General features: G+C 63.3%; 70 protein-coding genes. 28 read left to right on the forward strand and 42 right to left on the reverse strand.

The annotated features are described in order from the left end of the window. Positions 1-122 precede the first annotated feature (122 nt). From BZF57_RS16275 to BZF57_RS16290, 4 genes are all read left to right on the forward strand, one after another. Entirely contained in the window at positions 123-1,031 is a 909-nt protein-coding gene (locus BZF57_RS16275) for a tyrosine-type recombinase/integrase (protein WP_067402726.1), read from the forward strand. Between the two features lie 6 nt (positions 1,032-1,037). Next, the gene (locus BZF57_RS16280; RefSeq protein ID WP_067489996.1) at positions 1,038-2,231 is read left to right on the forward strand and encodes an IS91 family transposase; all 1,194 of its coding nucleotides are present in this window, start codon (positions 1,038-1,040) and stop codon (positions 2,229-2,231) included. A 466-nt stretch (positions 2,232-2,697) separates the two neighbouring features. Next, positions 2,698-3,252 carry a dCTP deaminase gene (gene dcd / locus BZF57_RS16285; RefSeq protein WP_086739989.1) on the forward strand — a complete coding sequence of 185 codons (555 nt, stop codon included), beginning with the start codon at positions 2,698-2,700 and terminating at the stop codon, positions 3,250-3,252. Positions 3,253-3,544: 292 nt separating this feature from the next. Beyond that, the gene (locus BZF57_RS16290) at positions 3,545-4,720 is read left to right on the forward strand and encodes a saccharopine dehydrogenase family protein (protein ID WP_086739991.1); all 1,176 of its coding nucleotides are present in this window, start codon (positions 3,545-3,547) and stop codon (positions 4,718-4,720) included. A 73-nt stretch (positions 4,721-4,793) separates the two neighbouring features. On the opposite strand, the gene BZF57_RS16295 is transcribed toward BZF57_RS16290, so the two are convergent. The 4 genes from BZF57_RS16295 to BZF57_RS16310 all read right to left on the reverse strand — a co-directional run bounded on the left by BZF57_RS16295 (position 4,794) and on the right by BZF57_RS16310 (position 12,707). Then, complete coding sequence (locus BZF57_RS16295) at positions 4,794-7,010, reverse strand: TonB-dependent receptor (protein ID WP_086739993.1); 2,217 nt, start codon at positions 7,008-7,010, stop codon at positions 4,794-4,796. Positions 7,011-7,195: 185 nt separating this feature from the next. Continuing rightward, positions 7,196-10,003, reverse strand: a complete 2,808-nt coding sequence (locus tag BZF57_RS16300) for a TonB-dependent receptor (protein ID WP_086739995.1) — start codon at positions 10,001-10,003, stop codon at positions 7,196-7,198. Between the two features lie 248 nt (positions 10,004-10,251). Continuing rightward, positions 10,252-11,475, reverse strand: coding sequence for a threonine synthase (locus BZF57_RS16305; RefSeq protein ID WP_206073287.1), 1,224 nt, complete (start codon positions 11,473-11,475; stop codon positions 10,252-10,254). A gap of 65 nt (positions 11,476-11,540) precedes the next feature. Continuing rightward, complete coding sequence (locus BZF57_RS16310) at positions 11,541-12,707, reverse strand: aminotransferase (RefSeq protein WP_086739999.1); 1,167 nt, start codon at positions 12,705-12,707, stop codon at positions 11,541-11,543. A gap of 193 nt (positions 12,708-12,900) precedes the next feature. On the opposite strand from BZF57_RS16310, the gene BZF57_RS16315 reads away from it, so the two are divergent. The 4 genes from BZF57_RS16315 to BZF57_RS16330 all read left to right on the forward strand — a co-directional run bounded on the left by BZF57_RS16315 (position 12,901) and on the right by BZF57_RS16330 (position 19,139). Further along, the gene (locus tag BZF57_RS16315; RefSeq protein ID WP_086740079.1) at positions 12,901-14,061 is read left to right on the forward strand and encodes an efflux RND transporter periplasmic adaptor subunit; all 1,161 of its coding nucleotides are present in this window, start codon (positions 12,901-12,903) and stop codon (positions 14,059-14,061) included. Between the two features lie 10 nt (positions 14,062-14,071). Next, entirely contained in the window at positions 14,072-17,257 is a 3,186-nt protein-coding gene (locus tag BZF57_RS16320; protein WP_086740001.1) for an efflux RND transporter permease subunit, read from the forward strand. Next, positions 17,254-18,699, forward strand: coding sequence for an efflux transporter outer membrane subunit (locus tag BZF57_RS16325; protein WP_086740004.1), 1,446 nt, complete (start codon positions 17,254-17,256; stop codon positions 18,697-18,699). Before BZF57_RS16320 ends, BZF57_RS16325 begins: the two co-directional genes overlap by 4 nt. Before the next feature lie 95 nt (positions 18,700-18,794). After that, on the forward strand, positions 18,795-19,139 hold the full coding sequence (locus BZF57_RS16330) for a hypothetical protein (protein ID WP_086740005.1): 345 nt from the start codon (positions 18,795-18,797) through the stop codon (positions 19,137-19,139). Positions 19,140-19,210: 71 nt separating this feature from the next. Here the strand turns inward: BZF57_RS16330 and BZF57_RS16335 are convergent, their stop codons facing one another. Both BZF57_RS16335 and BZF57_RS16340 read right to left on the reverse strand, forming a co-directional pair. Then, positions 19,211-19,924, reverse strand: coding sequence for an anti-sigma factor (locus BZF57_RS16335; RefSeq protein ID WP_086740007.1), 714 nt, complete (start codon positions 19,922-19,924; stop codon positions 19,211-19,213). After that, the gene (locus BZF57_RS16340; RefSeq protein WP_086740009.1) at positions 19,921-20,457 is read right to left on the reverse strand and encodes an RNA polymerase sigma factor; all 537 of its coding nucleotides are present in this window, start codon (positions 20,455-20,457) and stop codon (positions 19,921-19,923) included. The genes BZF57_RS16335 and BZF57_RS16340 overlap by 4 nt, the downstream gene beginning before the upstream one ends. Before the next feature lie 32 nt (positions 20,458-20,489). Here BZF57_RS16340 and BZF57_RS16345 point away from each other — a divergent pair, with 32 nt between their 5' ends. From BZF57_RS16345 to BZF57_RS16360, 4 genes are all read left to right on the forward strand, one after another. After that, the gene (locus BZF57_RS16345) at positions 20,490-21,755 is read left to right on the forward strand and encodes a S8 family serine peptidase (RefSeq protein WP_240506020.1); all 1,266 of its coding nucleotides are present in this window, start codon (positions 20,490-20,492) and stop codon (positions 21,753-21,755) included. A gap of 99 nt (positions 21,756-21,854) precedes the next feature. After that, positions 21,855-22,766, forward strand: a complete 912-nt coding sequence (locus BZF57_RS16350; protein WP_086740011.1) for a hypothetical protein — start codon at positions 21,855-21,857, stop codon at positions 22,764-22,766. A 402-nt stretch (positions 22,767-23,168) separates the two neighbouring features. After that, complete coding sequence (locus BZF57_RS16355; protein ID WP_060978119.1) at positions 23,169-24,434, forward strand: tyrosine-type recombinase/integrase; 1,266 nt, start codon at positions 23,169-23,171, stop codon at positions 24,432-24,434. A 168-nt stretch (positions 24,435-24,602) separates the two neighbouring features. Continuing rightward, entirely contained in the window at positions 24,603-25,550 is a 948-nt protein-coding gene (locus BZF57_RS16360; RefSeq protein ID WP_066114215.1) for an Abi family protein, read from the forward strand. Positions 25,551-25,792: 242 nt separating this feature from the next. Here the strand turns inward: BZF57_RS16360 and BZF57_RS16365 are convergent, their stop codons facing one another. Both BZF57_RS16365 and BZF57_RS16370 read right to left on the reverse strand, forming a co-directional pair. Next, entirely contained in the window at positions 25,793-26,200 is a 408-nt protein-coding gene (locus BZF57_RS16365; protein ID WP_066114239.1) for a DUF2513 domain-containing protein, read from the reverse strand. A 90-nt stretch (positions 26,201-26,290) separates the two neighbouring features. After that, entirely contained in the window at positions 26,291-26,911 is a 621-nt protein-coding gene (locus BZF57_RS16370; RefSeq protein ID WP_086740013.1) for a hypothetical protein, read from the reverse strand. A gap of 198 nt (positions 26,912-27,109) precedes the next feature. On the opposite strand from BZF57_RS16370, the gene BZF57_RS16375 reads away from it, so the two are divergent. From BZF57_RS16375 to BZF57_RS16385, 3 genes are read left to right on the forward strand one after another with little or no spacing between them, the layout of a single operon-like run. Beyond that, positions 27,110-28,603 carry a recombinase family protein gene (locus BZF57_RS16375; RefSeq protein WP_066114232.1) on the forward strand — a complete coding sequence of 498 codons (1,494 nt, stop codon included), beginning with the start codon at positions 27,110-27,112 and terminating at the stop codon, positions 28,601-28,603. Beyond that, entirely contained in the window at positions 28,603-29,502 is a 900-nt protein-coding gene (locus BZF57_RS16380; RefSeq protein WP_017183374.1) for a plasmid partitioning protein RepB C-terminal domain-containing protein, read from the forward strand. The genes BZF57_RS16375 and BZF57_RS16380 overlap by 1 nt, the downstream gene beginning before the upstream one ends. After that, on the forward strand, positions 29,495-30,454 hold the full coding sequence (locus BZF57_RS16385; protein ID WP_060976982.1) for a plasmid partitioning protein RepB C-terminal domain-containing protein: 960 nt from the start codon (positions 29,495-29,497) through the stop codon (positions 30,452-30,454). Before BZF57_RS16380 ends, BZF57_RS16385 begins: the two co-directional genes overlap by 8 nt. A gap of 227 nt (positions 30,455-30,681) precedes the next feature. Here the strand turns inward: BZF57_RS16385 and BZF57_RS16390 are convergent, their stop codons facing one another. Then, positions 30,682-31,002 (reverse strand): DUF736 domain-containing protein, encoded by a 321-nt coding sequence (locus tag BZF57_RS16390; protein WP_017183376.1) that lies wholly within the window; start codon positions 31,000-31,002, stop codon positions 30,682-30,684. Between the two features lie 416 nt (positions 31,003-31,418). On the opposite strand from BZF57_RS16390, the gene BZF57_RS16395 reads away from it, so the two are divergent. From BZF57_RS16395 to BZF57_RS16420, 6 genes are all read left to right on the forward strand, one after another. Next, positions 31,419-31,802: an antitoxin Xre-like helix-turn-helix domain-containing protein gene (locus tag BZF57_RS16395; RefSeq protein WP_060976983.1), complete on the forward strand. Its 384-nt coding sequence runs from the start codon at positions 31,419-31,421 to the stop codon at positions 31,800-31,802. 3 nt (positions 31,803-31,805) lie between these two features. After that, complete coding sequence (locus tag BZF57_RS16400) at positions 31,806-32,489, forward strand: RES family NAD+ phosphorylase (RefSeq protein ID WP_086740015.1); 684 nt, start codon at positions 31,806-31,808, stop codon at positions 32,487-32,489. 409 nt (positions 32,490-32,898) lie between these two features. Further along, positions 32,899-34,743 carry an ATP-dependent nuclease gene (locus BZF57_RS16405; protein ID WP_197417994.1) on the forward strand — a complete coding sequence of 615 codons (1,845 nt, stop codon included), beginning with the start codon at positions 32,899-32,901 and terminating at the stop codon, positions 34,741-34,743. Between the two features lie 23 nt (positions 34,744-34,766). Then, a complete protein-coding gene (locus tag BZF57_RS16410; protein WP_197417993.1) occupies positions 34,767-36,449 on the forward strand; it encodes a UvrD-helicase domain-containing protein in 1,683 nt (560 codons plus the stop codon). 89 nt (positions 36,450-36,538) lie between these two features. Then, positions 36,539-37,267, forward strand: a complete 729-nt coding sequence (locus BZF57_RS16415; protein ID WP_143738534.1) for a peptide arginase family protein — start codon at positions 36,539-36,541, stop codon at positions 37,265-37,267. A gap of 22 nt (positions 37,268-37,289) precedes the next feature. After that, the gene (locus BZF57_RS16420) at positions 37,290-38,075 is read left to right on the forward strand and encodes a DUF2971 domain-containing protein (protein WP_086740017.1); all 786 of its coding nucleotides are present in this window, start codon (positions 37,290-37,292) and stop codon (positions 38,073-38,075) included. 257 nt (positions 38,076-38,332) lie between these two features. On the opposite strand, the gene BZF57_RS16425 is transcribed toward BZF57_RS16420, so the two are convergent. The 11 genes from BZF57_RS16425 to BZF57_RS16475 all read right to left on the reverse strand — a co-directional run bounded on the left by BZF57_RS16425 (position 38,333) and on the right by BZF57_RS16475 (position 52,987). Next, positions 38,333-39,274: a DUF2493 domain-containing protein gene (locus BZF57_RS16425; RefSeq protein ID WP_086740019.1), complete on the reverse strand. Its 942-nt coding sequence runs from the start codon at positions 39,272-39,274 to the stop codon at positions 38,333-38,335. Between the two features lie 315 nt (positions 39,275-39,589). Beyond that, positions 39,590-40,630, reverse strand: coding sequence for a DUF7146 domain-containing protein (locus tag BZF57_RS16430; RefSeq protein WP_086740021.1), 1,041 nt, complete (start codon positions 40,628-40,630; stop codon positions 39,590-39,592). Between the two features lie 13 nt (positions 40,631-40,643). Continuing rightward, positions 40,644-44,981, reverse strand: coding sequence for a strawberry notch-like NTP hydrolase domain-containing protein (locus tag BZF57_RS16435; RefSeq protein ID WP_086740023.1), 4,338 nt, complete (start codon positions 44,979-44,981; stop codon positions 40,644-40,646). An 86-nt stretch (positions 44,982-45,067) separates the two neighbouring features. Continuing rightward, positions 45,068-45,883 carry a DUF7007 domain-containing protein gene (locus tag BZF57_RS16440; protein WP_086740025.1) on the reverse strand — a complete coding sequence of 272 codons (816 nt, stop codon included), beginning with the start codon at positions 45,881-45,883 and terminating at the stop codon, positions 45,068-45,070. Beyond that, positions 45,880-46,356, reverse strand: a complete 477-nt coding sequence (locus tag BZF57_RS16445) for a hypothetical protein (RefSeq protein WP_066690851.1) — start codon at positions 46,354-46,356, stop codon at positions 45,880-45,882. The genes BZF57_RS16440 and BZF57_RS16445 overlap by 4 nt, the downstream gene beginning before the upstream one ends. 94 nt (positions 46,357-46,450) lie before the next feature. Then, positions 46,451-48,541 carry a ParB/RepB/Spo0J family partition protein gene (locus BZF57_RS16450; RefSeq protein WP_086740027.1) on the reverse strand — a complete coding sequence of 697 codons (2,091 nt, stop codon included), beginning with the start codon at positions 48,539-48,541 and terminating at the stop codon, positions 46,451-46,453. 119 nt (positions 48,542-48,660) lie between these two features. Beyond that, positions 48,661-49,650, reverse strand: a complete 990-nt coding sequence (locus BZF57_RS16455) for an ArdC family protein (protein WP_240506021.1) — start codon at positions 49,648-49,650, stop codon at positions 48,661-48,663. Between the two features lie 175 nt (positions 49,651-49,825). Further along, the gene (locus tag BZF57_RS16460) at positions 49,826-50,500 is read right to left on the reverse strand and encodes a hypothetical protein (protein ID WP_066690833.1); all 675 of its coding nucleotides are present in this window, start codon (positions 50,498-50,500) and stop codon (positions 49,826-49,828) included. A 10-nt stretch (positions 50,501-50,510) separates the two neighbouring features. Further along, complete coding sequence (locus BZF57_RS16465; protein ID WP_086740032.1) at positions 50,511-51,761, reverse strand: nucleotidyltransferase domain-containing protein; 1,251 nt, start codon at positions 51,759-51,761, stop codon at positions 50,511-50,513. Then, positions 51,761-52,732: a CBASS cGAMP-activated phospholipase gene (locus BZF57_RS16470; protein ID WP_086740034.1), complete on the reverse strand. Its 972-nt coding sequence runs from the start codon at positions 52,730-52,732 to the stop codon at positions 51,761-51,763. Before BZF57_RS16470 ends, BZF57_RS16465 begins: the two co-directional genes overlap by 1 nt. A gap of 18 nt (positions 52,733-52,750) precedes the next feature. Next, complete coding sequence (locus BZF57_RS16475; RefSeq protein ID WP_066690824.1) at positions 52,751-52,987, reverse strand: DUF2188 domain-containing protein; 237 nt, start codon at positions 52,985-52,987, stop codon at positions 52,751-52,753. Between the two features lie 99 nt (positions 52,988-53,086). Here BZF57_RS16475 and BZF57_RS16480 point away from each other — a divergent pair, with 99 nt between their 5' ends. The 6 genes from BZF57_RS16480 to BZF57_RS16500 all read left to right on the forward strand — a co-directional run bounded on the left by BZF57_RS16480 (position 53,087) and on the right by BZF57_RS16500 (position 65,156). After that, the gene (locus BZF57_RS16480) at positions 53,087-53,950 is read left to right on the forward strand and encodes a BrxR family helix-turn-helix transcriptional regulator (protein ID WP_066690818.1); all 864 of its coding nucleotides are present in this window, start codon (positions 53,087-53,089) and stop codon (positions 53,948-53,950) included. A gap of 26 nt (positions 53,951-53,976) precedes the next feature. Next, the gene (locus BZF57_RS16485; RefSeq protein ID WP_086740036.1) at positions 53,977-57,480 is read left to right on the forward strand and encodes a helicase-related protein; all 3,504 of its coding nucleotides are present in this window, start codon (positions 53,977-53,979) and stop codon (positions 57,478-57,480) included. Next, positions 57,477-57,950, forward strand: coding sequence for a hypothetical protein (locus BZF57_RS20885; protein WP_143738536.1), 474 nt, complete (start codon positions 57,477-57,479; stop codon positions 57,948-57,950). The genes BZF57_RS16485 and BZF57_RS20885 overlap by 4 nt, the downstream gene beginning before the upstream one ends. Further along, complete coding sequence (locus BZF57_RS16490; RefSeq protein ID WP_086740038.1) at positions 57,940-60,756, forward strand: DUF1156 domain-containing protein; 2,817 nt, start codon at positions 57,940-57,942, stop codon at positions 60,754-60,756. The genes BZF57_RS20885 and BZF57_RS16490 overlap by 11 nt, the downstream gene beginning before the upstream one ends. Positions 60,757-60,767: 11 nt before the next feature. Continuing rightward, positions 60,768-64,061 (forward strand): DUF499 domain-containing protein, encoded by a 3,294-nt coding sequence (locus BZF57_RS16495; protein WP_066690799.1) that lies wholly within the window; start codon positions 60,768-60,770, stop codon positions 64,059-64,061. Between the two features lie 198 nt (positions 64,062-64,259). After that, on the forward strand, positions 64,260-65,156 hold the full coding sequence (locus BZF57_RS16500; protein ID WP_086740040.1) for a LysR family transcriptional regulator: 897 nt from the start codon (positions 64,260-64,262) through the stop codon (positions 65,154-65,156). Here the strand turns inward: BZF57_RS16500 and BZF57_RS16505 are convergent. The 22 genes from BZF57_RS16505 to BZF57_RS16610 all read right to left on the reverse strand — a co-directional run bounded on the left by BZF57_RS16505 (position 65,144) and on the right by BZF57_RS16610 (position 84,447). Continuing rightward, a complete protein-coding gene (locus tag BZF57_RS16505; protein ID WP_086740042.1) occupies positions 65,144-65,371 on the reverse strand; it encodes a DUF2274 domain-containing protein in 228 nt (75 codons plus the stop codon). The genes BZF57_RS16500 and BZF57_RS16505 overlap by 13 nt on opposite strands. After that, entirely contained in the window at positions 65,368-66,564 is a 1,197-nt protein-coding gene (locus BZF57_RS16510) for a TraB/TrbI/VirB10 family type IV secretion system protein (protein ID WP_240506022.1), read from the reverse strand. Before BZF57_RS16510 ends, BZF57_RS16505 begins: the two co-directional genes overlap by 4 nt. A gap of 83 nt (positions 66,565-66,647) precedes the next feature. After that, a complete protein-coding gene (gene trbG / locus BZF57_RS16515) occupies positions 66,648-67,559 on the reverse strand; it encodes a P-type conjugative transfer protein TrbG (RefSeq protein ID WP_086740046.1) in 912 nt (303 codons plus the stop codon). After that, a complete protein-coding gene (trbF, locus tag BZF57_RS16520; protein ID WP_086740084.1) occupies positions 67,556-68,239 on the reverse strand; it encodes a conjugal transfer protein TrbF in 684 nt (227 codons plus the stop codon). Before trbF ends, trbG begins: the two co-directional genes overlap by 4 nt. 22 nt (positions 68,240-68,261) lie before the next feature. Then, positions 68,262-69,536 (reverse strand): P-type conjugative transfer protein TrbL, encoded by a 1,275-nt coding sequence (gene trbL, locus BZF57_RS16525; protein WP_066690787.1) that lies wholly within the window; start codon positions 69,534-69,536, stop codon positions 68,262-68,264. Then, positions 69,533-69,787 (reverse strand): putative entry exclusion protein TrbK-alt, encoded by a 255-nt coding sequence (gene trbK-alt / locus BZF57_RS16530; protein WP_086740048.1) that lies wholly within the window; start codon positions 69,785-69,787, stop codon positions 69,533-69,535. Before trbK-alt ends, trbL begins: the two co-directional genes overlap by 4 nt. Position 69,788: 1 nt before the next feature. Beyond that, complete coding sequence (trbJ, locus tag BZF57_RS16535; protein ID WP_420810220.1) at positions 69,789-70,478, reverse strand: P-type conjugative transfer protein TrbJ; 690 nt, start codon at positions 70,476-70,478, stop codon at positions 69,789-69,791. 26 nt (positions 70,479-70,504) lie between these two features. Next, a complete protein-coding gene (trbE, locus tag BZF57_RS16540; RefSeq protein ID WP_086740052.1) occupies positions 70,505-72,961 on the reverse strand; it encodes a conjugal transfer protein TrbE in 2,457 nt (818 codons plus the stop codon). Continuing rightward, complete coding sequence (locus tag BZF57_RS16545) at positions 72,958-73,227, reverse strand: VirB3 family type IV secretion system protein (protein WP_086740054.1); 270 nt, start codon at positions 73,225-73,227, stop codon at positions 72,958-72,960. The genes trbE and BZF57_RS16545 overlap by 4 nt, the downstream gene beginning before the upstream one ends. Continuing rightward, positions 73,227-73,559, reverse strand: a complete 333-nt coding sequence (locus BZF57_RS16550; RefSeq protein ID WP_066690780.1) for a TrbC/VirB2 family type IV secretion system protein — start codon at positions 73,557-73,559, stop codon at positions 73,227-73,229. The genes BZF57_RS16545 and BZF57_RS16550 overlap by 1 nt, the downstream gene beginning before the upstream one ends. After that, a complete protein-coding gene (gene trbB, locus BZF57_RS16555) occupies positions 73,556-74,491 on the reverse strand; it encodes a P-type conjugative transfer ATPase TrbB (RefSeq protein WP_420810221.1) in 936 nt (311 codons plus the stop codon). The genes BZF57_RS16550 and trbB overlap by 4 nt, the downstream gene beginning before the upstream one ends. A 237-nt stretch (positions 74,492-74,728) precedes the next feature. Beyond that, the gene (locus tag BZF57_RS16560; RefSeq protein ID WP_086740059.1) at positions 74,729-75,739 is read right to left on the reverse strand and encodes a hypothetical protein; all 1,011 of its coding nucleotides are present in this window, start codon (positions 75,737-75,739) and stop codon (positions 74,729-74,731) included. Positions 75,740-75,937: 198 nt separating this feature from the next. Then, positions 75,938-76,342 (reverse strand): CopG family transcriptional regulator, encoded by a 405-nt coding sequence (locus BZF57_RS16565; RefSeq protein WP_086740061.1) that lies wholly within the window; start codon positions 76,340-76,342, stop codon positions 75,938-75,940. Beyond that, the gene (locus tag BZF57_RS16570) at positions 76,339-78,402 is read right to left on the reverse strand and encodes a conjugal transfer protein TraG (protein WP_086740064.1); all 2,064 of its coding nucleotides are present in this window, start codon (positions 78,400-78,402) and stop codon (positions 76,339-76,341) included. The genes BZF57_RS16565 and BZF57_RS16570 overlap by 4 nt, the downstream gene beginning before the upstream one ends. Positions 78,403-78,430: 28 nt before the next feature. Beyond that, a complete protein-coding gene (locus tag BZF57_RS16575; protein WP_086740086.1) occupies positions 78,431-80,188 on the reverse strand; it encodes a relaxase/mobilization nuclease domain-containing protein in 1,758 nt (585 codons plus the stop codon). Positions 80,189-80,423: 235 nt separating this feature from the next. Continuing rightward, positions 80,424-81,197: a lytic transglycosylase domain-containing protein gene (locus BZF57_RS16580; protein ID WP_086740066.1), complete on the reverse strand. Its 774-nt coding sequence runs from the start codon at positions 81,195-81,197 to the stop codon at positions 80,424-80,426. 2 nt (positions 81,198-81,199) lie between these two features. Further along, positions 81,200-81,532 (reverse strand): DUF736 domain-containing protein, encoded by a 333-nt coding sequence (locus BZF57_RS16585; protein WP_086740068.1) that lies wholly within the window; start codon positions 81,530-81,532, stop codon positions 81,200-81,202. Next, the gene (locus BZF57_RS16590) at positions 81,529-82,122 is read right to left on the reverse strand and encodes a S26 family signal peptidase (protein ID WP_086740071.1); all 594 of its coding nucleotides are present in this window, start codon (positions 82,120-82,122) and stop codon (positions 81,529-81,531) included. Before BZF57_RS16590 ends, BZF57_RS16585 begins: the two co-directional genes overlap by 4 nt. Continuing rightward, positions 82,119-82,628 carry a DUF2840 domain-containing protein gene (locus tag BZF57_RS16595; protein ID WP_086740073.1) on the reverse strand — a complete coding sequence of 170 codons (510 nt, stop codon included), beginning with the start codon at positions 82,626-82,628 and terminating at the stop codon, positions 82,119-82,121. Before BZF57_RS16595 ends, BZF57_RS16590 begins: the two co-directional genes overlap by 4 nt. A gap of 247 nt (positions 82,629-82,875) precedes the next feature. Further along, positions 82,876-83,742, reverse strand: coding sequence for a replication initiator protein A (locus tag BZF57_RS16600; protein WP_086740075.1), 867 nt, complete (start codon positions 83,740-83,742; stop codon positions 82,876-82,878). Continuing rightward, positions 83,742-83,993: a helix-turn-helix transcriptional regulator gene (locus BZF57_RS16605; RefSeq protein ID WP_081097054.1), complete on the reverse strand. Its 252-nt coding sequence runs from the start codon at positions 83,991-83,993 to the stop codon at positions 83,742-83,744. The genes BZF57_RS16600 and BZF57_RS16605 overlap by 1 nt, the downstream gene beginning before the upstream one ends. Positions 83,994-84,111: 118 nt before the next feature. Next, positions 84,112-84,447, reverse strand: coding sequence for a DUF2285 domain-containing protein (locus tag BZF57_RS16610; RefSeq protein WP_196490541.1), 336 nt, complete (start codon positions 84,445-84,447; stop codon positions 84,112-84,114). A gap of 173 nt (positions 84,448-84,620) precedes the next feature. Between BZF57_RS16610 and BZF57_RS16615 the strand changes: the two genes are divergently transcribed. Next, positions 84,621-85,991, forward strand: a complete 1,371-nt coding sequence (locus BZF57_RS16615) for an IS1380 family transposase (protein WP_066117545.1) — start codon at positions 84,621-84,623, stop codon at positions 85,989-85,991. The last annotated feature ends 167 nt before the right edge of the window (positions 85,992-86,158 follow it).

Consider the following 86,158-nt stretch of genomic DNA (forward strand, 5'->3'; position numbering starts at 1 on the left):
TCGATGCACGAACCCGCTTCGCGGGAGTGTCGCTGGCGGCGAGGGTGATGTAGAACGACAGGCGTAGCGCCTGATCCGAGAGAGGCAGACGATTGTGGCTCCTTCAACCAAGGAGTCGAACGATGAACGAGATTATTCCGATTGGGCCGGTCAGCCCGCTTCGCCAGCGGCTGATCGAGGATATGTCACTGCGCCGGTTCGGGCCGGAGACGCAACGCAACTACCAGCGCGATGTGGGACGGTTCGCGACCTGGCTGGGGCGCTCGCCGCATACCGCGACCGCCGAGGATGTCCGCCGGTTCCAGATTGAGCAACGGGAAGCCGGGGTGCCGGCGCCGACCATGAACAGCATCGTGGCGGCGCTGCGGTTCCTCTTCACCCACACCCTCGACCGGCCCGATCTTGCACGCAAGCTGGTCCGCACCGCGCACGCTCGCAAGATCCCGGTGGTGCTGACCCAGAGCGAGGTGAAGCGCCTGCTCGATGCGACCACCAGCCTCAAGCATCAGGCCGCATTGTCGGTCGCCTATGGTGCGGGTCTGCGCGTCGGCGAGGTCGCGGCGCTCAAGGTGCGCGATATCGACAGCAAGCGCATGCTGCTCAGGATCGAGCGTGGCAAAGGCGGGCGATACCGCAATGCCATGCTGCCAGAGGGCTTGCTCGTGCTGCTGCGTGACTGGTGGCGCGCGGGGCGTCAGCAGGGTGTGCTCCACGCTGATGGCTGGCTCTTCCCGGGACGAGGCGCCATGCTGCCGATCAGCACACGCCAGCTCCACCGTGTCGTCGTCGAAGCTGCCGAGGCAGCCGACATCGCCAAGCGGGTAGGACCGCACACGCTGCGTCACAGTTTTGCTACGCACCTCCTCGAGGACGGGGTCGATATCCGCGTCATTCAGGCGCTGCTCGGTCATGCCAAGCTGAACACCACCGCCTTTTACACGCAAGTGGCAACCAAGACGGTGCGCGCCGTGGTCAGCCCGCTTGACCGGCTCGCACTGGCGGCACCGGACAAGGAGGCGCCGAGCGGCTGAGGACCGGTGCGCGCCGCACTCGAGGTCGCCGACGTTTTCTGCGCTGCCGGGCCAGCCTATCGGCTCGCCCATGCCGGGCACCTGAGCCTGCATCAGCTCAAGGTCATGTCGGCGATCGAGCACTGCCGCACCGCCGCGCTGGGCGGGCATGTCGAGGCCTGCACCGACTGCGGACATTGGCGGATCGCCTACAACTCCTGCCGCAACCGCCATTGCCCCAAGTGCCAGGGCACCGCCGCGCGCACCTGGCTCGCCTCGCGCGAGGCCGACCTGCTGCCGGTGGGATACTTCCATGTCGTCTTCACGCTGCCTGCCGAGATCGCGGATATCGCGTTCCACAACAAGGCGCTGCTCTACGACCTGCTGTTCAAGACTGCGTCCGAGACCACGCTCACCATCGCCGCCGACCCGAAGCATCTCGGTGCCCGCATCGGCATCACCGCCGTGCTCCACACCTGGGGCTCGGCCATGACCCACCACCCGCATATCCACATGATCGTGCCGGGCGGCGGTATCGCGCCGGATGGGGAGCGATGGATATCATCCCGCCCGGCCTTCCTCCTGCCGGTGCGCGTGCTGGGCGCCTTGTTCCGCCGCCTGTTCCTCACTCGGCTGCTGGCGCTTTACGATGCCGGCAAGCTCGCCTTCTTCGGTCGGCTCGCTCATCTCGCCGATCGTCGCGCATTCCTGCGCCACCTCGCGCCGGTGCGCAAAAAGCGCTGGGTGGTCTACGCCAAGCCGCCCTTCGCCGGTCCCGAGGCCGTGCTCGCCTATCTCTCGCGCTACACCCACCGGGTCGCCATCTCGAACAGTCGCCTCCTGCGGCTCGACGAGCATGGGGTCACGTTCCGCTACAAGGACTATCGCCGTTCTACGCCAGACCGGCAGCAGGTCATGACGCTCAGCGCCGACGAGTTCATCCGCCGCTTCCTGCTGCACTGCCTGCCACGCGGGTTCCACCGCATCCGCCACTATGGCCTGCTCGCCAGCGGCACCCGCAAGGCCCACCTCGAGCGCGCCCGCCGCCTGCTCGCCCTCGCGCCGCCCACCGCGGTCGAGCCACCCACCGAGCCCCCCGATCCGCGCCCGCCATGCCCTTGCTGCGGCGGGACCATGATCATCATCGAGACCATCGAACGCCGCTATCTGCCGCGCGGCCCGCCATGTCCGATCGCACCATCCGGGAACCTTGCGTCGTGACCCGGCACGGCCCCACACCGCCAGACCTCACCGCAACCGCGCTCCCGGGGATGAGGATGTCTGCATATCATCCGCCCAGGAGCAGTCGTCCCATCGCCAAAATCGGACGGACGAGCTCCCCACAGCCGCCCTGTCACTCCAAAATCGGACGGGCTGCTCTCAAACCCGTCCGCTTATCGACACCGTCTGCAGACGCCCAGATCGGCCGTAAATCGAAATCCCCATAGCTCACCGCATGCGGCCCGCGGGTTCGGGCACCGTCGACTTTCCGACGCCTATCGGCGTCCGAAACTCTAAACGATTTGCGAATTTCCGCTTTCGGCCCAAATCGCTGCAAAGCGGACGGGCTCCTTCCATCAATTGTCATCCCGGCGGAAGCTGGGCCCCGGCCTGCGCCGGGGTGACGACAGGGGATAGGTCTCGCATCACCCTTGCCCCCGCGCCCGCCATCGGGAATCCCTCTCGCATGGCGATTCTCTCCGACAAATGGATCCGCACCCAGGCGCTCGAGCATGGCATGATCGAGCCCTTCGTCGAGGCGCAGCGGCGGGACGGGGTGATCTCCTATGGGCTTTCGTCCTACGGCTATGACGCCCGCGTCGCGCCGGAGTTCAAGATCTTCACCAATGTCGATTCCTCGGTGGTCGATCCCAAGCAGTTCGATCCGAACAGCTTCGTCGACCGCGAGACCGATGTCTGCGTGATCCCGCCCAACTCCTTCGCGCTCGCCCGTACGGTCGAGTATTTCCGCGTGCCGGAAGACGTGCTGGTGATCTGCCTCGGCAAATCGACCTATGCGCGCTGCGGGATCATCGTGAACGTCACCCCGCTCGAGCCGGGCTGGGAGGGGCACGTCACGCTCGAATTCAGCAACACCACCCCGCTCCCCGCCAAGATCTACGCCAACGAGGGCGCGTGCCAGTTCCTTTTCCTCAAGGGCAACGAGCGCTGCGAGGTCAGCTACAAGGACCGCGCGGGCAAATACATGGGCCAGCGCGGGGTGACGCTTCCGCGGCTTTAGCGGCCGCGGCTATAGTGCCCCGGCGTCAGGCGCGCTTTCCTACTTCGGGTGGACGGGCGTAGGCTCGCCGGGTTGACCATCCGAAAGGCGCTTGTCCGGTGTTTTCGCCCGAGATTCCTTGTCCGTCCGCCTTGTCGAAAGTGACGCAAGTCTCTGAAATTGCGCCCACCTTTGGCTCGTCGCCAAGCGGACACGGTGTCCGCTTTGTCCGCTTGTCGGCAGGACGCCGCACGGATTCGGTCTGGCGGAGCGCTGCTGTGCGTGGCAACACGCCAGCCAAAGGAGAGCATGCATGAGCACCCGCGAATTCGACATCATCGTCTATGGCGCCACGGGCTATACCGGGCGGCTGGTGGCGGAGTATCTCGCCAGCCATTACGGCAGCCGCGATGACGGCCCGAAGTGGGCGATGGCAGGCCGCAGCCTCGCCAAGCTCGAGGAGGTGCGCGACCTGATCGGCGCGCCGGCATCGACCCCGCTGGTGGTCGCCAATGCCGGTGACGATGCCGACCTCGAAGCCATGTGCGCGCGGACGAAAGTCGTCCTCACCACCGTCGGCCCCTACCAGCTCTATGGCGACAAGCTCGTCGCCGCCTGCGTCAAGACCGGCACCGACTATGCCGACCTTTGCGGCGAACCTGCGTGGATGGCGGCCAAGATCGCCGAGCATCAGGCAGCTGCCGAAGCCAGCGGCGCGCGCATCTGCTTCTCGAGCGGGTTCGACTCCATTCCCTTCGATCTCGGCGTGATGATGACGCAGAAGGCCTGCGTCGCAAAATTCGGCAAGCCCGCGCCGCGCATCCGCGGGCGCGTGCGGGCGATGCAGGGCACCTTCTCGGGCGGCACTGCGGCGAGCCTCGGGGCGACGATGAAGGCGGCAGCCAAGGACGTCTCGGTGATCGGCGTGCTGCGCAATCCCTTCGCGCTGTGCCCCGGTTTCGAGGGGCCGGACCAGCCCTCGGGCATGATCCCGTCCTATGAGGACGACCTCGGCAAGTGGTCCGCGCCTTTCGTCATGGCACCGATCAACACCAAGAACGTGCATCGCACCAACTTCCTGCTCGGTCACCCCTATGGCGCGGACTTCAAGTATGACGAGATGATGCTGACCAGCCCCGGCGAGGCGGGGAAGGCCGCGGCCAATGCGGCGCTCGAATTCATGAAGAACCCCTTCGGCGCCAAGCCGCCCAAGCCGGGCGAGGGGCCGACCAAGGAAGAGCGCGAGAACGGCTTCTACGATGTGGTCTTCGTCGCCGATATGGCCGACGGGCAGCGCCTGCAATACGGGGTCAAGGGCCGCTACGATCCGGGTTACGGCTCGACCAGCCGGATGCTGAGCGAGACGGGGATCGCGCTGCTTTCCTGCGACCGTCCGGGCGGGATCGGCACGCCGGGGGCCTTCCTCGGCGAGGATCTGGTCAAGCGGCTCGAGGAGCACGCCGAACTGACCTTCGCGGTGGAAGAGTAACGAAAAAGGGGCAGCCGGCGGATGACCGGCTGCCCCTCTTGCGACCCTTGCGCGGGGCCTCGCCTCGGGAGCGTCAGAAGCTCAGGCGGATGCTCGCGCGGATGTTGCGGCCCAGCACGGGGACATAGTCCTTGGTGAAGCTGGCATGGCGGCGGCCCACGACGTCGAAGATGTTGTCGGCGGCGACCTGGAGCGTGACGTTCTGGTTGTCCTTGAGCGGACGCCAGGCGACCAGCGCGTTGACCAGAGTGAAGCTGTCGGTGGGGGTCTCGACCCCGACGACGCGGTCCTGCTTGTCGAACCACTGGACCTCGCCGCGCAGGTCGAACGGACCGGTCTGGGCTTCAAGCGCGCCGAGCAGGCTCAGCGGCGGAATGCGCGGGACGGCGGTGCCATCGGCGAGCTCGGCCTCGACATAGGAGGCGCTGAGGTCGGTGAGCAGGCGGAAGCCGTCGGTGTCGATCACGGGGTAGCTGAAGTCGGCTTCGACACCCCAGAAGTCGGCATCCTGCTGGAGGTATTCGAAGACGGGGAGCTTGTCCTCTTCCTCGCCGGTTTCCTCGAGGAAGATGTAATTGTCGAACCACTGGCGGTAGGCGGTAAGGCTGAAGGTGCCCTTGCCGATGCTGCCGCGGGCATAGGCCTCGAGGCCCCAGGCGCGTTCGGTGGTGAGATCGGGATTGCCGATCTCGAACGCCTGCGTGGCGATGTGCGGGCCGTTGGCGAAGAGCTCTTCGGCGCTCGGCGCACGTTCGGCGCGCGAACCGTTGATGCCGAGGCGGATGCCTTCGATGCCTTCGTAGACCACGCCGAGCGCGCCGGAGAGGGTGTCGAAGTCGTTCTCGATCCCGAGCGTCTGGGCCTTGACCTTGGTGAACTCGGCGCGGGCGGCGGCTTCGATCTGGAACGGACCGGTGCCGTATTCCTGGAGCGTGAAGATGGCGAACTGGTCGGTCAGGTTGGGCGGAATATAGGCCTCGGCCCCGACGGCGAAGAAATCGCGGTGCTGGTACTGGATGCCGCTCGATCCGCGCAGCGCCCCGCCGGTGTTCTGCACCAGCTCGGCGCGGGCTTCGAGGCTGGTGGAGTCGAACACGGTGCCGACTTCATCGCCTTCGAATTCGGTGTGGGTGTAGTCCGAATAGCCGACGCGGAACTTGAGCCGCTCGAACGCGCCTTCGCCGAGGAAGACATCGCCCTTGAGGTCGGCGCGGAACTGCTTGAGGCCGATGGTGACCGGGCCTTCCTCCTCGCCCGCAGCGGCGGCGGCGAAGAGGGCGGCTTCCTCTTCCTCGCCGTGCGCGTGTTCGGTGCCGGGACGTGTCGGGACGCCGTAATTGGTGTCGTACCAGCCCAGCGATGCGCCCAGCGTGCTCTCGCCGAGGATCAGGCCGAAGCCGGCGTTGATCGTCCAGCTTTCCATCGAGGTATTGGGCACGGTGCCGCGCTGGTTGGCCGCTTCGCGAAGCTCGGCGGCTTCCTCGAGTTCGCCTTCGGCCTGTTCCTCGGCGGCATCGGCGAGGAGATCGGCGCGCAGGTCGGGCGCGAGCTGGAACCCGCCGATGTCGATGTCGTCCGACTTGCGCCACGAACCGTCGACATGGAACACGAGGTTCGAGCCGACGCCGACATCGAGCGAGCTCGCTGCGGTGCGCAGGTTGGTCGCGCTGTCGATCGCGCCGAAGGCGTCGAGGTGCAGGTCATGGTCGGGCATGCGCGTCGGGATGCGCTTGTCGATCACGTTGACCGCGCCGCCGATCGCCTGGCTGCCGTAGAGCAGCACGGCCGGGCCGCGCAGCACTTCGATCCGCTCGACCGTGATCGGCTCGATCGTGGTGGCGTGGTCGACCGAGGTGTTCGAGACGTCCGAGGTGCCGATCCCGTCGACCAGCACGCGCACGCGCTCGCCCTGCTGGCCGCGCAGCACCGGGCGCGAGGCGCCGGGGGCGAAGCTGGAGGCTGAGACGCCCGGGATCTTGGTCAGCAGGTCGCCGATCTGGCCGGTGGCGGCGTTGCGCTGGATGTCCTTGATCTCGACCACGCTGGTGCCGGCGAGGAGGTCGAGCTCCTTGAGGCCCGCGGCGCTGACGATGATGTTGCCTTCATAATCGGTCTGGCGGTTGTGGACATCATCCTCCGGCCCCGCGCCGCCTGCGGGCTGTTCGGCCGCGGCAGCATTGGCACCCGGCGCGGCGTCGTCCGCCAGTGCGGGGGCGGCAGAGAAGGCGAGGCCCAGACCTGCGGCCAGCGCAAGGCGGGAGGGGGCAAGGGAGAGCTTGCTGGTGTTCATCGGACGTCCCGTTTTATGGATGTGATAACGTATCACGCGCCTAGCGCCGCGCGTTGCGATTGCAAGCGCAAAGTTGAACCCCGGCTGACGGGAATCGACGAACGGCAGGCGAAAGCGGCAAGCCGCAACGCAAATGGCCCGGCCGCACAGGCGACCGGGCCATCCGAGTGTCTCTGCCCGGGGGATCAGAAGGTGATGCGCACCCCGCCCGAATAGCGGCGGCCGAAGCGTTCGTATTCGATCGTCAGGTTGTCGGTGAACGGGGTCGGCGTGCCGGTCGCGGTCAGCAGGTTGCCCGGCTCCGAGAAGCGGCGGCCCGGCTTGTTGAGCAGGTTCGAGGCATCAAAATAAACCTCGAAATTGCGATTGATTGCATAGCGTGCCGAGAAGTCCATCTCGTCGTCCGCCGCCCAGTAGGTGTCGCCCGCGTCGGTCAGATCATTGGCGATGCCGTCCAGCCAGGCGCTGCGCTTCTGGTACTGGAGACGGGCGGAGAAGCCGTACTTCTCGTAATAGGCGCCGATATTGTAGACGTAGTCCGAGGTGCCCGGCAGGCGCACCTTGCGTGCCGGGATGTTGGAGGCGGCGAAGGCGGGCTTGGTCGCCTCGCTGTCGTTGAGGGTGAGGTTGGCGGTGATCCCGAAGCCGCCGAGCCAGCCGGGCAGGCCGAGATCGTCGGTCCAGGGTTCAAGCTGGAGCTGGGCCGCCATTTCGAGCCCGATGATCCGGCCCTCGCCCGCGTTGTTGATGCCGGAGAAGATGTAGTCCGACCGGTCGATCCCGCCGAAGTTCAGCGCGTTCGAACCGAAGGTGCGGCGGTCGGTGTAGAGCACGTCGCGCACGTCGCGGTAGAAGGCGCCGATCGAGAGGAAGCCCTGCGGCACGATGTACCATTCAAGGTAGCTGTCGAGGCCCCACGAGCGTTCCGGCTTCACCGCCGGGTTGCCGCCTGAGATCGTCTCGTTGGCATCGTTGATCTGCACGTTGGGACGCAGCTGGTCGTAATCGGCCCGCGCCGCGCCGGTGGTGTAGCCGATGCGGAATTTGCCGTTGGGCGAGACGTTGTAGTTCACGTGGAGGCTCGGGAAGAGCAGCGTGCTGGCGGCCTCGGCGTTGATCACCGTGGTGGTGCCGGGAACCGTGGCGACGCCGGTGTTCTCGACCCGCTCGATGCGCACGCCGCCGAGGATGCTGCCCCAGTCGTACTTGAGCGTGCCCATGATGAAGCCCGCGTAGATCGTCTCGCGTACCTTGTAGTCCTCGTCGGTGAGGCGGGTGCGGGCAAAGTTGGCGCGCGCCGCGTTCGAGGCTGCGGTCATCGCCGCGGTGTCGAAGTAGCGGAAGGTGTAGCCGAGCGGGATCTTGCCCTGGAACGGGGTGTCCAGCGAGAAGGCGTTGTAATCGGTCGGGATGCCGATGGTGGCGAAGTCCGCGCTCGAGGTGCGCAGGATCTCGAAGTTGACCGATTCCTTGGTGCGCCGGTCGTACTGGAAGCCCGCCTTGAAGGTCGCCTCGGCCCCGAGGAAGCCGGTCTCGTAAGCGAGCACGGCGCGTCCGGTGTAGGCATCGGTATCGTCGACCAGATCGGCGACGCGCAGCTGGGCGAGCGGCTTGGTGAAGGTGTCGATCGCGGTCACCGCGGTGCCGGCCTGATAGCGGGTCGGGCCCGACAGCTGCACCGTGTTGAACAGCTGCACGCGCGCACGGAGCGGATCGGTGAAGTCATAGCTCACGGTCGGGCGCAGAGTGCGGGTCGAGGGGCTGTTCCAGCGCGCCTCGCCCGTCACCGAGCGGTCATCGCGCGAACGGGTGTAGTTGCCGGTCCATTCGAGCCGCAGACCGCTGTCGCCGAAGGTGTGCTTGCCTTCGATGGTGTTGGTGAAGATCGACTGGCGGAAGGCGCGCAGGGTCGAACGCTGGTTGATGTCGATGCCGTAGACCGTGCCGGCGAGCGGCGTGTTGCCGATGCAGATGTCGGCATAGCCGGTGGTGGTCGGCGAGGTGTTGACCGTCGTCGGGCAATCGGCGGTGTTCGCGACCAGATCGCCCTGCCGGTCGTCGAGATCGAAGATGTAGTTGTCGCGCGCCTCGTCGTCGGTGAAGATGGTGTAGACCGAACGCAGCGAGATCTGGTTGTCGTCGTTCGGGCGCCAGTCGAGCCGACCCGAGACCGACCAGTTCTTGCGGGTCAGGCGGTAGAGCTTGTTCTCGGTCTCGCGCGCCCAGAAGCGGGTGGCACTGCCGGGGCGGGTATCCTGCGAGACGCGCTCCCAGTCGGTCTCGAAGTTGTCGGTGATCATGTTGCGTTCGTAATAGGTGCCCGAGACGAGCACCCCGATCTCGCCCAGCCCGCCGACATCGAAGCGGTCGGACAGCACGAGGTTGGCTTCATATTCCTTGCGGTCGCCCAGCTCGGCGATCCCCGCCCCCGCCTTGCCGAAGGCGCGCAGGCCCGGATAGTCGAAGGCCGAACGGGTGATGATGTTGACGTTGCCCGCCACGGTCTCGCCCGGCATTTCCGGGGTCACGGCCTTGGAGACGATGATCTGCGAGGCGATGGCCGAGGGGATCGAATCGAAGCGCGCGTCGCGGCCTTCGGGGCTGACGATGTTGATCCCGTCGAAGCTCAGTGTGGTCCAGTAGTTGGGCGCGCCGCGGATCGAGATGTAGCGCGCCTGGCCCTGGTCGCGCTCGACCGCGAGGCCGGGCAGGCGGCCGGTGGCCTGGGCGACGTTCTGGTCGGGCAGGCGGCCGACCGAGTCCGCCGAGAGGACCGAGACGAGGTTGTCCGACTGGCGCTGGGTGCGCAGCGCGGCGGCTTCGGATTCGGCGATCGGGCGGGTGCCGTCGACCACGATTTCCTCGCCCTCGGCCGGGGCGGCTTCCTCGGCGGTCAGATCTTCGGCCAGCACCGCCTGCGGAATGGCGGCAACAGCGGCGAGCATGAGAGCCTTGCGCGACAGGCGCAGGCCGGGATTTGCGGACTTGAACATCGATGTTCCCCAATTGGCGTGACGAATTGGGGCGCGGCTATGGACAGCGCGTGACACTTTGCAGACCGTCACATGACGGCGGTCACATGGTTGAAATACTGCGGTTTTTCGCAGGTTTGGCGCGGATCACTGCAACCGCATGCAATCCCACGGCTTTTCATCCCGTCAGGCGGCTTGCCGCCTCGCGACGCGCGCGCGGTTCTGCGAATTGTCGCGCACCTGTGGCGCAAGTGCCGCAGGATGTGCGGCTAGATCGTCGCCCAGTCGATCGGCTGGTGCCGGTCGAGCACGCGGGAATGATCGGTGAGCGGGTATTTGAGGCCCGTGGCGCAGTTGAACAGCAGCGCTTCCTCGTCCGGCCGCACAAGGCCCGTCGCAAGCGCCTTTTCGTAGGCCGCCAGCGTCGCCCCGCCCTCGGGGCAGAGCAGGGTGCCGTCCTCGCGCGCGACTGCGTCCACCGCCGCCTCGATCGCGGCATCGATTACCGAGATGGCAAAGCCGCCGCTTTCGCGCACCGCGTCGAGGATCAGGAAATCGCCCACGGCTTGCGGCACGCGGATGCCGCAGGCGACGGTTGCCGGGTCTTCCCAGCGCACCGCGTGGCGCTCGCCCGCGTCGAAGGCGCGCACGATCGGTGCGCAGCCCTCGGCCTGCACCGCGACCATGCGCGGGCGTTCGGGGCCGATGAGGCCGATCGCCTCGAGTTCGGCAAAGGCCTTCCACATGCCGATCAGGCCCGTGCCCCCGCCGGTGGGGTAGAAGATCACGTCGGGCACCCGCCAGCCCATCTGTTCGACCAGTTCGAGGCCCATCGTCTTCTTGCCCTCGATCCGGTAGGGCTCCTTGAGGGTCGAGAGGTCGAACCACCCCTGCGTCTCGCGCCCGGTGGCGACGAGCTTGCCGCAATCGTCGATCTGGCCGTTCACGCGGTAGACCCGCGCGCCGTAAGCGGCGATCTCGCGGATGTTGATCTCGGGCGTTTCCTCGGGGGCGAAGATCACCGTCTCGATCCCGGCCGCCGCGGCATAGGCCGCCGCCGCCGCGCCGGCATTGCCGTTGGTCGGCATGGCGATCTTCGTGATGCCGAATTCCTTGGCCATCGAAAGCGCCATCGCCAGGCCGCGCGCCTTGAAGGAGCCGGTGGGCAGGCGCCCCTCGTCCTTGACCCAGAGCGTCTCCACCCCGAGCCGTGCTGCCGTGCGCGCCAGCGGCAGGATCGGGGTGGCGACCTCGCCCAGATCGATGCGGTTGCTGTAATCGGCGAGCGGCAGCAGCTCGCGCCACTTCCACAGGCTCGCGGGGCGGCTGGCGAGAATCTCGCGGCTCAGCACCTTGGCGACGGCGGGCAGATCATAGCGCACCAGCAGCGGCCGCCCGGCGCGCGAGAGCTGGTGGACCTCGCCCGCAGGATAGTGCTCGCCGGTCAGCCCGCATTCGAGATGGGTGACGAAGTTGTGGGGGGTGTAGGTCACGCGCAAAGGCCTCCCGGGGAATGTTTTGACGGGCGGTAGCGTCTGTGCGGCGCGGCTGCCAGCCCCTAGCCGCGCAGCAGCCCCGGCACGGCCAGCGCCTCGCCCAGCCGCGCGAGCGCCGCATCGAGCGTTGCGCGCTCCTTGGCGAAGCAGAAGCGCACGAGGTGGGTGGCGGGCTCGCTGGCGAAAAAGGCCGAGACCGGGATCGCGGCGACGCCCGCGCGGTCGATGATCGCCTCGCAGAACGCCGTGTCGTCCGCCGCGATGCCGGAAGCCGCCAGATCGACCGACACGAAATAGGTCGCCGCGCTCGGCAGGGGGACAAGGCCGAGTGCGGCCAGCCCCCCGCTCAGCACATCGCGCGAGGCCTGATGCTGGTCGCGCGCGGTGGCGATCCACGCGTCCTCGTTCTCCAGTCCCTCGGCGAGCGCCCATTGCAGGTTGGGCGGGGTGGTGAAGGTCAGGAACTGGTGCGCCTTGGCCAGCACCCGCGCGAGTGGCGGGGCGGCGCACATCCAGCCCACCTTCCACCCCGTGAGGCCGAAGATCTTCCCCGCCGATCCGATCTTGACCGTGCGCTCGCGCATCCCCGGACAGGCCATCAGCGAGCGGTGCGCGCCCCCGTCATAGACCAGCGCCTCCCACACCTCGTCGCAGATCGCCACCAGATCATGCGCCGCGCAGCGCTCGGCGAGGAAGGCGAGATCATCGGGATGCGCGCGGGTGCCGAGCGGGTTGAGCGGATCGTTGAACACCAGAAGCCGCGTGGCGGGGCCGATCGCCGCGTCGAAGGCCTCGCGGTCGATCCGCCCGGACGGCAGGGCGAGGCGCAGCACCTTCGCCGTCCCCCCGGCGCGCTCGACCAGCGGCAGGTAGGCATCGTAGAGCGGGGCGAACAGCAGCACCTCGTCGCCCGGCCGGATCAGCGCGAGCAGGCTTGCGGCCAGCGCCTCGGTCGCGCCCGAGGTGATGACGACCTCGTCCGGATCGAGCGCGAGGCCCTGATGCCGCCCGTACCACCGCGCCACCGCCCCGCGCAGTTCGGGCAGTCCGGTCGCGGGCGGATACTGGTTCGAGCGTTCCTCCAGCGCGCGGGCGGCGGCGGCGATTACCCGGTCGCAGCGCGGGCCATCGGGAAAGCCCTGCCCGAGGTTGATCGCACCGCGCGCGCGGGCGCGGGCCGACATGGCTTCGAAGATCGTCGTCGGCATATCGCGGAACAGCGGGTTCATGGCCGGGGCTATACCGCGCGATGCAGCGGATATGAACAGGTGCGGCCCTGTCCGGTCAGGCCGAGACGAAATTGCGGTGGCCGGAGCGAAACCGGATGGGCCTTGGTAGCGTTATCTGCATATCTGCTACAGCTCGCATACCAAAAGATAATGGGCGGACGCCGCCTTCCTGTTTCCTCTCCGGGTGAATTTCATGCTCAAATCCCGTCTGTCGCTTGCCGCACTGGCAGCCCTTGCGCTTGCCGGTTGCTCGGGTGACGCCGCTCAGGACCAGCGCCAAAAGGGTGCGCCGGAGGTGGGCTATGTGGTGGTCGAGACCAGCGACGTGCCCGTGGCGGTCGAGCTGGCCGGGCGGGTCGCGGCTTTCGAGATGTCCGAGGTGCGCCCGCAGGTCACCGGCCTGATTCGCCGCCGTCTGTTCACCGAAGGCACGGTGGTGCGTGCGGGACAAACCCTCTACGAGATCGACACGCGCCTCTACCGCGCGGCTGCCGCCGAGGCCGAGGCGAACCTTGCGAGCGCGCTCGCCAATGCCGAGGCCACACGGGTGCGGGCCGAGCGCCTGAAGCCGCTCGCCGAGGCGCAGGCGGTTTCGCTGCAGGACTATACCGACGCGCAGGCTGCCGCACGGCAGGCCGCCGCCGCCGTGAAGCAGGCGCGCGCGCAGGTGCAGACCGCGGGAGTGAACCTGCAATTCACCCGCGTCCCCGCCCCGATCAGCGGGCGCATCGGCCGCTCGCTGTTCACCGTCGGCGCGCTCGTCACCGGCAACCAGGCCGAGCCGCTGGCGGTGATCCAGGGCGTCGATCCGGTGTTCGTCGACATCCAGCAATCGAGCGCCGAGCTGCTCGCCCTGCGCCGTGCGCTGGCGCAGGGCGGGGCGGTGCCGGGCAGCACCTCGGTCGCGCTGGTGCTGGAGGACGGCAGCGAATACCCCCAGCGCGGGCAGGTGCAGTTCTCCGAGGTGATGGTGGATGCCGGCACGGGCACGGTGACGCTGCGCGCCCGCTTCGCCAATCCGCAAGGCCTGCTGCTGCCGGGCATGTTCGTGCGCGCGCGGTTCGAGCAGGCGGTGGACAAGGGCGCGATCCTCGTCCCGCAGCCCGCCCTCACCCGCAACGCGCGGGGCGAGGCGAGCGTCTTCGTGGTCGATGCCGGCAACAAGGCAGCCGAGCGCAAGGTCACGGCGCCGCGCGCCCTCGGCACCGACTGGGTGGTGACCAGCGGTCTGAAGCCGGGCGACAAGGTGATCGTGCAGGGCCTCGCGCGCCTCAAGCCCGGTGCGCCGATCAAGCCCGTCCCCGCCAGCAAGCCGCAGACCATCGCCGCGCCCAAGCCCGGCGCCAAAGGCTGAGGCGCGGGCCATGTCGCGCATCTTCATCGAACGGCCGATCTTTGCCTGGGTGCTGGCGATCATCACCATGCTCGCGGGCGTGGGCGCGATCACCCTGCTGCCGATCGCGCAATATCCCGACGTCGCCCCGCCGCAGGTCAATATCCGCGCGACCTTCCCCGGCGCCTCGGCCGAGACGCTGGAGAACTCGGTGACCCAGATCATCGAACAGCAGCTGACCGGGATCGACGGGCTGCTCTATTTCAGCTCCAGCTCGACCTCGCGCGGGCAGGTGACGATCAGCGCGACCTTCGCCAAGGGCACCGATCCCGACATCGCGCAGGTGCAGGTGCAGAACCAGGTGCAGTCCGCGCTGCCCCGCCTGCCGCAGCAGGTGCAGCAGCAGGGCCTGCGCGTCACCAAGTCGAACCCCGATTTCCTGATGATCGTCGGCGTCTATGACGAGACCGACCGCGCGACCAATATCGACGTGTCCGACTTCCTCGTCTCGAACCTTCAGGACGAGCTCGCCCGGATCGAGGGCGTGGGCGAGACCAATGTCTACGGCTCGCAATATGCGATGCGCATCTGGCTCGATCCCAACAGGCTCGCCGCGGTCGGGCTGATGCCGGGCGACATCATCACCGCGATCCGCAACCAGAACACCGAAGTCGCCGCGGGCGAGGTGGGCGGCTTGCCGCAGCCCGAGAGCAATCGGTTGAATGCCGTCGTCACCGCGCAATCGCGGCTGCGCACGGCAGACCAGTTCAAGGCGATCATCCTCAAGGCCGATGCCAGCGGCGCGCTGGTGCGGCTCGGCGATATCGCGCGGGTCGAGCTGGGGGCTGAGAACTACGCCGCCTCGAGCCGCATCAACGGCCACCCGGGCGCGGGCCTCGCGATCAGCCTCGCGCCGGGGGCCGACGCGCTCGCCACCGCCGATCTCGTCAAGGCGGCGGTCGAGAGAGCCAAGCCCGGCTTTCCGACCGGCTACAACGTGGCCTATGCGAACGACACCACGGCCTTCATCCGCCTCTCGATCGAGGAGGTGGTGCAGACCCTGATCGAGGCGATCCTGCTGGTGATCGTGGTGATGTTCGTCTTCCTGCAGAGCTGGCGGGCGACGCTGATCCCGACCATCGCCGTGCCGGTGGTGCTGCTGGGTACCTTCGCGATCTTCTATCTGGCGGGCTTCACCATCAACACGCTGACCCTGTTCGGGCTTGTGCTGGCGATCGGCCTGCTGGTCGACGACGCGATCGTGGTGGTCGAGAATGTCGAGCGGTTGCTCGAAGAGAACCCCGAGATGACGCCGAAGGAGGCGACGATCCGCTCGATGGGAGAAATCCAGGTCGCGCTGGTCGCGATTGCCATTGTGCTGTCTGCGGTGTTCCTGCCGATGGCCTTCTTCGGCGGGTCGACGGGGGTGATCTACCGCCAGTTCTCGGTGACGATCATCTCGGCGATGGCGCTGTCGGCACTGGTCGCGCTGATCCTGAGCCCGGCGCTGACGGCCTCGCTGCTGCGCCAGAAGCACCATGCGCGGGAGGCGGGCGAGAGCGCGCTCCATCGCCGGTGGCCGTGGGGTGCCGAGCGGCTCGAGCGCGCGCAGGCGTGGTTCAACGACAGCTTTGCGCGCGGCACCAACCGCTATGTCGCCGCGGTCCAGCGCGTGGTCGACCGCAAGTACCTGTTCCTCGCGATCTATGCCGCGGTGGTGGTGCTGCTTGCCGCGCTGTTCCTGCGCCTGCCGACCGGCTTCCTGCCGACCGAGGATCAGGGCGCGGCGCAGGTGCAGTTCCGCCTGCCTGCGGGCGCGACGCAGGGGCGCACCCGCGAGGTGCAGCTCGCCATCGAGAAATACATGCTGACCGACGAGAGCGCGAATGTCGCCACGATGCTCACCGTCGCGGGCGGCGGCGGCGGGGCGGCGGGGCAGAACACCGGACAGGGCTTCGTCAACTTCGTCGACTGGGCCGAGCGCAAGGGCGCCGAAAACTCCGCCGACGCGATCACCCAGCGCGCGACGAAGGCGTTTGCCGGCTTCCGCGATGCGCAGGTCAACATGCTCGTTCCCCCTGCGATCCGCGGACTGGGGCAGAGCAACGGCTTCACGCTCCAGCTCCAGAACACCAGCGGGATGAGCCGCGAGGACTTCCTCGCCGCGCGCGACAAGCTGCTTGAGGCGGCGAGCAAGGACCCGGTGCTGTCGGGCGTGCGGCTGGGCGAGCTGCCCGATACGCAGACGCTTCAGGTCGATATCGACCAGCCGCGCCTCGCCGCGCTTGGCCTCAACCAGTCGGACGTGAACACCACGCTCTCGGCCGCGTGGGGGGGGCAGTACGTGAACGACTTCATCGATCGCGGGCGGGTGAAGCGCGTCTTCGTGCAGGCCGACGCGCCCTACCGCGCGACGCCGGACGATATCGGCCAGTGGTTCGTGCGCGGCAGCAATGGCCAGATGGCGCCCTTCTCCGCCTTTGCCAGCACCCGCTGGTCGACCACGCCGACAACGCTGTCGCGCTTTCAGGGCTACCCCAGCTTCCAGTTCGACGGGCAGGCAGCCCCCGGGCAGAGCTCCGGCGCGGCGATGGACCGGATTGCCGAGCTGGCGGCGGAAATCCCCGGCGTCAGCGTCGCATGGTCGGGGCTGTCGTTCCAGGAACGCCTGTCCTCGGGTCAGGCCCCGCTGCTCTACGGTCTGTCGCTGCTGGTCGTGTTCCTGTGCCTTGCCGCGCTCTACGAAAGCTGGACGATCCCGGTGGCGGTGATGCTGGTGATCCCGCTGGGCCTCGTCGGCGCGGTCTTCGCGGTGACGCTCAGGGGGCTGGAGAACGACGTCTATCTCCAGATCGGCCTCCTCACCACGATGGGCCTTGCCGCCAAGAACGCGATCCTCGTGATCGAATTCGCCGAGCAGGCCGAGAAACGCGGCGCGCGGGTGATCGATGCGGCGCTGGAAGCGGCACGCCTGCGCCTGCGCCCGATCCTGATGACGAGCTTTGCCTTCATCTTCGGCGTGCTGCCGCTGGCGCTCTCGACCGGCGCGGGGGCGAACAGCCGCATCGCCATCGGCACATCGGTGATCGGCGGGATGCTGACCGCGACGCTGCTCGCGATCTTCTTCATCCCGCTGTTCTTCGTTATCGTCCGGCGCACCACCCGCGACACCCTGAAGAAGCTGCGCCGTGCGCCCGAAGGAGGCACCACCGCATGAGGCTCGCCCCGGTCATTGCCCTCGCGCTGCTCTCCGGCTGTTCGATGGCGCCCAAATATGTCCAGCCCGCCTTGCCCGTCCCCGCCTCGTGGCCCGCGGGCGATGCCTATCTCGCGCAGAGCGAGGCCGCACTGCCGGTGATGAGCTACCGCGAGGTCTTTGCCGATCCGCGGCTGGTGCAGGTGATCGAGCAGGCACTCGCCAACAACCGCGATCTCCGGATCGCCGCCGCCAATATCCGCGCAGCGCGGGCGCAGTCGCGCATCCAGAACGCCGCGCAGCTGCCGCAGGTGGGCGTTGCGGCGGGCGGTACGCGGTTCGACAACGGCACCGCCAACCAGAACCGCAACCAGGATGTCGACATCGGCAACGACCCTGCCGCGAGCCGCTCCACCGCCGGCACGCGCTACACCGCCGATGTCAGCACCACCGCTTTCGAGATAGACCTGTTCGGGCGGCTCGATTCGCTCTCCGACGCGGCCCTCGCCCGCTTTTTCGGCACCGAGGCCGCCGCCCGCGCCACCCGCCTCACGCTGATCGGCGACATTGCCGATGCGTGGCTGACCTATGCCGCCGATGCCTCGCTCCTGAAGCTTGCCGAGGACACCGCCGCCAATGCGCGCGAGCAGGTGAAGCTCACCCGCCTGCGGCTCGACGGGGGGATCGCCCCGCGCTCCGACCTGCGCCAGGCCGAGCAGATCCTCGCCGCGGCCGAGGCCGATATTGCCGCGCAGACCACCGCGCTCGCGCAGGATGCCAATGCGCTGCAACTGCTGGTCGGCGCGCCGGTTGATACCGCGCTGCTGCCGCGCTCGCTCGACGATGCGGGCGAGGCGGTGCGCACGCTCCCGGCGGGGCTCGATTCGACCATCCTGCTGCGCCGTCCCGATGTGCTCCAGGCCGAATACGAGCTGCGCGCCGCCAATGCCGAGATCGGCGCGGCGCGCGCGGCGCTGTTCCCGCGAATCACGCTGACGGGGCTGGCGGGGCTCGCGAGCAATGCGCTCTCGACCCTCTTCACGGGCGCGGCCTTCAACTATTCGGCGGGCGCGAATGTGCGCTATTCGCTGTTCGCGGGCGGCGCGGCGCAGGCGGGCGTGGCCCAGAGTGAGGCGCAGCGCGATGCGGCGGTGGCGGGGTACGAGCGCGCGATCCAGGCCGCGTTCCGCGATGTTGCCGATGCCCTCGCGCGGCGCGGGACGATCACCGAACAGCTGCGCGCCAACCGCGCCTTCCTCGATGCGGCCGAGGATACCTACCAGCTCGCCGACCTGCGCTATCGCGGCGGGGTGGACAGCTTCCTCGCCAGCCTCGACGCGCAGCGCGCCGCCTATCAGGCGCAGCGCACGCTGCTGACCACGCGGCTCATCGAGGCGAGCAACCGCGTCGCGCTCTACCGCGCGCTCGGCGGGGAAACCGCGCAGCCTGCGCCCGATCAGTGATTTTGCGCAGCATCCTGCATTAAACCGCGCCGCCCATCCGTTTCCCTTTCGACCGGCCGCCCGTGCCGGGGACAACACCGAAAAGGAGACACCCGATGAAGCTTGCAATCGCCACCCCGATCCTCGCGCTCGGCCTGCTCGCCGCTACCGGCGAGGCCGCCATCCCCGAGCTCCACGAGGAACGCCTCGCGCGGGCCGAGGAGAGCCGCATCCTCACCGCGCCGATCGCCGGGATCCAGAACCGCCTGTGGTTCGATTACCGCATCGACATCACCGAAGCGCAGAAGGAACTGAGCGCCGATCTGCGGCGCGCCAGCGACCTCGAGGACCAGCGCGATGCCTGGGAGGAATATGCCCGCGAACTGCGCAAGGAACGCAGCCACTACATCTCGGAAATGGCCCAGCGGGGCTATCGCATGGGCACGGTGACGGTCGACTGATCCGCAGCTCTTTTTCAACCGAGGCACCGGGAAGGGGTCGGCAGCGATGCCGGCCCCTTCTTGTTTGGGGGTCAGGGCTTGGCCCAGCGCCGTTCGCGCGCCGCGCGTTCGGCATCGGCATCGAGCGCGCCGCCCGCCGCCATGTCCTGCGCGGCGGCGAGGAGATCGGTCTCGCTGCCGGCCTGCCGGTATTCGCTCCCCTGCGCTTCGCCGAGCGCGAATTGCCGTTCGATCTTCCAACCCGTCGTGTCGCGGCAGGCGATCCCGCCCTCGTCGCTCGCGCGCCAGGCGCGGCACAGATCACCGCCCTCGCGCTCGAAGCTGAGGAGGATGCGGGTCGGCGCATCGGCAGGCTGGTCGGCGACCAGCTGCGTATCGAGCGCGGCGGCAAGATCGCCGCCCGCATAGCCATCGGGCGTGCGCCCCTGCCACGGCTGCCACAGCGCGAGGATCAGCGAGGCGGCAAGCGCCGGGCCGACCAGCGGCGCCCAGCGGCGCACCACCGGGGCGAGGCCGCGCTTCTGCCGTGCGGCGGCAAGGCTCACGACCTCGGCCGGAGCCTCGCCCGCATCCTTCGGGACGAGCAGCGCGGCGAGGTGCGGCGGCACGCTTTCCTCGGCGAGCGGCGCATAGTGCGCGGACAGCATCGCCTTGAGCCCGCGATGCGCCTCGACCTTGCGGGCGAGCGCCGGGTCGGCGGCCATCGCCGCCTCGACCTCTTGCGCGGCCGCCGGATCGAGCGCGCCATCGGCATAGGCGGCCAGCATTTCCTCGGTCACACTCATTGCGCGCCCTCCAGCATCGCCATCAGCGCGTCACGCCCGCGCACCAGCCGCGAATTGAGCGTACCCACGGGGCAGCCGACGATCTCGGCGGCTTCCTTGTAGGACCAGCCCTCGACCATCACCAGCAGCACCGCCTCGCGCTGGTCTTCGGGCAGGCGGGCCATCGCGCGGTCCACCATCGAAAGCTCCACCGCCGCCTCCTGCCCGCCCTCGCCGCCCACGGAAAGCCCCGCGTCGGGGTCCACGAAGGTCTCGCGGCGGCGTGTGGTGGCGCGGCCCTCGTCGATAAAGATGTTGCGCATGATCCGGTACATCCAGCTGTCGAGCCGCGTGCCTTCCTGCCACTGGTCGCGGCGGGCGAGGGCGCGTTCGATGGTCATCTGGCACAGATCGTCGCCGTCGGCCCTTGACCCGGCCAGCCCGATCGCGAACCGCCGCAGCCGCGGCAGCAGACCCAGCACCTGGTTTTCGAAACTCTCGGACAGCGTTCCACGCCTTTCTGCGGATGAAACGGATGGGCTTGTCCGTTTCATCCATGCTTAATGCGAAATGGAGGATCGAGACAATGATGCGGCGACCGACACAGCTTTATGCCCTCGCGGCGCTGGCGGGCGTGCTGGCTGCGCCGGTGGCTGCGCAGTTGCAGGTGCCGGGCGTGGGCGTGCCGGTGCCGCCGGTGGGCCGCGTGCTGGGCGAGGTGACCGACAGGCTCGACCGCACGGTGGACACCGCGACCGCCATCACCGAGCGCGAGGCGCGCAGACTGCTGCGTCTGCGCGAGGCGGCGCTCGACCGTCTGCTGCGCGCCAATCCGCAGGCGATCGAGCGCGATTCGGCCGGCAATCTCGCCCGGCACGGCGAGCTGCTGGTGACCGGCCCCGATGCGGCGAGCCTCGCCGTGCTGGAGAAGGCGGGCTTTCGCATCCTTTCGCGCGAAGAGATCGAGGGGCTGGACATCGCCTTCGTGCGCCTCGCCGTGCCTGCGGGCATGAGCCTCGCCGAAGCCCAGACGCGCGCTGCCGCGCTGGCCCCGGACGCGCAGATCGAGGCCGACACGCTGCACCTCGAAGCCGGAGCGCCCATCGCCACGGCCGCGCTGCCGGTGACGGCGCTTGCTGCGGCAGCGGCGGCGCCGGTCGAGGTCAAGGTCGGCCTGATCGACGGGGGCACCGGAGCATCCGTGCCGGTCGCGGCGCGCAAGGGCTTTGCGAGCGGTGCGCCTGCCGCCTCCGATCACGGCAGCGCGGTCGCCAGCCTGCTGCGCGCGCAAGGGTTGACGCGGCTGTGGGCGGCCGATGTCTATGGCACCGATCCGGCAGGCGGCAGCGCCTCGGCGGTCGCCAAGGCCCTCGGCTGGCTCGCGGCGAGCGGGTGCAAGGTCGTCACCGTCAGCCTTGTCGGCCCCAGGAGCGCGCTGCTCGAGAAGGCCGTCATCGCAGCGCAGGGCAAGGGCGTGGTGGTGGTCGCCGCGGTCGGCAATGACGGCCCCGCCGCGCCGCCCGCCTATCCTGCGTCCTATTCGGGCGTGCTCGCCATCACCGGCGTCGACCGCAAGGGCCGCGCACTGATCGAGGCGGGGCGCGCGCTGCATCTCGATTACGCCGCCCCGGGCGCGGAGGTCTGGGCGATGGATGCCGCGGGCAAGCGCAAGGCGTGGCGCGGCACCAGCTTTGCCACCCCGCTCGCCGCCGCCCGCGTCGCTGCCGCGCTGGCGCAAGAGAGCAACTGGCGCGCAGCGCTCGACCGCGAGGCGCGCGATCTCGGCACCAAGGGCGCGGATGCGACCTATGGCCGCGGCGTGCTGTGCGAGAGCTGCGGCAAAAAGAAGTGACCCCCCGCCTGCGGGCATGCATTAAACCGCGAACCCCATCCGTTTCCCCTCTGAGCGAGCGATGCAAGCCTCGCTGCAATCGAGGAAAGGAACACGGACATGAACAAGATCATTCTTCTCGCCAGCGCCTTCGCGCTCGTCCCCGGTGCCGCCAATGCCCAGCTGCTGGGCGGGGGCGGCGGGCTCGGCGGCGGTCTGGGCGGTGGCCTCGGCGGCACCATCGGCGGGACGCTCGGCGGCACGATCGAGCGCACCACCTCGACCGTGCGCGGCACTGTCGACAGCACCGTGAGCGGACGCGGCTCGACCCGTGGCAGCCAGTCGGTCGATGCGCGCAAGGGCACGGTGCAGGCCGACCGCAGCGCCGAAGGCTCGATCACCGGCTCGACCGCGAGCCTCGCCGATCTCGTCGTGCCCCCGATGGGCAATATGGCGCAGGCGAGCGGCAACGGCTCGGCCAGCGGGCAGGGCAGCGCCAATGCGCAGCTGATCGGTACGGATGCGGTGACCGGCGCGCTGGCGCCCGTGGCGGGCGAGGCGCGTAGCGTCGGCGCGAATGCGGCGGGCATGGCCGTCGGCACGGCACGCGGCGCGGCGCAGAGCGCGACCCTGCCTGCCCTTCCGGGCGTGCCTGCGCTCCCCGCCGCCGCGGGCGGATCGGCGGAAGGCAGCGGTTCTGCCAATGGCGAAGGCTCGGCCTCGCTGTTCCAACCGGTGCTGGCGGTGGCCGGATCGGCCGCAGCCGCCGGGCAGGGCATGGCGAGCGTCACCCCCGGCATGCCGGTGACGACCGCCGACGGCGCCTCGCTCGGCAAGGTGCGCGCGCTGGTCGCCAATGGCCGCGGCGAGGTCGAGCAGGTGGTCGTGCAGCAGGGCAAGGTCACCCGCACGCTGCCGGCGGGGATGTTCAGCGCCTCGGGCGATGCGCTGGTGGCGGGCGAGGCGCAGGGCGGAGCCGCTGCGGCCCCCGCTCCCGCCCACGCTCCGGCCGACAACAGCACTTCGGGCTGATCGCGACAGCTTCCGGCCCGCCGACCGCGCCCCGATGGTGGCGGCGGGCCTCATCCTTGAAGGCGGTTGCCCCGTGCAGCCGCTTTTCTTTTGTCCCCGACACGCCACGCAGCACAGCCGCCGCGCGCCGCAAGGGCCCGCAGCAGCGGTATGATCCCGTCGATGTCGGAAGAATAATGGAGCGGGCGAAGGGATTCGAACCCTCGACCCCAACCTTGGCAAGAAGACCGACGGGCTTTTCTCCAGTACGCTCCACATCGCTATACCACGATAGAAGCTCGATATATCTAGCATTCCAGTTTTCCTTAATGCGATCAGGATGCCTGAAATGGACTTGCATCTGCTGACAATTTGGTGACAAAAGGTTCGGCAGAGAATTTTGTCACCAAATGAGGAGTGGGGATGACTCCGGTCAAGCTAAACAAGCGCTGCGTCGATAGCCTGCTTCCGCCCTCCAAGGGGCAAGCGGTTCTCTGGGATACCGAGGTACGCGGCTATGGCGTACGTGTCCTTCCGTCGGGCACAAAGACCTTCATCCTCCAGTATCGCAACCCAGAGGGAATTCAGCGCCGCATCAATATTGGCCGATACGGCGTCCTTACCGTCGATCAGGCGCGCGATCAGGCCAAGCTGTTCCTGGCCTCCGTGATCAAGGGAGAAGATCCGGCTGATGAAACACGTCGTGCGCGCAAAGGCATGACGGTCGCGGAGATGTGCGAATGGTATCTGGCCGAAGCGCGGGCCGGGAACATCTTGGGACGACTGAACCGACCGATAAAGGCATCGTCCCTTGATATGGACGAGAGCCGTATCAAGACGCACATAATCCCACTCCTCGGAAAGCGCGTGGTGGCGCAGCTGAGCGTCGCCGATGTCGAGCAAATGCAGTCCGATGTTAAGAACGGGAAAACCGCTAAAGCTCGGACCGGTGGTCGTGGCGGACAGGCGACCGGGGGAGCTGGTGTAGCCTCGCGATGCCTGGGCACGCTTCAAGCGATCATAGGGCATGCCAAGCACAAGGGGTTGCTGGCGGCCCATCCAACCCAAGGTGCGAAAAAGCTGGCCAGCGCAAAGCGGACCCGACGGCTGAGCGTCGCCGAGATTGAGACGCTGGGTAAGGCAATCGCGTTTGCCGAGCGAAACCACGAAAATCCTGTGGCGCTGGCCGTTCTGAAGACGCTTCTGCTAACCGGTTATCGCCGGGAAGAAGCCCAAGCCATGCAGAGGTCCTGGGTTAACGCTGCGGGAGGCTTCATCAGTTTCCCGGACACCAAAGGCGGTGCGCAAGTCCGTGCCATTGGCCCTGCGGCCCTGAAGATCGTCCTGAGCCAGCCAGAAATGCTCGGCAATCCTTATGTCTTCGCATCAGAAACCGGGGCCGGGCCATATACTGCTGTGAGTTCCTGTCTTGACCGTGTTTGCAAGCTCGCCGGGATTTCGGGCGTCACGCCCCATACCCTTCGGCATACGTTCGGAAGCATCGCAGGCGAACTGGGTTTTTCGGAACTGACAATCCGCGCTATGCTCGGTCACGCTTCGCAAAACGTGACGCAAGACTATATCCATATCGACGAAGCGCTGAAGCTGGCTGTTCAAAGGACATCGGATGAAATTGCGCGTCTACTCGACTTGGGGACAAAACGTCTTGCAATGATGTCCTATCCATAACCAGCGCCTTGTCCCGATCCTTGTTGGGACTGCCACCGGCTAGCTGCATCGAGACTCCCGGCGCCCAGTCCATACAAAGACCGGCGCCGTGTCGATGTCGCCGGTTACTATAAAATCTGCTTCGGGTGTGGCACTCAACACTCATGGTTGACATATCGGGGGCATTGCGTGTCGGGGACAGACTGGAAAAGCTTCGCTGATCAGCTGCAGATTCTGAAGGATCGCGGCTTGACGGTGGGGGATGATACCCGAGCGATCAGTTACCTCGAGAAGATCGGCTATTATTGCCTTAGTGGCTATTGGTATCCGTTTCGCTCGCCAAAAGCACAGCCCGTCGGCCTGGTGTTCCGGGAAGACCATTTCCTTCCTGGCTCAACATTCGAGGACGCTGTTGCGCTCTACGCCTTCGATCGCAAGCTGCGGCTCCTGGCGCTCGATGCGCTGGAACGGATCGAACGAGCCATCCGGGTCGACGTAGCCCACCTGCTGGGCAGGCTCGACTGCTTCGCGCAGTACGACCCCGCCCTACTGCACGGCAATTTTGCTCGCAGGGCAATTCCGAAGGGCTACAACGCGGGAAAGACTGAACACCAGCTCTGGCTCGATCACCAGGACAAGCTGATTCACCGTAGCCGGAAGCAGCATTTCGTTGCCCACAACATGAACAAGCACGGGCGCTTGCCGATCTGGGTGGCGATCGAGATCTGGGATTTCGGCGCCCTTTCGCGGCTCTTTGCCGGCATGAACGTAAAGGACCAGGATGTCATTGCGGCCAGCTACGGTCTGGGGACGGGACGCGAACTGGAGAAATGGTTGCGAAGTCTGAGCTATCTTCGCAACGTCGCAGCGCACCATAGTCGCATGTGGAATGTGAACGTGTTGGAGCTGTCGCCGGTGCCACAGTTCGACCAGAACTGGCAGTCGCTCGCCAATGCGCGCCCCTTCATGTACTTTTGCATCATGCGGTTTCTGCTGGCGCGGATCAGTCCGAATTCCAGCTGGGGTGAGCGGTTCAAGGCTTTGATGGCGGAGTTCCCCGAACCTGCAAACAAGGCCGTGACGGCCGCCGATTTCGGGTTGGTTGCAGGCTGGGAGGGATGGCCGCTTTGGGCCTAGACCATCCCCACAAAAGAAAACCGGCACGTACACATCGCTGTGCAGAGGTGCCGGTCATATTGTGACCATATATATCCATACGAACGCGTTTGTCAATGAGAGACATTCACGGCACTGCCCCAGGCACTAGCTGAATCGGAGCGATTCTCGCCGTGGCGCGCTCAGATCAAGGCCTGCGGCACGGCGCCAGCCTGAGGCCAAGCTTCACCCAATGCGCTCTTGCGACGACTATATATCAGACCCTACAAATCGAGCTCAACCCCTGTGTGCTGCTCGATCTTCTTCTTCACCAAGCCCTTGGCGAGCGCCTTCAGGAGATCGAGACTGAAGCCGCCAGCCTTCTTTGCGCCGGCCTTTGTCTCACGCCAGATGGAGGGATCACGGATGGTGTCGAGGAAGTCATGCCCGGCCCATGTAATCTGGCCAATCTGCCAAGCCGCGCCTGATAGCTTCGCTTTTATGGTAATGAGACCAGCATTGTCGAGCAGGTCCAGGTGATACTCCAATAGTTCTGCCTGCTCGCGCGGCAGCTTGCCTTCGCTGCTCTCGCCCAAAACCTCAGCGATCTCCGGGGTCAAAAGATCAAACGAGCGTCGTCCGTCTTCGATCTGCAAGAGCAGATCCCGGATGAGGTCCATGTTGCGCTTCATGGCCCGGACCATACTGCAAACACAGCGGAAGGACAGCGAACTGTTCGACCGGCAATGACTGATCGCCATAATCGCCCGCACTGTGCGCGGTCAGCTGTGAGCGAGCTGATAGCGGCCATTCTTGCGGGCACCGACAAAGCGCAAAAGACCGCAGCCGCACAGACCCGCAAGATCGCGTCGCGCGGACTTGATGCTCACCTGCCAGTGTGCCGCGATCTCGCGGGCTTTGACCGGATGACCCTTGCCGACTCGGTCGAGCACCCAGCGTTGGCGCTCATTGAGGCCCAAACTTATTGGGTCATTTCCAGGGACATTTCCAAGGTCATTTATAGGGTCAGAATTCGGTCGATGCTTGCCCAACGGCCGCTCATTGCCGTGTTCATGTGCCCACGATGTTCCCCCGCGCAACCATTCGGATGACTCGGCGAGTCTGGATTGCTGGCTTTCGATGATGCCGAGAACGAACGCTCGAATAACGGGAGACGTCGCAACCAAGCGCAGAAAGAATAGCGTGTCGGGGCCATGTTGCCCGGCCATCCAATGTTTTGCGGACCGCTCACTGGCATGGGTCAGGCGCATCAATTGCTTCACGGCACGATGCGTGTCCCCATGTTCCTTGCGCAGCAAATTGGCGATGGTCTCGGCAAAGGCTTGGCGACTGGCGAGCGCACCCTCCCAAGCTGGCAACTTCCTGCCCTTTTTCGGCAACATCTTCCGGTCCTTTCCCACATATACTGTTGAGAGTGCGGGAATGCCGGAGCGGTCCGTAGTTCGCGCTGCAGCGGTTGGCCGCCCTGGCCACTGCAGTTCGGGTTTCGAAAGGGGCGAGCATTGCCGGGATGGGATAAAGACGAGGCACCGGGCGATGCAGAACAGAGGCCAACCGTGCGCGCGGCGGAATATGTTCGGATGTCCACGGACCACCAGAAATACTCGACCGAGAATCAGGCCGATGCGATCCGACACTACGCCGCGTCTCGCGGCATAGAGATTGTCAGGACCTATGCTGACGACGGCAAAAGCGGTCTATCGATCGACGGTCGCGCTTCTCTGCAGCGCCTGATTGCCGACGTCGAATCCGGCGTCGCCGATTTCCAGATGATCCTCGTTTATGATGTCAGCCGCTGGGGCCGTTTCCAGGACGCCGATGAGAGCGCCTACTACGAGTACATCTGCCGCCGCTCCGGAATTCAGATCGCCTATTGCGCCGAACAGTTCGAGAATGACGGGTCGCCCATGAGCACCATGTTCAAGGGCTTCAAGCGCGCCATGGCTGGCGAATACAGCCGGGAGCTTTCGGTAAAGGTCTTCGCCGGCCAGGGGCGGCTCATCGAAAAGGGTTATCGACAAGGCGGTCCCGCTGGCTTCGGCCTGCGTCGGACACTGATCGATGAGCACGGCAACGTCAAAGCGGTCCTCTGCCGCGGCGAACAAAAGAGCCTCCAGACCGATCGGGTCATCCTGACACCGGGCCCGCCCGAAGAGATTGACGTGGTTCGCGAGGTCTATCGGAGCTTCGTTCATGAAGGACGCTCCGAACGCGAGATCGCCGAGGACCTTAATGCTCGAGGTGTTCTATCCGACCTCGAACGCCCTTGGACACGCGGCACCGTCCATCAGCTGCTGATCAACGAGAAATACGTCGGCGACAATGTCTGGAATCGGCGGTCGTTCAAACTGAAGAAGAAGCGGGTCCGCAACGCTCCCGACATGTGGATCCGGTCGGAGGGAGCATTCGAGGGAATCGTTGAACGCGACCTGTTCGAGGCAGCTCATTCGATCATCACGGCACGCTCGTTCCGCCTGACGGACGAGGAAATGCTCCAAGCGCTGCGAGGCCTCTACGCCAGCAAGGGTCTGCTGTCGGGCATTATTATCGACGAATGCGAGGGATTGCCGTCAAGCAGCGCCTATAGCTCCCGGTTTGGCAGCCTGCTGCGCGCATACAGTCTGGTCGGCTTCTCGCCTGAACGGGACTATCGCTATATCGCGATCAACAAGGCCCTGCGCCGCCTCCATCCGGATATCGTTCGTGAAATCTTGGCTGGCCTCCACGCGCAGGGGAGCGATGCGTTTCAGGATCTTGCCAGTGACAGCATCCGGGTGAACGGCGAGTTCAGCCTTGCAATCGTTCTGGTGCGCTGCACGCCAACGCCGACCGGCTTGCTGCGCTGGAAGATACGTTTCGACACGAGCCAGCTTGCCGACATCACCGTGGTCGTGCGGATGGACATGCACAACCGTGCGCCATTCGATTACTACCTGTTCCCGAGGATCGACGTCACCAGCGAACGGCTGCGTCTCGCCGAGGACAACGATCTGCACCTCGATGCCTATCGCTTCGATACGCTCGATTTCTTTTACGACATTTCGGCGCCCGTCGCCATTCCGGAGGCTGCGTAATGCCTGTCGTGCGCCCACAGCAAATCGAGATGATCCCGGTTGCCAAGATCACGGTTCTCAACCCGCGCTCGCGAAACAAGCGTCAGCACCGCGAGATCGTGAACAACATTGAGTCGATCGGATTGAAGCGACCGATCACGGTCAGTCGACATCATGGTCCGGGTGGCCCTCGCTATGATCTCGTCTGCGGGGAAGGCCGGCTCGAAGCATTCCTGATGCTAGGGCAGACCGAAATCCCCGCGGTCGTCATCGAGGCGAGCGAGAGCGATTGCCTAGTGATGAGTCTGGTCGAGAACATCGCTCGCCGCACCCCGCGCCCGATAGATGTGATGCGCGAGATCGGTGCGCTGCGTGAGCGCGGCTACAATGAGACGGAAATCGGCCAGAAAATCGGGGTCAGCAGTTCGTGGGTCAGCATGATCGTTTCACTTCTGGAGCGCGGCGAGGAGCGGCTCGTTGCCGCAGTGGAAACTGGCCTCATCCCGATCAGCCTGGCGATGGAAATCTCGCGGGCAGAGTCCGAGGAAGCGCAGAACCTGCTGCTCGACGCTTATGAGACGGGCAAGCTGCGCGGCAAAAAGCTGGCTTCTGTGAGAAGGCTGCTCGAGCTGCGAATGCGCGGGCAGAACAAGTCGATGCCGTCAGGCAAGCTGGGCAGACGATCCGCCAATCGGAAACTGACCGCGAGCGACCTCATGCAGGTTTATCAGCGAGAGGCCGAGAAGCAGCGTCTGCTCGTTAAGAAGTCCGATTTCACGCAAACCCGGCTGCTGTTCATCGTCGAGGCCATCAAGGATCTGCTTGGCGACGAAGGGTTTCTGACCTTGCTCCGTGCCGAGGGGCTGGAGACGATGCCGCGCGCCCTGGCCATGAGAATTGCGGGCGAAACCGATGACTGACTGGACCGAAACAGAGACATCAGGTTTGGAGCCAGGTTCGGAGCACCGCGTTCGCCTTGGTTTTGAACGCGAAACCGTCACTGTCGCACTCGAGCAGCTCGTCCCGCTCAAGATACTTCAGCAAGGCGTGCGGGAGAGCAAGAAATTCACTCAGATCGTCAGTTCGATCAAGGCGATTGGGATCGTCGAGGCTCCTGCTGTTGCTCCCGATCCAAAGCATCCGGGGAAGTATTTCCTGCTCGACGGCCATCTACGGATTGAAGCTATGCGCCAGCTCGCGATTCCGACAGTCGAGTGCCTCGTCGCAAATGACGATGAAACCTACACCTACAACAAACGCGTCAATCGCCTGCCACCCGTGCAGGAGCACCGGATGATTGTGCGCGCGATTGAACGCGGTGTCACAGAAGCGGTCATCGCTGATGCGCTCGGTCTCGAAGTGCAGTCGATACGCGCACGCTTCCGTCTCCTCGACGGCATCTGCGCTGAGGCCGCTGATGCGCTGAAGGACACCAATTGCTCAATGAAGGTATTCGATCTCCTGCGGCGCATGACCGCGTTCCGCCAGATTGAGGCTGCTGATCTGATGATCGGTCAGAACAACTTCTCCGTGATGTTTGCTCGTGCGCTACTAGCGGCGACACCGGATGAGCAGCTTGTTCCCGTCAGCAAGAAGGCGGGCAAGGCCGACGCGGCGGGACCAACCAGCCAGCAGATCACTCGCATGGAGCGAGAACTTGCCGCTTTGCAGACGCAGGTCAAATCGGTCGAGGAAAGCTATGGGATCGACAACCTCCACCTGACCTTTGCGCGAGGCTATCTCGGCAAACTCCTTGCCAATGCGCGCATAGTGCGTTGGCTCTCGCTGCACCGTCCAGAATATCTGACCGAGTTCCAGCGCATTGCGGAAATCGACAGTCTCGGCGGCTTACCCGCGCCCAGCGCTGAGTAATGTGATGGGGACCCGGACCCGATAAGCGCGGGGACCATGGGAGACGCCGCACTGAGGGGCGGATCGAGCATGGAGGTGGGAATGGCGGCGAACCCGCAGGAAGCCCACCAGGTCGGCCGTCATAGGGACCGACCGATTTATGAGAGTGACGGGCGCGCCAGGGCATGCGCGCCCGTCATGGGATGGAGAACACCGGCCCCGCCCGAGGGCGGAGCCGGTGCGGCGGTTCAGGCCGGCGGATTCCAGATGATGACCTTCTTGGAGGGATCATCGCCCGGCGCGTTGGCGATATTGCCGTAGATCGTGCCGAACTCGGGTGCGGAGAGCGAAACCGAAACATATTCGGCGCCGGTGTTCTGCGAGAAGCGCTTCCAGCCTGCGCCCAGCTCGAAGCCGTTCTTGCGGCTGACGATGCGATAATCGGGCTCGGATTCCTTCGCCTTGCGGTTGTTGGGGATGATCGCGATCGGCGCGGAGACCGTCAGCGTCGCCAGCGTGCCCTCGAAGCTGTCGTCGGCCTTCACGGTCAGGTTAGCGATGGTAGCCATGAAAATTCTCCTTCGATTGTCGGGGCCCATCCCCGATGGCGCCCACCAGAGGGTCCGGCTGCTGGCGTCACCGAGCGCAGCGCGCGAGGGCGAACCCCGCACGGGGTTGACGGCATGAGGCTGACGAGACCCGCAGACAGGCGCCAAGGAAGGGGTGGTTCACGCACGATCAGGAGCAGAGTCGGCAGCAAGCTCCCAGCGGAGGCCAGCGACTTCGGCACGCGCTTCAGTGGCCCCATGGACCAGGCTCATTCCCTTCACTCCAAGGCGCGAGCCTGCTCATCGCGGTCAGCCATGGGATCGACCGAGATGCACGCCAGACGAAACCTTCCAAGAGCGACGGCATGTTCAGATTCTGACGCATCATTGACTTTCGGGAGATTTATAATCATATCACCACCGTGAGAGGACGAGCCATGAACGTCAGCGAAGCCAAGGCGACCGACCGCAAGGATCTGACCGGTCCGGCACTCAGGACCTTTTTCCGCATTGCTGAAGCCTGGGGCCTCAAGGAGCAGGAACAGATGCGTCTGCTCGGGCTGGACAGTCGTTCGACCTATCAATCCTGGAAGCGGGGCGCGATTGCCGCTCTCCCGAAGGATGCGCTCGAGCGGATTTCCTATGTCATGGGGATCTACAAAGGGCTTCACATCCTTTTGCCCAAAACTGCCGACGAATGGGTCCGCAAGCCGAACAAGGCGCGGGTATTTGGCGGCGCTTCGGCGCTCGATCGCATGATGTCGGGCAATGTCGCAGACCTCTATGTCGTGCGGCAGTATGTCGATGGACAGCGCGGCTGATCCGTGAACATTCCTGTAACTCAGGTGCGGTGGCAGCCGTGCTACCGGATCATCCCGAGCCGTTTTCCCCCGATCGCGCTGTTTGAAGCGGTGGCCGATCCTGCCGATCTAAAGGCTGTTTTCCAGATCGAAGCGATGACCAACGACCGGCTTCGCGAGGAAGCGGGCGACCTCGCACTGGTGCCGCCTGAAGACCGCATATCCGGGCCGGGCACGTCCCCGATCATGGCGGCCTTTACCCATCTGAACCTTGAAGGCGACAGGTTCACCGATGGGAGCTACGGCGTGTTCTATGCCGGGCTCACACTCGCCACCGCGATTGCGGAAACGCGGCATCACAGGGCCAAATTCCTCGCGGCGACAGATGAACCCGCGCAGGAACTCGACATGCGCGTCTATGCCGTCGACCTTGACGCGCCGTTGCATGATATTCGCGGCGCCCGTGAGGCTCTGCCCGCGCTCTACCATCCCGATAGTTATGCTGTGTCTCAGGAGACGGCACGCCGCCTTCGGGACGAAGGCGCAAACGGTATCGTCTATGCGAGTGTCCGTGATGCAGGCGGCGAATGTGCAGCTGTATTTCGACCCCGGCTCCTGTCCAATTGCCGTCAGGAACGCCATCTCACCTATGTCTGGGACGGCAGCACCGTCAGCACCGTTTATGAAAAGCGTATGTTGGACGGTTGATATTTCGATGGACCCGAAGCGACCGCTCTCGCGCTCGGTCCGGGCCGGCAGCTCACGAATTGCGATAACTGGAAGCGGTCATTCGAGCGCAAAACCATCGACGGATGTCGACCCAGCTTAAGACGTTCCGACGCACAACCTGCTGCGTCAGATTAGGATAATACCAGCCATTCCAACCAGTTTAACCCGTCGACGGCTGCCGCTAACATAGCTGACCTTCGAAGGTCCAAATCGGCTCTTTAAAATCTGCCGCACGCCCAGGTCTCGAAGCAGGGAGAGCGCCCTGACGCAAATTGGTCGTGCCTTCTTAGGCGAACAGTTTAGACGATCGGGCCTCGTCAGTGCCGTTCTTTTTCTTGCTCGGGAGACGTCGAGTTCTGCTAAATCACCATGCGGCAACGAACAGGGAATGGCGGAAATGAAAGTTAGGCGACTGACGATCTCGAACTTTCGAGGAGTCGCCCACGGCACGATCCATCTTACGGGGCACACACTTCTTGTCGGTGGCAACAACATCGGCAAATCGACAGTATGCGAAGCCTTAGATCTCGTGCTCGGGCCCGAGCGGCTATACCGGCGACCTGTCGTCGACGAGCACGACTTCCATTGTGGCCGGTATCTCGATGCGGAGAAGAACCCGATCGAGATTCGCATCGAGGCAGTCCTCACCGACTTGGCGCCTGAGGCCGAGCTGAAGTTCCATCGGCATTTGCGCCGTTGGGACACCACTACAGGCGATTTTGCCGATCAGGGCGAAACGGGCCCGCAGGATGGGGACGGCTCGCAAAAGGGCTGGGCGCTGCCGGTCGTCTTCATCGGCCGCTACGACAAGGCCGAGGACGATTTCATCGGCAACACGTTCTTCGACCATCCCGTCGAGCCGCTCGAGGACGACGAGGCGGCGGAACTGGCGCTGGGCGCCGGGCGGCGATTGTTCGGCCGCGATCATAAGAGGCTCTGCGGCTTTGTTTTCCTCCGCACGCTTCGCACCGGATCGCGCGCGCTCAGTCTTCAACGCGGATCGCTGCTCGACACGGTCCTCCGCCTCGGCGGAACTGGCCTTGCCGATATGTGGCAGGATACGCTTGATCGGCTGCACGGGTTGACGCCGCCGATCGGCGAGGTGCCGCAGCTCAAGAAGATTCGCGCCGATATTCGGGATCGAATGGCGCGATTCGTCACCTTAGCCGCGGGAGACGACGCGACCGCGTTCTTCGCCTCCGATCTCACGCGGGAGAATCTGCGAGAGGTTGTTCGGCTGTTCATCGCCGCCGAGCCAATCGGGCATGGCGTGCCGTTTCCGCGGCTCGGCACAGGCTCGATCAATCTGCTCGTCTTCGCGCTTCTTACGGTCATCGCCGAGCTGAAAGAGAAGCAATCGGTCATCTTCGCGATGGAGGAGCCGGAGATCGCGTTGCCGCCGCATACCCAGCGGAGGGTTGGGAAATTCGTCCTCTCTGAAATGGGCCAAGCGATCGTGACATCGCATTCGCCCTACATCATCGAGCAGTTCGAGCCGCAGGACATCGTCATTCTGTCCCGAGGCGCCGAAGGCAATCTCGAAGGGGCTCCGATCGATCTCGGCGACTTCAAGACCAAAAGCTTTAAGACGGAACGCCGCCAGTTCGCCGAGGCGATCCTCGGTCGCGGGGTTCTCGTCGTCGAGGGCGCATCTGAGGCGGCATTGTTTCCCGAGGCGTCGGGCGTGCTTGAAAAGTCTATGGGCGCCGACGCCTACATGCATCTCGACTTCGCCGGTATCAGCTTATTCAACGCCGATAGCGAGACTTCGGTCCCTAAATATGGCCCGGTGTTCAAAGCGCTGAACAAGCCTGCTTTCGCGTTCGTCGACACACCCAACAAGGTGCCTGACGCGGCAGCGGAGGCTAAGCTGGCGGACTATGTCGCACGCTGGCAATCGCCGACAAAGGGGATCGAGACCCTGCTCGTGTCGGAGACTGTGCCCGCCGTGCACCGTCGTTTCCTCGATGCCGCGATGGCGCGCGATGACTATCCCGGGCATTGCGGCCCATATGACCCGGCGCTCGACGACGCGGCCGCGACCACGCTTGCGACCGCGGTGCTCAAAGCCCGCAAGGGCGACGCTTATGGCTACACCGCATTGTTCATTCGGCAGTGTCAGACCGCGGACGAGCTGCCCAAGACCATAAAGACCGTGCTGTTGGCCATTGATGCGGCGATGAAGCCGCCTGATCCGGATCTTGGCGACAAAGACGCCGGAGACCTCCTCTGAAGCTCGCGCTCGACCAGAAGCGGATGGATATCCTCGCGGCAGCCGGTCACCTTCTGGTGACGGGCGGGCCAGGCTCGGGAAAGACGACCATCGCTCTGCTCAAGGCCCAGAAGCGCATTCCGAATTTGAAGCCGGGGCAGGAAATCCTGTTCCTCAGCTTCTCGCGCGCCGCTGTTCGGCAGGTGCTCACTCGGTGCAAGGCCATATTGAGCTCCGACGAGCGTCGCCTGATCGAGGTGCAGACCTACCATTCGTTCTGCCTAGAGGCGCTCCGCACGCATGGTCGCCTGCTGAACGGATTGCAGGCGCGGATCACCTATCCCGACCAGGAACGCATCGAGCGCGCTGAGTTCGATGGCGACTGGCCGGCGGAACTCGAGCGCCGCGCCTCGGAAGAAGGAGTCTTCGCGTTCGACCAGTTCGCCGGCGCGGTGGCGACGGTCGTAGAGACGTGCGCGGCGGTCAGGGACCTTCTCGGCCGCAAATACCCGATGATCATTCTCGACGAGTTTCAAGACACCGACGACGACCAGTGGCGCATCGTGGCAGCGCTTGCCAATACGACGACGATCTTTTGCCTGGCGGACCCCGATCAGAGCATCTTCCAGTATGACCCCAAGGTGGATCCCCTGCGCCTCAAGAAGGCGTCCGACTTTCTGAAGCCGACTGTCGTCGATCTCGCCGGCGACAATCACCGCAGCCCCAACGGCGGCATCCTGAAGTTCGCCGACGCGGTCCTGAGCAATGCCCCGCTGCCCTCGTCCTGCATGGAGGTGAAGCAGGTGGGATATCCGCCGGGCCAGTTCGAGCCCACCGTCCATGCGGCGGTGATTTGGATGTACGGCCAGCTCGCCAAGGCCAAGGTGGAGAATCCGACGATCGCGGTGCTTACGCGGAGCAACCAGGTGGTGGCGGAGATCTCGTCGCTGCTCGGCAAGGAGCACAGCTACAAGACGCAAAAGCTCAAGCCCGTCCCACATGAGGTCGTATGGGATGCCGAGCTGTCCGCGGCCGCGGCCGTCGTGCTCGCAGCTATGCTCGAATGGCCGCGGCTTAGCGTGGCGGAGGCGCAGGCCCAGACGCTTCGTCTCGTAGCGGCATATTACCGGCTCAAGGCAGCGACCGACGGCACCCAGGCCGCGAAGGACCTTGCGCGAAAATACGCGGAGGCCCTGAACGCCGTTCAGACCGCGGGGAAGATCAAGACAAAGGCGGCGCGCGAGATCGCGGACGCCGTCGCGAGCGGGATCGAGCTGGTCGGCGACCCTGTCGTCGATTGGCGTGCCGCGCTGCGGACCATGGCGAAGATCGCAGCGCTCACGGAGATTCAGCGACAGGTGCGCCTCGTTCGCCTGTTCCGCGCGACCGATGCGCTTGGCCAGGGACTGGCAGACTCCTGGGTCGCGAACGGCGCCTATGCGGGAGCGACGATCCTCGTCAAAAAGGTGCTCGATCAGGAGCGGCTTATCTCGACCGAGCAGGACCCGCAAGGCGTGCTCGTCATGAACATCCACAAATCGAAGGGAAAGGAGTTCGACGGGGTAGTGCTGGTCGAGGGCGCATTCAAATCCTTCTTTTTCGACGTGCGCCAGGAGAAGCCTCCTTTTCCGCAAGCGCGAAGGCTGCTGCGTGTGGCGATCACGCGCGCGAGATCGCGGGTTGCCATCGTTCGCCCAACGAAATGTGTTCCTTTGGTAGGCGGCTGATCTCAGCGTGCCTCCAGATATTGACGGACCTGATCGCTGCTCTATGCGGGTGCCAGCAGCAATTCGCGACCCCATCAGAGTAGGTTGCCATGACTATGCGATGGATTGTCCCGTTCAAGGGGCGCAACAACACCGGCGTCTACAATCAGAATTTTGTCTGGAACGACGGCCATCTCTACGTGATGGACAATCACCGCGCCGCCGCCTGGTGCTGGGCGCAGCATGTCGATCCCGCGACAAGCCATGCGCTCGTGCACATCGATCGCCACAACGACACGCTGCAGTCCCAACTCGGCTCCTGGCTGAAAGCTCTACCGAATGGCATCCCCGCGACCATAGAAGCGTACCTCGCGGCGACCTATCCTATGGATTTCGGCGGCGACGGGATGCTCTTCCGCTGGGACAATTATCTGTCCATCTATTTCGCGCTCTACGCCCGCGCCGTGAAACACGCCTATTTCGCGACGCATGGTGAGGGCGACAAGCCCAACCATGCCCATGTCACCCAACTTGATCCGGTGGCACTTCTTGCCTTCCTGACCGGCGCGCTGAATCAAGTCCGGCTTCCCGTTGTCCTTAACATCGACCTCGATTATTTCTTCGGCCCGACCCACGACGATGTCGCCGAGCGCATCCTCGACGATGTCTATTTCGACCAGGTGGCGAGCGCGATAGCCGCCCTCGACCGGGCCGGGACCTTCCGTGTCATCACTATCGCACTCACCGCGACCGACGACCTGACCGCCGGCTGGGCGCCCGCCGAAGCGCTCGCGACGCGCCTCTGCAATGCGCTCGGCCGCAATTTCACCCTTCCTTGATCCTCGATCTTCCGGACCGCCCATGTTCTACAAATTCGTCGGGGGCGACGAACCCGCGCTGCTCGACATCTTCGACAAGGCCGTCGAGAATGGCTCGCTGAAATTCACCTCCGCGCTAGGCTTCAATGACCCCTTCGAGTTCAAATTCAACTCGATCGCACCTACCCGCGAGGCTTTCGACGCTTGGCATAAGACTTACGATCCCGGCCGTAGCGCCGATGAACTCGAGTATGGCTGGGCATCCTTCGTCGGTAAGAGCGCTGACTGGAATACGAATTTCGTGCCGAGGCAGAATTTGCTGCACCACCTCTATGTGCTCTGCCTCGCGCGTCGCTGGGATAGCCATTTGATGTGGGCTCATTACGCTTGCAATCATCAGGGTTACGCGCTCATTTATCGACTCGAAATCGTGGCGACCGTCGAGGCGCTCGCCGATCACACTGCGACCGGCGACATCGATTATAGGACGCAGCTGCCAAGCCTTCGCTGGTTCCAGGTCACGCGCGAAGAGATGCTCGAGCCGGTGCTCTTCACCAAGTCGGAAGAATGGGCTTATGAGCGCGAATTTCGCCTGATCCTGTCGGGGCCGCCGAGTAAGCCTGCCCTCTACGAGAGGGTCGATCCCGATCTCGTCGCCGGGGTCATCTTGGGCACGCGCGCTCCGAAGACGGTGATCGACGCAGCGCTGGCGGTGCAGCGAAGGCGCCCGAATTTTATCGTCCGCAAGGTCACGTCGACATCCTGCTCCTATGCGCTTGACGCTTATGATGTCGACGCGAACAGCTGGAGATACGGGCACATGCTCTAGCGCAAGAGCGGTAACCCTAACCGCAGCTATCATTAGACGTCACTATCTGTGCATCGATCGGAAGCCGAGTGAGCCTCCACCAGGCTTAAGCGTCTGTGATCAAAAGCGGATCAATATGCAGGCGCTTCGAGCAGGAGCCGTCATTCGATGCAACAAGCCTGACCGATCGCTTCGTCCCAAAATACTCAATTCTCAGTCTATGTCTTGCGCTGAGCGCATGAGAGCGTTGCGCATCCTGTTGGAGAAACACACTCCCTTCACATCGGAATCCGTTCGCGAAAATCCCAGAGCGGAATGCCCATTTTGCGAGCCTTGTCGGCAAGATTGTCCTGAATGCCTGTGCCGGGGAAAATCACAAGGCCGACCGGTAAGGCTTCGAGCAGAAGATCGTTGCGCTTGAAGGGGGCGGCCTTCTTGTGCCTGTTCCAGTCCGGGCGGAAGGCAACTTGCGGTACGCGCCGGGCATCGGCCCAGCAGGCGGCTGCGCGTTCTGCGCCTGTGGGCGTCGCGCCGTGCAGGAGCACCATGTCGGTGTAGCGGGCATGAACCCGGTCAAGTGCAGCCCAGATCGCTGCATGATCATTGCAATCAGCCCCGCCTGTAAAGCCGATCCGTGTGCCTTCAGGAAGCATGACCCTCGCTTTTTCGCGGACGCGCTTGTCGAGAAAATCTCGGCTATCAATAACGGCGGAGGTAAGCGCCTTGTGGTTGACCCGCGAACCCGAGCGCGGTGTCCAGGCCTTGCGCATATGGATGCGGAACTGATCCGCTGCGGCATCGCGAAAGAACTCCATCGTATCCCGACGCTCGATCATCGATACACCTTCACAGATTGACCGTTCCAGTTCGACCGAACGCACTTCGCTGCCGTCCTGCTCGCGCTGCAGTCGCTTTTGCGCCTGTTCGTTGTCGTCGAGGTCGCGTTCGATCCGCTCGGCCGAGCGATGGAAGACGTTGACCAGCTGCCAGAGCAGATCCTCAAGATCGGGTTCGATCCGGGTGTCGATCAGCGCTGCGACCATGCCGTCGAACATGTCGGCAACCGCGCCGCCTGCGAGCCTGGCTTCGGGCAACGGCCGTGCGTCGGGCTCGTCGTCGAAGGGGCGATAGCCATAGAGCTGCATTTCCTGGAGGAGATAGGCGGTAGGACCGGGTTCGCTCTGGCCCTCGTCATCGAAATGGTCGGAAGCGTTTTGCATGATTGTCTCCGCATCTTACGCCGCGCCACTCGCGGCTTCGTGGCGACGCCGGGCGGCAGGGGAGGCAGGGATGCACCCGCGCTCTCGCGGGCCGGAGCGACAGCGGAGGATGGAAGAAGACGCCTATTTTGCTTCGCGATGCAAAGGAGCACCGCTCCGGCGGAAAATAGGCGCCGCTCGCCCATTGCAGCGCCTGGCGCCCATGCCGCAGTCGCCCCTTCACGAAGCCGTTGCGCGGCAACCGACCGATTGCGGAAAATTTTCAATGCGCTCCTGCCAAAGAGACGGGCGAGCGATGGGCATCACCGCTTCCCTCTATGGTCGCAAAAATGCAGCCGCATCGTCGCCGAAAAGTTGTGCCCGCAGTGCCATCGCCAGCTGCTCGGCACCGTCAGCCTGCAAGTCAGTGTTGAAGTCATCGCGGCTGGGTTTCAGCGCGATGACCTCGATCCCGGTCCCGGCAACACGGTGTTGAAGCGTTGCCATAGCGTTTTCGCCAGCCGTATCGTTATCGCACCCTACGTAGAGGCGACGCAGGGCAGGAGGGAGGTTCACAGCAGCCAGATGGGCAGCCGACAGGCAGGCGATCATTGGCAAATCCGGCAAGACCTGGCGGAGCGACAATGTGGTTTCGATGCCTTCGGCTGCGAGCATGACCGGACCGGCCAGCCCGAAGCGGACGCCATTGCCCAGAAGACCGCCCATAGCGCGGCGTGGATTGGTGATCTGCGCCTTGGTGCATGTCGCGGGCTCGAGCCAGGTTCGGTGAACGCCGGTGATTGCACCGTGAAGATCAGTGACAGCAGCGATCATCGCAGGCCACGCACGTGGTGTGTCGGGAGAGTCTCGGCGGGACGGACGGTAGTAGCATGAAGGATGGAAGCGAAGAGCCTGGCCATGTCCGGCTGACACGAGCGACCGGCCTTCCAGATACTTCGAGACGACAGTTCGCTCGATCGGCTTTGAGGCGGCCCAGAGTCGCCGCGCTGCCTCGGCGGTTCCCGGCCGTGCCTTTGCCGATCGTGCATTCTGCACATGTGCATCCACTTGCGGCAGACTCAAGAAGCGGCGCGCTTCCTCCAGCGTCTCGCGCATCGAATTGTGGCCGGATGCTACGGCGATGATGTCGAGCAGGTCGCCATGCTCGCCAGTATGGGCATCGGTCCATTTTCCCGCAGCCCCGCGCCCGTCCGCCGATGTGCTGAGGCGAACATAGAGACTTTGGCCGGGTGCGTTTCGCGCATCACCGACCAGCCAGTAGCGTCCTTCCTTGCGTCCGGCAGCGAGGTAGCGGCGGCATACGGCCTCTGCACATTCGCCAAGGCGGCGGGCAATGTCACGGGCGGGACTGTCCATGCACCGGGCTCCTTCATGCGGCCTTGCGTGGATTGACGCGCACAACCGGGAACCGGTCGAGCAGCTTTTCCAACGCATCACCGCCGACAGCCCCTGTCGGCACGTAGAGGCGGAGTTTCCATGAGACGATCTCGGAGATCAAGCCCATAGACTTGAGCCGTTCGACCCCCAGATCGTTGAAGCCGGTCAGTTCGATGCGCCATTCGTGCATCGCGCGAACGCGGCGCAGGGTCTGACCCTCTGCGATCTCGATCGATGCCTCGTCGGCGATCAGCATCGACCAGGCCGTGTCCGGCGTGATTTGCGGGGCAGCGTCCGGGACAATGCTTGCTGCCCACGCCGGTGAAACGCGGCGTCCGATGACACGTTCACCTGCATCGGTCTGAAGGCGATAGACCCGTGTTGATTCGTTCGGGAGACGTCTCCAGATCGGCAGAAGCAACCCTGTCACCATGTGCAAGGTCGAGGTCTCAAATTCTGGCAGCTCGGCCAGTTCACCGGTCCACGCGGCACAAAAGCTGGCTCGGTCCGCCTTTTCCCAGTGGCTCGTAGCAAACAGGTCCGCGAAGAGGGTGGAAGCTTCCATCGGCCGTACGAGGCGGACCCGGGCGAGTATGGCACCGTCATCATCGACAATGCTGCGGGCTCGCAGTTTGACGGCGGCCCGGCCGGATCGGGCGTTGATCATCAGATCGGCGTGCTCCTCGCCCGCCAGTTCCAAGGCGCGCTCAAGCGATACGGGCGTGAGCTTTTCCTTGCGCGCGATGGTGAGCAGGTGGGTCAGCGCACCGGTGCCCCGATGCGTGTAAATGGTGCGCCGCTCCGTGATCGTGAAACTCTCGGCCTGGAGAGTTTCAAGGCCAGTCTCGAATGTGCCGCTCGCGATCGCGCCTTCGATCCGGGCGGCAAGCAGGCCCTCGAATGCCTCAAACAGGATATTCTGAAGGTCGATTGTCAGCGCCAGCATCCGGTTGAGGAACGTCGTGATGCCGGGCAATTCGTCCTTGATGCCGCCATCGCTGTCGAGCAGTGAAAGCCCCGTCGCTGTCTCGAAGGCGGTGAGAGAGCATCCTTCGATCCGCCCGCGCACCAGCAGCATGTAAAGCTGGCGCAAGGCATCGCGGGCGTAGAAGGATTCGAGATTATCCTCGGGCCGGAACATATTCTGCCCGCCGGTCTGGCGTTGGCCACGGGTGATGGCACCGAGGCTGTCGAGACGCCGCGCAATTGTTGAGATGAACCGCTTCTGCGCCTTCACATCGGTCGAAACCGGCCGAAACAGCGGTGGCTGCTTCTGATTGGTGCGATTGGTCCGGCCAAAGCCTTGTATGGCGGCATCTGCCTTCCACCCGGCCTCCAGCAGATAGTGAATCCGGCGTCGCTGGTTCTTCGCGCCAAGGTCGGCATGATAGGAACGGCCGGTGCCGCCTGCTTCGGAAAACACCAGGATGCGTTTGGCGTCGTCCATGAAGGTATGGGTCTCGGCGATGTTCGCTGATGCGGGCCGGTTCTCGACAGCGAAGCGGACGGAACCGTCATTGCCTGTGCGCGGCACGATCCGGCGCGACCGGCCGGTAACTTCGGCCACAGCATCGCTCCCGAAGTACTGAACGATCTGATCGAGTGCGCCCGGCACAGGCGGCAGCGCGGCAAGACCTTCGATCATTTGGTCGCGGCGGCGGCAGGCCTCGCGATTGAGCACCGGATTGCCGTCGCCATCGAAGACAGGCCGTGATGCGAGATTTCCTTCGCCATCAGTATAGGGCTCGTAAAGCTGAACCGGAAAGCTGTGTTCCAGGTACGACAGAACATATTCGCGCGGCGTAATGTCCAGGCGGACATCGTCCCACTGGTCGGTGGGAATTTCGGCAAGGCGCCGTTCCTGCAGCGCCTCACCGGTCGAGACAATTTGCACGACTGCGGCGTGGCCTGCTTCAAGATCGCTCTCGATCGACGCAATGGTGCTCGGGGTCTGCATGGCGGTAATGAGGTGGTTGAAGAAGCGTTGTTTCACGCTTTCAAACGCCGATCGCGCTGCCGATTTCGCCTGGGCATTGAGCGTGCCGTGTGCCGAGCTGGTTACGCCGGACGCCTCAAGCGCGGCATCGAGATGGGTGTGAATGATCTGGAACGCCGCGGCATAGGCGTCGTAGATGCGGACCTGCTCTGCACTCAGTCGATGCTCGAGAAGGTCGTATTCGACGCCGTCGAACGAGAGCGAGCGGGCGGCATAGAGGCCCAAAGCCTTCAAATCGCGTGCCAGCACTTCCATCGCCGCAACGCCGCCTTCCTCGATGGCCGATACGAAGTCCGCGCGCGATGCGAACGGAAAGTCTTCGCCGCCCCATAGGCCGAGCCGCTGCGCATAGGCGAGGTTTTGCACGGTCGTGGCACCGGTTGCAGACACATAGAGAACGCGCGCATTGGGCAGCGCATGCTGGAGGCGCAGGCCTGCACGCCCCTGCTGAGAGGCAGCGACATCGCCGCGCTCGCCTTTGCCGCCCGCCGCATTGGCCATCGCGTGGGCTTCATCGAAAACGATGATGCCGTCGAAGTCGCGCCCTAGCCACTCAACGATCTGGCTGACCCTGCTCGCCTTGCCCGCCCGCTCCTGCGAGCGCAGCGTCGCATAGGTCGTGAACAATATGCCTTCGGCGAGCCGGATTGGCGTTCCCTGCCGGTAGCGGGACAAGGGCGTCACCAGCAATCGTTCTTGCCCGAGCGCCGCCCAGTCGCGCTGTGCATCTTCAAGCAACCGGTCCGATACCGATATCCACACCGCGCGGCGGCGTCCCTTGCACCAATTGTCGAGGATGATGCCTGCGACCTGACGCCCTTTGCCCGCACCGGTCCCGTCACCCAGAAACCAACCCCTGCGGAAACGAACTGCGCCTTCAGCATCATCGGCGGCTGCAGACACGACGTCCCAGGTCGCATCTACCGCCCATGCGCCTGACAAGTGTCCAGCATGGGCTTCGCCAGCGTAGATGATGGCTTCAAGCTGCGCGTCCGAAAGGGTGCCGTTCGCCACCAGCGTCGCCGGGATATGGGGCCGATAGCTGGGCTTGGGCGGTGCGACCGATGCCATCGACGCTGACTGGACGAGCGGCGTCGGATGAGGTTGTGCGCCGGGAATGACCAGCGATTGCAACCCATAGGCTTCGTAGATCGTGTCGCCGAGCCGCTCTGAAGCGGGCGCCCAATCCACGGTCTGGTAGGCGAGCTCGTCTGCCTCGACCGCAATGACGGTCTCCGATGGTGCAACCACGTGTCTATGCCGATCGGTCGGCCTTGATGGCAAAGCTGCACGCTCTGCCGACGGCATCGGCGCAACCGGTGGCCGTGGTGGCACAAGGCCTTCCAACCATTGAAGCAGGGTCGCAGCATCGGGCGCGATGCCAGCACTGGGCACAAATTGGGCAGGATCTTCCGCCGGCACCTTGTCGATCAAGGTGAGCCGGGTCTCGATTGTCGTTCCGTGCTTGCGATAGATGCGGCCGTCGATGGCGGCGGTGAAAACAATCCGGCCGCTGCGCTGCAAGGCTTCGAACGCAGCACGCCAATTCCCATTCTCCGGGCAGCATGTCGCTGAAGTAATCGCGACCAGTCGCCCGCCCGGTTCAAGCCGTGCCAGCGCTGACGCGATGTGCCGGAGCGCGGCATCCTTCATCGCGCGATCGACGTGCGCAATGGCCGAAAAAGGCGGGTTCATCAGAACAACTGTCGGGCGATGGCCCACGGGTAGCCTGTCGTCGATCGATGCCGCATCATGCTTACTGACGGGCGCATCCATGATTTTGCTCAGCAGTTCAGCGCGGGTCTCGCTCAGTTCGTTGAGAACGAGGTTTGCCCGCATTAGCTCGGCGTGCACCGCCAGCATCCCGGTGCCGGCTGATGGCTCGAGTACTACATCGCCAGGCTCGATCATTGCAGCGGTCGCAGCAACAAAGGCGAGCCCAAGCGGGGTCGAGAATTGCTGAAGGGCCTGCACGACCTCCGAACGGCGCGTGTGCGTAGGCACGCGTGCCGCGATCCGCTCCAAAGCCGTGAGCATGCGCTGGGGTTCAGGATTGCGGCGGGCCAGCGCTCTGCCATAGCGACGAAGAAGCAGAATCTGGGCGGCTTCGCAGGCGTCATACGCCATCTTCCAGTCCCATGCCCCTTCGGCATCGCTCCGGGTAAAGGCACCGGTCATGACATCGCGCAATTGAGTGCTGCTGATGGGCGAGCCTGTTTCCAGCAAAGGAAGCAGCGCATTTGCTGCGGCGAACAGTGCAGCCGAGCGGGGGCTGGTAAGGCGCATGGAAGTGGGCGACGCGGCGCAGGCCGCATCGGCTAGAGTGTCGGACATGATGAGGACTCCGGGAGAATGGAGAAAGGAAAGGCCGCGCCCAAGGCTCTTTCGATGCTATGGCGCGGTCATGGGCAACGGGCAGGTCATCGAGGCGAGAGTTCGATCTCGCCGTGCCTGTCCGGGTCGATGACGAAACCGTGGCGGCCACGGTGTGCATAGTCTTCACCGGGAACGAGGAATGCTCGCTTTGGCGAGGCGTCGCGCCGACCACCCAGCGACGCGATTACCTCGACGTAACCGGGGGGCGATGCTGTTGTCCTGGCGGAAATGACGACCCAGTCTTGGGTATGCCTGCGGGAAAATTCGTCGCGCTCACGGGAAAAGGATTCACCTGGCGCCAGTGCCCGTCCGTGGATCGCTTCCCAGGCGTCGGGGCACCAGTCGCGCAATATCCGGTCAGCTGAGGCCTGCTCACGGTAGGTGAAGAGGTCAGGATAACCGGCTGCAACCCTCGCCCAGTCTCCATCCTCCTCATACCATCCGCCAGCGATGCGCAGCGCTTCTGGCATGGCCTTGTTGCGCATACGATCGAGCTTGAACCCGCCATGCCCCGCAGTGGAGTGAAAAACGATCCCCGGGGCATAGACCGTGGCGGTCTGCGATTTGCCCCAAGGCGTCGAAATGGGATGGACCGTCTCGATCCGCCCGAGCGCCTCGCGCTGGCGCACATGAAGCGCGATGTCTCCGACATAGGCCCGGAAGGCTTGGTGGTCGCTGACCGAGCATTCAGCACCGTAAACATCTGCGCGGTTCCACTCGTGTAAGGGGCGACTGAGACGCCAAGCCGATGCGACCGAAAAGCCGGCGTCTAGCGGAATGGCGATATAGGCGAGATCACCCACGCGCGCGGCCATATCGCCATCGCGCGTGGTACCAAATTCGACCATGATGGCGCTCATGCCGCCCTCCTCGTCGTTGGCGGGAGGATGACCGGGTCCGGATCGCTGACAATCTCCGTCCGCATGTTCGAGTAACGATTGACTTGCATCCAGCTCTCGGCGGCAGCCAGGTTGCTGGCGAGATGACGCAGCTCATCGCGGCCATCGACACTGGTCAGGATGCGCACGGAACCCGCTCGTGGGGTCTCGACAATCTCAAAATGCAGACTGCTATCGAGGCCATAGGCGCGCCGCACGGTCAGGACGATCGTGCCCTGACTGCCATAATCGCCCAGGTGGAGCATGAAGTGGGGCGGCGAGTTGAAACTTGCGCTGACGTAACCCGGATAGCGCTCGACCAAGCGCCCCACGCCGTTTTCATGCTCCCATGCCCTCAGCTTGCGCCTGAAACGGGCCGGAGGACGGGGTTTGCCATTGGAGTAGCGGATCAGGCTGCCGAGCGGAGCGCTGGTGTAGATATGCTGGGCTGACACGGGATATTCCTCAAGAAATGCGAAAGCCCGACGCAGTGGCCGGGCTTTGCGGGAAAAGGGAAAGAGCAAGGCGGCTCTTGCCGCCCTGCCGGTTTCATTCGGCAGCGATCGCGTAAGCGCCGTCCTCGTTTTCGAGGAAGGCAGGCAGAGCATCGCTGTCCATGTCGCCGGGCTCTGCTTCGCAGGCTGGCGGCGTGCGGAGCGGCTCGGGCAGCCATTGGGCGTCCTCGAGCAGACGTTCGGCCTCGCGCGCCATGTCTGCCTTTTTGAGGTGATCGATCATGCCTGCGAACTGCTCGCCGCGCGCTTCGGTGACGTCGGCGAGAATCCGCGGCTTGGTGACGCTCCGGAAGTAGCCGTCGACGGTCGGTCGCCAGCCTGCGGCTACAGGATCAAGACCAACGGCCCGCGCGAGGACGTGGCTATGGGCAAGACGGCGCTCGATGCTGTGCTTCGATACACGGCCATTGTCGTACTTGGGCACAATCTCGCACTGGGCATTCACGCTGCGCGAAGCACAATGAGCGAACAAGGCCGCCTGCTCGTCGCCGTTGAGGGCGAGCAACGCATCCCACAGATCAGCGTCTGACTCGGGAAGCCGCTCCTCCCAGTAACGGGCGCGCTCGGCGAGGCTGCGGGCAGGCGCGCTGTCACGCAGGCCGGAGGGCGGATTGGCGAAGCTCACGTCCTGTACAGTAAGCTGGAGGCAGCTTTCCCGGCTCGCGATATAGCAGGTCTGCAGAACCAGTGCATGCAGCACCGCCGCGAACGCGGTTGCCGGATTCTGCGCCAGCGCATCCTGCAAGGCGAGTGTGCGCCAGGCGGTCAGATCGGCAACGAGACGATCCGGCAGCGGCTTGAGCCCCTCGTCGGCTTCCTCGTCATCCTCGCCCCCAGTGCGGCCATCGTCATCCGTGCCGACAGGTCTGGCGCTGCCCGTGTCGCCGTCAACCGATACCAGCTCGTGCTCAGTGCCATCCGGTACCGGATCTGCTGCCTGCTCGTCTTCGGGACGGATATAGCCGCGTTCGACACATAGGGAGCCGTCGCGCTCGATCGAAACAAAGACGCCAGCGATTGCCACATCAGCGGGTTCGAAAACCAGCGGTCGATCCGCGAGTTTGCCGATCTCAGCGTTGATGGCGTCGAGCCGGTCATAGACGTCCTGCGGCACATCATGCTCGTCCGCCCATTGCGCTTCGATCTCGTCCGATTCCCCTTGCAGCGCGACAAAGCGGGCTTGCTCAGCCTCGGTCATGGCGACTTCGGTCCCGCTGATTTCGCGATGGCCGTTGGTGACCGCCCAAGGCATGTCGACGGCCGTCGCCACCCACTTCCAGCCTTCGGCGGCGATGTCTTCCCCCGCCCGGCGCAGCTTGTCCGCAACGAGCGTGTCGAGCAATCCGGGGTCGGTCAGCCACCCTCCATCGTCGTCCTCGAACAGGTCGCGCATGACCCCGCCACCGGCAGCGACATAGGCGTCGATAGTGACGAAGCGGACACGCTTGTCGGCAACCCGCACGCTGTTTTCGGTGAGGCGCTGCCGAATATAGGCCGCCGACTTGTTGTAGCTATGGGCCAGCATCTCCCACACCTGCTCCTGGCGGGCATGGTCGTCCGACACGGTGAACGCCATCAACTGTTCGAGGGTCATGCCGTCATCGGCATAGATTTCGCACAGACGCGGCGAGACCGATGCCAGTTTGAGGCGCTGGCGCACCACGGCGGGCGTCACGCCGAAGTGGGCGGCGATGTCCTCGGCCGCGCTGCCTTTATCGACCATGGCCTGCATGGCGCGAAACTGGTCGAGGGGATGGAGCTGCTCGCGCACCGCATTCTCCGCATAGCTGTCCTCCTCGGCAGATATGTCGGTAGTGGCCGCCTTGACGATGCAGGGTACGAGAGCGGTGCTTGCCAACCGCCTTTGCTTCACCAGCAGTTCGAGCGCACGGTAACGCCGGCCGCCGGCCGGAACCTCGAACATGCCGGTTTCGGCACCATTCCCGTCCAGAACAGGCCGGACATTGAGGCTTTGCAGAAGAGTGCGCCGGGCGATGTCTTCGGCAAGCTCGGGAATGGATACCCCCGCCTTGATCCGGCGGACGTTGGACTGGGACAGGACCAGCTTGTCGAACGGGATGTCGCGCGACGGGCTGAGGGTGATTTTCGCAGGCTGTTTGCCCATGTGGTTTCTCCATGACAGGCCGCCGCGAGACTCTCTCCCGGCTCCCGGGCCCATCACGAATTTCCCGGCCCTCCTCTTCCTCTGGCCCGCCGCGAGCGGGGCCGTGCGCAGCCGCGGGGTCACGCCACCGCCCTCGAGGTGGGAGCACCTCCCGCATCAGGCTCGTCTGGCTCCCCGGGATCGTTGGCGGCTTTTCCGCTCGCAGCCGACGGGCCATGCTCGAGCAAGTAGTTGGCCGCCTTTGATGCGGCGCTGGCGGCACGGAGAATGGCGCGATTGTCCTCACGGATAATCTCGAGCCACGACCCGATATAGTCAGCGTGACGGACGGTCGGGGTGATCCCCAGCGCGGCGCAGACAAAGGCACCGGTCATCTCCGCGACCAACTCCTCGCGCCCATAGTCCTTCGATCCGAATGCACCAGTCTGGTCACGATCAAGGCGGCTGCGATGCCCGGTCCAGTGCCCCAGCTCGTGAAAGGCTGTGCGATGCCAATTGACGGGGTCGTGAAAATCGTCCGGCCGGGGCACGGCCACGAAATCGTGTGCCGGGCTGTAATAGGCCGATGCGCCACCGATCCGGAAATCGGCACCCGTTGCGCGGATCAGAGCATCCGCCTGCGGCAAGATCAGACCAGCAGGTACGGGCGGTGGCGGGACACAGACATGTTCGGGCAGTCCTTCGCATTGATCGACCGAAAACACCGTGAAGGTACGCAGGAACGGGATACCCCCGACCGGATCGCGCCCCTCGGTGGCGGCTCGGCGTTGCTCTTCGCCGGGCACGAACCGGCGCGTGTAGATGATGGGTACGCCGTGCTCGCCGCGCCGTACCGTACCGCCGAGCATCGATGCTTGCCGGAAAGTGAGAAAGGCGTGGCCCGAATATCCGTTGGAGACGATCGCATCCCACAAAGTCAGGATATTGATACCGCTGTAGGCCCGCTGGCTGACGGCATTGTGCGGCATGCCGACGCCCGTCTGGGCACTGGTCCACGGCTGGACCCAAGGCACTCGACCAGCTTCGAGGTCGGCAATGATCCGGTCGGTGATCTGTTGGTAGAGGTTGGCGCGTCCGTTGGGCGAGCGCGGTTTGGTTCGAGATGCCATCGCATGAAGCTCCGCGACGGACCGCGACAAGCCTCTCTCGCCGCTCTTCATCCGTCACGGACTGATGGAGGCACTCTCACTCTGGCGGGGCGTTGCGGGGCAGCCGCCCCGCTCGAAGGGGTCCGTCAAGACCGGAACGGGCATGGCGGCAGGGGAAGGCCTTCCCCAACGCTCGCTAGAAGCCTGCCTTGAACAACTCGCCTTTGCGGGGCTGCAATCGTACCAGCATGGCGCGCGCAAGATGCGGCGGAATGCGGTGATGCATCGACCACAGGTCGGTATCGTGGCAGTCGCGCAGGCGCCTGGTGCTGCCGCAGGGACAGGGCCAATGCCCCCTCGGCCGCGGCAGTCTCAATATCCGCAGGTAATAGAGAATGTCCTTGCGCCGGTTCGCAATGCCAAGCGCATCGGCATAGGCCTCCTCCATACCCTCCATCCCATGCGCTCGTTCACCGAATGGCCAGCTGCCGGTCTTCTCAAACCAGAACTGACCCAGAAAATACTCGCGCAGAGGTCCGCCGAGATAGGCCGCAATGCCGGTGTCGGCTGCTGTCGCCAACCAGTTTTCCCAGACCGTCACGCAGCAATCGCCATCACCGTTGATGTGGTGATCGGGGTCGCGCTTGATGCGCCCGCCGGTCTCGAACACGCGCGGTTCGATGCGCGGATAGGCATGGGTCAGCTCGATTCTGACAGCGTAGCGCGCCAGTGGACCTGCCGGATCACATACGGCACTGCCGGCTGTGACGACGAACGTCCCTTCAACGACGATCTTGCCGTCTATCTCCGTTGCCCGGAGACCGGGCTGTTCAAACGCGATCGCGGCTTGAACCTCGAGCAAAGTGAGCAAAGTGGCCGCCTCAGCGCACCCAGGGGCGGGACTGGGATCCGCTGCTCTGGATTGCGTCAACCGCGTGGCGGGCACGCTCGAGTTCGGCATCATGGCCGCCCCCGAGAAGCAGGGCAGGAGCCCCGATGGCACCATCGTCCGGCATAACGCTGTTGAGCGCGCGCTTTACCAGGGCGGGACCAAGCCGCCGCTCCAGTTCGTCCGGAATGGTATCGTAGGGGCTGGCGCGCAGATACTGCGCGAAATCCTGCCGGGCCTGTGCGAGCCAGCGGAAGAAGTTGTCGCGCTTGCACGGCTCTTCCGGCCATTTGTCGGCAAAGTTCTCGGCCGGATTAACGGGGTTGGAGACCCAGGCAATGCCGTCACGCTCCTCGATGTAACGATCCATGTTCATCAAGATGGACTGCAGCGCTGCCGACAGCGAGGCTTCCTCGTTATAGGCATGGGCAGCCAGGGTCGTGATGATGATCGAGATCGGCTTGTGTTCGCCGTCTTCGGCAAACATGCAGTCGCGGTGACGCTTGAGAAGCTGGATGGCCTGCTGAAGCGGCGTGCGCACCTTGTAGTCGGGAATCTCGCCGACGCTGGCGGAGATGCGCTCGCGTTCTGCGAACGACCGCTTGGCCTCGGTCAGCCGCACCCGCATCCGGCTCCGGAACCAGGCGGCGTAGCCGTAAGGATTGCTCTGCAGCCAGTCGTCCGAGATCACCGCATAGTCGCTGCGCTGGTTGTCGGTAATCGCGATCGCGTGGCCACTGAGATCGCCGTCAGCGGCGAGGATGCCAAAGCCCTTGGCCCGCAATTGCGCCTGATAGCGCTGCGCATCGGGCAAGGCCGGCAAGACATCCATGTGGAACTGCGCGCCCTCGGCATAATTCAGGGTCCAGCAACGACGACGCTCTTCCGGGTGCGCCATGTTCCGAGCGCGCGCATACAAGGCAACCTCATGCCCCACAGCGTCCTTAAGCTGCTTCTGCGTGAGCGCGGCTTTCGATCCGTTGACCCGGCAGACAAGATCGACGTCATACTCATCGGCATCAGTCAGCGGGCGCGTGACGGTCCCCAAAAGAAACGAGCCGTGCGGCGAAATGGCAGGATCGAGATCGGCCAGCGTGGATTCCGGGCGGTCGAGCCAGCCGCCCAGCGCTTCATAGCGCTGCCTGGCTTCTTCGAACTTGCCGGGCGGGATATCCAGCGCAGCTGCGATGGCTTCAAGAATATCATCGTGCGACCCGGCCAGCCGCTTGTCGTGAACAGTCATCAGGGCACCTTATGGCAGGGGGTGAACTCCTCGGCGGGCGTGCCGAAGAAATGGGGATGCAGGATCGGCTTCTGGACGCGGGCTTCGGCGAAGGCGCGGTCCTTGAGGCTGCGAATGCGGCGGGTGTCATCGAGTGAATAGAAGCCATCCGGAACCGGCTGGCTGACCCGGAAGACGGCGCGACGCTCATGTTCATCGCCCGTCAGGATCTTGGCGATGCCGAGCGAACCGTGTGACTGGCCGGCCATGAAAATGCCGGATAGCTGCGGTGCGATCCGGGCCGCGCCGTAGGCTGTCCGCAGCCTTTTGATGTCATCGAGGCAGCCAACGCTCAGGACGTTCAGCTGATCGGCGGGCCAGCCGAGCGTGCCAATGGCCTCAACGACAGCAAGCCCGGCAGGGTTGTTGGCCCAAAGACCACCATCGACCAGTCCGACGTCGTTGGCGGTCACATGCTGGGCAAAATAGGTCGGTGCTGCCGCCGTCGCCATGGCTGCATCGATTGCCAGTTCGCGGTAATCGGTCCGCAAGCGAGGGTGATGCGCGGTTTTGAAGACATAGACGCCCTGGGTTTGTGGATGCCATGCCGGGATCACCAGCCGGGTCCGGGCCTCGCCCAGCAACCGTTCGCCAAGAACGCCATGCAAGGCATTGCGCAGCGGCTCGGCGCTGTACTTAGGCCCCCAGAAGGCCCAGCGACCTTTCCGCAGATGGCGCTCAAGCCAGCCCAGAAAGCCCTTCCGGCTCTGCGAGAAGATGGCCGGGCCCTCCTCTTCGTAGAGGCGCAGAATGTCGGCTGCGCGCAGGCCGAGAGCGAGACCGATGGCGATGATCCCGCCCGTCGATGTTCCCGCGATCAAGTCGAAGTAGCGCCCGATCGGCTGTTCGAGATCCTGCTCAAGATTGGCGAGGAAGGCCGCCGGGAAAGTTCCCCGGATGCCGCCCCCATCGATGGTCAGGATGCGCTTCACCGCCGACTGCTCCTGCGCTCAGTGCTTCTTGTCGCGCGGCGGCATCGGGTCGTTGCCCGGCGCGACCGTATCCGAATCGCGCCAGCGGCCGTCACGCCCCTGGATACGGACTTCGCCGCCCCCCAGGTTGCGCACCGTCTGCTTGGCGGCCTGCTCTGCGGAACGCTGGGTCGAATGCACGCTGCTGGCGCGCTGCGCGCCCGCCGCCTTCACGGCCCATCCGTTCGGGTGCTTCGTCACATATCGGTCTGCCATTACCTCACTCCTTGACTCGACTCACGTTAACCGCATATAAACTATTCTCATTGAACGTCAAGGTTCGCATAGTTTCTATGCTGATGGAGAGTCGCCAAGGTGCGCTGGGGTGTCGAGCAACGACTGGAGTTTATCGAGTTCCGCCTGTTCTGGGAGGGCACGATCAACCGCGCCGATATCATCGAATGCTTCGGTGTCTCGACGCCGCAGGCCTCGAAGGATCTGTCGCTTTATCAGGCGCGTGCGCCAGGCAACATGCTCTACGACGCAAGCGCCAAGCGCTACGTGGCGGCAGAGGCATTTGTGCTGCGGTTTCTCGATCCTGACCCGTACAAGTATCTCTCGCAGCTCAGGGCCGTTGCCGAGGGGATGTTGCCGGCAAGCGAGTCATGGATCGCAGCGATGCCGAGCGCTGACGTCGCGCTCACGCCCAAGCGCGAAATCGACATCGCTATCCTGCGACGGGTTCTCGAAGCGGTACGGGAGAACCAGTCGATCGACGTATTCTATCAGTCCATGAACAGCGCCCGGCCCGACCCGATCTGGCGGCGGATGACACCGCACGCGTTCGGGTACGATGGTTTTCGCTGGCACGTGCGAGGGTTTTGTCACGTCGAGAACAAGTTCAAGGACTTCCTGCTTCCCCGGATCCTGGAGGTTGGCGGGAAAGGTGAGCCGGGCCAATCTGGCGAACATGACTGGCTCTGGAACAACTATTTCGATGTGATTGTCGGTCCACACCCGGAGCTGACCGAAAGTCAGAAGCGAGTTGTCGCCAAGGACTACGGCCTCGAAGTCGACACAACGGTGCTTTCCGTGCGCTATGCGATGCTATTTTATGTATTGAAAAGGCTCGGTTTGCTTGATGATGCCGCAAAGCGCAGTGCGCGAAGCCAGCATATCGTCAATGTGAACCGCAAGGAAACGCTGGTCGCGCTCGAACGCGCCGAGTTCCAGCTTTAGGACGTGGACAGGGGACGGTAGTGCCGATGGGGGCGAAGCTCGAAGAGATCAAGAACGGTGCATCGGTGCGCGGCATTGCCTCGAACCAGCCCGTTCATGTCATTTCGGTCGACTGGATCGGCGATCAGGCGATCAATGTCGTGTACCGTGATCATAACGGCACCGTTGCCGAGTCTGTCCTCTACCGGGATGACGAACATCGCCTAGAGGTAGAGCAGAATGGCCGTCCCTGGTCGTTCGATGCCGACGGTGCGCTTCTGCGTCTGGTGACCGAAGCGAACCGGATCAAGCTGGCGCATTATTTCGACCCCTATCTTGCCATCCACACCAGCATGGTCGACCCGCTGCCGCACCAGATTTCGGCGGTCTATGGCGAGATGCTGCCGCGTCAGCCGCTGCGCTTCCTGCTCGCCGACGATCCCGGGGCTGGCAAGACGATCATGGCCGGGCTGCTGATCAAGGAGTTGATCGCGCGCAGCGATCTTGAGCGCTGCCTGATCGTTGCGCCTGGCAGTCTGGTCGAGCAGTGGCAGGACGAACTCGGTCAGAAGTTCAACCTCGAATTCGACATTTTGACCCGGGACATGATCGAGACCTCGCGCTCGGGCAATCCGTTCACGGACCGCGATCGGCTGATCGTCCGGCTCGATGTCCTCGCCCGCAACGAGGATTTGCAGGAGAAGTTGATGAGCGCCCGCGAGTGGGACCTCATCATCTGCGACGAAGCCCATCGCATGTCGGCAAGCTACTTCGGCGGCGATGTCAAATACACCCGACGCTATCAGGTTGGGCAGAAGCTGGGTCAGGTCTGCCGTCACCTGCTGCTGATGTCTGCGACGCCGCATAACGGCAAGGAGGAGGATTTTCAGCTGTTCATGGCACTGCTCGATGGTGACCGGTTCGAGGGCCGGTTCCGCGACGGTGTGCATTATGCCGACACGGCCGACATGATGCGGCGACTGACCAAGGAAGAGCTGCTGCGCTTTGATGGTCGCCCGCTGTTCCCGGAGCGCCGGGCCTATACGGTCAAGTATGAACTCTCCGAGGGTGAGGCTGCGCTCTATACGGCGGTCACCGACTATGTGCGCACCGAGATGAACCGGGTCCAGCGCTTCGCCGAAGGGGATGGTAAGAAGCGCAACAATGTCGGCTTCGCGCTCCAGATCCTGCAACGACGGCTCGCATCATCTCCGGCTGCGATCTACCAGTCGCTGAAGCGTCGCCGCGAGCGCCTCGAGACAGAACTGGGCGAAGCGCGCCTCGCCAACGCTGGTCGCCGGGCAGACATCGCGGTGCCGAAGGTCAATCCCGACATGCTCGGCAATATCGACGAATATGGTCAGGATGAGATCGACGAGCTCGAAGACCTGATCTCGACCGGCGCAACGACCGCGGAGACGGTCGAACAGCTGGCGCTCGAAGTCGAGACGCTCAAAGGTCTGGAATCGATGGCGCTGGGGGTGCTGCGCTCGGGCGTCGACACCAAATGGAGCCAGCTCAACCGGATTCTCGATGACGATCTGATGGTCGATGCGGTTGGCAATCGGCGCAAGCTGATCATTTTCACCGAGCCCAAGGACACGCTCAATTACCTGCTCGACAAGGTTCGGGCACGGATTGGCAATGCCGAGGCCGTCGACGTGATCCATGGCGGGGTCTCGCGTGAGGAACGCCGCAAGGTGGTCGAGCGGTTCATGCAGGACAAGGACATGCTGGTCCTGATCGCCAACGATGCAGCGGGCGAAGGTGTCAACCTCCAGCGCGGCCATCTCATGGTCAATTACGACCTGCCGTGGAATCCCAACAAGATCGAGCAGCGGTTCGGGCGCATCCATCGCATCGGCCAGACCGAGGTCTGCCACCTCTGGAGTCTGGTTGCAGCTGACACCCGCGAAGGCGAGGTCTATGCGCGCCTCCTTGAAAAGCTGGAGGCGGCACGCGAAGCGCTGGGCGGACGCGTCTATGACGTGCTGGGCGAACTGTTCGAGGGCACCGCGCTCAAGGATCTGCTGTTCCAGGCGATCCAGTATGGTGAGCAGGAAGGGGTCAAGGCGCGGCTGTTCCAGCAGGTCGATGGCGCCGTCGATCAGACCCATCTGCTTGAGCTGCTGCGCCGGCGCGCGCTGACGAACGACACGATGCCGGAAGCGCGGGTCGAAGAACTCCGCCTGGAAATGGAACGCGCCGAGGCGCTGCGGTTGCAGCCGCACCATATCCAGAGCTTCTTCGTCGAGGCGTTCCAGCATCTGGGCGGCCGCATCAAACGGCGCGAAAAGGGACGCTGGGAAATCACCCACGTCCCGGTCCGTATCCGCGAGCGGGATCGCCAGATCGGAACCGGCGCACCGATCCAGAAGCAGTATGAGCGGATCTGTTTCGAGAAGGACAAGATCAATCAGCAGCCCGTGGCGGCGTTCGTATGTCCCGGCCATCCGCTGCTTGAAGCGGTCATCAGTCTGATCCGCGAGCAATATGAGCAGATCATGCGCCAAGGCGCGATTCTGGTCGACGACACCGACACTGGGGAGGCATTGTCGGCTGTTTTCCTCCTCGAACACAGCGTGCAGGATGCCAGGCTGACCAGCCTCGGCAAACCGCATACCCTGTCGCAGAAGCTGCAGTTCGCCGCGATCGACAAGGCTGGCAATGCCACCAATGCAGGGATTGCACCGCACCTGAACTTGCGCCCGGCCACGCCTGACGAAATCGCTGCGGTGCGCAGCCACCTTGATGAAAGCTGGCTGACCACGGATCTGGAAAAGACGGCGATCCGCTTCGCGACGGTCGAACTGGCGCAGCATCATGTTGCTGAGGTGAAGGCGCGGCGCCTGCCAGAGATCGACAAGGTTGAGCAGGAGGTCCGCGCCCGGCTCAAGAAGGAAATCAATTTCTGGGATTCGCGTGCCTTCGAGCTCAAGGAGGAGGAGAAGGCCGGCAAGAAGACCCGGCTCAACTGGCAGAACGCGCAGCGCCGCGCCGAAGATCTGGCTGAGCGCCAGAAGCGGCGGATGGACCAACTCGAGAAGGAACGGTTCATTTCATCGCAGCCACCGCGGGTTCGTGGCGGCATGGTGGTGATCCCGCGCGGGCTGCTCGACGCCCAGAACGCAGCGCCCATCGGCAACCATTTCTCGGAAGATCCCGCAGCGCGCCGGGCCATCGAGCTGGCCGCGATGGAGGCGGTGATGGCAGCGGAGCGGGCTCTCGGTAACACCCCGACCGACGTTTCGATGCAGAAGATCGGCTATGACATTGCCTCGCACGATCCAACCACGGGTCATCTGCGCTTCATCGAGGTCAAGGGCCGGATCGATGGCGCGGATAGCGTGATGATCACCCGGCAGGAAATCATCACCTCGCTGCATGAGCCGGAGAAGTTCATCCTGGCAGTGGTGCCGGTCAGCAACGGCTATGCCCATGAGCCGCGCTACATTCTCGGCCCGCTTGTCGAGCGTGAGCCATCGTTCCTCGAAACCGCCATCCAATTCCATCTTCCACGCCTACTCGAGCGAGCGGAGGCGCCGCAATGATTTCAGAAAATCATCGAGAAAATGAACAGCTCGACTACAGTTCTATAGCAAATAAGTCTGTAGTTTACTCGTTTTTCAGTAAGTGGGAATCTCTTCTCCGCTCGGGAAAAGTTAAGTTATTTTTCAGAAAACGCTGCCCCGCGCATTTACCACCGCGCGTTTATTTTTACATAGGATCACCAAAAAAGCAGTTGATCGGTAGCGCCGCAGTGACTCGCATTGATCGAATATCAAAGGATGACGCACTGTCGTTAGCTCATCATGGATGCATATCGGGTGATGAACTTTCAGACTATATCGGAATGAGTAAATCTGTCGCGGCCTTGTGGATCGACGACTTGGATTTTTTTCGCCATCCGCTGTCAGCAAATCAGATCATGGATGAAATAGGTTTGTCTCCTCCGCAAAATTTCCAAAAAATCTCGACCGAATCCGAAATCCTAATCAGAAAGCTGATCGATGCCGCGTAAAAAGCTGATCGAAGTTGCCCTACCGCTAGAAGCAATAAACGCGGCTTCCGCAAGAGAGAAGTCCATCCGCCATGGGCATCCATCCACCTTGCATCTGTGGTGGGCGCGCCGACCATTAGCCGCTTGTAGAGCAGTGCTATTTTCACAGCTTGTTGATGATCCATCTAGCCGTCCCGATTTGTTCGCTACGCATGACGCGCAAGAAGAGGAGCGGAAGCGATTATTCGGGATCATTGAAGAGCTCGTGGAATGGGAAAACTCAACCAACGAGGAGGTGCTTGAGCGCGCCCGCGCGGAAATCCTCAAGAGCTGTGACGGCAAAATGCCGCCCATATATGATCCGTTTTCAGGCGGTGGTTCGATTCCGCTCGAGGCTCAGCGCCTCGGGTTGCCAGCATATGGCTCCGATCTCAATCCTGTCGCCGTTATGATCGGCAAAGCCATGATCGAGATTCCCCCGAAGTTCAAGGACCGGCCTCCGGTACATCCGGGCCCAAGGGATCGGCAGTTCTACAGAAACGCCGATGGTCTCGCGGAAGATGTCCAATACTACGGAGAGTGGCTACGCGACAAAGCTTGGGAACGGATAGGCCACATCTATCCTAAAGTGCAGCTGGCACCTGAGTTTGGAGGTGGTGAGGCTACCGTCATTGCTTGGATTTGGTCCCGCACCGTGCCCAGCCCGGACCCGGCTTTTGCCCACGTTCAAGTGCCAATTGCATCGAGTTTCGTGCTGAGTTCAAAACCAGGCAAGGAGGCCTGGGTTGAACCGCTGGTCGATAAGGCTGGAGGCACTATCACCTATAGGATTCGGAAGGGCGGAACAAAGGATGAATTAGCCGCTGCGGCGAAAGGAACGAAATCTGGCCGGGGAAATTTCCTGTGCCTGCTGTCTGGAGCGGCAATCTCAGCCGAATATGTGCGCTCACATGCTGTAGAAGGCCGGATGGGAGAAACCTTGATTGCTGTAGTCGCAGAAGGGAGGGCTGGCCGCGCATACGCAGCACCGGACGAGACACAAATTGCCGCCGCTGTGGCATCCGAATGTTCAGCGATAGCGCAAGTTGCCCGAGAGACCTTTCTTGCCGGCGCCACTCCTGAAAAACTGACTGGCGGGACGTGCTATGGTTACGGCTTGGATAGCTGGGGCAAGATTTTCACAGATCGGCAACTAACAGCATTGTGCACTTTCAGCGATCTCGTAGCCGAAGTCCGAACGATAATCGAGAAAGATGCTACGATCTCATTGGAAAACGAAAGCAGTACACCTTTGCGAGCCGGCGGCCTGGGAGCATCGGCATATGCTGATGCTGTCAGCATTTATCTCGGTTTTCTAGTAGGACAACTGGCCAATCATAGTTCGACGATTTGCGGCTGGAACAGCCCCAACCAGCAGATGCGCTCAACTTTTTCTCGCCAAGCGCTTCCAATGACTTGGGATTTCGCTGAAGTTAATCCATTCAGCGAGTCTAGCGGAAGCTATTACAATCTATTCACACGGCAGGTAAAGGGATTTGAGACACTAGGCAATGGGATTGCAAACGAAACATCAATAGAGCAGATGGACGCTCAGAACGTTGAATATCCGGTTGATGTCGTAGTTTCTACAGATCCGCCATATTACGATAATATTGCGTATGCAGATCTTTCCGATTTCTTTTTCGTTTGGATGAAGAGGTCATTGCGTGCGGTATACCCCGACTTATTCAATATACTGGCAACACCAAAAGCAGATGAGTTAGTCGCAGTGGCCTACCGGCATGGAGGTAGAAGCGAGGCAGAAAATTTCTTCTTAAATGGCATGAGTGCCGCCATTTCAAAAATGGCGTCCGCCAGCTCTTCTGAATATCCAACGGCAATATACTACGCTTTTAAACAAAGCGAGATAGAGCAGGAAGGCATTGCATCTACAGGTTGGGCTACCTTCGTTCAGTCTATAATTGAAGCTGGCTACTCGGTTGTTGGTACTTGGCCGATGCGCACTGAAAAGCCGGGCAGAATGGTTGCTGTCGGGACGAATGCACTCGCAAATTCGGTTGTTCTGGTCTGTCGTAAGAAGCAGATCAATGCAGAAACTGTTACAAGAGCTGAATTCATTCGTGCCCTCAAACGTGAACTTCCCCCGGCCATTGCTGAACTGCAGGCAGCGAACATCGCGCCAGCCGATATGCCGCAATCAGCCATTGGCCCCGGCATGGGCGTGTTCTCGCGTTACCAGGCCGTGCTGGAGTCGGACGACAATCCGATGAGCGTGAAAACTGCGTTGCAACTCATCAATCGTGAATTGGACGAGTACCTCGGCGGAATCCAAGGAGAGTTTGATCCCGATACGCGCTTTGCAATCTCTTGGTTTGAACAGCATGGAAATGGCAGAGGTGATTACGGTGCCGCTGACAACCTTGCCCGCGCTCGAGGTATCTCTGTTGACAGCGTTAGGCACGCCGGCATTGTCGAAAGCTCCGCCGGCAAAGTCCGCATTCTTTCGCGTGACGAGCTGGAGGAGGATTGGGATCCCGAAGACGACCGTCACTTGACTGTATGGGAGTGCCTCCAGCACCTCGTCCGATTGCACGAGAAGGACGGTATCTCGCACGACACCGCCGTGCTGCTCAAGAAGCTCAACACCCAGGCCGAGGCGATCAAGGATCTGGCGTACTGCCTCTACGATATCTGCGCCAACAAGCGAAAGGATGCCAAGGAAGCGACCGCCTATAACGGGCTCATCGCCGATTGGACCGAGCTTACCCGCCAGGCAGCCGCTGTCCACGACACGCGCCGTGACGGCCAGATGCGCTTCGACGTCTAAAGGGAACGACCATGGCAAAAAGTACCCGCCAGTATGTGTTCGAAGGCATGGAACTGTTGCCTTCCGCGTTGATACCGTTCGTGGAAAAGCGCCTGGAAAGCTCGATCAAGGGCCATTGGCAGCTAGAAGTGGTCCAGCGCGTTCAAGGGCTGCGCCCCAATTCGAAGGGCGACGTGGGCTGGGACCAGCAAGGGCTCCTCAAGACGATGATGGCTTTCTGGAAGGACGCCTTCGCCACGGTGCTGGGGCATCCCGAGCGCTCGTATGTGTCTGAGCTGCTCGATGTCCGAAACAAGCTCTCGCACAACGAGACCTTCACCTACGACGATGCCGACCGCGCCCTCGACTCCATGCGCCGCCTCATGGAATCGATCAGCGCAGGCGATGCGGCTGAGCAGCTCAGTCGGATGCGTGACACAATTCTGCGCACCAAGTTCACCGAGCTTCAGCGCAACGAGGAGCGGCGTAAGACCCAGCGGCTGGAGATTTCGGTCGAAACGGTCGCCGGTCTCAAACCGTGGCGTGAAGTCGTCGAGCCGCACCAGGATGTGGCGACCGGCGAGTTCCAGCAGGCGGAGTTCGCCGCAGATCTCGCCAAGGTCCATTCGGGCAGCGCTCCCGCAGAGTATCGCGACCCGAAGCAGTTCTTCAGCCGTACCTACCTGACGGAGGGCTTGAGCACTCTTCTGGTCGGCGCAGCCAAGCGCTTGTCCGGAACCGGCGGCGACCCGGTGGTTGAACTGCAAACCAACTTCGGCGGCGGCAAGACCCACTCGATGCTGGCGCTCTACCACATGGCAGGCACGACACCGGTGCAGGACCTGTCTGGCCTCGACCAGCTGCTTGAGACCAACGGCCTGACGGTGCCCAGTGGCATCAACCGGGCTGTCCTCGTCGGCACGTCGCGTGGCCCGCAGGACGTGCTCAATGCTGATGGCGGCCGGAAGATCAGGACCACCTGGGGCGATCTTGCCTGGCAGTTGGGCGGTGCCGACGCTTTCGACATGGTTGCGGAGAATGACGCGACCGGGATCGCACCCGGCTCGAACCTTCTTGAAGCGATCTTCAAGAAGTGCGCCCCATGCCTCATCCTGATCGACGAATGGGTCGCCTACTTGCGCCAGATCTACAAGGTCGAGGGGCTGCCATCCGGGTCTTTCGATGCCAATCTGTCGTTCGTTCAGGCGTTGACCGAGGCGGTCAAGGCCAGCCCGGGTACGCTGCTGGTCGCTTCCTTGCCAGCGTCGCAGATCGAGGTCGGCGGCGAAGGCGGCCAGGAGGCCTTGGCCCGTCTGAAGCAGACGTTCAGCCGTGTCGAATCCTCATGGCGACCCGCCAGCCAGGAGGAGAGCTACGAGATTGTACGTCGGCGCCTGTTCAAGGAAATCCCCGGCGACCGCTTCCACCACCGTGACAACACGTTGAAGCAGTTTGCGAAGCTATACCGCGAAAACGCCAACGATTTTCCGCAGGGCTGCGCCGATGAAGATTATCGGCGCAAGCTGGAGAAGGCATACCCGATCCATCCGGAACTGTTCGATCAGCTCTACACCAGCTGGGGATCGCTTGAAAAATTCCAGCGCACCCGCGGTGTGCTCCGATTGATGGCGCAGGCCATTCACGAATTGTGGATGAGCGGCGATCCCTCAGTCATGATCATGCCGGGCAGTGTCGCCATCAATTCGCCGCGCGTGGAACCCGAACTGCTGCATTATCTTGATGTCAGCTGGCAATCGATCATTGCTGGCGACGTCGATGGCACCGCTTCGACCCCATACAAGATCGACCAATCTGCGCCTAACCTCAACCGCTACTCGGCAACCCGCCGTGTCGCCCGCGCCATCTTCATGGGCACGGCACCTACTCACCAGCAACAGAACACGGGTCTCGACGACAAGCAGATCAACCTCGGCGTCGTTCAGCCGGGCGAGCGGCCAGCCATTTTTGGCGACGCATTGCGGCGCCTGACCAATCAGGCCAAGTTCATGCACTCGGACCTCGGGCGCTACTGGTATTCGATGGCGGCCAGTCTGAATCGCATTGCGACGGACCGAGCGGCTCAGATCGAAGCAGCGTTGGTCGATGTGACGATCGACGCAGAGCTGACCAAGTACGTCAATGCGCTGCCCGATCGAGGACATTTCGACGCCGTGCAGGTTGCACCGGCAGGGTCGGCCGAGGTGCCGGATGAGGCCGGTGGAGTCCGGGCGGTGGTCTTGGGTGTAGCGCATCCGCATAATGGCCGGGAAGGCTCGGAAGCGTTGGTTGAAGCCAAGGAAATCCTGATGCAGCGCGGCAGCACGCCGCGCGTGTACCGGAATATGCTGGTATTCATCGCAGCCGATGCAAAGCAGCTCGACAACCTCAAGGACGCTGTTCGCGCATCTCTCGCATGGAATGAAATCGTTCGGGATACGGATCGCCTCAACCTCACACAGAGCGATAGCGCTCTGGCCAAGGCAAAGCTCGCCGAAGCCAACGAAACGGTGAAGACGCGGCTCAAGGAAGCGTGGTGTTACCTTCACTATCCGGCGCAGGAAAGTGCGCAGGCAGACCTTGAATGGGTCTCCGGAAAGATCCCCGCCCAAGACGGATTGCTTGCTCGCGCCAGCAAGAAGCTGATCGGCGAAGAAGGGCTGTTGACCGAACTCGGCCCGACGCGGCTTGATAGGGACCTGCAGAAATACATCTGGAACGACCGGCCCCACCTGCAACTGCGGGATCTGCGCGAATACCTCAACCGCTACATCTACCTGCCCCGTCTCAAGAATCAGGACGTGCTGATCAGGTCTGTGCAGTCCGCAGTGAGTGGGATGCTGCCTGGGCCATTTGCTTATGCGGAGCGCTGGGAAGAATCGACAGGCAGGTATCTTGGTCTGGCGATTGATCACGCCAGCAATGCGATGATCGTCATCGACGGCGATAGCGTCATCATCAGGCCTGAAGTTGCTGAAGCGCACCGACCGGCACCTTCGCAACCCACCGAACCCCAACCGGGAACACCGGAGACCGGCAACCCCGCCGAACCGGGGAGTCAGACGCCGGGTCAGGAACCGACCCCGCCTGTCGAGCGCAATCCGACCCGGTTCAGTGGCACGGTCATGATCTCACCAGATCGCCCCGCCCGTGACATGCACCAGATCGTCGAAGCCATAGTCGAGCAATTAACGACGCTCCAAGGCAGCAAGGTGACTCTGCGGCTCGAGATTGAAGCAGAAGTGCCCGCCGGCCTCGATCGGGCCAAGGTTCGCACACTCATCGAAAATGCCAATACCCTTGGCTTCGCGGAAAAATCTGTCGAGTGACGCAAGCTCGAATTTCTTACAGTGTGGCCCAGATACTTCTCCAAATTGGAGAGATATCTGGGCAGATCTCTGAACTGTAAAATCTGTGCTTAAGTCCTCGTTTCAATGCACTACATTGTTGATGGCGAATTTTTTCATTGAACTCGAATGCTGAACTTGGCTCAATTGGCATAAGGGACCGAGTTTGGGGGCGGATGCATGACGATCGAGGTTCGGCAGCTGCGCTACGCAGTGCTGACGGCAGACATGAGCAGTTTGTCCCGGGCTGCGGCGGCGCTCAACATGCGACAGGCGACGCTCAGCCAACGGGTAACGCAGCTTGAGGATCAGCTGGGGATCAAGCTCTTCACTCGGTCTACGCGCGGCGCTGAGCCGACCGAAATGGGCAAGGTATTCATCGAATCCGCCCGGCGTATCATCACCGATATCGACAATCTGCAAACCACGGCGCGGGCGGTCAGTTACGGCGAACAAGGTCGGCTCGCGGTTGGCTACAGTTCGTCCCTGATGGCCGGAAACCTCAAGCACACCTTCTCGGATTACCTGGTGCGGTTTCCCGACGTTCAATTCGATGGCGTCGAAGCGGGTCCCGAGCGCCTGCTCCATCGCTTGCAAGCCCGGACGATCGATGTCGCGGTGGCTCCGACAGGTATGGAAGAGGCCGGGATACGGTCGCGACGGGTCTGGTCGGATCGTCTGATGGTGACTCTGCTCGACGGTCATCGCTTGTTGCAGAACGAACGCATCTATTGGTCTGACCTGCGGCGCGAAGTGTTTGTCGTCCCCGGCAGTGGGGTTGGCCCTATCATTTCAAACCTGCTGGCCGCGCGCCTGACCGAGCAAGGCTACCGCCCCAATATCATTGTCCAGGATACAAGCCTGGAAAGCGTCCTCAGCATCGTGTCGGTCGGGCGTTTCATCACGGTCGCAACCGAAGCTTCGCAGGGCGTGACATGGCCCGGGCTCAATTTCCGGGAAATCCATGATCAAGGTGGAACGGCCCGCCTAGAGTTTTCGGTCTACTGGCGCGAGGACAATGAAAATCCCGCGCTGCAACGCTTCTTCACGCTCATCAACGAGCGCTACCCCGCCTGAGAATTTCGACGCCCTTTCGCGAAGCCCCGGTCGGTGGCGATGAACCGCTCCAGCATGGGCGGGACAAGCCTTTCGACCGTGGGCGCACCCTTGGGATCTCCCCCGTTCACCGCAAGGGCATAGGCGATAAGATCCCGATGTAGCCGCGCTGGCAGCTCGAGTGTCAGGCGTACAGGCTTTTCGTCGGCAAGATCGGTCAGTTTGAGCCGGGTCATCGCGCTTCTCCCGTCTGGAAGGGCTCAAGGATCAGGTCACGCGTGACAATGATCCGGAGAGCAAACCCCGGACGCACGGTAAGGGTGGGTGGAACATTGAGCTGCCGCTGCACCACCTGCCGCCCCGTCTGGTTGACGGTATCCTGTGTGCCGTAGCGCAGTGCCCGGACAAGATCGCTCTCATCACTGGCGACCAGTTCCGTGCCCGCGCCGAGCAGCGTTGAGATCAGGGCAGCCTTAAGCATGTTGCCCCAGTGGAAGTTGGTGCGATCCTGAAGGCCGGCCATACCTGCGACATCTGCACCGGGGAGCCGGTCGAGCAGGATCGAGTGCCCACCCGGGAGGATGAGCCTGTCCCAGGCCAGCAGTACGCGGTTTTGCCCGGACGCGACGTCGCTGTCGTACTCACCGATCAGACGCGCCCCTTGCGGAATCAGCAGGATGCGTCCGGTGGGGCTGTCGTAGACATTCTGCGTGACCTGCGCCGTGATCTGGCCAGGAAGATCCGAGCGAATTCCCGTGATCAACGCAGCGGGAATGATGCTTCCTGCCTGCACGACATTGGGAGACCCAAGCCGCATAATGCGCTCGGGGCTCTCTGTCCTACGATCCGCCCTTCGCTCCAAAAATGAACGGCGACTGGTCGACGGTGAGGCAGGAGCGGCCTGAGCCGCCTCACCGGCGGAATTGGCAATCGCAGGTATTGCGTTAGGAGCCGCATCGGCTCGATTCTCGCTCGCCCGTGTGCCCCCTGCCAGAAATAGCTGACTCGTGCGCGCGCTGTCGCGCTCCTGCACGGCCCGTTCCCGCGCTTGCTCCGCAGCTATCTGCCTTGGATCGGACGTTGGTGTGTCATTGGCTGGCGGTCCGATTGGGGGAATCGGGACATTTTGACCACCCTGTTGTGCAGCGACGATTGGCCTACCCAGATCACCTGGTAGCGGAGGCCCTAGTTTAGGGACATCGCTATAGTTGGCTGGCGCGCCGGTCACCTGATCAGCGCGGTTCCGGCTGTTTGTATCGAAGAGGTTTTCTGGCGGTACAGGCGACTTGGGCTGAAGGGCATAGATGAGCGAACCGCCAATGGCGACACTGGCAGCCACGCCGAGCGTGGCAAGAGCCTTTCGCGATAGCCGCATTACGCGTGGCGGCTCTCCGCCAAGGCGAAAGCCGTCGGGGCTGGTCGGCGCCATTGGGGCTTCTGCTTCCGGCCTTTCATGCAAATCCTCGAGCAGCTCGTCGGCAGATGGCTGATGATGAACCTGGGAGGATGTGATCATGCCCGCCCCCTGCTGCGGGGAATTTCGCGTACGATGCGAACCTGACTTGCGTTGCGGCCGGCACCGAGCCGCAGCTCGGCTTTATCGAATAGCCGGTCTACGACCATGTAGCGCCCTCGCACCCGATAGTTGACGAGTTCCGCCGAACCGTCTGCGCCGATTACGAAGAGGGGTGGCATATCACCGTTCGCGATGCTCGCGGGGAACTCGATGAAGACCTGGCGTCCGTCATCAAAGACCCGCAATGGTCGCCATTGCGGCCGGTCACCAGACATGCGGTAGTCAAAGCTAAGCGCTGAAAAGTCGATTCCTGCCGCAACCGGGGCGCTGCGTTCGACCTCGGCCTCAGCGCTGCGCAGAGCAATGAGGGCATCCTGCGGATAGGTCCAGGAGACGGCTGCCATATAGGTGGACGTCGTAGCGCTCAGTTCGAGGTGATAGGTACGACGATTGGTGTTGATGACCAGATTGGTGCTGATATCGGCCCGCGTCGGCTTCACCAAAATGTGGACGCGGCGCGTAAGGCCGGTGCCGCTCACTGTATCTCCGATGATCCAGCGGACTGTATCGCCCGATGCCACCGGCCCCGGCCCCACAAGCTCCTCGCCTTCTTGAAGCATGATATTCGTGACATGCCCCGGTGAGGTGTAGATCTGAAACAGCGCGCCTTCAGCATAGGCATATTGCTGGATCGCATTGAAATAGCTTGTCCGCTCCGGCTGCACGCGCGCCGCAGCGTTTGCGCGACCGATACGTGTTCGCGGGTCTGTAGGTTCGGCAGTGGGCGGCGGCGTCTGCGCAAAAGACCGAACGGGAGACCCGCTGGCAATGACAGGGACAGCTATGCTTCCGAGAGCGGTTACCGACAATATAAGCGTCAGACGCAGCGCGCGCGAATGGGGGATCATTGGCTAAGCTCCTTTGACCAGTTGATGGCGTTGACAAACAGGCCGAGCGGATTCTTGCGCAGGGCGTCAGGTGTGCGTGGCGGCTGCACGACCGTGGTAAGAATGGCGGACCACCGTGTGGTTTCGATCAGCGCCCCGTCTTGATAGCGCCTCTCGGTCCATGCGACGCGGAAGCTATCGTTCGAGGCACGGATGACGCTTGAGACATCCACTGCGACCTGCACCTTGCCGACTTGGGCGAAAGGATCGTTGCCACGCGCATAGTCATTGAGAGCCTGTGCGCCGCGGTCAGTGGTGAAGTCGTAGGCTCTGAGCCAGTCCTGCCGGAGCACAATGGGATCGGCCGGAATGGAGCGCACCTGCTCGATGAAGCGGGCGAGGTGAAAAGCCATTTGGGGATCGGTTGGACGAAAATCGGCGTCTGCCGGAGCAATGGCCTGAGCCTGTCCCAACTTGTCGACTTCGACCACCCATGGGGTGATTGTGCCGCGTGCGGATTGCCAGACTAGACCTCCCGCAAGTCCACCCGAAAGCGCAAGGCAGCCAAAGAATGCCAGGCGCCAGTTTTTCGCCTGGACGCGTGCGGAGCCAATACGATCGTCCCACACCTGCGCTGCGCGCTGATAGGGAGTGACGGGTTCGGGACTTGTCCCGTAGCGGATGGATGGACGTCGAAACATGGTGATGTCCTCGTGGATGATTTCAGCTCTTGTCGGTGATGTCGGGGCCTGAGCCGCTGCCATGGCTGTCGCCGCCCTTCAGCGTGTGCGTGGCAATGGAGGCGCCTTGGCCCATGGTCTGCCGGCGCCGCATTGCTGTTGCCCAAGCCGGTGGACCGTCAGGCGTCGCTGTTCCGTCTTTGGGGGCGTCAGCCTTCGCCGAGGCATAGTTGGCCTTGAGGCTATTGGCTGCGCGCTTGAGCGGCGAGGTTGCAGCGTCGGCGGCCGATTTCGCGACGTTGGCAAAACCCGATGCCGCTGCGGCCCCGCCAGTCTTGCCGGCGGCGCCTGCTGCGTAGGCGCGCGAGGCACCACCCGCGGCGCGAGCGCCTCCAGTGGCAGCTCCTGCCATGGCCGATCCGGCGGCACCCGCAGCAAGCTTGGCGCCCGCGATACCACCAGCCAATGTAGCACCTGCAGCAATCACCGTTCCTGCCGCCGCGCCTGCGCCGAGCTGCGGGCCACCGGCAACGATGCCGTTAGCGATGCTGGGACCAAAAATGCCGAGGCCGAGCAGTGTCAATGCAGCCAGAGCAATGGCCATGACCTGCTGGATGTCAGGTTCGGCGCCAAGCCCGGCGTTGATGAACTGCGCAAAAAGAGTGGTGCCGATGCCGGTGATGACGGCCAGCACGAGGACCTTGATCCCCGACGAAATGATATGCCCAAGAACGCGCTCTGCCATGAAGGCGGTGCGTCCAAAGAAGGCAAACGGTAGCAGGACGAAGCCTGCAAGCGTGACCAGCTTGAACTCGATGATCGTGACGAAGACCTGGATTGCCAGCACGAAGAAGGCGATTACGACGATCACCCAGGCAATCAGCAGGATGAGGATCTGCACGAAGTTTGTGAAGAGCCCTACCGGTCCGACGAGGTCTGCGGTCGCATCGATCAGAGGCTGTCCGGCATCAAGCCCGGTGGCGGCGACGACACCGGGGCGCATGAAATCGCCAATCGCCATGCCACTGCCGCTGGCCTGGAGGCCGAGACCGGCAAAGCTCTGGAGCATGATCCCGGCGAGGTTCGAGAAGTTGCCGATGATGAATGCGAAAGTGCCGATATAGAGCGTCTTCTTGATCAGACGCTGCAGGACATCCTCGTCCGTGCCCCAAGCCCAGAACAAGGCCGCCAGCGTGACGTCGATCACGATCAGGGTCGATGACAGGAACCCCACCTCGCCGCCCAGCAGGCCAAAGCCACTGTCGATATATTGGATGAAGACCGCCAGGAACTGATCGATCACGCCGGTGTCATTCATCGGTGACCATCCCTTCCATGGAAAAATCGCTGGCGTTCGGCATCCCAGACGGCGTCGCACCCAGATTCCGGCATGGTGATTGTCCGACAGCGCCTGAGTTCGGCGGCATGAGGGTCGGGCGACGTTGCCTCGTCAGCGACAAGGACGGTCGTCGTTGGCACCACTGGCGACCGCGTTTCCGAAGCAATCGCGATCGCCATGAGGAGCCCGCCAAGTGCTGCGGCCGCCGCCAACTTGACCGACCGGCTCATGTCAGTTGCGGGTCCGGAAGCGGCGGAAGCGCTCGCGTCCTTCAGCCTCAGTCGCTGCACTGCGGGCAGATTCCAGTGCCTGTGCGCGGCTATGCGCCGCGATGGCCGCTGTCAGATCGGCAAGCTGCTGGGTCTGCAACGCGAGCAGCTGATTTCCCGCCTGTGCTGCCTGAAGAGCGCCTGTTGCCGACTGGCTGGCACCAACAAGCGTCGTGATGGTGCTGCGGGTCGCGCCGAGATTGCCGACGATCCCGGCCTGAACCTTCATGGCATCTTCAAACGCGCCGACGCTGTCCTGCCAGCGGGCATCGGCATTGGCGACCATCTGAGCCTGCCCCGCTGACAGGGCTGCGCCCTTGTAGCGACCGTTGAACACCTGCTGGACGTCGGTCACATCGTAGGCGATCCGCTGCGCCTGGTTGAGCAACTGCCTTGTCTGATCGACCTGTTGCTGGAGCGTCTGGATCGTCGAAACCGGCAAGCTTGCGAGATTGCGCGCTTCGTTGATCAAGCTGGTCGCCTGATTCTGGATCTGCTGGATCTGGTTGTTGATCTGCTGCAGCGTCCGGGCTGCGGTCAGCACGTTTTGCGCGTAGTTGCTGGGATCATAGACAATCCCGCCGAACTGGGCCTGCGCTGGCGCGGCGATCATGGTGCCTGCCACCAGCGAGGTGGCGATTGCCGTCGCCATGAGGGTGCGGCGTAGGACGGGAATTTTCATGGGAGGATTTCCTTTCCGTTGAGTGCGGGCGGCGGGGGAGGAAGCAGTTCGGCCGCCCATGCGAGGCTGCGATGCCGGAGCCAGGCCGCCGCAAAGCCGTCGCGGCCATGGGCAGCGACAAATTCGGCAATGCGGAGCTGGTCGGATTTGGAGGATGTCGCGCTGAAGGCGAGTGCGACCTCGCCAAGGCCAAGTTCGAACAGGCGATTGCCGCGCCGTGACTGGCAGTAATAATCGCGCTTCGGCGTGGCCCGGCTCAGGATCTCGATTTGCCGGTCATTCAGTCCAAACCGCTCATACACCTTGGCAATCTGGGGTTCGGCGGCCCGCTCGTTAGGCAGAAATATCCGCGTCGGGCAGCTCTCGATGATGGCCGGCGCGATGGCCGAGGTCTCGATGTCGGCAAGGCTTTGCGTGGCGAAGATGACGCTGGCATTCTTCTTGCGCAGCGTCTTCAGCCATTCGCGCAGCTGTGCGGCGAAGGCCGGGCTATCGAGCACCAGCCAGCCCTCATCGATGATGATCATGGTTGGCGAGCCGTCGAGCCGACCCTCGATCCGGTGAAACAGATAGGCGAGAACAGCTGCAGCCGACGACGCGCCGATTAGACCCTCGGTCTCGAACGCCTGGACCGGGGCCTCACCAAGACGTTCCTGCTCGGCATCAAGCAGCCTGCCCCAAGGGCCTCCGACGAGGTAGGGCGACAGCGCCTGTTTCAGCTCCTGCGATTGCAGCAGCACGGCTAGTCCGGTCAGGGTGCGTTCGGGCGGCGGGGCGGACGCAAGTGACGTCAGCGCCGACCAGAGATGCTCCTTTGCCGCCGGGTCAACATGCACGCCTTCGCCCGCGAACATCGCTGCCAGCCATTCCGCAGCCCAGGCGCGCTCACCCGGATTGTCGATGCGGGCGAGCGGTTGAAGCGCGACGGCCGTATTGTCATCCTCATCTGCGCTGAGGGCACCGCCCAGGTCCTGCCAATCGCCGCCCATTCCAAGTGCTGCGGCCCGGATGGAACCGCCGAAGTCGAAGGCGAAGATTTGCGAGCCGGGGTAGCGCCGGAATTGCAGCGCCATCAGCGCCAGCAGCACCGATTTCCCGGCCCCTGTCGGGCCAACAATCAGGCTGTGGCCGACATCGCCGACATGAAGGGAAAGGCGGAACGGGGTCGAGCCTTCGGTCTTGCCGTAAAGCAAGGGGGCGTCACCGAAATGCTCGTCCCGTTCCGCTCCCGCCCATACCGCTGACAGGGGGATCAGGTGGGCGAGATTGAGCGTGGAAATGGGGGGCTGGCGGACATTGGCGTAGACATGACCGGGGAGCGATCCCAGCCACGCCTCGATCGCGTTCATGCCCTCGATCGTGCAGGTGAAATCGCGGCCCTGGATGACCTTCTCGACCAAGCGAAGCTTCTCGGCAGCAAGCGCCGGATCGCGGTCCCAAACGGTGACCGTTGCCGTAACGTAGGCAATGCCGGCATGGTCGGCGCCGAGTTCCTGAAGCGCCATGTCAGCGTCGGCAGCCTTGTTCGAAGCGTCCGAATCCATGAGTACCGATTGCTCGTTGGTCATCACCTCCTTGAGAATGGCGGCGACCGATTTGCGCTTGGCGAACCATTGGCGGCGGATTTTTGCCAGCAGCTTGGTTGCATCGGTCTTGTCGAGCATGATCGCACGGGTCGACCACCGGTATGGAAATGCCTGCCGGTTGAGTTCGTCGAGCAGTCCGGGAAATGTTGCGGTCGGGAAGCCGGTAATGGTGAGCGTGCGCAGATGGGCTTGCCCCAGCTTTGGTTCGAGACCGCCGGTCAGCGGCTCGTCGGTCAGCAAGGCGTCGAGATAGACGGGCGTTTCGGGAACGCGGACATGCTGGATTTTGGTTGAAACAGTGCTATGAAGATAGGTCAGCGTCGCGCGATCATCGAGCCAGCCGGCATCGGGCATGAAGCCCTCGACAAGGTGCAGTACGCGGTCCGTTCGATCGACGAAGGACTTAACCAGCTCGTTTGGGTCAACACCCGTCGCCGCCTTGCCCTCGTAGAGCCAGCTTTCGGCGCGGGCCGCATCCTCCGGCGGTGGCATCCACAGCAGGGTGAGGTAGTAGCCGCTCTCAAAGTGCGCTCCCTCTTCGCGAAACTGCTCACGACGCTCCATGTCGACCAGGGCCGAAACGGGATCGGGGAAATTGCTGTGCGGGTAAGCCTGTGCGGGGATACGCTGCGCTTCGACGAACACGGCCCATCCCGAGCCCAGTCGCCTCAGGGCATTATTGAGGCGTGATGTCACGGCTACCAGCTCAGCGGGCGTGGCGCTGTCGAGATCCGGACCGCGAAAGCGCGCCGTGCGCTGAAACGATCCATCCTTGTTGAGCACCACGCCCGGCCCCACCAGTGCGACCCAGGGGAGGAAGTCGGCCAGACTGGCGGATTTGGCGCGGTATTCGCGGAGCGACATCATGGCCGCACCCACGTTGGATATTTGAGGTGACGGCGCGCGACATCGACGAACTGGGGATCACGCCGGGCCGCCCAGACAGCGAGTGCGTGTCCGATTGCCCATATCGCGAGGCCCGCGATCCACAGCCGCAAGCCGAGGCCAATCGCGCCCGCCAACGTACCATTGACGATTGCCAGAGCACGAGGGGCACCGCCGAGCAGAATCGGCTCTGCCAGCGCGCGGTGGACCGGCGCGTAGAAACCCAAGATATCGTCAGCCGGTGGCATCAGATGAGCGCCCCGCCGCCAAAGCTGAAGAAGCTGAGGAAGAAGCTCGATGCGGCAAAGGCGATCGAGAGGCCGAAAACGATCTGGATCAGCCGGCGAAAGCCGCCGGACGTATCGCCGAACGCCAGGCTGAGGCCGGTGACGATGATGATGATCACCGCGACAATCTTGGCGACCGGCCCTTCGATGCTTTCAAGGATCGATTGCAGTGGTGCTTCCCACGGCATCGACGATCCACCAGCAAGGGCCGGGGTGGAAGTGGCCACCGCAACAAATGCTGCGGCAGCGGCGAGCGAAGCACGAGTGGTGCCACGCCGGAGCGCACGGGTCATAGGAGGTCTCCTTGAGTTTGGGTGGCGGGGATCAGGCGATAATCGCCGGTGACAGGGTCGAGCCCGTCGACGCGGGCCAGTTCGGCGAGACGTCGCCCCGTGCCCTCGCGCACCAGCACGGCGACGAGGTTGATAGTCTCGGCAATCAGGGCGCGCGGAACGGTGACGACTGCTTCCTGGATCAATTGCTCCATCCGCCGAAGTGCGCCCATGGCGCTTCCGGCATGGATCGTTCCGATCCCGCCAGGGTGGCCAGTGCCCCAGGCTTTGAGCAGATCGAGCGCCTCGGCGCCGCGCACTTCGCCAATCGGGATCCGGTCAGGGCGCAGACGGAGGCTGGATCGAACCAGGTCGGATAGCGAAGCCACGCCATCTTTTGTCCGCATTGCCACGAGGTTTGGCGCGCGACATTGCAGCTCGCGGGTGTCTTCGATGAGCACGACTCTATCGGTGGTTCTGGCCACCTCGGCGAGTAGAGCATTGGTCAGGGTGGTTTTGCCGGTGCCGGTTCCGCCCGCGACGAGGATGTTGAGGCGGTCAGCCACGCCGGAGCGAAGCGTTGCGGCCTCTTGAACGGACATGATCCCGGCACCGACATAGTCTTCGAGCAGAAACACTGCGATGGCGGGCTTGCGGATCGCGAAGGTTGGTGCGGCTACCACCGGTGGCAGAAGGCCTTCAAACCTCTCCCCGCTTTCCGGCAGCTCGGCCGACACGCGGGGAGCATCGCTGTGGACTTCGGCCCCGACATGATGAGCGACCAAGCGGATTATGCGCTCCCCATCGGCAGCCGTTAGCCGGTCACCGCTGTCCGAGAGACCCATACCCAAACGGTCGACCCAGAGCCGCCCATCGGGATTGAGCATGATCTCGATGACCTGCGGATCGGCAAGCCAGGTTGAGATCGATGCACCCATCGCGGTGCGCAGCATGCGTGCGCCGCGTGAACGTGCCTCGATTTTGACTGGCTCAATGCCCATCGGATACCCCGCCTTGGGAGCGGGACAAGTTCGTCCTGCTCGACGGGGACGATTAAGAGACGCAGAAAAGGGGCAGATTCAACAAGGATTTAGCATCATCGTAGTGGGGCGCAGAAAAACAGGGATGAGCGTAGATTGCGACCTGTAGGAGCCGTCGACGCTGCGACGCTTACGCCGGGGATTTAATGGTTAGGCCAATACAACCTTGCGGTTCGGTGCTGGCGTTAGGTGGAAGCGGCGCAGCTTGATTCCGAGTTCTGCTAAGCAGAGATCCATCCCCTCTGGCAGGTCCCCTTCTGGCAGGACCAGTGTCCGATTGACTTCTGCGCCTTCGCGGACTGAGTGGGCTAAGAGTTGACCGATACCTGTGTAGAGAGACTGGCGCCCGCAATCCGTTTTGACCTCATAAATTTCGGTCATCCTGCTTCCGATTTTCACCATGAGGTCGATAAGCAGACTGTTTACGACCACTTCATTTTCTGCGGCCATTGCCTGGCGTTCATCACGAAGCGCCCTCACAACATCGCCGTGGTAAGAAAAATAATCGAACTCGGGGCGTCGCCGTCCTTTCCGGCGGCCTGAAGCTTCATCTCTGAATTTATCCCATTCAGCGATCTTCTTACGAGCAGCGACGTTATCAAGGTCTCCTCGCTTCACGGCGTCCTTGAATTCACGGACGGTGCAGACGAAGGTCCAGATGCGGCCAGCCAGATCGGGATCATCTACCCGACCGATGACGATCCCTGATCTTGGCTCGCCTGTCGTTCGTTCGACATCCTCTAGGACACTGTCTGACCAACTCATGAAAGCACCGCGTCCAACGCCCTTTTTCCCGCCCCCCACGCTTCCATCGTGCATGAGATAGGTGGCGCCCGTTGATGGGTCGTGAGCGAAGAAACCTGCGACAGATGCGGAATTCGTAGTGGTCGGGACGTTAATCTCGACGGTAATCATCTGGGTATGGCGCTTGCTGTCATAGACTCCGAAGGCATTCCAGCGCCTCGGTATTTTGGCATCATTGGCATGCGAGAACGCTGCCCACAAAGTGCCGTCACCGTTGGCATACATAGTTTCGTCGAGATTTCCGCTGGGAAAGCCGATGTTGCGCTTTCCGATGCACTGCAAAGATCTAGTCAGGACGTCTTCCATAGCCTTCTGGGCTGCGTCTTTCGCCTTTTTGTCTTCCACCAGTACGAGCATGCATCACCAATTTCTGGAATTTCCGGCCATATGAAGCATGAATATATGTGCCGGGCAGCAGAAAATGTCAGGCAACATTTTTGCAGGGGCACTGCCGGCGCGCGTATGTGACGGCATTAACTCTCGTGATGATGTTGTGGGCTTAAAGTCGGATGAGAGGCTGACCACAAACCAATGGCCATCGCCAAGGTCGGTTTCTTACCCTTCCATCTCTTCCCGCAGCTTCGGCCCAGCCTCCATCCGCCGCGCTAAGGACTCCACAAAGGCCTGATACCGCTTTTTCCCGGTTGCCTGTGCCGCCCGCATTGCCTCGTCGGGCAACGGAGCATTGCTGGTGAGCCAGAACCGCACGAAGATCGCAAACGCTTCATTCGACAGCTCAACATGCCATTCGAGGCGCTCAAGCTGCCGCGATATCCGGTCGAGCCGCTTGGTCAGCACGGCCTCGACCCGTTCCTCCTGGTCAGGCGTGAGCATCGAAGCGAGCGCGGCCTCGAGGACTTCTGTTTGCGACACCCGCCTGGACCGCGCACGCTCCGAAAGCTGTCGCGCCAAGTGGGCATGGATGCGGAACGTCATCTTTTGGCGATCAGGCTTCTTCATAGCTCGATCCCATCGTCTGGATCGAGCGATGCATTGCGCGCATTGCGCCGCATGGCCCGGTCAATGGCCTGCCGGTTCTGTGCCGTCTCGTCCGGGGATGTGTCGGCGTCGGGATCGAACGGGTTGAAGGGACGGTCCGGCTCCGGCGCAATACTCTCATGCTCGGGCAGGCCGGGCTCCTGGCGGATACCGCTGGTCTCGGTCTGACTTTCGGCCTCCGACTTCATGTTGCGCCTCTTGACGGACGCTTTGGGCCTCGTGGTTTTCAAAGCTCCTATCGCTGCGGGCCGTCCATTGGCCTCGGGAGCCTGGAGAAGCTGTTCGGCTTGGATGGGCTCACGGCCAGACCAATCATCTGCAGCAGCTTTCGAGAAATTGGCGTGTACCGGCTTGGGTGGCTCGAGCACACGCATGGTGAATCGCGGGTCTCGGAAATAACGGGCCTTGTGCGCACGGATCGGCGGGATCCCAGCAGCCATCACGACTTCGTCATCTGGGGGCAGTTGCATCACTTCGCCGGGCGTCAGCAAGGCCCGTGCTGTCTCGGAGCGCGAGACCATGAGATGCCCCAGCCATGGTGAAAGCCGGTGCCCTGCATAATTCTTCATGGACCGCATTTCCGTCGCGGTTCCCAAGGCTTCCGAGATTCGCTTCGCAGTCCGCTCGTCATTGGTCGCAAAACTGACCCTGAGGTGACAGTTGTCGAGGATGGCATTGTTCTGGCCGTAAGCCTTCTCGATCTGGTTCAATGACTGCGCGATCAGGAACGCCTTGATCCCGTAGCCCGCCATGAAGGCAAGTGCGCTCTCGAAGAAATCGAGCCGTCCGAGCGCCGGAAACTCGTCGAGCATGAGAAGCAGACGCTGTGGACGATTGCCGGGATTGAGGTCTTCGGTCAGGCGCCGGCCGATCTGGTTGAGGAGCAGCCGGATGAGCGGCTTGGTCCGGCTGATGTCACCGGGCGGAATGACGAGATACAGCGAGGTCGGATGCTGACCGGCCATAAGGTCTGCGATGCGCCAATGCGACGCGCTGGTGACCTTCGCCACCACCGGATCGCGGTAGAGCCCAAGGAACGACATCGCGGTCGACAGCACGCCGGACCGCTCATTGTCCGATTTGTTGAGCAGTTCCTGCGCCGCTGCCGCCACGACGGGGTGGACACCCTTTTCACCAAGATGTCGGGTGGCTTTCATTCGGTGCAGCGTCGTTTCGATCCCGCAGCGCGGATCAGACAGGAACGCGGCGACCCCGGCGAGCGACTTGTCCTTTTCGGCATAGAGCACGTGAAGGATCGCGCCGACAAGCAAAGCATGGCTGGTCTTTTCCCAGTGGTTGCGCTTTTCAAGGCTGCCTTCAGGATCGACCAGCACGTCGGCGACATTCTGCACATCGCGCACTTCCCATTCGCCGCGCCGGACCTCGAGCAGAGGATTGTAAGCTGCGGAAGCGGGATTGGTCGGATCGAACAGTAGAACGCGGCCATGGCGAGCGCGAAAGCCTGCCGTGAGCTGCCAGTTCTCGCCCTTGATGTCGTGAATGATCGCCGATCCGGGCCAGGTCAGCAGCGTTGGAACGACCAGGCCCACACCTTTGCCTGACCGTGTCGGTGCGAAGCAGAGGACATGCTCAGGTCCGTCATGCCGGAGATAGGTGTCCGCGAAGCGTCCGAGTACCACACCAGCATCTCCGAGCATGCCCGCCTTGCGGATTTCGCGCTCATTGGCCCACCGCGCCGAGCCATAGGTTTCGGCCTTCCGGCGTTCGCGGGCACGCCAGACAGACATGGCGATAGCGACCATGAAGGACAGAAATCCGCCTGATATTGCAATGAGGGCACCGCGCTCGAATACAGACGGCGCATAGGCATCGAATGCGAACCACCACCAGAAGAAGGCCGGTGGCGGATAGACGGGGGAAGCGCCGATCCAAAACCACGGCTGTCCCAGTTCCGGCTGATAGCCAAGCGCGGCAGCGGTCCACTGGGTCGCGCTCCAGATGGTGAGGAGGATAATCGCGAACACGGCCAATATCTGGCCCCAGAGAATCTTGTCATTCATGGGATTTTGTCCTCTCGGAATTGGTGCATCACAGGCCGATCCCCCGCCCGCGACCCAAGCTCCAATCGACTGTCCCGCCGGGCGACATCGTGCCTGTGATGTGTTGCCCAAGGTGCGTGTCGAGCGCTGGGCGCCACGGCACGAGCTGGAAGCTCATACCGTCGTCGATCATCGCGAAGCGCCCGGACGATAGTGTCAGGCGCTCGCGATAGATCCCGCTGACGTATTCGCCCGAAGACGACGATTTGTGCTCAAGCCCGGTCCTCGCAGCGATCGCTTGCGCGGTCGACGCAAGCTCTTCGTTCCGGAGCGTGCCGATAAGGTCCTGTGCGAAGATCAACCTCTGTCCCTGCCGCCGGGCAAGACCCTGCGCTTCGAGATGGTGCGCGCGGGCCTCCATCGCGTTGCGCACTTCGAGTCCGAAGCCATTGCCTGTGGTTACCGGTTCGCGCGCGACGATCTGGCGATCGAGCCATGTTGCGCCTGGCGAAGTGATCTGGTCCGCAAGGGGCACGTCCGAACGTGTTGCCAGCGAGAGCCGTGTCTGGCCTTTGGCGTCCTCCCATGATCTGAGCTCGACGATTGCTCCCGGCCTCGCATCGCCGGTCATGTCCATGTCGTCGAAGCGCAAGTGATGCGTACGGCCATCGGTGCCGTCGACGATGGCATAGGCGCTGCCTGCCAGTTCATCCTGGAGGCCGCGCTCAACGAGCCGCCCGACGATGGGGTCACTGGGCGTCTTTGAGTGCAGAGCCAGTGCAGCTGGATCGAAGCGTCCGCCGTCCCGGGTCATGGCGCGGTGCATGGTCTTGATGATGTCGTTGCGGACCGAAAGATCGCGCAAGGCGCGCTCGGCACCGGGATCAATGGTCCAAACTGCAGGACCTTCGCGGGACGCAAGCCCTAGCTGTTCCAGCTTGGCGGCACGGCCGATGAGCAGACGGCGCATGCCGGGTTCGCCATCGCCGCCTGGGCGAAGGTCGACCCGGCCCGACATGTCCTCGCCGAGCTTTGAGAGCTGGCGGTCAAGACCAGTCCACCGTTCGGCATCGACTTCGCGTTCAAGTGCCGTACGGATATCCAGTTCACTGCGCCGTCCGAGTTCGAGCGTGACGCGCTCCTCGGCTCGGCGGCGCAGTCCATCGCTTATGTAGCCGCGGTCGATGATCAGGTCTGTGCCGTCATCAGCAACGCCGCGGACAAGGATATGAATGTGCGGATTGTCGGTGTTCCAGTGGTCGACCGCCACCCAGTCCAGCCTGGTGCCGAGATCCTTGGCCATGTCGGTCATCAACTCGCGGGTGAATGCCCGCAGGTCCGGCATGTCGCCCGCATCTTCGGGACTGACGATGAAGCGGAAGTGGTGCCGGTCATCCTCGCAACGATCGGCGAAGCCTTCGCGATCACTCTCGTCAGAGCGGGCATCGAACATGGATGCATCGCGTCCGTCGCGGGTCACCCCGTCGCGTTCGAGATAGGAGATATGGCGAGCAAGCGGTGCGGCGCGATAGTGTGCGCCCTTGTGCCGGACGATGCGAGCCAGGACAGTAACCCGTCGCTGACCAGGCGAGCGGTGTCGCATAGCGGCAAGCGCAAGCCGACCTCGGCCCGCTCTGCCAGAGCTTCGGCCTGTTCGCGTCCCACCTCTGCGCAGGCGCGTTTGGCCTGATCGTGCTGCAGCACGGCGGACCTGTGCCGCCAGCTTCTGGCCTCTTTGGCCTGCGCCCTTACCGCTGTCTCTCCCCCTTCCCGGCCGGACACGAAATTCATTGTCGTCCCCGCTCATGGTCGGTGTGCCATACTGTTTTGCGTTGAAAACAAAGCCGAATTCGAAGCAGCGTATGGCAGACATGCCTTCATGCCATACGAAATCTGCCAATCATCCCAACCACATAGGACTAGCCTGCTGGCAGCCCTTTTATCTTGCCCTCCAAAACTGACATGTCTCTCCCACGCCTGCCTCACCGCCAGAACAAGCCCGCACATCGCCGTGACCGTCAGAACTGCGACCGAGAACACCATCACGGCACCTGCGGTGAAAGCGGAATAAACAGGGGGTGCGGAGCCGACTCATCGCGCTGCGAAGAAGCCGCTGTTGGTGCACTGATCGCACGTTCCAGCTGCACCGAAGTTGCATCGGTGATGACTTCTGCGCCGCCATAGTCACGCGCCGCAAACAACGCCGCCTGACGCCAAGATTGCGGAGCTGATGCCGGGATCGCCGCAGTGGCAACAGTACTGGCTATACCAAGGCTTGGGGTGATCTGCGCAACATAGCTGACCGTCTCTGCGGGCAGTCGTCGCCGGCCATTTGCATAATCATCGGCCCGGCCCGGCCCGGCATTGTAGGCCGCCAGCATCAGTCTGACGTCGCCATATCGGTCCCACATGGCGCGCAGATAGGCGGTTCCGCCGAGAATATTGGCGCGGACATCGAACGGATCAGATCCAAGCCGATGGCGCTCGGTGAGCATTGCCCAGGTGCCGGGCATGATCTGCATCAGGCCCATCGCACCTGCTGACGAAACCGCGCGTGAATTGCCCTGGCTTTCAGCCCGCATGACCGCCCAGATCCAGAGTTCGGGTATCCCGAAGCGCTGGGAGGCTTCCGCGACATGCGGTGCATAAGGATGGGCCGCGAACTGGTCTGGCCCGGTAGTAGACGCTACCTGCGGTGCGGCCACTGAACTGACGCCAAGTGCGAGGCAGAGACCGGGAAGGAGCAGATAGCGGTGCAGACTATAGGCGATCCGCAATGGATGCCGCCTGCTCGCGGAGCGCGAACGACGATCCATGGCTATCTCCGATCGCGATGTGTCGGGCGTGACCAGAGCAGGTGATGTTCGTCATGCCGACCCATCGAGCGGAGCAGGTTGGCGCGCAAAGGCTGGACAAAAGCCGGGTCATCGATCTGTACCGCGACATAGGCGCCGGCGCGCTCGCCGGTGCGATTCCATCCCGCACCGATTTCGATGCCGGTGTCCGCATCGCCAAGCAGAACGCGCCAGTCGGGCGAATTCTCGCTGTCGTTTGCAGGCGCTGGAACAAGTGTCACAGCAGCATCAAGTATGAGCGTCCTGATGCGGCCTGCAAAGCCGTCCTGCGTGGATTGAAAGTCGCCGATCATCATGGCTTGATCTCCTGGTTGGTCGTGGGGGAAGAGGTGGGTCTGTCTGGCACATGCCAGCGCAGCGGCTCTCCGGGTGCATTGCGTGTGAGGACCGGGCGCGCGGTGCCAATCAGGCCTGCTGCCGGGAGTACCCCGAAATAGCGCCCGTCGAGACTGTCGGGGGCAGGATTCAGGAGGAAGATTTCACTGGCACCGACCTGATGGCAGCCGCGCCAGACAGGCAGCGCGCGACCCATGCGGTCCTGCAATTTGGCTACAGCCATTGGCCGTCCATCGATCGTGATGACTGCACCGACGCGGCAGACCTGCTGACCCGGCAAAGCCGCGACATGCTTCATGAGCGGCACGCCGGACGGCAGATAGCGGCGGTGATCGAGAAATCGGGCAATCTCGACGCTAGGCGCGACAGCGACGAGCTGGCCGAGCGTCACAGGCGCATCGCTATCGATCCGGTAGAGACCGATGGGCGCGCTGGCGCTAGCGTTCCACATCAACAGCGGTCGCGGTGACAGCACAGCGACGGCGGCAAATCCGGCGCTGAACAGGCATGCCGATAGCATCGTCGCGCGCAGATACGGACGGCGGCTCACGCTTCGAGCGCCTTGCGCCGAAGCCAGGCTGCGTGGCGCTCAGCCGTATAGGTGCGAGCCGGCATTCCGGCGTTCAAGCGGTTGCAGACATGGCGCCAATGATCGGGTGATGCGTCGCACGGATCGACCCCGGCAGCTTCTACGGCATCAATGGCCTGGAGCACTTGTGCGACCTTGGGCCAGCCTTCGATATGCAACAGGATTTCACCGCCCGGGCGCACGAATGGCAGCGTCGTGTAAGGCTCGCCGGGTTCGACGGCGGTGATGATGTCGATGCTGGAGTGAACCGTTCCGAAGTCGCTCGACAACCAGCGCACAAACGCGAAGGTTGTCCCAGGACGGAAGCCGACGATACGTGTGCGACGGTTGATGATCCGATCCGTCGCCATGCGGCCGAAGCGGATCCATTGCTCGTAGCGCTTCTCGATCCAGGTCAGTTCCACCTCGGTCAACGCGCTGCGTGGTTGCGGTCTGGCTGCAGACCGTTGCAATGCCGGACTGCTCATGATCGCCGTCCCGACCCCGAGCGCAAAGCGGCGGTCCCGAGGCTTGGCAGCGTCGGCGCTGCGCCAGCGTTTTCCACAGGTGGCCGGGCCGTTAGCAAGAATCCGAAGGATTCTGTTCTATTAGCACCGTTAGAGAGCAGTCGATTTGTCGCGGATTTCTGCGGTTTTCCGGCACTATCGGGTTTCCGATAGGCCGAGGATCGGGTTTCTGATGGGCCGAATCTGGCGGTTTTCGATAGGCCGAGCGTCATGGCAACTTCTCCACAGGCAAGCCAACGCGCCGGGCCGCAGCGACGAACGAGTCGACGGGAATGGGTTTGAAAATCAGCCGCTCGCGGCCGAAGCTGTGCTCGAGGCTCAAATGGTAGCCCGGAAGCGACTGCTGCCGGACGATCTTGCGCAGCTCGAACGCGAATTGCTTGAGCGGCGAGAGCACGCCTGATTTGAGATGCAGGTGTGGAACGTCGAAGCTCCAGCCACCGCGCTGATGGCCGCCATGCTTGCGCACAATCCGGTAAAGCCAGCGCTCGACGCCGCCAGTCAGGCTGAAATAGGCCCGGTCGATGGTCAGGATCAGCCCTCTGTCGAGCACGCCTGCATAGAACCAGTCTGGCAGGATCATCTCGATACCGGTCGCCCGGCCATGGTCGTCCAGTGTTTCCCGCCATTCGTTGATCCAGGAGAAACGGTGGCGGCGACGTTGGTGCTGTTGCCGGATTGAGGTCGCAACGGTGGTGGATTGCAGTCGGTCAAGTGCCGCGCGCAGCCGCTCATAATGGTCTTTGCCAGTCCCGCGCCCGATGAAGTTCAGGATTTCGTGCGGTCGAGCTGCAACAAGGCGTGACGTGGGTCTTCCTGCATCGCGGGCCTCGACGAGTTGGCTAGCCGCCCAGATCAGGATGTCGGCGTCCCAGATGGTCGCCATGCCATGCTCCGGCACGGCCTCGACCGAAATCCAAGTCGCGCCCATCGTGAAATCGATTGGTGTGCAGCGGCGCGATTTGGCGAGGCTGAAAAAGGGCCACGCCATGAGATCCTGTGCGTCCCGCGCGGCGATATCGCCGCCGATCGGCCGGAACAGCTCCAGTTGCGTGGCGGGCGCAAAGGGCCGCATCAGCGCCGCACCGGTCGAGCGGAGAGACAGATGCCTTTTCCGGGGTCCGACGTCGAATTCCGGCGTCCATTCTGTGCCCAGGCGTCGAGGTCTGCGATGGCATAGACGATCCGGCGCCCCAGCTTATGAAAGGCGGGCCCTGTCCCATAGCACCGATGCTTCTCCAGCGTGCGAGCGGAAAGCCCAAGGTGAACGGCAGCGTCTGGTGTTCGAACGTAGCGCGGAACGACGGGTACAAATTCTCCATCCATGACTGTCCTCCTGTGAAGTGCCGGACACACGGGGATTGACCGGCGAGCAGGAGGCGAGAGATCGGATTTTCAGGGGATTGGGTGAACGGACATACCGCGACGGTCTGGATTGTCCCGATCAGTTGCCGTTCAGCAGGCGGCGGTAGCCGCCGTCGCGGACTGCGAGCGCGTGGCGGTGCCAGCGTGCAATCCGCTTGCGCTCGCTTGAGCTATCCCATTCAGCTGCGGAGTAGTGGCGCGCGTCGTTGGCAATCAGGTCAACTGCGAGTTCGCGTGCGCTGACACCTTCAGGCAAGGCATCGAGCAACCTCAACCATTGCACCAAACGCCAGCGTTCGGATGGCCCAGGGTCGAGAGAAACTGGTCGCGGACGCAGCCGACCAAAGTGAATATGCTCATGGAAAGCTGACATGGCAGCCCGGCGCAGTTCCCAGAACGTGTCCGCAGGCAGCATATAGGTGAGCGGGTCAGTGTCGGATGCTCCTGTTGGGACGGTCAACCGATAGCGTCGTCCGCTAGCCCATCTTATTCACCGGCGATGTCGTGAAGGGTTGGCGGGAGTGGTGTAAGCATTTGCATTGTTGTAGGAATGTGGTTGTTCAAGCCAGACCTGCAACGGGGCAAAAAATGCCACAGACCACACCCGCCGGATGCGATGATAGCGCGGCTGCATTTTCGTTTCCAGCGGTTGGCGGCAAGAAGGTCACAGCTGCGTTTGACGGCGGCAGGCTGACCTCGGATGGCGGTGTGCTGCTGCTGGCTCAGGCCGAGCGCATGATGGGCATCTGCCAGCAGCTTGCGGCATGTATTGCTGATCCCCGCGATCCGTCGCGGGTGGTCCATCGGCTTGAGGATATTTTCCTTGCCCGTGTGCTGGCGATCGCGTGCGGCTATGAGGATGCCGATGATCTCGACGCCCTGCGCGATGATCCTGGTTTCCGCCTGGCGCTGGGCAAGCTGCCGGGGGCAGGTGCGGGACTTGCCAGCCAACCGACCATGAGCCGATGGGAGAACGCGCCGACCACGCGCGAGCTGGCCAAGATGCTGGCGGCCATGGTCGACATCTACTGTGCCAGCTATCCCGCTGCTCCGGCAGCCGTGACGCTGGACATCGATGATACCTGCGATGTCGTGCACGGCTATCAGCAACTCTCGTTCTGGAACGGACATCATGGCGAGCGCTGCTTCCTGCCGATCCATGTTTATGACACTGCGACCGGCCGTCCGGTGGCGATGCTGCTGCGCACGGGCAAGACGCCTTCGGGCAAGGAGGCTGCGGGCCACATCCGGCGTCTGGTGCGTCATCTTCGCCGCCACTGGCCCGATACCCACATCACCATCCGCGGCGACGGGCATTATGGGCGGCCCGAGGTCATGGCCTTCTGCGAGGCTGCCGGCATCGATTACGTGCTCGGCCTGCCGACCAATGCCGCGCTGCGCGCCGATCCCGTCATCGTCACGGCTGCCGATGCCTGTGCGGTCCGCCGCGCCGAGGAAGGCCGCGTGGTCCTGCGCAGCTATGCCGAGACCCGCTACGGCGCGAAGAGCTGGAACTGCCAGCGCCGCGTCGTCGCCCGGATCGAGGCCAGCACGCTGGGCATGGACATCCGCTACGTCGTCACATCGCTGACCGAGGGCTCGGCCGAGCACATCTACGACACGCTCTACTGCGCGCGCGGACAGGCAGAGAACCTGATCAAGCTGCACAAGACACAGCTGGCCAGCGATCGCACCTCGTGCCGGTCGGCCAATGCCAATCAGATGCGCCTGATCCTGCACACCGCCGCCTACTGGCTCCTGTGGCGCGTCCAGCAGGCGATGCCGAAGACCGCCGCTCTGGCGAGGGCTGAGTTTACCACCCTGCGCCTGCGGCTGCTCAAGGTTGCCGCCCGCGTCATGGAAAGCGCTACCCGCATCCGCGTCGCGTTCGCCTCGGCCTGTCCCGACGCCGATCTGCTGCGCGCCATCGTTCTCGCGCTCAAGCCTGCGCCCACATAGCCGGTGCGGCAGTGCCGCCGAAACCCCCGAGCCAGTCCTTCAACCCGAAAAGCCCATCGATCACAGCGCGGTGAAAAACTCCGCCAAAGGCGCTCGCCCGCGTCACGCCGCCAGCGGCACCGCCGGCGCCGGGTAGCCTGCAAACGCACCCTCATGAATAAGAGAGG

The sequence above is a fragment of the Erythrobacter colymbi genome (genome assembly GCF_002155685.1).
GTDB classification, from domain to species: domain Bacteria; phylum Pseudomonadota; class Alphaproteobacteria; order Sphingomonadales; family Sphingomonadaceae; genus Erythrobacter; species Erythrobacter colymbi.

What these genes read in the sequence shown, in the direction of transcription:
- BZF57_RS16405 (WP_197417994.1), top strand. Translation starts at nt 32,899, where the DNA reads ATGGCGGAAATGAAAGTTAGGCGACTGACGATCTCGAACTTTCGAGGA.
- BZF57_RS16595 (WP_086740073.1), bottom strand. Translation starts at nt 82,628, where the DNA reads ATGAGCAGTCCGGCATTGCAACGGTCTGCAGCCAGACCGCAACCACGC.
- BZF57_RS16475 (WP_066690824.1), bottom strand. Translation starts at nt 52,987, where the DNA reads ATGGCAGACCGATATGTGACGAAGCACCCGAACGGATGGGCCGTGAAG.
- BZF57_RS16410 (WP_197417993.1), top strand. Translation starts at nt 34,767, where the DNA reads ATGGATATCCTCGCGGCAGCCGGTCACCTTCTGGTGACGGGCGGGCCA.
- trbJ (WP_420810220.1), bottom strand. Translation starts at nt 70,478, where the DNA reads ATGGCGACGGCAATCGCCACCTCGCTGGTGGCAGGCACCATGATCGCC.
- BZF57_RS16315 (WP_086740079.1), top strand. Translation starts at nt 12,901, where the DNA reads ATGCTCAAATCCCGTCTGTCGCTTGCCGCACTGGCAGCCCTTGCGCTT.
- BZF57_RS16295 (WP_086739993.1), bottom strand. Translation starts at nt 7,010, where the DNA reads ATGAACACCAGCAAGCTCTCCCTTGCCCCCTCCCGCCTTGCGCTGGCC.
- BZF57_RS16350 (WP_086740011.1), top strand. Translation starts at nt 21,855, where the DNA reads ATGAACAAGATCATTCTTCTCGCCAGCGCCTTCGCGCTCGTCCCCGGT.
- BZF57_RS16545 (WP_086740054.1), bottom strand. Translation starts at nt 73,227, where the DNA reads ATGCCACCGGCTGACGATATCTTGGGTTTCTACGCGCCGGTCCACCGC.
- BZF57_RS16450 (WP_086740027.1), bottom strand. Translation starts at nt 48,541, where the DNA reads ATGGGCAAACAGCCTGCGAAAATCACCCTCAGCCCGTCGCGCGACATC.
- trbL (WP_066690787.1), bottom strand. Translation starts at nt 69,536, where the DNA reads ATGAATGACACCGGCGTGATCGATCAGTTCCTGGCGGTCTTCATCCAA.
- BZF57_RS16390 (WP_017183376.1), bottom strand. Translation starts at nt 31,002, where the DNA reads ATGGCTACCATCGCTAACCTGACCGTGAAGGCCGACGACAGCTTCGAG.
- BZF57_RS16275 (WP_067402726.1), top strand. Translation starts at nt 123, where the DNA reads ATGAACGAGATTATTCCGATTGGGCCGGTCAGCCCGCTTCGCCAGCGG.
- trbG (WP_086740046.1), bottom strand. Translation starts at nt 67,559, where the DNA reads ATGATCCCCCATTCGCGCGCGCTGCGTCTGACGCTTATATTGTCGGTA.
- BZF57_RS16375 (WP_066114232.1), top strand. Translation starts at nt 27,110, where the DNA reads ATGTCCACGGACCACCAGAAATACTCGACCGAGAATCAGGCCGATGCG.
- BZF57_RS16440 (WP_086740025.1), bottom strand. Translation starts at nt 45,883, where the DNA reads ATGAGCGCCATCATGGTCGAATTTGGTACCACGCGCGATGGCGATATG.
- BZF57_RS16320 (WP_086740001.1), top strand. Translation starts at nt 14,072, where the DNA reads ATGTCGCGCATCTTCATCGAACGGCCGATCTTTGCCTGGGTGCTGGCG.
- BZF57_RS16610 (WP_196490541.1), bottom strand. Translation starts at nt 84,447, where the DNA reads ATGCTGCCTGCGGACACGTTCTGGGAACTGCGCCGGGCTGCCATGTCA.
- BZF57_RS16490 (WP_086740038.1), top strand. Translation starts at nt 57,940, where the DNA reads ATGCCGCGTAAAAAGCTGATCGAAGTTGCCCTACCGCTAGAAGCAATA.
- BZF57_RS16580 (WP_086740066.1), bottom strand. Translation starts at nt 81,197, where the DNA reads ATGGATCGTCGTTCGCGCTCCGCGAGCAGGCGGCATCCATTGCGGATC.
- BZF57_RS16505 (WP_086740042.1), bottom strand. Translation starts at nt 65,371, where the DNA reads ATGACCCGGCTCAAACTGACCGATCTTGCCGACGAAAAGCCTGTACGC.
- BZF57_RS16425 (WP_086740019.1), bottom strand. Translation starts at nt 39,274, where the DNA reads ATGCAAAACGCTTCCGACCATTTCGATGACGAGGGCCAGAGCGAACCC.
- BZF57_RS16290 (WP_086739991.1), top strand. Translation starts at nt 3,545, where the DNA reads ATGAGCACCCGCGAATTCGACATCATCGTCTATGGCGCCACGGGCTAT.
- BZF57_RS16370 (WP_086740013.1), bottom strand. Translation starts at nt 26,911, where the DNA reads ATGTTGCCGAAAAAGGGCAGGAAGTTGCCAGCTTGGGAGGGTGCGCTC.
- BZF57_RS16575 (WP_086740086.1), bottom strand. Translation starts at nt 80,188, where the DNA reads ATGAGCGGGGACGACAATGAATTTCGTGTCCGGCCGGGAAGGGGGAGA.
- BZF57_RS16585 (WP_086740068.1), bottom strand. Translation starts at nt 81,532, where the DNA reads ATGATGATCGGCGACTTTCAATCCACGCAGGACGGCTTTGCAGGCCGC.
- BZF57_RS16560 (WP_086740059.1), bottom strand. Translation starts at nt 75,739, where the DNA reads ATGCTCGTACTGGTGGAAGACAAAAAGGCGAAAGACGCAGCCCAGAAG.
- BZF57_RS16500 (WP_086740040.1), top strand. Translation starts at nt 64,260, where the DNA reads ATGACGATCGAGGTTCGGCAGCTGCGCTACGCAGTGCTGACGGCAGAC.
- BZF57_RS16335 (WP_086740007.1), bottom strand. Translation starts at nt 19,924, where the DNA reads ATGAGTGTGACCGAGGAAATGCTGGCCGCCTATGCCGATGGCGCGCTC.
- BZF57_RS16615 (WP_066117545.1), top strand. Translation starts at nt 84,621, where the DNA reads ATGCCACAGACCACACCCGCCGGATGCGATGATAGCGCGGCTGCATTT.
- BZF57_RS16565 (WP_086740061.1), bottom strand. Translation starts at nt 76,342, where the DNA reads ATGAAGAAGCCTGATCGCCAAAAGATGACGTTCCGCATCCATGCCCAC.
- trbE (WP_086740052.1), bottom strand. Translation starts at nt 72,961, where the DNA reads ATGATGTCGCTCCGCGAATACCGCGCCAAATCCGCCAGTCTGGCCGAC.
- BZF57_RS16495 (WP_066690799.1), top strand. Translation starts at nt 60,768, where the DNA reads ATGGCAAAAAGTACCCGCCAGTATGTGTTCGAAGGCATGGAACTGTTG.
- BZF57_RS16600 (WP_086740075.1), bottom strand. Translation starts at nt 83,742, where the DNA reads ATGCGGCCCTTTGCGCCCGCCACGCAACTGGAGCTGTTCCGGCCGATC.
- BZF57_RS16300 (WP_086739995.1), bottom strand. Translation starts at nt 10,003, where the DNA reads ATGTTCAAGTCCGCAAATCCCGGCCTGCGCCTGTCGCGCAAGGCTCTC.
- BZF57_RS16485 (WP_086740036.1), top strand. Translation starts at nt 53,977, where the DNA reads ATGGGGGCGAAGCTCGAAGAGATCAAGAACGGTGCATCGGTGCGCGGC.
- BZF57_RS16365 (WP_066114239.1), bottom strand. Translation starts at nt 26,200, where the DNA reads ATGAAGCGCAACATGGACCTCATCCGGGATCTGCTCTTGCAGATCGAA.
- trbB (WP_420810221.1), bottom strand. Translation starts at nt 74,491, where the DNA reads ATGCTGCGCACCGCGATGGGTGCATCGATCTCAACCTGGCTTGCCGAT.
- BZF57_RS16550 (WP_066690780.1), bottom strand. Translation starts at nt 73,559, where the DNA reads ATGACCCGTGCGCTCCGGCGTGGCACCACTCGTGCTTCGCTCGCCGCT.
- BZF57_RS16330 (WP_086740005.1), top strand. Translation starts at nt 18,795, where the DNA reads ATGAAGCTTGCAATCGCCACCCCGATCCTCGCGCTCGGCCTGCTCGCC.
- BZF57_RS16605 (WP_081097054.1), bottom strand. Translation starts at nt 83,993, where the DNA reads ATGGATGGAGAATTTGTACCCGTCGTTCCGCGCTACGTTCGAACACCA.
- BZF57_RS16465 (WP_086740032.1), bottom strand. Translation starts at nt 51,761, where the DNA reads ATGACTGTTCACGACAAGCGGCTGGCCGGGTCGCACGATGATATTCTT.
- BZF57_RS16310 (WP_086739999.1), bottom strand. Translation starts at nt 12,707, where the DNA reads ATGAACCCGCTGTTCCGCGATATGCCGACGACGATCTTCGAAGCCATG.
- BZF57_RS16455 (WP_240506021.1), bottom strand. Translation starts at nt 49,650, where the DNA reads ATGGCATCTCGAACCAAACCGCGCTCGCCCAACGGACGCGCCAACCTC.
- BZF57_RS16380 (WP_017183374.1), top strand. Translation starts at nt 28,603, where the DNA reads ATGCCTGTCGTGCGCCCACAGCAAATCGAGATGATCCCGGTTGCCAAG.
- BZF57_RS16355 (WP_060978119.1), top strand. Translation starts at nt 23,169, where the DNA reads ATGACTCCGGTCAAGCTAAACAAGCGCTGCGTCGATAGCCTGCTTCCG.
- dcd (WP_086739989.1), top strand. Translation starts at nt 2,698, where the DNA reads ATGGCGATTCTCTCCGACAAATGGATCCGCACCCAGGCGCTCGAGCAT.
- BZF57_RS16340 (WP_086740009.1), bottom strand. Translation starts at nt 20,457, where the DNA reads ATGAAACGGACAAGCCCATCCGTTTCATCCGCAGAAAGGCGTGGAACG.
- trbF (WP_086740084.1), bottom strand. Translation starts at nt 68,239, where the DNA reads ATGTTTCGACGTCCATCCATCCGCTACGGGACAAGTCCCGAACCCGTC.
- BZF57_RS16415 (WP_143738534.1), top strand. Translation starts at nt 36,539, where the DNA reads ATGACTATGCGATGGATTGTCCCGTTCAAGGGGCGCAACAACACCGGC.
- BZF57_RS16510 (WP_240506022.1), bottom strand. Translation starts at nt 66,564, where the DNA reads ATGGCGCCGACCAGCCCCGACGGCTTTCGCCTTGGCGGAGAGCCGCCA.
- BZF57_RS16435 (WP_086740023.1), bottom strand. Translation starts at nt 44,981, where the DNA reads ATGTCCGACACTCTAGCCGATGCGGCCTGCGCCGCGTCGCCCACTTCC.
- BZF57_RS16325 (WP_086740004.1), top strand. Translation starts at nt 17,254, where the DNA reads ATGAGGCTCGCCCCGGTCATTGCCCTCGCGCTGCTCTCCGGCTGTTCG.
- BZF57_RS16570 (WP_086740064.1), bottom strand. Translation starts at nt 78,402, where the DNA reads ATGAATGACAAGATTCTCTGGGGCCAGATATTGGCCGTGTTCGCGATT.
- BZF57_RS16395 (WP_060976983.1), top strand. Translation starts at nt 31,419, where the DNA reads ATGAACGTCAGCGAAGCCAAGGCGACCGACCGCAAGGATCTGACCGGT.
- trbK-alt (WP_086740048.1), bottom strand. Translation starts at nt 69,787, where the DNA reads ATGAGCCGGTCGGTCAAGTTGGCGGCGGCCGCAGCACTTGGCGGGCTC.
- BZF57_RS16430 (WP_086740021.1), bottom strand. Translation starts at nt 40,630, where the DNA reads ATGGACAGTCCCGCCCGTGACATTGCCCGCCGCCTTGGCGAATGTGCA.
- BZF57_RS16420 (WP_086740017.1), top strand. Translation starts at nt 37,290, where the DNA reads ATGTTCTACAAATTCGTCGGGGGCGACGAACCCGCGCTGCTCGACATC.
- BZF57_RS16385 (WP_060976982.1), top strand. Translation starts at nt 29,495, where the DNA reads ATGACTGACTGGACCGAAACAGAGACATCAGGTTTGGAGCCAGGTTCG.
- BZF57_RS16345 (WP_240506020.1), top strand. Translation starts at nt 20,490, where the DNA reads ATGATGCGGCGACCGACACAGCTTTATGCCCTCGCGGCGCTGGCGGGC.
- BZF57_RS20885 (WP_143738536.1), top strand. Translation starts at nt 57,477, where the DNA reads ATGATTTCAGAAAATCATCGAGAAAATGAACAGCTCGACTACAGTTCT.